Annotated in this window: 93 protein-coding genes, 15 tRNA genes and 3 rRNA genes (2 of these 111 cut by a window edge); 47 read left to right on the forward strand and 64 right to left on the reverse strand. The window is 46.7% G+C overall.

Annotated elements, in window-relative coordinates; translation table 11 throughout:
- Positions 1–1,001 carry the 3' portion of an NO-inducible flavohemoprotein gene (gene hmpA / locus DYB02_RS15655; protein ID WP_029806376.1) on the forward strand. 184 nt of this gene lie to the left of the window's left edge, so the window shows 1,001 of its 1,185 coding nt (coding positions 185–1,185); the start codon falls outside the window, past its left edge; the stop codon is at positions 999–1,001.
- Between the two features lie 82 nt (positions 1,002–1,083).
- Here the strand turns inward: hmpA and motX are convergent, their stop codons facing one another.
- The gene (motX, locus tag DYB02_RS15660) at positions 1,084–1,719 is read right to left on the reverse strand and encodes a flagellar protein MotX (protein WP_005496512.1); all 636 of its coding nucleotides are present in this window, start codon (positions 1,717–1,719) and stop codon (positions 1,084–1,086) included.
- A 229-nt stretch (positions 1,720–1,948) separates the two neighbouring features.
- Positions 1,949–3,265 carry an adenylosuccinate synthase gene (locus DYB02_RS15670; RefSeq protein ID WP_005460670.1) on the reverse strand — a complete coding sequence of 439 codons (1,317 nt, stop codon included), beginning with the start codon at positions 3,263–3,265 and terminating at the stop codon, positions 1,949–1,951.
- A gap of 173 nt (positions 3,266–3,438) precedes the next feature.
- Between DYB02_RS15670 and DYB02_RS15675 the strand changes: the two genes are divergently transcribed.
- Complete coding sequence (locus DYB02_RS15675; protein ID WP_005480030.1) at positions 3,439–3,624, forward strand: DUF2065 domain-containing protein; 186 nt, start codon at positions 3,439–3,441, stop codon at positions 3,622–3,624.
- A gap of 78 nt (positions 3,625–3,702) precedes the next feature.
- Here the strand turns inward: DYB02_RS15675 and hflC are convergent, their stop codons facing one another.
- The 8 genes from hflC to tsaE form a co-directional block, all read right to left on the reverse strand.
- Complete coding sequence (gene hflC, locus DYB02_RS15680) at positions 3,703–4,683, reverse strand: protease modulator HflC (protein WP_005460668.1); 981 nt, start codon at positions 4,681–4,683, stop codon at positions 3,703–3,705.
- Between the two features lie 2 nt (positions 4,684–4,685).
- A complete protein-coding gene (gene hflK / locus DYB02_RS15685) occupies positions 4,686–5,888 on the reverse strand; it encodes an FtsH protease activity modulator HflK (protein ID WP_005460667.1) in 1,203 nt (400 codons plus the stop codon).
- Positions 5,889–5,933: 45 nt separating this feature from the next.
- Entirely contained in the window at positions 5,934–7,223 is a 1,290-nt protein-coding gene (hflX, locus tag DYB02_RS15690; RefSeq protein ID WP_005496507.1) for a ribosome rescue GTPase HflX, read from the reverse strand.
- A gap of 38 nt (positions 7,224–7,261) precedes the next feature.
- Positions 7,262–7,525 (reverse strand): RNA chaperone Hfq, encoded by a 264-nt coding sequence (hfq, locus tag DYB02_RS15695; protein ID WP_005438329.1) that lies wholly within the window; start codon positions 7,523–7,525, stop codon positions 7,262–7,264.
- A 193-nt stretch (positions 7,526–7,718) separates the two neighbouring features.
- Positions 7,719–8,651, reverse strand: coding sequence for a tRNA (adenosine(37)-N6)-dimethylallyltransferase MiaA (gene miaA, locus DYB02_RS15700; RefSeq protein WP_005496505.1), 933 nt, complete (start codon positions 8,649–8,651; stop codon positions 7,719–7,721).
- A complete protein-coding gene (mutL, locus tag DYB02_RS15705) occupies positions 8,648–10,657 on the reverse strand; it encodes a DNA mismatch repair endonuclease MutL (protein ID WP_029853308.1) in 2,010 nt (669 codons plus the stop codon). The genes miaA and mutL overlap by 4 nt, the downstream gene beginning before the upstream one ends.
- 22 nt (positions 10,658–10,679) lie before the next feature.
- The gene (locus DYB02_RS15710) at positions 10,680–12,395 is read right to left on the reverse strand and encodes an N-acetylmuramoyl-L-alanine amidase (RefSeq protein WP_029846753.1); all 1,716 of its coding nucleotides are present in this window, start codon (positions 12,393–12,395) and stop codon (positions 10,680–10,682) included.
- Entirely contained in the window at positions 12,389–12,853 is a 465-nt protein-coding gene (gene tsaE / locus DYB02_RS15715; protein ID WP_005457080.1) for a tRNA (adenosine(37)-N6)-threonylcarbamoyltransferase complex ATPase subunit type 1 TsaE, read from the reverse strand. The genes DYB02_RS15710 and tsaE overlap by 7 nt, the downstream gene beginning before the upstream one ends.
- A gap of 365 nt (positions 12,854–13,218) precedes the next feature.
- On the opposite strand from tsaE, the gene queG reads away from it, so the two are divergent.
- Positions 13,219–14,346: a tRNA epoxyqueuosine(34) reductase QueG gene (queG, locus tag DYB02_RS15720; protein WP_029806882.1), complete on the forward strand. Its 1,128-nt coding sequence runs from the start codon at positions 13,219–13,221 to the stop codon at positions 14,344–14,346.
- A gap of 620 nt (positions 14,347–14,966) precedes the next feature.
- Here the strand turns inward: queG and DYB02_RS15725 are convergent.
- From DYB02_RS15725 to orn, 14 genes are all read right to left on the reverse strand, one after another.
- Positions 14,967–15,043, reverse strand: a tRNA-Met gene (locus DYB02_RS15725).
- Positions 15,044–15,099: 56 nt separating this feature from the next.
- A tRNA-Gly gene (locus tag DYB02_RS15730) sits at positions 15,100–15,175 on the reverse strand.
- An 18-nt stretch (positions 15,176–15,193) separates the two neighbouring features.
- A tRNA-Met gene (locus tag DYB02_RS15735) sits at positions 15,194–15,270 on the reverse strand.
- 35 nt (positions 15,271–15,305) lie between these two features.
- Positions 15,306–15,381: transfer RNA gene (locus tag DYB02_RS15740), tRNA-Gly, on the reverse strand.
- 50 nt (positions 15,382–15,431) lie between these two features.
- Positions 15,432–15,507, reverse strand: a tRNA-Gly gene (locus DYB02_RS15745).
- Between the two features lie 49 nt (positions 15,508–15,556).
- A tRNA-Gly gene (locus DYB02_RS15750) sits at positions 15,557–15,632 on the reverse strand.
- Between the two features lie 49 nt (positions 15,633–15,681).
- A tRNA-Gly gene (locus tag DYB02_RS15755) sits at positions 15,682–15,757 on the reverse strand.
- 30 nt (positions 15,758–15,787) lie between these two features.
- A tRNA-Met gene (locus DYB02_RS15760) sits at positions 15,788–15,864 on the reverse strand.
- A 55-nt stretch (positions 15,865–15,919) separates the two neighbouring features.
- Positions 15,920–15,995, reverse strand: a tRNA-Gly gene (locus tag DYB02_RS15765).
- A gap of 30 nt (positions 15,996–16,025) precedes the next feature.
- Positions 16,026–16,102 (reverse strand) — tRNA-Met (locus DYB02_RS15770).
- Positions 16,103–16,141: 39 nt separating this feature from the next.
- A tRNA-Gly gene (locus tag DYB02_RS15775) sits at positions 16,142–16,217 on the reverse strand.
- 19 nt (positions 16,218–16,236) lie between these two features.
- A tRNA-Met gene (locus DYB02_RS15780) sits at positions 16,237–16,313 on the reverse strand.
- A gap of 35 nt (positions 16,314–16,348) precedes the next feature.
- Positions 16,349–16,424, reverse strand: a tRNA-Gly gene (locus tag DYB02_RS15785).
- A 156-nt stretch (positions 16,425–16,580) separates the two neighbouring features.
- Positions 16,581–17,126, reverse strand: coding sequence for an oligoribonuclease (orn, locus tag DYB02_RS15790; protein WP_005456987.1), 546 nt, complete (start codon positions 17,124–17,126; stop codon positions 16,581–16,583).
- A gap of 127 nt (positions 17,127–17,253) precedes the next feature.
- Between orn and rsgA the strand changes: the two genes are divergently transcribed.
- The 5 genes from rsgA to DYB02_RS15815 all read left to right on the forward strand — a co-directional run bounded on the left by rsgA (position 17,254) and on the right by DYB02_RS15815 (position 24,075).
- A complete protein-coding gene (gene rsgA, locus DYB02_RS15795) occupies positions 17,254–18,318 on the forward strand; it encodes a small ribosomal subunit biogenesis GTPase RsgA (RefSeq protein WP_029806204.1) in 1,065 nt (354 codons plus the stop codon).
- Positions 18,319–18,442: 124 nt separating this feature from the next.
- A complete protein-coding gene (asd, locus tag DYB02_RS15800; protein ID WP_021484697.1) occupies positions 18,443–19,300 on the forward strand; it encodes an archaetidylserine decarboxylase in 858 nt (285 codons plus the stop codon).
- 169 nt (positions 19,301–19,469) lie between these two features.
- On the forward strand, positions 19,470–20,885 hold the full coding sequence (locus DYB02_RS15805; protein ID WP_005496486.1) for an SLC13 family permease: 1,416 nt from the start codon (positions 19,470–19,472) through the stop codon (positions 20,883–20,885).
- 265 nt (positions 20,886–21,150) lie between these two features.
- Positions 21,151–23,031, forward strand: coding sequence for a methyl-accepting chemotaxis protein (locus DYB02_RS15810; RefSeq protein ID WP_023583858.1), 1,881 nt, complete (start codon positions 21,151–21,153; stop codon positions 23,029–23,031).
- 156 nt (positions 23,032–23,187) lie between these two features.
- Positions 23,188–24,075, forward strand: a complete 888-nt coding sequence (locus tag DYB02_RS15815; RefSeq protein WP_005482188.1) for a DMT family transporter — start codon at positions 23,188–23,190, stop codon at positions 24,073–24,075.
- An 82-nt stretch (positions 24,076–24,157) separates the two neighbouring features.
- Here DYB02_RS15815 and gpmM read toward each other — a convergent pair whose 3' ends face one another.
- A complete protein-coding gene (gene gpmM / locus DYB02_RS15820; protein ID WP_025578411.1) occupies positions 24,158–25,690 on the reverse strand; it encodes a 2,3-bisphosphoglycerate-independent phosphoglycerate mutase in 1,533 nt (510 codons plus the stop codon).
- 548 nt (positions 25,691–26,238) lie between these two features.
- On the opposite strand from gpmM, the gene DYB02_RS15825 reads away from it, so the two are divergent.
- The 5 genes from DYB02_RS15825 (at position 26,239) to DYB02_RS15845 (ending at position 30,668) form a co-directional block, all read left to right on the forward strand.
- Entirely contained in the window at positions 26,239–26,673 is a 435-nt protein-coding gene (locus DYB02_RS15825; protein ID WP_005381472.1) for a rhodanese-like domain-containing protein, read from the forward strand.
- A 224-nt stretch (positions 26,674–26,897) separates the two neighbouring features.
- Entirely contained in the window at positions 26,898–27,362 is a 465-nt protein-coding gene (gene secB, locus DYB02_RS15830) for a protein-export chaperone SecB (protein ID WP_005456911.1), read from the forward strand.
- Between the two features lie 196 nt (positions 27,363–27,558).
- Complete coding sequence (gene gpsA, locus DYB02_RS15835) at positions 27,559–28,596, forward strand: NAD(P)H-dependent glycerol-3-phosphate dehydrogenase (RefSeq protein ID WP_029806258.1); 1,038 nt, start codon at positions 27,559–27,561, stop codon at positions 28,594–28,596.
- A gap of 78 nt (positions 28,597–28,674) precedes the next feature.
- Positions 28,675–29,496, forward strand: a complete 822-nt coding sequence (gene cysE / locus DYB02_RS15840; protein ID WP_005496472.1) for a serine O-acetyltransferase — start codon at positions 28,675–28,677, stop codon at positions 29,494–29,496.
- Positions 29,497–29,522: 26 nt separating this feature from the next.
- Positions 29,523–30,668 carry a murein hydrolase activator EnvC family protein gene (locus DYB02_RS15845; protein ID WP_031822859.1) on the forward strand — a complete coding sequence of 382 codons (1,146 nt, stop codon included), beginning with the start codon at positions 29,523–29,525 and terminating at the stop codon, positions 30,666–30,668.
- A 76-nt stretch (positions 30,669–30,744) separates the two neighbouring features.
- Here DYB02_RS15845 and DYB02_RS15850 read toward each other — a convergent pair whose 3' ends face one another.
- The 4 genes from DYB02_RS15850 to epmA all read right to left on the reverse strand — a co-directional run bounded on the left by DYB02_RS15850 (position 30,745) and on the right by epmA (position 33,861).
- On the reverse strand, positions 30,745–31,701 hold the full coding sequence (locus tag DYB02_RS15850) for an acetyltransferase (RefSeq protein ID WP_029805075.1): 957 nt from the start codon (positions 31,699–31,701) through the stop codon (positions 30,745–30,747).
- A gap of 147 nt (positions 31,702–31,848) precedes the next feature.
- A complete protein-coding gene (locus DYB02_RS15855) occupies positions 31,849–32,484 on the reverse strand; it encodes a TetR/AcrR family transcriptional regulator (RefSeq protein WP_005456944.1) in 636 nt (211 codons plus the stop codon).
- A gap of 21 nt (positions 32,485–32,505) precedes the next feature.
- A complete protein-coding gene (locus DYB02_RS15860; RefSeq protein WP_029805073.1) occupies positions 32,506–32,880 on the reverse strand; it encodes a VanZ family protein in 375 nt (124 codons plus the stop codon).
- A 9-nt stretch (positions 32,881–32,889) separates the two neighbouring features.
- Entirely contained in the window at positions 32,890–33,861 is a 972-nt protein-coding gene (gene epmA / locus DYB02_RS15865) for an elongation factor P--(R)-beta-lysine ligase (protein ID WP_021453452.1), read from the reverse strand.
- A 438-nt stretch (positions 33,862–34,299) separates the two neighbouring features.
- On the opposite strand from epmA, the gene frdA reads away from it, so the two are divergent.
- From frdA to frdD, 4 genes are read left to right on the forward strand one after another with little or no spacing between them, the layout of a single operon-like run.
- Complete coding sequence (gene frdA, locus DYB02_RS15875) at positions 34,300–36,099, forward strand: fumarate reductase (quinol) flavoprotein subunit (protein ID WP_005496469.1); 1,800 nt, start codon at positions 34,300–34,302, stop codon at positions 36,097–36,099.
- Positions 36,099–36,839, forward strand: a complete 741-nt coding sequence (locus DYB02_RS15880; RefSeq protein ID WP_005456956.1) for a succinate dehydrogenase/fumarate reductase iron-sulfur subunit — start codon at positions 36,099–36,101, stop codon at positions 36,837–36,839. Before frdA ends, DYB02_RS15880 begins: the two co-directional genes overlap by 1 nt.
- Before the next feature lie 2 nt (positions 36,840–36,841).
- Complete coding sequence (frdC, locus tag DYB02_RS15885; RefSeq protein ID WP_005381491.1) at positions 36,842–37,225, forward strand: fumarate reductase subunit FrdC; 384 nt, start codon at positions 36,842–36,844, stop codon at positions 37,223–37,225.
- An 11-nt stretch (positions 37,226–37,236) separates the two neighbouring features.
- Positions 37,237–37,614 carry a fumarate reductase subunit FrdD gene (gene frdD, locus DYB02_RS15890; RefSeq protein WP_005456924.1) on the forward strand — a complete coding sequence of 126 codons (378 nt, stop codon included), beginning with the start codon at positions 37,237–37,239 and terminating at the stop codon, positions 37,612–37,614.
- Between the two features lie 98 nt (positions 37,615–37,712).
- On the opposite strand, the gene DYB02_RS15895 is transcribed toward frdD, so the two are convergent.
- Positions 37,713–39,116, reverse strand: a complete 1,404-nt coding sequence (locus tag DYB02_RS15895; protein WP_005456928.1) for an SPFH domain-containing protein — start codon at positions 39,114–39,116, stop codon at positions 37,713–37,715.
- Positions 39,117–39,384: 268 nt separating this feature from the next.
- Positions 39,385–39,951: an elongation factor P gene (gene efp, locus DYB02_RS15900; RefSeq protein ID WP_005456976.1), complete on the reverse strand. Its 567-nt coding sequence runs from the start codon at positions 39,949–39,951 to the stop codon at positions 39,385–39,387.
- Between the two features lie 33 nt (positions 39,952–39,984).
- Between efp and epmB the strand changes: the two genes are divergently transcribed.
- The 3 genes from epmB (at position 39,985) to DYB02_RS15925 (ending at position 43,676) form a co-directional block, all read left to right on the forward strand.
- Positions 39,985–41,007: an EF-P beta-lysylation protein EpmB gene (gene epmB / locus DYB02_RS15905; protein WP_020839790.1), complete on the forward strand. Its 1,023-nt coding sequence runs from the start codon at positions 39,985–39,987 to the stop codon at positions 41,005–41,007.
- 707 nt (positions 41,008–41,714) lie between these two features.
- Positions 41,715–42,929, forward strand: coding sequence for an alanine racemase (gene alr / locus DYB02_RS15920; protein WP_005496464.1), 1,215 nt, complete (start codon positions 41,715–41,717; stop codon positions 42,927–42,929).
- A 249-nt stretch (positions 42,930–43,178) separates the two neighbouring features.
- On the forward strand, positions 43,179–43,676 hold the full coding sequence (locus tag DYB02_RS15925) for an MgtC/SapB family protein (protein WP_005482203.1): 498 nt from the start codon (positions 43,179–43,181) through the stop codon (positions 43,674–43,676).
- An 82-nt stretch (positions 43,677–43,758) separates the two neighbouring features.
- Here DYB02_RS15925 and DYB02_RS15930 read toward each other — a convergent pair whose 3' ends face one another.
- From DYB02_RS15930 to DYB02_RS15940, 3 genes are all read right to left on the reverse strand, one after another.
- Positions 43,759–44,322: a VC2662 family protein gene (locus DYB02_RS15930; RefSeq protein WP_005457036.1), complete on the reverse strand. Its 564-nt coding sequence runs from the start codon at positions 44,320–44,322 to the stop codon at positions 43,759–43,761.
- Positions 44,323–44,621: 299 nt separating this feature from the next.
- A complete protein-coding gene (gene groL / locus DYB02_RS15935) occupies positions 44,622–46,265 on the reverse strand; it encodes a chaperonin GroEL (RefSeq protein WP_005482180.1) in 1,644 nt (547 codons plus the stop codon).
- Positions 46,266–46,342: 77 nt separating this feature from the next.
- The gene (locus tag DYB02_RS15940) at positions 46,343–46,633 is read right to left on the reverse strand and encodes a co-chaperone GroES (RefSeq protein WP_005381516.1); all 291 of its coding nucleotides are present in this window, start codon (positions 46,631–46,633) and stop codon (positions 46,343–46,345) included.
- 229 nt (positions 46,634–46,862) lie between these two features.
- Between DYB02_RS15940 and DYB02_RS15945 the strand changes: the two genes are divergently transcribed.
- Positions 46,863–48,245, forward strand: coding sequence for an MATE family efflux transporter (locus DYB02_RS15945; protein WP_021453404.1), 1,383 nt, complete (start codon positions 46,863–46,865; stop codon positions 48,243–48,245).
- 94 nt (positions 48,246–48,339) lie between these two features.
- Here the strand turns inward: DYB02_RS15945 and pfkA are convergent, their stop codons facing one another.
- The 3 genes from pfkA to DYB02_RS15960 form a co-directional block, all read right to left on the reverse strand.
- Positions 48,340–49,302, reverse strand: a complete 963-nt coding sequence (gene pfkA / locus DYB02_RS15950; RefSeq protein WP_005460467.1) for a 6-phosphofructokinase — start codon at positions 49,300–49,302, stop codon at positions 48,340–48,342.
- 284 nt (positions 49,303–49,586) lie between these two features.
- On the reverse strand, positions 49,587–50,495 hold the full coding sequence (gene fieF / locus DYB02_RS15955; protein WP_005482190.1) for a CDF family cation-efflux transporter FieF: 909 nt from the start codon (positions 50,493–50,495) through the stop codon (positions 49,587–49,589).
- Between the two features lie 115 nt (positions 50,496–50,610).
- The gene (locus DYB02_RS15960; RefSeq protein WP_005487153.1) at positions 50,611–51,123 is read right to left on the reverse strand and encodes a CpxP family protein; all 513 of its coding nucleotides are present in this window, start codon (positions 51,121–51,123) and stop codon (positions 50,611–50,613) included.
- A gap of 190 nt (positions 51,124–51,313) precedes the next feature.
- Here DYB02_RS15960 and DYB02_RS15970 point away from each other — a divergent pair, with 190 nt between their 5' ends.
- From DYB02_RS15970 to trmL, 4 genes are all read left to right on the forward strand, one after another.
- On the forward strand, positions 51,314–52,003 hold the full coding sequence (locus tag DYB02_RS15970; protein ID WP_005478591.1) for a response regulator: 690 nt from the start codon (positions 51,314–51,316) through the stop codon (positions 52,001–52,003).
- Positions 52,003–53,406 carry an envelope stress sensor histidine kinase CpxA gene (gene cpxA, locus DYB02_RS15975; RefSeq protein WP_015297428.1) on the forward strand — a complete coding sequence of 468 codons (1,404 nt, stop codon included), beginning with the start codon at positions 52,003–52,005 and terminating at the stop codon, positions 53,404–53,406. Before DYB02_RS15970 ends, cpxA begins: the two co-directional genes overlap by 1 nt.
- Positions 53,407–53,478: 72 nt before the next feature.
- Complete coding sequence (locus DYB02_RS15980; RefSeq protein ID WP_005478593.1) at positions 53,479–54,087, forward strand: superoxide dismutase; 609 nt, start codon at positions 53,479–53,481, stop codon at positions 54,085–54,087.
- Positions 54,088–54,198: 111 nt separating this feature from the next.
- Positions 54,199–54,678 carry a tRNA (uridine(34)/cytosine(34)/5-carboxymethylaminomethyluridine(34)-2'-O)-methyltransferase TrmL gene (gene trmL / locus DYB02_RS15985; protein ID WP_005460447.1) on the forward strand — a complete coding sequence of 160 codons (480 nt, stop codon included), beginning with the start codon at positions 54,199–54,201 and terminating at the stop codon, positions 54,676–54,678.
- 69 nt (positions 54,679–54,747) lie between these two features.
- On the opposite strand, the gene DYB02_RS15990 is transcribed toward trmL, so the two are convergent.
- Entirely contained in the window at positions 54,748–55,266 is a 519-nt protein-coding gene (locus DYB02_RS15990; RefSeq protein WP_005460455.1) for an FxsA family protein, read from the reverse strand.
- Positions 55,267–55,725: 459 nt separating this feature from the next.
- Here DYB02_RS15990 and aspA point away from each other — a divergent pair, with 459 nt between their 5' ends.
- From aspA to DYB02_RS16010, 4 genes are all read left to right on the forward strand, one after another.
- The gene (gene aspA, locus DYB02_RS15995) at positions 55,726–57,177 is read left to right on the forward strand and encodes an aspartate ammonia-lyase (protein WP_005460458.1); all 1,452 of its coding nucleotides are present in this window, start codon (positions 55,726–55,728) and stop codon (positions 57,175–57,177) included.
- Between the two features lie 175 nt (positions 57,178–57,352).
- Positions 57,353–58,660, forward strand: coding sequence for an anaerobic C4-dicarboxylate transporter (locus DYB02_RS16000; protein ID WP_005457503.1), 1,308 nt, complete (start codon positions 57,353–57,355; stop codon positions 58,658–58,660).
- Between the two features lie 160 nt (positions 58,661–58,820).
- Positions 58,821–60,662, forward strand: coding sequence for a protein-disulfide reductase DsbD (locus tag DYB02_RS16005; protein WP_025524566.1), 1,842 nt, complete (start codon positions 58,821–58,823; stop codon positions 60,660–60,662).
- Positions 60,663–60,856: 194 nt separating this feature from the next.
- On the forward strand, positions 60,857–61,486 hold the full coding sequence (locus DYB02_RS16010) for a response regulator transcription factor (protein WP_017449376.1): 630 nt from the start codon (positions 60,857–60,859) through the stop codon (positions 61,484–61,486).
- A gap of 3 nt (positions 61,487–61,489) precedes the next feature.
- Here DYB02_RS16010 and DYB02_RS16015 read toward each other — a convergent pair whose 3' ends face one another.
- Entirely contained in the window at positions 61,490–63,235 is a 1,746-nt protein-coding gene (locus DYB02_RS16015; RefSeq protein WP_015297432.1) for a potassium/proton antiporter, read from the reverse strand.
- A 446-nt stretch (positions 63,236–63,681) separates the two neighbouring features.
- On the opposite strand from DYB02_RS16015, the gene DYB02_RS16020 reads away from it, so the two are divergent.
- The 5 genes from DYB02_RS16020 (at position 63,682) to DYB02_RS16045 (ending at position 68,234) form a co-directional block, all read left to right on the forward strand.
- Entirely contained in the window at positions 63,682–63,945 is a 264-nt protein-coding gene (locus DYB02_RS16020) for a DUF4212 domain-containing protein (protein WP_005458022.1), read from the forward strand.
- A gap of 12 nt (positions 63,946–63,957) precedes the next feature.
- Positions 63,958–65,685, forward strand: coding sequence for a sodium:solute symporter family protein (locus DYB02_RS16025; protein WP_005458020.1), 1,728 nt, complete (start codon positions 63,958–63,960; stop codon positions 65,683–65,685).
- A gap of 108 nt (positions 65,686–65,793) precedes the next feature.
- A complete protein-coding gene (locus tag DYB02_RS16030) occupies positions 65,794–66,276 on the forward strand; it encodes a hypothetical protein (RefSeq protein WP_021449801.1) in 483 nt (160 codons plus the stop codon).
- Between the two features lie 177 nt (positions 66,277–66,453).
- The gene (locus DYB02_RS16040) at positions 66,454–66,831 is read left to right on the forward strand and encodes a hypothetical protein (RefSeq protein ID WP_029805115.1); all 378 of its coding nucleotides are present in this window, start codon (positions 66,454–66,456) and stop codon (positions 66,829–66,831) included.
- Positions 66,832–66,848: 17 nt separating this feature from the next.
- Positions 66,849–68,234, forward strand: coding sequence for a class II fumarate hydratase (locus DYB02_RS16045; RefSeq protein ID WP_021822927.1), 1,386 nt, complete (start codon positions 66,849–66,851; stop codon positions 68,232–68,234).
- Positions 68,235–68,322: 88 nt separating this feature from the next.
- Here DYB02_RS16045 and DYB02_RS16050 read toward each other — a convergent pair whose 3' ends face one another.
- Positions 68,323–71,754 carry a hybrid sensor histidine kinase/response regulator gene (locus DYB02_RS16050; protein WP_029805112.1) on the reverse strand — a complete coding sequence of 1,144 codons (3,432 nt, stop codon included), beginning with the start codon at positions 71,752–71,754 and terminating at the stop codon, positions 68,323–68,325.
- A 122-nt stretch (positions 71,755–71,876) separates the two neighbouring features.
- A complete protein-coding gene (locus tag DYB02_RS16055; RefSeq protein ID WP_029805110.1) occupies positions 71,877–73,067 on the reverse strand; it encodes a 3-phenylpropionate MFS transporter in 1,191 nt (396 codons plus the stop codon).
- A 229-nt stretch (positions 73,068–73,296) separates the two neighbouring features.
- On the opposite strand from DYB02_RS16055, the gene DYB02_RS16060 reads away from it, so the two are divergent.
- The 9 genes from DYB02_RS16060 (at position 73,297) to fis (ending at position 83,054) form a co-directional block, all read left to right on the forward strand.
- A complete protein-coding gene (locus DYB02_RS16060) occupies positions 73,297–75,123 on the forward strand; it encodes a DUF294 nucleotidyltransferase-like domain-containing protein (RefSeq protein ID WP_029805108.1) in 1,827 nt (608 codons plus the stop codon).
- Positions 75,124–75,155: 32 nt separating this feature from the next.
- Entirely contained in the window at positions 75,156–75,785 is a 630-nt protein-coding gene (locus DYB02_RS16065; protein ID WP_005458006.1) for a 3'-5' exonuclease, read from the forward strand.
- A gap of 237 nt (positions 75,786–76,022) precedes the next feature.
- Positions 76,023–77,975 (forward strand): acetate--CoA ligase, encoded by a 1,953-nt coding sequence (gene acs, locus DYB02_RS16070; protein ID WP_029805106.1) that lies wholly within the window; start codon positions 76,023–76,025, stop codon positions 77,973–77,975.
- Between the two features lie 304 nt (positions 77,976–78,279).
- On the forward strand, positions 78,280–78,729 hold the full coding sequence (aroQ, locus tag DYB02_RS16075) for a type II 3-dehydroquinate dehydratase (RefSeq protein ID WP_017449381.1): 450 nt from the start codon (positions 78,280–78,282) through the stop codon (positions 78,727–78,729).
- 62 nt (positions 78,730–78,791) lie between these two features.
- Complete coding sequence (accB, locus tag DYB02_RS16080) at positions 78,792–79,250, forward strand: acetyl-CoA carboxylase biotin carboxyl carrier protein (RefSeq protein WP_005459553.1); 459 nt, start codon at positions 78,792–78,794, stop codon at positions 79,248–79,250.
- Between the two features lie 14 nt (positions 79,251–79,264).
- A complete protein-coding gene (accC, locus tag DYB02_RS16085) occupies positions 79,265–80,608 on the forward strand; it encodes an acetyl-CoA carboxylase biotin carboxylase subunit (RefSeq protein WP_021822199.1) in 1,344 nt (447 codons plus the stop codon).
- A 130-nt stretch (positions 80,609–80,738) separates the two neighbouring features.
- Positions 80,739–81,626: a 50S ribosomal protein L11 methyltransferase gene (prmA, locus tag DYB02_RS16095; RefSeq protein ID WP_025555042.1), complete on the forward strand. Its 888-nt coding sequence runs from the start codon at positions 80,739–80,741 to the stop codon at positions 81,624–81,626.
- A gap of 139 nt (positions 81,627–81,765) precedes the next feature.
- Positions 81,766–82,734 carry a tRNA dihydrouridine synthase DusB gene (gene dusB, locus DYB02_RS16100; protein WP_031822883.1) on the forward strand — a complete coding sequence of 323 codons (969 nt, stop codon included), beginning with the start codon at positions 81,766–81,768 and terminating at the stop codon, positions 82,732–82,734.
- A 23-nt stretch (positions 82,735–82,757) separates the two neighbouring features.
- Positions 82,758–83,054: a DNA-binding transcriptional regulator Fis gene (gene fis / locus DYB02_RS16105; protein ID WP_000462885.1), complete on the forward strand. Its 297-nt coding sequence runs from the start codon at positions 82,758–82,760 to the stop codon at positions 83,052–83,054.
- Between the two features lie 127 nt (positions 83,055–83,181).
- On the opposite strand, the gene DYB02_RS16110 is transcribed toward fis, so the two are convergent.
- Together DYB02_RS16110 and DYB02_RS16115 are read right to left on the reverse strand one after the other, a co-directional pair.
- Complete coding sequence (locus tag DYB02_RS16110; protein ID WP_029806026.1) at positions 83,182–84,339, reverse strand: MFS transporter; 1,158 nt, start codon at positions 84,337–84,339, stop codon at positions 83,182–83,184.
- Positions 84,336–85,901, reverse strand: a complete 1,566-nt coding sequence (locus DYB02_RS16115; protein WP_029806028.1) for an ABC-F family ATP-binding cassette domain-containing protein — start codon at positions 85,899–85,901, stop codon at positions 84,336–84,338. Before DYB02_RS16115 ends, DYB02_RS16110 begins: the two co-directional genes overlap by 4 nt.
- A 488-nt stretch (positions 85,902–86,389) precedes the next feature.
- Between DYB02_RS16115 and DYB02_RS16120 the strand changes: the two genes are divergently transcribed.
- The 3 genes from DYB02_RS16120 (at position 86,390) to DYB02_RS26125 (ending at position 88,345) form a co-directional block, all read left to right on the forward strand.
- Positions 86,390–87,379, forward strand: a complete 990-nt coding sequence (locus tag DYB02_RS16120; RefSeq protein ID WP_029806988.1) for a sensor domain-containing diguanylate cyclase — start codon at positions 86,390–86,392, stop codon at positions 87,377–87,379.
- 423 nt (positions 87,380–87,802) lie between these two features.
- Complete coding sequence (locus DYB02_RS16130) at positions 87,803–87,916, forward strand: helix-turn-helix domain-containing protein (RefSeq protein ID WP_017449387.1); 114 nt, start codon at positions 87,803–87,805, stop codon at positions 87,914–87,916.
- A 219-nt stretch (positions 87,917–88,135) separates the two neighbouring features.
- Positions 88,136–88,345 (forward strand): transposase, encoded by a 210-nt coding sequence (locus DYB02_RS26125; protein WP_158077593.1) that lies wholly within the window; start codon positions 88,136–88,138, stop codon positions 88,343–88,345.
- Between the two features lie 93 nt (positions 88,346–88,438).
- Here the strand turns inward: DYB02_RS26125 and DYB02_RS16140 are convergent.
- From DYB02_RS16140 to DYB02_RS16200, 12 genes are all read right to left on the reverse strand, one after another.
- Positions 88,439–88,515: transfer RNA gene (locus DYB02_RS16140), tRNA-Asp, on the reverse strand.
- A gap of 30 nt (positions 88,516–88,545) precedes the next feature.
- A 5S ribosomal RNA gene (rrf, locus tag DYB02_RS16145) occupies positions 88,546–88,661 on the reverse strand.
- A 91-nt stretch (positions 88,662–88,752) separates the two neighbouring features.
- Positions 88,753–91,643 (reverse strand): 23S ribosomal RNA (locus tag DYB02_RS16150).
- A 280-nt stretch (positions 91,644–91,923) separates the two neighbouring features.
- Positions 91,924–91,999: transfer RNA gene (locus tag DYB02_RS16155), tRNA-Glu, on the reverse strand.
- A 119-nt stretch (positions 92,000–92,118) separates the two neighbouring features.
- Positions 92,119–93,671: ribosomal RNA gene (locus DYB02_RS16160) — 16S ribosomal RNA — on the reverse strand.
- The 16S, 23S and 5S rRNA genes sit together here with 2 tRNA genes alongside, the layout of an rRNA operon.
- Positions 93,672–94,172: 501 nt before the next feature.
- Entirely contained in the window at positions 94,173–95,426 is a 1,254-nt protein-coding gene (locus DYB02_RS16170) for a cyclic di-GMP phosphodiesterase (RefSeq protein WP_005497344.1), read from the reverse strand.
- A gap of 148 nt (positions 95,427–95,574) precedes the next feature.
- A complete protein-coding gene (locus tag DYB02_RS16175; RefSeq protein WP_005461087.1) occupies positions 95,575–96,585 on the reverse strand; it encodes a LacI family DNA-binding transcriptional regulator in 1,011 nt (336 codons plus the stop codon).
- A gap of 105 nt (positions 96,586–96,690) precedes the next feature.
- On the reverse strand, positions 96,691–97,446 hold the full coding sequence (gene chbG, locus DYB02_RS16180) for a chitin disaccharide deacetylase (protein ID WP_005461089.1): 756 nt from the start codon (positions 97,444–97,446) through the stop codon (positions 96,691–96,693).
- 18 nt (positions 97,447–97,464) lie between these two features.
- Complete coding sequence (locus tag DYB02_RS16185; RefSeq protein WP_015297302.1) at positions 97,465–98,787, reverse strand: 6-phospho-beta-glucosidase; 1,323 nt, start codon at positions 98,785–98,787, stop codon at positions 97,465–97,467.
- A 10-nt stretch (positions 98,788–98,797) separates the two neighbouring features.
- Positions 98,798–99,109, reverse strand: coding sequence for a PTS lactose/cellobiose transporter subunit IIA (locus tag DYB02_RS16190; protein WP_005461092.1), 312 nt, complete (start codon positions 99,107–99,109; stop codon positions 98,798–98,800).
- A 49-nt stretch (positions 99,110–99,158) separates the two neighbouring features.
- The gene (locus DYB02_RS16195; protein WP_015297303.1) at positions 99,159–100,493 is read right to left on the reverse strand and encodes a PTS sugar transporter subunit IIC; all 1,335 of its coding nucleotides are present in this window, start codon (positions 100,491–100,493) and stop codon (positions 99,159–99,161) included.
- 86 nt (positions 100,494–100,579) lie between these two features.
- Entirely contained in the window at positions 100,580–100,885 is a 306-nt protein-coding gene (locus DYB02_RS16200; RefSeq protein ID WP_005478850.1) for a PTS sugar transporter subunit IIB, read from the reverse strand.
- Positions 100,886–101,132: 247 nt separating this feature from the next.
- Here DYB02_RS16200 and cod point away from each other — a divergent pair, with 247 nt between their 5' ends.
- Entirely contained in the window at positions 101,133–102,416 is a 1,284-nt protein-coding gene (gene cod, locus DYB02_RS16205) for a chitin oligosaccharide deacetylase (protein WP_020835360.1), read from the forward strand.
- Positions 102,417–103,062: 646 nt separating this feature from the next.
- Here the strand turns inward: cod and DYB02_RS16210 are convergent.
- The 9 genes from DYB02_RS16210 to DYB02_RS16250 all read right to left on the reverse strand — a co-directional run.
- Positions 103,063–104,970, reverse strand: a complete 1,908-nt coding sequence (locus DYB02_RS16210) for a class I SAM-dependent DNA methyltransferase (protein ID WP_029846560.1) — start codon at positions 104,968–104,970, stop codon at positions 103,063–103,065.
- A 2-nt stretch (positions 104,971–104,972) separates the two neighbouring features.
- A complete protein-coding gene (locus DYB02_RS16215; RefSeq protein ID WP_077345706.1) occupies positions 104,973–106,148 on the reverse strand; it encodes a restriction endonuclease subunit S in 1,176 nt (391 codons plus the stop codon).
- Entirely contained in the window at positions 106,145–108,553 is a 2,409-nt protein-coding gene (locus tag DYB02_RS16220) for a DEAD/DEAH box helicase family protein (protein WP_029846562.1), read from the reverse strand. The genes DYB02_RS16215 and DYB02_RS16220 overlap by 4 nt, the downstream gene beginning before the upstream one ends.
- Positions 108,554–109,618: 1,065 nt before the next feature.
- Complete coding sequence (locus DYB02_RS16225; protein ID WP_029805701.1) at positions 109,619–110,239, reverse strand: hypothetical protein; 621 nt, start codon at positions 110,237–110,239, stop codon at positions 109,619–109,621.
- 97 nt (positions 110,240–110,336) lie between these two features.
- Complete coding sequence (locus tag DYB02_RS16230) at positions 110,337–111,017, reverse strand: ribonuclease H family protein (protein ID WP_029805699.1); 681 nt, start codon at positions 111,015–111,017, stop codon at positions 110,337–110,339.
- Positions 111,018–111,188: 171 nt separating this feature from the next.
- The gene (locus tag DYB02_RS16235; protein WP_029805696.1) at positions 111,189–113,882 is read right to left on the reverse strand and encodes a DNA polymerase; all 2,694 of its coding nucleotides are present in this window, start codon (positions 113,880–113,882) and stop codon (positions 111,189–111,191) included.
- 67 nt (positions 113,883–113,949) lie between these two features.
- Positions 113,950–114,375: a hypothetical protein gene (locus DYB02_RS16240; RefSeq protein WP_029805694.1), complete on the reverse strand. Its 426-nt coding sequence runs from the start codon at positions 114,373–114,375 to the stop codon at positions 113,950–113,952.
- 377 nt (positions 114,376–114,752) lie between these two features.
- A complete protein-coding gene (locus tag DYB02_RS16245; protein ID WP_005484891.1) occupies positions 114,753–114,932 on the reverse strand; it encodes a helix-turn-helix domain-containing protein in 180 nt (59 codons plus the stop codon).
- A gap of 10 nt (positions 114,933–114,942) precedes the next feature.
- A protein-coding gene (locus DYB02_RS16250) for a tyrosine-type recombinase/integrase (protein WP_225868817.1) crosses the window boundary here: on the reverse strand, positions 114,943–115,343 show its end. Its footprint extends 757 nt past the window's final position; the window shows 401 of its 1,158 coding nt (coding positions 758–1,158); its start codon lies beyond the right edge, outside the window; the stop codon is at positions 114,943–114,945.

The following is a 115,343-nucleotide window of genomic DNA, read 5'->3' on the forward strand; positions in this document are numbered from 1 at the left end:
GTGCATACGCTGCTAACATTGAAAACTTGCCTGCTCTGCTTGGCGCAGTGGAGAAAATTGCGCATAAACACACCAGCTTTTTGATCACGAAAGATCAGTATCAAATCGTAGGTAAACATTTGATCGCTACGATTGATGAGTTATTCAATCCGGGCCAAGAAGTTTTAGACGCGTGGGCTGAAGCTTATGGCGTATTGGCTAATGTATTTATCCAGCGCGAAGAGCAAATCTATCAAGCGAATGCATCGCAAGAAGGTGGCTGGCGAGGGCTACGTGAGTTTGAGTTGGTCGGTAAACAATTGGAAAGTGAACACATTTGCAGTTTTGTTTTCAAACCGACGGATGGCAGTAAAGTGACGAAGTACAAGCCAGGGCAGTACCTCGGCATCTACATCAACAGCAATAAGTTTGAAAACCAAGAGATCCGTCAATACAGCCTATCTTCTTCGGTTCAAGAGAACACTTACCGCATCTCCGTAAAACGTGAACAAGGCGGTAAAGTATCCAACTATCTGCACGATGAGCTAAACATCGGCGATAAAGTAAAACTCGCAGCGCCAGCGGGGGATTTCTTTATGGATGTAGACACCAATACACCAGTGGTGCTGATTTCTGCAGGTGTCGGCCTTACGCCAACACTGTCAATGCTAGAAAGCTTGACGGAACATCACGCGCCAGTGACTTGGGTACATGCAACAGAAAACAGCAAACACCACGCCTTTAAAGAGCACGTAAACCAGCTAGTCACGGCGAAAGAAAACATGAACGCGCTCATTTGGTATAACCAACCAGCGGCAGAAGACAAGATAGGTGAAGACTTCCACTTTACCGGCTTTGTAAACCTGCATGAAATCGAAGCCGCACTCAAACAAGACAACGTACAAGTGTACTTCTGTGGTCCGGTGGGCTTTATGCAGCACGTCGCGAAACAGCTACAAGAACTTGGCGTCCCTCAAGAACAATTCCATTACGAGTGCTTTGGCCCACATAAGGTGGTTTAAGCGCGTTCACCTATCGGGAAAACAACAAAGCCCACGAAGTGTGGGCTTTGTTGTATGAAGTTACCGAGAATGTTCTGGAGATCTACCAGAACATGTCACGCCTTTTTGCGCGTGCAATGATGTTTTGTGGCATACGCTGTTCTAACCCACGCCTTAATACGGCAATGCGTTTGTGTTGACGCTGATCGGCGGTCACCGAGTTGTACAACCAGCGGTAAGCATCTTCATAGTCCAACGGACTACCGTAATCGCGTAGCAGCAATTCAGCCAGATGAATACGCGCGTTTAAATTACCCATAGAAGCGGCTTCACGCAAATACGGAATCGCACGCTCTTTGTCTTGTTGCACCAAAGTACCGCGCGAATAGTAACGCCCAATCTGCTCTAATGCCGCAGGTAAGCCTTGCTGCGCGGCATTTTCCATGTAGTAGAGCCCCAGCTCGACATCTTGCTCGACACATACGCCCCACGCCAACATGTCGCCATATAGGAACTCGTAAGCAGGCAAGTTAATTCGAGTCGCACGAGCTACGATATCTTCCACCAGCTGGCAGTTATCAGCGCGCACGCGTTGTAAATGCTTATTCTGCTCAATAAGCTTTATCAGTTCTGCTTCGGTGTAGATGGGAACTGGCGCGCCAACATCAGCAGCACTCGCTCGCACTGTTGTGGCAGACAGCATCAGTAACAGTGAAGCAGCCACTGTTCGTAACTTCATAAACGTACTCTTCAAGGTATCTGAGAAACCAAAGATCAGCCAAGGATCTCCTCTGCTTGATAAACTTATCGGCAATCAGCAGCTAAGCTTTAGACAATTTTTGCCTCTTCCTTAAGCTTAACGGCAATAACTTGCCATATGCAGATTATTTGTCGCTGTGGGTATTTTTATCTCAGATACAAAAAAGCCGACCTTGAGGTCGGCTTTTAAAATCTTTAACGAGTACTTATTAAGCTTCGAATGGGTGAACCTTAATGATAGTTTCGTTACGGTCTGGACCAGTTGAGATGATGTCTACTGGTACGCCCGTTAGCTCTTCGATACGTTTGATGTAGTTTAGAGCTGCTTGTGGTAGAGCATCTAGTGACTTAGCACCAAATGTGTTCTCAGACCAACCTGGCATTGTTTCGTAGATTGGCGTCGCTTTTTCGAATGCTTCAGCAGCCATTGGCGAAACTTCTAGTACAGAGCCATCTTCCATCTTGTAGCCAGTACAGATTTTTAGCTCTTCTAGACCATCTAGTACGTCTAGCTTAGTTAGGCAGAAACCAGATACAGAGTTGATTTGGATTGCACGACGCATAGCTACAGCATCGAACCAACCAGTACGGCGTAGACGACCAGTGGTTGCGCCGAACTCGTGACCTACAGTACCTAGGTGCTTACCTACTGGGTCTTGCTTCTCTAGACCATCGTACAATTCTGTTGGGAATGGACCAGCACCAACACGAGTACAGTATGCTTTCGCAATACCTAGAATGTAACCGATGTGACGAGGACCGAAACCAGAACCTGCAGCAACACCACCAGCAGTCGTGTTAGAAGAAGTTACGTATGGGTAAGTACCGTGGTCGATATCAAGTAGTGTACCTTGCGCACCTTCGAACATGATCTTGTCGCCGCGCTTGCGTGCTGCGTCTAGTTCGTCAGTTACGTCGATAACCATTGAAGTTAGTAGCTCTGCGTAGCCTTTTGCTTCTTCAAGCACTGCTTCGTAGCTTACTGGCTCAGCTTTGTAGAAATTAACTAGTTGGAAGTTGTGGTATTCCATAACTTCTTTAAGTTTCTCTGCGAAAGCTTCCATATCGAATAGGTCGCCAACGCGTAGACCGCGACGAGCAACTTTATCTTCGTATGCAGGACCGATACCACGGCCAGTTGTACCGATAGCTTTTTTACCGCGAGCGATTTCGCGAGCTTGGTCCATTGCAACGTGGTAAGGAAGAATTAGAGGACATGCTTCAGAAATGAAAAGACGTTCGCGTACTGGAATACCACGCTCTTCAAGAGGTTTCATTTCTTTAAGTAGAGCTTCAGGTGATAGTACAACACCGTTACCGATAACACATTTTACGTTATCGCGAAGGATACCTGATGGAATTAAGTGAAGAACGGTTTTTTCACCGTCAATTACAAGAGTGTGACCTGCGTTGTGACCGCCTTGGTAGCGCACCACGTATTTTGCATCTTCAGTTAAAAGGTCTACAATTTTACCTTTACCTTCGTCACCCCATTGGGTGCCTAGAACGACTACGTTATTTCCCATCTTTCCAAGTCTGATTGCTAGTTAAAAATGGATTCTAGCACCGAATCGCAATTCTTGCAGTCATTTTTTGTTCACAGAGTTGATACCAGAAAGTAATCTCATCAACGCTGTACATTTCGAAATCAATACATCACTGATAATATTTACTTTTCTAAACTCGACTGGAAATCTTTATGTCTGACTCTATTTGGCTAGCGATTGGACTTGTTTTAATTGTCGAAGGCATAGGCCCTTTGATCGCGCCAAACGGCTGGCGAAACATGGTGGCACAGCTGAGTGAACAACCGGACAACCAGCTACGGCGCATTGGTGGCTGCCTAGTGGTGGCGGGAGCCGTCATCGCATTTATGATGAGCTAATGTTTGGTGGCATACCGATGGTACAACCGATACAAAAAAGGCTCCTTACGGAGCCTTTTTAGATTTCAGATGGTTCGCTTATTCAGCTTTCGCACCTTTCGCATTATTCATGTACTGGAAGAAGTCGCTCTTCGGATCCAGAACAAGAATGTCGTTCTTAGAGCTGAATGATTTTTCGTATGCTCTTAGAGAACGTAGGAAGCTGAAGAACTCAGGATCTTTGTTGTATGCATTCGCATAGATCTTCGCCGCTTCTGCATCCGCTTCACCGCGTGTAACACGAGCGGTTTTATCCGCTTCTGCAAGAATGGTTGCTACTTCAAGTTCCGCTTGTGCACGAATGATTTCTGCTTTCTCACGACCTTGAGAACGGTGCTTACGAGCTACCGACTCACGCTCAGCGCGCATACGACGGTAAATCGACTCACTGATCTCATCAGGAAGGTTGATTTTCTTCATACGGAAATCGACAACGCGAACACCCAAGTCTTTCATTGCACTTTCACGAGTATCTCGCAGTACATCCGACATGATTAGGTCACGTTCACCATCAATTTCTAACGCTTCACGTGCCGCTTCTGTGTTCACTTCATCACTGCTTGCGTCTTCTGGTAGCACGTCATCATTACGTGGACCTGAAACGATTTGCTTGATTTCACGAGCACCAATCTCAGAACGAAGCACGTCTGTGACTTTACGCTCAAGAAGTGCTTCAGCTGTCAGAGAGTTACCACCGCCTGTTGCTAGGTAGTAACGGCCGAAGTCTTCAATACGCCATTTCACGTACGAATCGATGATAACGTCTTTTTTCTCTGACGTTACGAAACGGTCAGCACGTCCATCCATCGTTTGAATACGAGCATCTAACTGCTTCACGCGATCAAACAGTGGCATTTTGAAATGCAGACCCGGCTCATAAATTCGAGTGATGTCGTTGTTGTCTTTAAGAACACGACCAAATCGAACCACAATACCGCGCTCACCTTCAGGAATCACAAACAGAGACATCAGCATCAATGCTAGTGCGATTACCAGTACAGGGATCATTAACTTACGCATTCTTAGTATCTCCCTTGACGTGTACCTGTTGAACGAGACTGCGTGTTCGATGTTTCTTCTTGTGTACGCTCAGACTCTAGTTGAATGTGATCGTAGGTTGAAGAAGATTTCGATTTACGTTTAGTGTCTGTTTGGCCTTCTTGACCTGCCAATTTATCGATTGGTAGGTACAAAAGGTTGCCGCTTGACTCAGAGTCAATCAACACTTTAGATGTGTTGGTGTAAACCTCTTCCATCGCGTCAATGTACAGACGGTCACGTGTTACGCCAGGAGCCGCTTGGTATTCAGGTAGTAGTTTTTCAAACTGTGCTACTTGACCCAATGCTTCGTTAGTTACACGCTCATTGTAACCTTGAGCTTCTTTCTTCAAACGTTCAGCTCGGCCCGTTGCCTTCGGCAAGATTTCGTTCTTGTAAGCTTCTGCTTCACGGATGAAACGCTCTTCATCCTCACGCGCAGCAATCGCGTCATCAAACGCATCTTTTACTTGCTCTGGCGGACGTGCAGACTGGAAGTTCACGTCAACAATCACCAGACCCATATCATAGCTATCGATGATTTGGTTTAGTGTTTCTTGAGTGCTTTGACGAATTTGCTGACGACCACTGGTTAGAATGCTATCCATCAGTGAATCACCAATTACTGCACGTAGCGCAGAGTCTGTTGCTTGACGCAAGCTATCATCTGCATTGGTCACGCGGTATAGGTATTTGTATGGGTCAGCAACTCGGTATTGAACGTCCATTGCAACCGTTACTACGTTTTCATCTTTCGTCAGCATTAGACCAGATGCACGTAGTGAGCGAATCGCTTGTACGTTAACCGCTTCGTATTCATCAATAAAACGAGGACGCCAGTTAAGGCCTGGGTCTACGATACGATCGTATTTACCTAAACGCAGTACAACACCACGCTCTGCTTCACCGATGGTGTAAAAACCAGCGAAAATCCACACCGCAATTGCAATGATCGCAATGACACCAAAGCCAATTGCACCACCGCCACCGCCGATAGAAGAACCACCGCCGCCTTTTTTACCAAACTTGCCACCCAGCTTTTGACTCAGTTTGTTGAACACTTCATCTAAATCTGGCGGACCTTGATCTCGGCCACCAGGACGCTGGCCACCACGATTATTATTACCCCAAGGGTCATTATCGCGGCCATTGTTGCCGTTGTTATTTCCAGGCTCATTCCACGCCATTAGAAAGCTCCATCATTTGATATGACGTTATACTGTAGCAGTCCTTTAAGTGACTATAAAGTCAGTCAAAACTGCCCCTTCTCTTTTTTCAAGTCTAGACCAATCTACTTGCTGCATTCGAATATCGATCAACAAGTTACCATCCTGGTCGTATTCCTCACGTTGAATACACTTCATTTGGAAGAATGTACTACGGAATCTTCCTTGATACTGTGGAGGAATTCGCAACTGATGCTCGACCATTTGCGACGCCAGACGTTCCGTCAGCGCGTCAAACAGGAGCTCAATGCCCAATCCTTCCATTGCAGATACCCAGACCGCACGAGGAACCCCTTCCTCATCACGCTCTATACGTGGTGTCTGCGACTCTAGATTGTCGATTTTGTTCATGACGACAAGCGTCGGCACTTCGTGCGCGTCGATCTCTTCTAATACTTCATGAACAGCTTGAATATTCTCACGAAAACGCTCATCACTGGCATCAACAACATGTAACAAAATGTCAGCTTCTTGCGTTTCCTGCAAGGTCGCTTTGAAGGCAGCAACCAAGTCGTGAGGCAAATGTCGAATAAAACCAACCGTATCTGCCAGTATGGCTGGGCCAACATCCGCTAATTCCATCTTACGTAGTGTAGGATCCAAAGTAGCAAACAATTGGTCAGCGGCATACACGCCAGCTTCGGTTATTCGGTTGAAGAGTGTCGACTTACCCGCGTTGGTGTAACCCACGAGAGAAATTGTTGGGATTTCAGCTCGATTTCGGGCACGGCGTCCTTGTTCACGCTGCTTGGCTACCTTTTCTAGGCGGCGCAGGATGGCTTTGATTCGTTCACGCAATAAACGACGGTCGGTTTCCAGCTGGGTTTCACCCGGGCCACGTAAACCGATCCCCCCTTTCTGCCTTTCAAGGTGCGTCCAACCACGAATTAAACGAGTAGAAATGTGTCGAAGTTGGGCCAGCTCGACCTGTAGCTTACCTTCGTGTGTTCGTGCTCGTTGAGCAAAGATATCGAGGATGAGACCAGTGCGGTCGAGAACTCGACATTTGCACAGTGCTTCGAGGTTACGTTCTTGGGCAGGAGAGAGGGAGTGATTAAAAATCACAATTTCAGCACCAGTCAACTGTACCGTAGTAGCAATTTCTTGGGCCTTACCCTCTCCGACATAGTATTTCGGGTGTGGGGATTGACGACTACCAGTTACAACTTGCAGCGTCTCAACCCCAGCGGAAGAAACCAGCATCTCGAACTCAGCCAGATCTTCCCATTCACCTTCTTGCGTGAAGTTGATATGAACAAGTACGGCTCGCTCACCGGATTCATAACGGTCAAACAAGCAATCAACTCCTTATTTTAAAAATACTCGATGAAGAATTAATCTTCTGATTTCTCTTGTGGACGGTCGCCTTGAGGACGATCACCGCTGTGGTGGCTCACTGGACGAGCCGGCACAACTGTAGAAATCGCGTGCTTGTACACCATTTGGTTTACAGTATTTTTCAGCAGGATCACGAATTGATCGAATGATTCGATCTGACCTTGTAGTTTGATACCGTTCACAAGGTAGATAGACACTGGAATACGCTCACGACGTAGCGCGTTTAGAAATGGGTCTTGTAGAGATTGCCCCTTAGCCATTTTATTTTCCTTATTTAATTTGTAGTTGTAATTATTTAGCTAGTGGTGCAATGCAAAAAGTACTGCTTTTGCATCTGAGCTAAACGAATCAAAAATGCACTCTAAGTAATTAGCAGCATAGTATAAAAACTGCCAACAACAGATCCTTTGAGAGTGCGTTCACGCAAAAACGATCACATTATACACAGCTATCTCAATCAGATGCTATTGCTTCTGACATGGTTTCGAGTGCCTGCTCAATGTTATCGCTATCCAACCAAGTTAAGTCATCCCAGCTGCGTAACCAGGTGATTTGACGCTTGGCCAATTGACGAGTCGCACATACGCCACGAAATACTGCTTCATCACGTGTGCACTCCCCATCTAAATACTCCCACATCTGTCGGTAACCAACGCAACGAATAGAAGGAAGATCCGGATGAAGATCTTTGCGCGCATACAACGCTTTCATTTCATCTTCAAAACCCGCTTCCATCATTTTGTCGAAACGCAGTTCAATGCGACGGTGAAGTTCTGCCCTATCCTTGGGAGCTATTGCAAACTGTTTAACTCGGTACGGCAGGCTTTCACCTTTAGTTTGAGTCAACTCAGTAAGAGTTTTACCTGAAATACGATACACTTCCAACGCCCTAGATAAACGCTGGGGATCATTTGGATGTATTCTCGCAGCTGATACAGGATCAATTTCTTTCAGTTCATCGTGCAACACTGACCAACCTTTAGTCAATGCTTCTTGTTCAATTTGCTGACGAATTTCAGGATTTGCAGCAGGAAGAGGTGATAAGCCTTCAAGTAATGCCTTGTAATACAGCATTGTACCACCCACTAGGAGCGGAATTTTTCCTTCTGCAACAATATCATCCATCGCTTGCAAAGCATCGCGGCGAAAGTCCGCCGCCGAATAAGATTCGCTAGGATCTAGGATATCAATTAAGCGGTGCGGCGCTAAACTCAACTCTCTTTCGTCAGGTTTTGCCGTACCGATATCCATTCCTTTGTAGATCAATGCAGAATCCACACTGATGATCTCAACCGGAAACTTTTGTCGCAAGCGAATCGCTAGCTCGGTTTTACCTGATGCAGTTGGCCCCATCAAGAAAAGAGCCAAAGGTAGTTTGTCTGTCATGGTTTTAATTTGGCTATCGTGGCAGAGAAATCAACAGCAGATACGAATGTTTTATCGTCTAGTGGCAATTGACCATGCCTTAACTGTTCAAGTTCCGCAATAATTTGAATGGCTTCAGAGAGAGTATAGTGACTCTTGACCGTTGTGACCTGCACAGCAAGCCAATCGATCAGCGCAGGAAGCATCTGAGTTGACGCCTTTTCTCCCTTCATCCACGTTTGCGCGTAAGATAACAGATCTGGCACTAAATTTTGTAAGTTTTGTTGGCGTAATGGTGCGGGCACGCCCATGACCATTAGCGCTTTATCATTTCTGGCTTTTAATTGGATACCCAACTGAGCAAAGTCTTGTTGATAATCTTGTGCCAACTTCACTAAGTCAGTGTCCAACTTCATCGACAACGGTACTAATAAAGGCTGCGCTTTTAACGCTCCTTCACTTGGCGTCAACTGACCTTTGGTGCGATAGAATTCAGCTCGAGGTAATGAAACTAATGCTACGCCACTGTCGCTGCTCATCAGAACAAATTGTTCATCCACTACGGCCAACGCTTTCCCCAACGCTGTAACTTGAGGCAAACTCACTTCTCGAACGGACTCTATCGATGTCGGTTGCTCAGCTTGTTGAGATTCGAAGTCGGGTGTTTTTAGCAGTTCATGGTAAGCGTGGACTTCTCGCTTGCTTGGTGCAGGTTCAGCATGACGCTCTTTACCTACATTTGGTTTAGGCGCAGGTTTGGACTCAATCCAATCCGTTCGCTTAAAGGAATCTGCAATGCGCGCTTCACGCACAGATGAATCACTCGGCGCACGATCGCGTGGCTTTATCTCATAATTAGTACGTCCAGGGTACGTAGGCGTTTTATCAATCGCTTGATACACACGCTCCGGGACAGTGGTACTCACTGGTTGTGGCGAGTATTGAGGCGTCGTTTTCGGTTGGCTTTCTCGCTCTTCAGGCTCTGCTCGATGGAACGCGGACTCATTGACTTGCGGCTTATCAATCACAGAGCTTTGTGCCAGTGCATCAGCCAAAGCTTGATAGATAAAGTCATGTACCAATCTTGCTTGATGGAAACGCACTTCATGCTTCGCCGGATGAACGTTCACGTCCACCTGATGCGGATCTAGCTCGATGAACAACACATAAGCGGCAAATTGATCCGGCTTTAAGCTCATTTCGTAACTTTGACGAATCGCATGATTGATCAGTTTGTCCCGCATCATGCGGCCATTCACGTAACAATACTGCAAATCGCTTTGCTGACGAGCCCCATCCGGGGTGGTGATCCAACCATGCAACTTGAGACCTTGATGCTCAAGCTCAATACGAAGCATATTACGCACAAATGCATTACCACACACCGCCGCTATACGCTTTTCGGTTTGCAGTTGATTCTTAGCCGCACGGTACTGGCGGATCACTTTGCCGTTATGACGAACGTTGATCGAGACATCAAAGCGGCTCAGTGCAATGCGTTTTAACAGCTCGTCAATGTGAGCAAATTCCGTTTTTTCGGTACGCAGAAACTTACGGCGTGCAGGTGTATTGAAAAACAAATCCAGCACTTCAACCGTGGTACCAATGGGATGGGCAGCAGGCTGCAATTTGACCTGCATATCACGCCCTTCCGAATATGCACTCCACGCTTCTTCTTGCGCAGCTGGGCGAGAGGTTAATGTAAGACGAGAAACGGAACTGATACTCGCCAATGCCTCTCCACGAAAGCCCAAGCTCATGATCGCTTCTAAATCATCTAAGGTATGGATTTTAGACGTTGCATGACGACTGAGTGCCAGCCCGAGCTCATCTTTCGCAATCCCTTTTCCGTTGTCACGAACACGAATAAGCTTGGCACCGCCTTTTTCGATATCGATATCGATTCGGGTTGCGCCAGAGTCGAGGCTATTTTCCACCAACTCTTTGATGACAGAGGCAGGTCTTTCGACCACTTCCCCTGCCGCAATTTGGTTGGCGAGCCTAGCTGGCAAAATTTTTATCGTCATAATGAGTTAGAAGCTCACTTACTTATTTGTTTGGAATGATCAAGACTTGCCCAACAGCAAGCTCGTCCGAGCGCAAGTTGTTTGCTTGGCGAATACTCGCAACGCTCACGCCATATTTGGACGCAATCTTACCAAGGTATTCCCCTCGTGCCACTTTGTGCTTGCGGATCGGCTTATCTTTCACTGCTACGGTGATCTTAAGTTTTTGACCGACCCATAATGTATCGGATTTTAAGTTATTCTCACGACGAATATCCGACAGCTTCACTTTGTAGTGGCTTGCGATCTTACCCAAGAACTCACCCGATTTAACGGTATGAGTAATCGTTTCAGTCTCTACTGTAATAGGCTTGCTTGGCACTTGGATTTTGCCAGCTGACGGAATACGCAGTTTTTGTCCAACCGCTAAGCTGGTCGATTTCAACTTGTTCTCGGCCATCAACGCTTTCGAGTTAGTACCGTATTTATTCGCAATCACAGACAGCGACTCACCACGCTTAACAATGTGCACCATTGGTTTAGAGGAAGGTGAGAACACCGTGCCTTCAGGTGGGTTATCTTTTAGATATTTAACCACCGCTTTAGAGATAGCCTGCGCTAACTTATCTTGGTGCGCGCGTTGGAACAGCAGTTTCTCTTCTGTTGGGTTAGAGATAAATCCAGTCTCTACAAGGACCGATGGAATTTGTGGCGAACGCAATACTGCCAGACTAGTGTTGATTGGCTTGGTGTTGTGTAGATGCGCGACGCGTCCCATTTCACCCAAAATTTCGGTCGCCAACTTATAGCCTTCTTTTTGCGAATGGCTGAACTGGAGATCGAGCAAAGTTTGGTTCACGTTGCGGTCTTTCGTGTTCGTGACAAATGCATTGCCAGAACCACCGAGCAACTCGGACTGTTTCTCGTGGTTCTCAACCCAACGAGCAATCTCAGTGTTTGCGCGACGCGTATTCAATACGAATACCGATCCCCCACGAGGTTGTGGTGATGTGAACGCATCCGCGTGAACTGAGATTAACAGGTGCGCGTCATTTTCGCGGGCAAATGCAACACGACGGTTTAAGTTAACAAAGTAGTCACCGGTACGCGTCATGCGCGTTTTGATTCCCGGCGTCGCATCAAGTTGCGCTGCAAGCTTACGAGAAATGCTCAGTACCGCGTCTTTTTCATACTTGCGACGAGATGGACCAATTGAGCCAGGGTCTTCACCACCATGACCAGGATCGATCACGATCAATACTTCTTGAGCACGCTGTACGGTACTCATGTCTTTGCTGGTTGTCGCCGGTTTGCTTGGTTTCGCTGCTGTTGTCGCGGTTTTCTTACCGTGTGGCAGGTCAATCACCAAACGATGCCCATATTGGCCGCCCGGCGTTGGACTGAGTTTGAATAACTCTGCCTGAACGTTTTTCTTTAATTCAAAAACAAGGCGATAGGAGCCTTTCTCTGGAGGCGAGCTTTTACGCACCAATTTAAGCACTGGGCTATCAGAAACGGTCACTGGCAATTTAGCTTGCATGGTGGTGTCTTTCATATCCACCACAAGACGGTCCGGCCCTGACAGAGAAAAATAGGAATAGTCAGCTTCCGAGCCTAAATCGATGACAACACGAGTCTCATCTGGGGAAGGCCACACTCGGAAACTTTTAACGACGTTAGCAAATGCTACATTGGGGATGATAAGGAGAAAAGTGGCGACAAACGTCGCCACTGCTCTAAAATTTGAAAGACTCAACATAGCTCCAATCGACTGAGTAACTGCACACCGTAATCATTATTCGCCGTTATCTCAGCGACGCGTTGCTCACCTTGATAACGAATTTCTACATCTAAATCTGGTTGTGGCAGCAATCCTTGCCCTTTTTCAGGCCATTCAACCAAGCAGATCGCATCATCTGTGAAGTAATCTCGGATCCCCATGAATTCCAATTCTTCAGGATCTGCCAATCGGTAAAGATCAAAGTGGTAAACCTGCCACTTATCTAATTGGTAAGGTTCGACAAGCGTATAAGTCGGACTTTTCACGTTTCCTTGATGCCCAAGAGCACGGACAAAACCACGACTGAAGGTTGTTTTACCTGCACCTAAATCACCATGCAGATAAATAGTGGTTTGTTGAGAACAAAGTTGAGCCAGCTCGGTGCCCAGTGCTACCGTTTCTTGCTCATCTTTTAAAGTAAATTGTTTCGTGCTCATTGATGCTTCTCTAACTAATGATCGTTGACTATATAAAAATCAAAAGAACAGGAATAGTAAACCGTGTTGGTTTTGAGAGACAAGCTTTCAAATGTCATATGTGCGAAAAAAGTAGCCAAAAACTGTAACTTATTTACCGAGTATTAACTTTGATCGAAAAGAGTTTAACTCACACTTATAAGAACGCCGTACATAGCAAAAGGTTCCGTGATACATGCATAATGATTTTGCTGATAAAAACGCGCCAACGGCCATTCAGCCTGAACTTTGAGAAACGAATTTCCGAGTACTAACCTCAACTTTACGGTAGCACCAATAGAATAGATCCGTTAAGATCCCGCCCCCCTTTATCTCGGTGATAAAACATGAACTACGAACAACTCGCACAACAGATCAAAGTTTGGGGAAAAGAGCTCGGCTTTCAAAAAGTGGGCATCTGCGACGTTGATCTTAGTGAACATGAAGCCGCACTACAAAAATGGCTAGATGCTGGCTATCACGGCTCAATGGATTGGATGGCTCGTCACGGAATGATGCGCGCCAGACCCAATGAGTTATTACCGGGAACCGTTCGCGTTATCAGCGTCCGGATGGACTACCTACCGCCAGAAGCGCAATTTGCTTCAAATCTCGCGAATAAAAATCACGCTTATATTAGCCGCTATGCGCTAGGGCGTGATTACCATAAGCTGGTCAGAAAGCAGCTCAACAAGTTGGGTAAGCTCATAGAAGAAGAAGTGGATAAGTTTGGTTATCGCCCTTTTGTCGACTCTGCGCCAATACTTGAGCGCCCTTTAGCCCAAAAGGCCGGATTGGGTTGGACAGGTAAACACTCACTTATCTTAGATAAAGAGTGTGGTTCTTGGTTCTTCCTTGGTGAACTGCTGATTGACCTACCTTTGCCAGTCGATACTCCAAGTGTCGACCAATGCGAAAAATGCCGAGCGTGTATTACGTCATGCCCGACTCAAGCCATTGTAGAAGATAAAGTTGTCGATGCGAGACGCTGTATCTCTTATCTCACGATAGAGTTTGATGGTGTCATCCCTGAGGAACTCCGCAAACCGATGGGTAACCGCATCTACGGCTGTGATGACTGCCAACTCGTCTGCCCATGGAACCGCTATGCAGACGTAACCGAACAAGAAGATTTCCATCGCAGGGAAAGCTTTCACAATCCAGACTTAGTTGAATTATTCCAATGGGACGAGGCGACGTTCTTAAAAAATATGGAAGGTTCTGCTATCCGTCGTATCGGTCACGAACAATGGCTACGTAATATATCTGTCGCACTTGGTAATGCAGAATACAGCCAACGGGTGATAGACGCACTTAATGCGCGACTTGGTGAAAGTAAATTACTGGATGAGCACATCGAATGGGCACTTACCCAGCAGCTCAACCATATCCCTTCTGTAGATGCAGAACCGATTGAGACGAAGAAAAAGCGTCTAATTAGAATTGTTGAGAAAGGCTTACCTAGGGATGCCTAGTGCGTAGCCTATATGCAAGAGATTGAAAACACTTTTTGCATGCTCAATACATGACCCTGTTCTCAATTCTGTAATGTGGAAAAAAATTCTAGATTTGATTAAAAATGGGTTGCAAAAAAAAGTTAAACACAACCTGAGTAAATGACTAGGATCAAAAAAAGACAAGGTTATGATCGTATTTTAACGTATTCGATCCGATGAAATAATACATTTAACCTTAAATAACAACAAGTTAAGACCAAATCACCAGCAACCAAGACTTCCTAAAAAAGAAAAGATCTTTCTTTACCCATCAAAATCCTCAAGCTAAAAACACTTTATCAACCAACTTATCCACAGAACGTTATATGTGGATAACTCTGTTAATTAACATAGGTAAAACGCTCCGAACATCATGAAATGATTACGCCAGCCGATTCATATCGTGTTTTAAACACAAACGAAACCGTCCGACATCATTTGATGCGGATTAAGATATGCTTTTAGGGGATTCATGCTTCGCAGCATTATGAAAAGAGCGATGGAATGGAGCGAAAGCCAAAGTGAACAGGGCGGCGCATCCGTGACGATCTGAGAGCTAGAAAATACCAACCACTCAAACTGTAAGTATCGTCTGAAATTGGTTGCGGGGGCCGGATTTGAACCGACGACCTTCGGGTTATGAGCCCGACGAGCTACCAAGCTGCTCCACCCCGCGTCCGTATTACGTCACCGTTAAGTACGATGAGAACTTTGCTTTTTCATTAGAGAAAGTGGAGCGACACACGAGGTTCGAACTCGTGACCTCAACCTTGGCAAGGTTGCGCTCTACCAACTGAGCTAGTGTCGCACATTCTCTTAAAAGAATTGGTTGCGGGAGCCGGATTTGAACCGACGACCTTCGGGTTATGAGCCCGACGAGCTACCAAGCTGCTCCATCCCGCGTCCATGTATTATCGCGTAGTGCAATAATATAAATTTGGAGCGACACACGAGGTTCGAACTCGTGACCTCAACCTTGGCAAGGTTGCGCTCTACCAACTGAGCTAGTGTCGCAATGTCACTGTTAAGCACAATGAGGGCTATGCAGTTCACTTTGAAGAAAGTGGAGCGACACACGAGGTTCGAACTCGTGACCTCAACCTTGGCAAGGTTGCGCTCTACCAACTGAGCTAGTGTCGCATGTCACTGTTAAGCACAATGAAGGCTTTACTTTCCACTTAAAGAAAAGTGGAGCGACACACGAGGTTCGAACTCGTGACCTCAACCTTGGCAAGGTTGCGCTCTACCAACTGAGCTAGTGTCGCATGTAATTGTTAAGCACAATGAAGGCTTTACTTTTCACTTAAAGAAAAGTGGAGCGACACACGAGGTTCGAACTCGTGACCTCAACCTTGGCAAGGTTGCGCTCTACCAACTGAGCTAGTGTCGCATATCAACAGCAAATGCTATTGATTGAATTTGGTTGCGGGGGCCGGATTTGAACCGACGACCTTCGGGTTATGAGCCCGACGAGCTACCAAGCTGCTCCACCCCGCGTCCGTATTTCATTGTTAAGCACAATGAGAGCTATACTGTCCACTTAGAAAGAAAGTGGAGCGACACACGAGGTTCGAACTCGTGACCTCAACCTTGGCAAGGTTGCGCTCTACCAACTGAGCTAGTGTCGCATATCAACAGCAAACGCTATTGATTGAATTTGGTTGCGGGGGCCGGATTTGAACCGACGACCTTCGGGTTATGAGCCCGACGAGCTACCAAGCTGCTCCACCCCGCGTCCGTATTTCATTGTTAAGCACAATGAGAGCTATCAAATTGGAGCGACACACGAGGTTCGAACTCGTGACCTCAACCTTGGCAAGGTTGCGCTCTACCAACTGAGCTAGTGTCGCATGTTCTCAAGAAGAGAATTGGTTGCGGGAGCCGGATTTGAACCGACGACCTTCGGGTTATGAGCCCGACGAGCTACCAAGCTGCTCCATCCCGCGTCCATGTATTATTGCTTAGTGCAATAATAAAAATGTGGAGCGACACACGAGGTTCGAACTCGTGACCTCAACCTTGGCAAGGTTGCGCTCTACCAACTGAGCTAGTGTCGCATCAACAACGTTTCCGCTGTTCAGGGCTGCGAATTATAAGAGCATTTTTTTGTGATGCAAGTCCTTCGTTCAAAAAAACTTTAATTTTTTACTGAACGACGAAAAAGCAAGCAAAACAATCAAGAATGACAACAATTTAGATCGCAGCCTTAACAGTTAGATCTTAAAGATCGTTTCGCGGTAGTACTTTAACTCCGCAATAGATTCACGGATGTCGTCCAACGCTAAATGTGTGCCCTGTTTAGAGAAACCGTCCAGCACCTCTGGCTTCCAACGACGAGTCAGCTCTTTTAGTGTGCTCACATCTAAGTAACGGTAGTGGAAGTATTCTTCCAGTTCAGGCATATGCTTGTACAAGAAACGGCGGTCCTGACCGATGCTGTTACCGCAGATTGGCGATACGCCTTTTGGTACCCATTTTTCTAAAAATTCGATGGTCTGTGCTACGGCATCTTGCTCAGAGATTTTGCTGTTCCGAACGCGCTCAACCAAACCGCTAGCCGTGTGCGTGTTGGTGCACCAATCGTCCATTTTGGCTAGCTCTTCTTCTGGCTGATGCACGGCAAGCACTGGCCCTTCAGCTAAAATATTCAGTTCGCTATCCGTGACGATAGAAGCAATTTCGATGATTTTGTGCGTTTCAGGATCAAGCCCTGTCATCTCTAAATCCACCCAAATTAGGTTTTGATCGCTAAAGGACATGGTTACGCCGCCTATTTGTTTATCGATAAAAGAGGTACTATACCTGAAAATACTTGAAACACGATACTCACGAACTTGAGCCGAGAACGAGCTCAATCGCTTGAGTTAACTCACTAAGTAAAACATTGTGGCAAAGAAGAAAAAGTTAACCAAAGGTCAGGTGCGCCGCGTACGCAGCAACCAACAAAAACGCCTAAAAAAGCAAGAAGAGTCCATCCAATGGGATGAGAACATGCTTGGCGCAAGCAAACAGGGTCTAGTGATTACTCGCTTTGGCCAGCACGCTGACATCGAAGATTTAGAAAGTGGCGAGGTTCAACGCTGTAACCTACGTCGTGGCATTGAGTCTCTGGTTTCCGGTGACCGAGTGCTCTGGCGTGAAGGTCTTGAATCAATGGCAGGCATCTCAGGTGTTGTTGAAGCCGTAGAGCCTCGTACATCGATGCTGACTCGCCCAGACTACTACGACGGCCTCAAACCAGTTGCGGCAAACATCGATCAGATGGTGATTGTCTCGTCTGTATTGCCTGAGCTATCACTGAACATTATCGACCGTTATTTAGTGGCCGCAGAGACACTCAACATCGCACCATTGTTGGTGCTCAACAAGGTTGATTTGCTTGAGGCAGATGACCGTGCAATGTACGAAGAGTGGCTCAAAGAATACGAGCGAATTGGTTATAAAGTGCTGTTCGTGAGTAAAAATTCTGGTGAAGGCATTAGTGATTTAGAAGTGCAGTTACGCGATCGTATCAACATCTTTGTTGGTCAATCTGGCGTAGGTAAATCGAGTTTGGTTAATGCATTAATGCCTGAACTAGAACAAGAAGTGGAAGAAGGCGCAATTTCTGAAAACTCTGGCTTAGGTCAACACACCACGACAGCAGCACGCCTTTACCATATTCCAACTGGCGGCGATCTTATTGACTCACCAGGGGTTCGCGAATTTGGTCTTTGGCACTTAGAGGCTGAAGAAGTCACCAAAGCGTTCGTTGAGTTCCGCCCATACCTTGGTGGCTGTAAATTCCGAGACTGTAAACACAACGACGACCCTGGCTGTATTCTGCGTGAAGCCGTTGAGAAAGGCGAAGTGAGTGAGGTTCGTTTTGAGAACTACCATCGCATTCTAGAAAGCATGATGGAGAACAAGGCAAACCGCCAATACTCACGCAACAAGAAGGCCGATCTGTAACCAGATTGTCTGAGCAACTGTGTAAGAATTCTTCACCGAATACTGACAAGCACATTAAAGTTCAGTAACATCACGCGCCCAAAGCGCGAATCTAACAGAACAGACAGAAGTATCGGAATTAAAGATGGACAAGATTAAAGTTGGACTGCAGTACTGGATCCCACAACATGGCCTAACTCGCCTAATGGGCAAACTGGCATCAGCCAAAGCTGGTAGTCTAACCACCGCGGTCATTCGCTGGTTTATCAAACAGTACAATGTGAATATGGACGAGGCAAAGCACTCTGATCCTAAGCATTTCAAAACGTTCAACGAGTTTTTTGTTCGTGAGCTCAAAGAAGGCGCACGCCCAATCACTGAAGGTGATGGGATCATTACGCACCCAGCAGATGCTTGTGTGAGCCAATTTGGCCCAATTGAAGATGGTCAACTGATTCAAGCAAAAGGCCACAACTACTCGGCGCAAGAACTGCTTGGTGGTGATGAGAAACTCGCAGAAGAATTCAAAGACGGTTCATTCGCAACGCTATACCTATCGCCTCGCGATTACCACCGTGTACACATGCCATGTGACGGCACATTGCGCCAAATGATTTACGTTCCTGGTGATCTGTTCTCAGTAAACCCTCTGACAGCAGAAAACGTACCGAACCTATTTGCACGTAACGAACGAGTGGTATGTATCTTCGATACCGAATTTGGCCCAATGGCACAAGTTCTGGTTGGTGCAACCATCGTAGGCAGTATCGAGCAAGTTTGGGCAGGCACCATCACGCCACCTCGTGGTAACACGGTCTACAAATGGGATTACCCAGCAGAAGGTGACAAAGCCGTTATCCTGAAAAAAGGCGAAGAAATGGGTCGCTTCAAACTGGGTTCGACTGTGATCAACCTGTTTGCGAAAGACGCGATTGAGTTTGACGTAAGCATGGAAAACGGCCAACCAACCGTAATGGGCACACCTTACGCCCTGAAAAAATAAGCGAAATTCAGTTAAAAGAGCCCTTTATCAAGGGCTCTTTTTTTATTGATGAAAAGCAAAATTCTGTTCGAAATTTAGACTATCTTCTCCAAACTCATACCTGCCTCTAAGACCCTAAATCCACAATCATTTATCCTGCGCTTAGGATGAATATTTAGAGGGGCTACCAATGCCACAGATGAATGTCAGCACACTGGCTAAATTGCTGGTGTGTTTTTTAATTCCGCTCGGTGTTTTGATGATGCCGATTGATGCTATTCCCATTGATGATCTCACTTTAATTCAGCATCGCTTGTTGGCCATTTTTCTTCTTGCTGCCCTACTTTGGGTTCTTGAGCCGGTTCCCGTTTTTGCTACGTCCATTCTTATTATCGCTCTCGAACTGATCATGATTTCCGACAAAGGCTTGCATCTGTTTCGCAATCCACCACCAGGGCACGATCTTGGCGAGCTGATCAACTACACCGATATCTTCTCTGCCTTTTCGTCACCAATCATTATTCTTTTTATGGGCGGCTTTGCATTAGCGATTGCCGCCTCTAAGTATGAGCTCGACAACAACCTCGCTCGCGTGTTGCTTAAACCGTTTGGCAACCAGCCCAAATTCATCATGCTCGGGCTGATGTTGATCACCGCGGTGTTTTCCATGTTCATGTCCAATACCGCAACAACGGTCATGATGTTAGCGCTACTTGGCCCTATTGTGGCGTCGGCACCGAAAGGTGACTTAGGCATTAAAGCACTGGTTTTGTGTATTCCAATAGCCGCCAATACGGGTGGTATTGCTACGCCAATAGGTACGCCACCGAACGCCATCGCACTGCAATATCTCACTGGAGAAAACACCATCGACTTCCTCTCATGGATGATGATGGGCTTACCTTTTGTCTTAGTGCAATTGACCATCGCTTGGTTCTTACTGCAAAAGCTGTTCCCATCGAGCGAGCCAGAAATGAAACTCAAGTTGGATGGCACTTTCAAAAAGAGCTGGCGCGCAATGGTGGTTTACGTGACCTTCGCCCTCACCATCGTCTTGTGGATGACCACCAAAGCTCATGGCATGAATACGTACGTCGTCGCGATTATTCCTCTGGCAGTCTTTACCTTAACGGGCATCATGGGCAAAGAAGAGCTCAAACTGATCAACTGGGACGTATTGTGGTTGGTTGCCGGTGGTATTGCGATTGGCATTGCACTCGATAAAACGGGCTTAGCAGAAGCGCTCGCCCACGCAATTGATTATGAGGCGCTGTCTCCATTTGCGGTGGTGGTCGCACTCTCCATCGTATGTTGGTTGATGGCCAATTTTATGTCGAACACCGCGACCGCGAACTTGTTGATGCCAATTGCCGCAGCTATCGGGGTTTCCATGCCGAGTTTGGCCGCTGTCGGTGGCTTACAAGGCTTACTGGTTGTGGTCGCATTCTCGGCTTCACTGGGCATGATTTTACCTGTCTCCACCCCACCAAACTCATTAGCGTATTCAACGGGCCTGATAGAAAGCAAAGACATGGCGAAAGTCGGGCTCATCATTGGCTTAATTGGTCTGTTTATAGTTTACGGCGCTGTGTTGATTCTCTTCTAACGTTCTGGCTCTGTGAGGGGTTAAGCCTTCACAGAGCCCCTTCATTCCCATGACCTCGACTTTGCCCCCTATGCACACCATGATGAATGGGGATTTAACATTGCATTGCTGAATAAAAATCACACCATGTGCCTCAAGTTTCATCACTAACTGTCGATAAATTCACTAAAGCCTTTCATGTAACGCTCTGTGCTTGAATCGTCTAAACCCTCTGGAGTCACACGTTGTGACACTGATCTTTTTGTCTGTTTATAAAGGTTAGACAATGAGAAATACCATTAAGTTAAAAATCCAGATTGCTATCGCAGTTATTATCGCCATCGTAAGTGGCGTTCAAGCTTGGGTTTCCGTTAATCAACTTCACGAAGAAACCACATCCACACTCAACCGAGAAATACAGAATATTTCTGAGTCGACTAACCGTTATATCAGCGATTGGCTCTCAATTCGTAGCGATATGATGTTGGCTAACGAACAAATCATCGCCAGTTCTGATGATGCAGATCGCGAGTTATTGCTGACCAAACGCGCGGGGAAATTTCTCTCTGTTTACGCAGGGTTCTCTGACGGCGCTATTGCCTACGGCGATAAAAGCGAATCATGGCCATCCGATTACGACCCTCGAACTCGCCCTTGGTATCAAGACGCGATGGCACAATCTGGGCTGATCATTACCGAGCCATACCAAGACTTTGATGGCAGTATTGTGGTTAGCTTTGCCAAAGCGTTTAACCAAAACAAACAAGGCGTCTTGGCCGCTGACTTGGCCGTCACAGACATCATCAACGAAGTGTTGAATATCCAATTGGATAACAACGGCTTCGCGTTCTTGGTGGATGGCAACAATAACCTCGTCGCTTATAAAGATGAAAAGCTCAGCCAGAAACCGCTCACCACGTTAAATCCAGAACTGACGCGCGATAAAATGGCCAACTTGGCACAACACGCGAAGCTAGAAACAATCACGTGGCCAAAACAAGGCGACCAACTGATTTATGTTGCTCAAGTCCCTAACACCGATTGGTCTCTGGGCGTTGTGCAAGACAAACAAATGGCTTTTGCATCCGTTTCGGAGCAAGTGACCTTTACTGCCATTGCTTCAATCGTGATGTATTTGATCATCGCTGCCATCAGCACTTACGTGATCACTCGCCTACTACGTCCACTGCAAACTTTGTCGGATGCACTCTCTGAACTGTCACAAGGTGAAGGTGATTTGACGCAGCGCATCGAGATTGAACGCATGGATGAAATTGGTGAACTGGCCACGCACGTCAACCAGTTCCTTGCTCAGATGCAATCAATGCTAAAAAACATCGTCGAAAACAGTCAGCAGTTGTCAGAACAAGCACAACAGGCGAATGAACTCTCAGCCATGGCGGCAGGACGCGTTGAGCACCAACAAAATGACGTAAACCAAATTGCTACGGCCATTCATGAAATGTCGGCAACCGCTGCAGAAGTCGCAAGTCATGCAGAATTGACCGCAAGTGCATCCCAAAACTCCGCATCTGCGTGTGTGGAAGGTCAAAGCGTTATTCAGAAAAACCGAGAAGCGATTGTGTCGCTTGCTGAGCAAGTGAGTGATGCGGCAAATGTGATTTCTGAACTGGAAGCGAACACCCAAAGCATCAACCAAATTTTGTCTACGATTCAGGGCATTGCTGAGCAAACCAACCTGCTCGCTCTCAATGCAGCCATCGAAGCAGCACGCGCGGGTGAACAAGGACGCGGATTTGCCGTGGTAGCGGATGAAGTACGTGTACTTAGCCAACGCACTCATGGCTCAACAGAAGAAATCCGTACCATGATTGAAACGCTGCAAAGCAATACCAAGCTTGCCGTAAACAGCATGCAAGCCAGCACTAGCTTGGCAGATACCAGCGTGGATTACGCACAGCAAGCGCACGACAGTCTAACCAGCATCACCAACTCTATCACTGAGATTAATGATATGGCGATGCAGATTGCGAGCGCAGCAGAAGAGCAGCGAGCGGTAAGTGAAGACATCAGCCGCAATACTCAAGGCATCAAAGACGATGCAGATGTCATTGCTGAGCAATCACTGAAAAGCAGTGAAGGCGCACGCAGAATGTTCAACACAGCGAACACCATGCGAGAAAACATCAGTCGCTTTAAAGTGTAAACCGCCCCGAAAAAGCAGCTCCCAGAGCTGCTTTTTTATTGATGTTATCTAGCCCTTTAACTTCCCAATAATAAATAAAAAAATGATGGCATTGCTCGTGGCATTTCATGCATATTAAGAGCCCTCAACCCTATTCAACAAGGACGTCTATCAATCATGGGTTACGAATGGCTTGCTCTGTGCGCTGCCTTTTTATGGGCGGTTTCCAGCCTGATTTCGGTTATTCCTGCGCAGCATCTGGGTGCCTTTTCTTACAGTCGTTGGCGGATGGGCTGCACAGCCGTGATTTTGTCGACCATGGCGTGGATAACCGGCGGTTGGCTAAGTGTGTCTTGGGAACACATTACGCCGATGATGGCATCCGGATTGATAGGGATCTTCATTGGCGACACCGCACTGTTTGCTTGTTTGAATCGCATGGGGCCAAGGCAAGCGGGCCTGTTGTTTTCCTGTCATGCCGTGTTTTCCACCATCTTAGGTTATTTCCTGTTTAGCGAAAGCATGACGGCCATTGAACTGCTTGGTTCTGCACTGGTGTTTAGCGGTGTGGTGATGGCGATATTCTTTGGCCGACGCGGACAAACTAACAATGTGCTAGAGGAAATCAAAGGCAACATTTGGGTTGGAGTCTCACTCGGCCTTACCGCTGCAATATGTCAGGCGCTCGGTGGCATTATTGCTAAACCGGTCATGCAAACCAGTGTCGACCCAATCGCTGCATCGGCAATTCGAATGATCAGCGCGTTCGTTGCGCACTGCTTATTACTTATCGTTGGAGTAAAAGTTGCTCGCTCCACCCAACGCATTACTTGGCGTGTTTTTGGCATTACGGCGTTGAATGGCTTTCTCGCGATGGCCGTAGGAATGACGTTAATTCTTTACGCGCTGCGCGAAGGGAACGTAGGTATGGTTGCTCTGCTATCTTCAACCACGCCAATCATGTTGCTACCGCTGCTCTGGGTTTACACTAAACGCCGACCAAACCGATTTGCTTGGTTGGGCGCGGCCCTAGCGGTGATTGGTGCGGGGATTTTAGTTCAGTAATCTTACAAACCAGTCCCTATTACCAGACACAAAAAAGCCCGAGTTTATACTCGGGCTTTTGTCATTCTGAGTCGTCAGTTAATTACTTAACTAGCACATCACCAGACATTTCAGCAGGGATTTCTAGACCCGCTAGAGAAAGCATTGTTGGTGCAAGGTCAGACAGTTTACCGCCTTCTTTGAACTCAACCGCTTTGTCACCTACGTAGATTAGAGGCACTGGTAGGTTAGTGTGTGCAGTGTGAACGCCGCCAGTTTCAGGGTCGATCATCATTTCTGCGTTACCGTGGTCCGCAGTGATCAGTAGCTGACCGCCAACTTCTTTGATTGCTTCAACTACTTTGCCTACGCTTTCGTCTAGTGCTTCGATCGCTTTTTCAGCCGCTTCGTAAACACCAGTGTGGCCAACCATATCTGCGTTAGGGTAGTTACAGATGATTGTGTCGTACTTACCAGACTTGATAGCCGCAACCAATTTCTCAGTTAGCTCTGGAGAGCTCATTTCTGGTTGTAGGTCGTAAGTCGCTACTTTTGGAGAAGCAACCAATTGACGCTCTTCGCCTTCAAATTCGTTCTCAACACCACCGTTGAAGAAGAAAGTAACGTGCGCGTATTTCTCTGTTTCAGAGATACGTAGCTGAGTTTGACCTTGCTTAGATAGCCATTCACCGTACGTGTTTTCTAGAGACGCTGGTGGGAATGCTGTTGCTAGAGGGATATCTGCCGCGTATTGAGTCAGCATCACGAAGTTGATTGCTGGGAATACTGCACGCTCAAAACCGTCAAAACTAGGAACGAATGCACGTGTGATTTGACGTGCACGGTCAGCACGGTAGTTCATGAAGATAACCGCATCACCGTCTTGCATGATTGCGTCTTCTTGACCTTCTGCTTTAATCGCCGTTGCTTTCACGAACTCGTCGTTTTCGTCACGAGCGTAAGCCGCTTCAAGACCAGCAACAGCCGTTTCTGCTGTGAATTCAGCTTTAGCTTGGGTTAGTAGATCGTATGCAACTTGTACACGTTCCCAGTTGTTGTCACGGTCCATTGCGTAGTAACGACCAACTAGAGAAGCAACGCGGCCTTTACCTAGTTTCGCGAATAGATCTTGGAAACGTTGTAGCGAGTTTTCTGCACTGCGTGGTGGTGTGTCACGACCGTCTAGGAAACAGTGTAGGTAGATTTTTTCAGCGCCACGAGCTGCCGCCATTTCAACCGCTGCGTAGATGTGATCTTCGTGAGAGTGTACGCCACCTGGAGACATAAGACCCATGATGTGTACTGCTTTTTCTGCTTTCACTGCAGCGTCGATAGCTTCCACTAGAGCAGGCGTTTGTTCGAACTCACCATCAGCAATTGATTTAGTGATACGAGTTAGATCTTGGTATACAACGCGACCTGCGCCAATGTTAGTGTGACCAACTTCTGAGTTACCCATTTGACCATCAGGAAGGCCAACATCCATGCCTGAAGCAGAGATTAGAGTATGTGGGTTGTTCGCAATCAGAGCATCCATTACTGGTGTTTTCGCATTCGCAATTGCGTTACTTGCTGTGTCTTCACGGTAACCGTAACCGTCAAGGATAACTAGAGCCAGTGGCTTCTTAGCTGACATAGTGATGACCTCATCAAATTTAAGTAACTTTTGGCGTAGGGCTTCGCTGCCCTATCTAACCTTGAAACAAAACTAGCGTAATTTTACTACACTTTTTAACCAAAACTGTAGGTTAAGATCAAATAATGTTTGCGATTTAATGTTGCTATCTTACAAGTTAGCGAGCAACCAAGCGTCACCAACAAACGTGTTCCACAAGCATAGTCATTCCCAATACGCTTTGTACACCCAAGCCAACATTCGATGGCGCGCCTCTCAACGTTGCCACAAAACTGTCAAAACGGTCTGCTTTTAGAGCGCTCAACATAACTGGCTGAGGATAGGTTCTATTGTTCTCTTTTCTTAGCAAAACAGAAGTCACTTAGACCGATTACTTCGATAGGGAAAAGTGATGAATAAGGATAGGAGAAGAGATGCGATAACAAGGACGTAGCGAGTTTATAGAGATCTCAATTATTCGTTAGAAAATTTTAACCCTCTCGCCTAAGAGGCTTAACCCCGCTATACTCCTGCTTTATTTTTCCGCCAACAGCGTAAGAGCTCAAGACATGCAAGAGTACATTGAATTTTTCCAACAGAACATGATTCTATCTTTGGTTTGGGTAGGTCTTCTTGTCGCATTTATCATGAACATCGTGAAGTCAGCGACGGCAGCATACAAAGAAATCAACGTAAACCAACTGACTCACCTAATGAACCGTGAAAACGGCGTTGTTGTGGATATCCGCACAAAAGATGAGTTCAAAAAAGGTCATATCACCGACTCACTTCACATTTTACCTTCAGACATCAAAGCTGGTAACTTGGGTAGCCTTGAAAACCATAAATCAGACCCAATCATTGTTGTATGCAAGACGGGCCAAACCGCTCAAGAAAGCGCGAACCTTCTAGTAAAAGCGGGCTTTGAAAAAGTTAGCCTACTTAAGAATGGTTTGATTGCATGGAACGAAGCAAACCTACCTTTAGTTCGTGGTAAAAAGTAGGAACGTGGCAAAAACTAAGGTACGCATTTAAACGCGATTTTGCCAAGCCTCGTGGATATAAAACTGAGCAAATAGAAAGCAGTTGAAGCCCTAAGTTGTGACGCTTTGCACGTAATACACGCTTCATCTAGTCAAGGTACATTTGCTCAGTTAGTCTCAGGACAAACCAAATTTCTGAGTTTAGGCGTTTCTAGACTCAACAAATGTTTATTAAGGATTTAAAAATGGCTGAAGCAGCACCTCAAGAAGCACAACAAAACTTCGCAATTCAACGCATCTTCCTAAAAGACGTTTCTTTCGAAGCGCCAAACTCTCCAGTAATCTTCCAAAAAGAATGGAACCCAGACGTTAAACTAGACCTAGACACTCAAAGCCGTGAGCTTGGTGAAGGCGTTTACGAAGTGGTTCTACGTCTAACTGTGACTGTGAAGAACGAAGAAGAAACTGCGTTCCTATGTGAAGTTCAACAAGGTGGTATCTTCACTGCTGAGCAAATGGAAGCTGGTCAACTAGCACATTGCCTAGGTGCATTCTGCCCGAACATCCTATTCCCTTACGCTCGTGAAACTATCTCAAGCCTAGTTGTTAAAGGTACGTTCCCTCAACTGAACCTAGCGCCAGTTAACTTCGACGCGCTATTCATGAACTACCTACAACAGCAAGCTCAACAAGGCGAAGCTCAAGCGTAATTCACGTTTTGTAAGTGACGAACAGCCATAAGCGCTTTCGTCACCGACTCGAAGAAAATGCACATAGCGTCTACCATCCGATGCAATGTGCATTTTTTATTTCTGACAAAAGTTCCTAGTTCCTAATCCCTAGAGAGCGTAAAATCTGGTGATTATGAACTAGATTCTACTAGTAGAAAGACAATTAGGCGGTAGCATGACACAAGCAAATACAAACAATGCTTACGGTAAAGACATCGCAATGACTGTAATTGGCGCAGGCTCATACGGTACTTCTCTAGCGATCTCCCTCGCGCGCAATGGTGCGAACGTTGTCCTTTGGGGACACGAGTCTGAGCACATGGCTCGCTTAGAGGCGGATCGCGCGAACCACGCATTTTTACCAGGTGTTGATTTCCCAGAAAGCTTGATTATTGAATCGGATTTAGAAAAAGCCGTTCAAGCAAGCCGTGACTTGTTAGTTGTGGTTCCAAGCCATGTCTTTGGCATCGTGCTTAACAGCTGCAAACCGTTCCTGCGTGAAGATTCGCGTATCTGTTGGGCAACCAAAGGTCTTGAACCTGAAACTGGCCGACTGCTCAAAGACGTCGCGTACGACATCATCGGTGAGAACTACTCGCTGGCCGTTCTATCTGGCCCAACGTTCGCGAAAGAGCTCGCGATGGGTCTACCAACTGCGATTTCCGTTGCCTCTCCAGATGCAGAGTTCGTGGCGGATCTGCAAGAGAAAATCCACTGTAGCAAAACCTTCCGCGTGTACGCGAACAACGACTTCATCGGCATGCAACTTGGCGGTGCAGTGAAAAACGTTATCGCAATTGGCGCAGGTATGTCAGACGGCATCGGTTTTGGTGCAAACGCACGTACTGCGTTGATTACCCGTGGCTTGGCTGAAATGAGCCGCCTTGGCGCTGCACTTGGTGCCAAACCAGAAACCTTCATGGGTATGGCTGGTTTAGGTGACTTGGTTCTTACGTGTACTGACAACCAGTCACGTAACCGCCGCTTTGGTTTAGCTCTCGGCCAAGGTAAAGACGTTGACACGGCACAAGAAGAAATTGGCCAAGTCGTAGAAGGCTACCGCAACACGAAAGAAGTATGGATGCTCTCCCAACGCATGGGCGTTGAGATGCCGATTGTTGACCAAATTTATCAAGTATTGTATCAAGGAAAAGATGCACGCCTGGCAGCGCAAGATTTACTTGCTCGTGACAAAAAAGCCGAAGGAAAGTAGCACTCTACGCACCTTCGCACCTCATCTGAGAAGAATAGAAGTTGTCGGGTCACGGAAGAACCACTCAGGATATTGAGAATGAAACACTGCGAAAAACAAAAAGTCTGGAACAAAATTGTCTCAGAAGCCCGTGAAATGTCAGAGCAAGAGCCTATGTTGGCGAGCTTTTACCACGCAACCATCATCAAGCATGAAAGTTTGTGTGCGGCACTGAGTTACATTTTGGCCAACAAATTAAACACGGCGTCGATGCCAGCAATGGCCGTTCGTGAAGTGGTCGAAGAGGCATTTGCCGCAGACCCTACCATCACGGATTTTGCTGCGTGTGACATTTGTGCGACGGTCAACCGCGACCCTGCTGTTTCCATGTACTCAATGCCATTATTGTATTTGAAAGGTTACCACGCGCTGCAAGGCTATCGCGTGGCAAACTGGTTGTGGAAACAAGGCCGTCATGCCCTTGCGACGTATTTGCAAAACCAAATTTCTGTAGCGTGTCAGGTAGACATTCACCCAGCAGCACGTATTGGTAGCGGCATCATGCTCGACCATGCGACGGGCATCGTGATCGGTGAAACTGCGGTGGTTGATAACGATGTGTCGATCCTGCAAGACGTCACCCTAGGTGGTACAGGTAAAGAGTGCGGCGATCGTCACCCGAAAATCCGTGAAGGCGTGATGATTGGTGCAGGTGCCAAAATTCTTGGTAATATCGAAGTGGGCGAAGGGGCGAAAATCGGCTCTTGCTCCGTAGTATTGCAAGCGGTGCCACCGCACACGACCGTGGCAGGCGTACCCGCGAAAATCGTTGGTCGACCAAAAACAGACAAACCGTCTCTCGATATGGACCAAGGCTTTAACGGTAAATCACAAAGCTTTATCCATGGAGATGGCATTTAACCGTCTTCTGATCCTTTGACAATAATGTGGTAGGTAACTCTCAAGTGCGAAAACAAAATCACCCAGTGCTCCGCTCGGCTATTTTATTAACTTGTGCTTTATCTGCCACCTATCCCCTCTCTTCTTTCGCCGCTAGTCAGCAAGAGCTCAAAGGCGTTTCCAGCGAAATCAATCGCCAAAAGAAGGCGCTAACCTCGCAAGAGAAACAGCTTAACGAGCTGCAAAAATCGCTCAAAGACCAAGAGCTTGGCATTTCTAAGCTGGAGCGAGAAATCAAGCAAACCAAAGCCGACCTTGCTCAAGCAGACAAAAACATCAACAAACTGGAAGAGAAAATCTCCCTCCAAGAAGCCCAGCGCCAAGCACAAGAGGAAGAGCTCAAGCAGTTGCTGCAAACGTATTACGTGACCGAGCGAGCGAAAGCGAATGGGCACTTATTGAATCAAGGCGTAGAAGAAGACCGGATTAGCCAATACTTTCAGCACTTAGCCAAGGCTCGTGCCGAAGTGATTGATGCCATCACCAAAACCACTCAAGAGTTGGCGCACAACAAAAACCAACTTGAGCTAGAGAAAGAGCAGATCGAAACCCTGCTCAAGCAGCAATCAGAAAAGCGTACCGCACTGGCCAGTACGCAGTCGAATCGTAAGCAAACGCTGAACAAAATTCAGAGCAGCATTAAAAACGACAAACGTTACCTTGCTGAGCTACAACGCAATGAAACCCGTCTAAAAGCCGAGATTGCAAAAGCCGCCAAGCGAAATGCGGTACCAATGGACGGGCTCGGCAAACAGCGCGGCAAACTACCATGGCCACTCAAAGGCAGTGTGTTACATAACTTCGGTACGCGTCAAACCGGACAAGTAAACTGGAAAGGTATGGTGCTTTCCGCTAACTATGGTCAACAAGTTAAAGCGGTTTACCCTGGCACAGTCGTATTTGCAGAGTATTTAAGAGGTTACGGTTTAGTGGTGCTGCTTGATCACGGTAAAGGTGACATGACGCTTTACGGCTACAATCAGGCGTTAACCAAAGAAGAAGGCGATAAAGTCACCGCGGGCGAAGTGATAGCTCTCGCCGGAGATACAGGCGGGCAGGACCGACCATCACTGTATTTCGAAATCCGCCGTAATAGTGAAGCACAGAACCCGAAGTCTTGGTTAAAGCGCTGATTATCTGACTTATTTACTTGTAGTAAAAACAAAGGAGCCACTCGGCTCCTTTGTTGTATTCATATTTTGGAAAATGCTATGCATAGTACGTTTCGACCGCATCAATAAATGCATTCACATCTTCTTTGCGTAAGGCATTAATACCTGCAGCCGCCTCTCGCCCACCACCTGTCGGGAACTGCCCACACACGGCAACAGCACCTTGTTTATTGTTCAATGGTGCACGGAGTGAAACTGTGTAAGTACCATCTGCGTTTTCTGTGAGTACCGCATGCGCAGAGTCTGGATTTTGGTTTGCCAGCCAGTTGCCATACACACCGCTGATTCGACGTGATGCAGCCGTGTTTGGTAGCTCAAACAACTTCAATGTGTCGCTTTCATGTGTGGCTGGTACCGCTTGCGCGGCATCCATGTCTTGTTGGTAAGCCGATTGCAATTGATAGTAAGGCGAGGCTTTATCTTCAATGACTTCGAATGGCGAAATATATTGAACCAACGCTCGGTATAAATCCGCAGGATGGAAATGAAGATCGTCGACTTTCGAGCCATAACCGTTGTAGTTGATTAATGTACCGAGCTCTTTTAACTGCGCTTTTTGCTCGTTATTAAGTCCGGCTTGATCCGCCAGCGCATCCGCTTTAGCAATCAAGTTATCACCGTAAGCAGCGGTGATCGCCCAAGTATGAAAGCGTCCTTCCAGCAACTTATCGACAATCAAAGCGGTACACATATTAGCGTCAAGATCGATGTGGGTGTCCAAATTACCGTGTTGAGGAATGTCACCAGCTTTGTGGTGATCGGCGTAAAACACGTGCGCGCCTTGAGCCAATGCTTGCTCTAAGCCAGCCATGTTCTTTTCCATCGAAATGTCTAACACAGTCAGCTCATCACCCGCTTGCACGTCCACTTTTTCCACCAGCTTAATATCGCGCTTTACGCCGGTAATTAATTGGGAATCGATAGGGTCAGCCAAACGCAGTTGTAGAAGTGCGATGATGCCGTCTGCATCACCATTGAAGATGTCGTAATTCATTGAGCGATAGTTCCTTTATCGAGAGTCAATCCCTTGAACTAATCGAGGGAGATAGTCGTCTTATTGTGCGTAGCAAGTATGACAAGTCAACTCAAGGCGCGACTCGAAAATGAGAGTGACTCTCGAAATATTGAAGCAAGTGACCGATCAGCCCTGCAGTGTGCTGACCGCTTCTTCCAACAGCTGTAGTTGCTCCAAACCTTGTTCAGTCGCGACAGGTTTCACAACATTTAGCATCTGCAGCATCCCCTGCTTCACCATTTGCTCGGTAATGCTGGTTTTCGATGCCATTGCAGATTGGTAAGCTAACCAACTACAAGCGATCAAATGCAGCGTGCACACCAGTGATTTCAACTGCTGTTCATTCACATCCAGCAGCTTCAAAGAAACAAACTCCTGCATAATCGCAATGAGGTTGGCTTGCAGCTTCTCTTGCACATCGATGTACTGCTCATGCAGCTGTTCATCTCGTGACAAGATTTCTGGTAGGTTTGCGTAGAAAAAGCGGTATTTCCACATCAAGGTAAAAATAGAGTCTAGGTAGCTTTTCAGCATAGTCAGGCTCTCTTGTGAGCCTTGAATAGGGGTAAATCTTTCTAAAAGTTCTGCTGAATAAAGCGCAAAGATCTCACGAACGATTTCTTGCTTATTGCGGAAGTGGTAATACAGATTACCAGGGCTAATTTCGATGTGATCGGCAATGTGATTGGTGGTGATGTTGCGCTCACCATGTTGGTTGAACAACTCCAGTGCCGCGTAGACGATTTTGTCGCGCGTTTTCATTGTTATCGTATTCCCTCTTCATTAACGAATCGAGTATAGCGACTTCACCAACCTAGGTCGATAGAGGCTCCAAATACGGTAACATAACAGACCAGTTAAGATGCCAGTCGAGTTGGCGACAAGGTCTAACCAAGAGGTTTGTCTGCCGACATAGCCTTGTAGCCACTCAATGACGGCGCTAAATAGCAAAATACCCATCGCTACCGCCCAACGTTGACGCCAACGCCACACGCAAAAGCAACCTAAAAACGCAAAGCTGCTGTATGCCATGGCATGCTGCATTTTGTCGAGGTACGCGATATTGCCCCAGTCTTGTAGTTCACCTGAACTCAGAGATAAAAAAGCGATCAATATGGCGTAGCTCAAGATGACGAAACGTGCAGCCGTCAAGTTCATTGGATATCCTTATGCGATTGGAAATGGAAAGGCCGTGACTTGATCAATGTGGTCACAGCCTAGCGCCAGCATGATCAAACGATCGATACCCAGCGCAACCCCTGCACAGTCTGGCAATCCTGCTTCCAGTGCAGAAATCAGATGATAATCGATCGGCTGCGGTTTTAAACCCATTTCGATACGCTTTGCGTTATCTTGTTCAAAGCGCGCTAATTGCTCTTTCGGGTTGTCCAGTTCATGGAATCCGTTCGCCAGCTCTATCCCCTTAAAGTACACTTCAAAACGATCCGCGACGCGATGATCTTGAGGATTGATTTTTGCGAGCGCCGCCTGTGACGCAGGGAAGTCGTACACAAAAGCCGGCACATCCTGACCAATTTTGTTTTCTACTCCCACGCTAAATAACAGTTGCAGCAACGTATCGCGATCTTCTTCTGGCTCAGCAATGTCACTCAAGCCCAGCTTGCTTGCCGCCGCTTTCAGCTCCGTCATCGAGCCTTCTAATGGACACACACCCAACACATCAATGAAGGCTTGTTGATACGTCATGCGCTGCGCTGCGCCACACTTCAATACCAGTTGCAACAGGTCATCCATTTCATCCATCAATTTATGATGGTCAAAGCCAACGCGATACCACTCCAACATCGTAAACTCGGGGTTGTGGTATCGACCATTTTCTTCGTTACGAAACGCTTTATTGATTTGATAAATACAACCACTGCCCGCTGCTAAAAGGCGCTTCATATGGAATTCTGGACTGGTCATAAAGAACAGATTACTGCCATCAGCGTAACCAGGGCCAACAAACTCGGTTTGGAAAGTATGCAAATGAATGTCAGTCACGGTCGCGTGGCTCATCGCTGGCGTGTCCACTTCCATCACCTGTCGCTCGGCAAAGAATTGACGAATGGCGGCGATTAACGTCGCACGTTGACGAAGTTGCTCAATGGAAGCGGTAGGTTGCCAGTTGGTTTGCATAATAAGTCTCTCAAAACTCTAATTTAGCGCGTAAAAAACCCATTCTACATGCTTTTCACGGTTCGACGAGAGGGGAATTTCCCTTCTCTATTTTCCCGCCACATTGTTTAAATTTGAAGCAAGCATTACTCGTGCTGCAGTACAAAAAACATTCGAAATAAAACCTATTATCAATGACAGTAATGTCGAGCAACACTCATTTAACATTCATGGATATGACGTTTGAGTTTCAAATGTTTCGTGCCGTGATAGCAGTCACATAACCTATAAATTCTATGCCCTTAAGTGCATTACCGAAGCAAAAACCCAATTACATCAATTTTTCTGCCATGTGGCTCATCTACACTAACCCTACTACTTTTGGGGAGTTCTTTTAAAAGAGCGCCTCGCAATCACAATAACAAGCGGATTTCCGCAATCACACACTGGAGGATAACTGTGCAAATTATCACCACAGATATCGCAGTCATCGGCGCAGGCGGCGCTGGTCTTCGTACTGCTATTGCAGCGGCTGAAGCAAACCCTGACTTAGAAGTCGCTCTGATTTCTAAAGTTTATCCAATGCGCTCCCACACGGTCGCTGCAGAGGGTGGCTCAGCAGCAGTTATCAAGGATGAAGATAGCTTAGACAACCACTTCAACGACACTGTTGGCGGTGGTGACTGGCTATGTGAACAGGATGTTGTTGAATACTTTGTAGAGAACGCGACTCGCGAAATGATCCAAATGGAGCAATGGGGTTGCCCATGGAGTCGTAAAGAGAACGGTGAAGTCAACGTACGCCGCTTTGGTGGTATGAAGGTTGAACGTACTTGGTTCGCTGCAGACAAAACTGGCTTCCACATGCTTCATACGCTATTCCAGACATCAATGAAGTACAGCAACATCAAACGTTTTGATGAGTACTTTGTGTTGGATCTGCTTGTTGATGAAGGCGAAGTTCAAGGTCTGATTGCAATTCACATGTCTGAAGGCGAGCTTGTTACTATCAAAGCAAAATCTGTTGTTCTAGCAACAGGTGGCGCGGGCCGTGTTTACCACTGTAACACCAACGGCGGTATCGTAACGGGCGATGGTATGGCAATGGCTTACCGTCACGGCGTTCCTCTACGTGATATGGAATTCGTTCAATACCACCCAACAGGTCTCCCTGGCACAGGTATCCTGATGACGGAAGGTTGTCGTGGTGAAGGCGGTATCATCGTTAACAAGAACGGCTACCGTTACCTACAAGATTACGGCATGGGCCCTGAAACTCCAGTTGGCCAACCGAAGAACAAATACATGGAACTAGGTCCTCGTGACAAAGTTTCTCAAGCTTTCTGGCACGAACAACAGAAAGGCAACACCATCAAACACCCACTGGGTGACGTGGTGCACCTAGACCTTCGCCACCTTGGTGAAGAGTACCTACAAGAGCGTCTACCTTTCATCTGTGAGCTAGCAAAAGCTTACGTAAACGTGGACCCAGCAAAAGAGCCGATTCCAATTCGTCCAACCGTTCACTACACCATGGGTGGTATTGAAACGGACGGCGGTTGTGAAACTCGCATTAAAGGCCTATTCGCGGTTGGTGAATGTGCGTCTGTTGGTCTTCACGGTGCAAACCGTCTAGGTTCTAACTCACTGGCTGAATTCGTAGTATTTGGCCGCGTAGCTGGTGAAAACGCAGTGAAACGTGCGGCAGAATTCAAAGGCTGGAACGACGCGGCAATTGACGCGCAAGTAAAAGCCGTTGAAGAACGCATCGCAAAACTGATGAACCAAGAAGGCGACGAAAACTGGGCAGAGATCCGCACAGAAATGGGTCACACCATGGAAGCGGGCTGTGGTATCTACCGCCAAGAAGATTTGATGCAAGCGACTATCGACAAAATCACTGAGTTGAAAGAACGCTACAAACGCATCAGCATCAAAGACAAAGGTAAAGTGTTCAACACAGACCTTCTATATGCAATCGAAGTGGGTTACGGCCTAGAAGTCGCTGAAGCGATGGTTCACTCTGCGATTCTACGTAAAGAATCTCGCGGCGCGCACCAACGTCTAGACGATGGTTGTACAGAGCGTGATGACGTGAACTTCCTAAAACACTCACTTGCTTTCTACAAACCAGATTCAGCACCAAGCATCGATTACAGCAATGTGACCATCACTAAGTCACAACCAAAAGCTCGTCTATACGGTGAAGCAGCAGAAAAAGCAGCGGCTGAAGAGAAGAACGCAGAGGAGCAAGCATAATGTCAGCAAATCGCATTCAAAAAGTAGACATCCTGCGTTACGACCCAGAAAAAGATGCAGAACCATACAAGCAAACATTCGAAGTACCATTCGATGAAACCATGTCTGTGCTTGACGCACTTGGCTACATCAAAGATCACCTAGACAAAGATCTGTCTTACCGTTGGTCTTGCCGTATGGCGATCTGTGGTTCTTGCGGCATCATGGTGAATAACGTACCGAAACTTGCTTGTAAGAGCTTCCTACGTGACTACCCAGACGGCGTAACTATCGAGCCTCTAGCAAACTTCCCAATCGAGAAAGACTTGATTGTTGATATGACACCGTTTATCGAACGTCTTGAAGCAATCAAACCATACATCATTGGTAACGACCGTAAACCAGAAGACGGTACGAACTTGCAAACGCCAGAACAGATGGCGAAATACAAGCAGTTCGCTGGCTGTATCAACTGTGGTCTGTGCTACGCAGCATGTCCTCAGTTTGGTCTAAACCCAGAGTTCATCGGTCCTGCGGCACTAACACTAGCGCACCGCTACAACCTAGACAGCCGTGACAACGGTAAAGATGAGCGCATGAAGCTTATTAACGGTGAAAACGGTGCTTGGGGTTGTACGTTTGTTGGTTACTGTTCTGAAGTTTGTCCGAAGAATGTTGACCCAGCAGCGGCAGTAAACCAAGGCAAAGTGGAGTCTTCTATGGACTTCGTGATTGCTATGTTGAAACCTCAGGAGGCATAAGGATGAGCAACCGTAAACCTTACGTTCGTGAAGTAAAACGCACTTGGTGGAAGAACCATCCTTTCTACCGCTTCTACATGCTACGTGAAGCGACTGTGCTTCCTTTGATCCTATTCACTCTGTTCCTAACTTTCGGTTTAGGTTGCTTGGTGAAAGGTCCTGAAGCTTGGCAAGGTTGGTTAGCGTTCATGGCGAACCCAATCGTAGTCGCAATCAACATCGTTGCGCTGCTAGGTAGCCTATTCCACGCTCAAACTTTCTTCAGCATGATGCCACAAGTAATGCCAATTCGTTTGAAAGGCAAACCAGTGGACAAGAAAATCATCGTATTGACTCAGTGGGCCGCTGTTGCGTTCATCTCACTGATCGTTCTCATCGTGGTGTAAGGAGCTGAGCAATGAAACCGAATTATAGTGTAAACACATCACCAAAACGTTCTGATGAGCCAATCTGGTGGGGCCTGTTTGGTGCGGGCGGTACTTGGTTCGCGATGCTGACGCCAATCACTGTTCTTGTGCTAGGTATCTTGGTACCACTAGGCGTGATTGACGCAGAAGCGATGAGCTACGAGCGTGTCTCTGCATTTGCAACCAGCATCATCGGTGCGCTATTCATCATTGGCACACTAGCATTGCCAATGTGGCATGCAATGCACCGTGTACACCACGGCATGCACGACCTTAAATTCCACACTGGTGTGATTGGTAAAGTAGCATGTTACGCATTTGCAGGCTTAATCACTGCACTAGCAGTTATCTTTATCTTCATGATTTAAGATACTGAACTAAAAAAAGCTGGCTCAATGCCAGCTTTTTTATTGCTTTGGGTTACCGATGTTCTTTTTGCTTTTTAAGCTTTTGACCACCCATGATCTTATTGCTGTGTGACCTTCTTTGTTTGGTCCATAAGACCCAGAGCACCAAAGCCAGTAATCACATCTAAGTTCGTTTTCAAGCCCGTTTCGTCACTTCCACCGATGTAGTTTTGTGGCATCTGAACTTGGAAGTTTTGCAAGTTGTTGTACAACGAGTTCGCTACGTCTCGATTCAATTCCGCCAAGTAAACTTCACGGTTTGCTCCTAACGCCGCATACTTACCTTTTAAAACTTCAGATTCTGCGCGACCTTTCGCTAATATCGCTTTCGCTTCAAACTCAGCGGAAAGTGCGTTTGCTTTTTGAATAGCTAGGTTAGCCTCGGCAATTGCCAACTCTTTCTCTTTCTCAACTTCTGCAAGTCGTTTGGTTTTTTCCACTTCGACGATTTCACGTTCCGCGATTTGGCGCGCAACCTCGACCTCTTTTTGCTGTGAAATAATCGCCAACTCTTTCTGACGCTGTGCATCTTGCACTTCACGAGTACGTTGAATTTCTTTTCGCAACTGCTCCGTTTCCGCCTGTGCTTTCGACGTTTCTTGTTCCTGAATCGCACGAATGCGATCTGCCACTAAACGCTTTTTATCCGCCAGCAATTGGTCGAGCTGTTTCTCTGGTTGTGGATCACCAATGGTCACCTGCGTTACCTGAATACCGTATTGTTGCAACGGGTTATCTTGACGAATCGGTTGCCCGGTTTTGTCTACGACTGGCACGGTTTTCCAAACCAGCTGATTGGTACGTTGCAATTGGTTCGCGTTAGCCTGATTCGCCCCAACAGGCGCAAGGTCCAGTTCTTCCACTTCAACCTGACGTCGCTCTGTAAGATAAATTCCCTCTCGCAACTGATCACCAAGTTTCGATTTGAACTGGTTCAAACCACCTTGGAAAAACTCCTCTCCGGTGTATTGCGTGGCGGTAATCACTGTCACGTTACGCGCATTTTTCACAAGCAGTGCGTCGATCAAGTTGTTGTTATTGCGAAACTCACGATGCATCTTTTTTAGAGCTTCTGGATCGTTACTCAATTTAAAGCGGAACGTCACCGGAATTTGACCAATATAGGTATCAGCGAAACGAACTTGAACCGAATCAAGACGTTGGTAAAAGTCTTCACCCTTGCTATTACCAAAAGACACAGTGATCACTTGATCGTACTTAGTGATTTTGGATAGAAACGGCATCCGGAAATGAATACCAGGTTCAGTAAACACATCCAACTCACCAGTGATGTTATTTTGATGCACATAACTATAGCCAGCATCTGTCATCAAAACCGAACTGTTGATCGTTAAACCTACAGCCAATAAAGGCACACCAATCAATGCAGCTTTTATCCCGCGATGAAGCAACTGACGTCGTTCTTCTACTTTTAAGCCTTGTCCTAAGCTTCTGCTTTCCATGTTTTTCTCCTTATTATTTCGGTTGTCATTGAGTTAAATCGATGAAAATCAAGCTGCTATGCAACTCGCTGACAACATGTGTTAATGTATCAAATTGTTACATTAAGAAATAATCGAAAGATTCATGAAATTAATGCGATTTTTACGAATAATACAAAATAGATAAGAATATGCGGTGAGCTTCGTATTTCGCTGAAAAGCAGTAGAAAAGGGAAATTACGGGCAATAAAAAAGGCCGCCGAAGCGACCTTTCTCAGAGAAGTATTAATTACTTCACACGACCTACGTATTCACCAGTACGAGTGTCAACTTTGATCACTTCGCCAATTGCGATGAATAGTGGAACACGAACAACAGCGCCAGTTGCTAGTGTAGCTGGTTTACCACCAGTACCTTGAGTATCACCTTTCAGACCTGGATCAGTATCTGTAACTTCTAGCTCAACGAAGTTTGGTGGAGTAACGGTAATTGGGTTACCGTTCCAAAGAGTGATCATACAAGTGTTGTTTTCTACCAACCACTTAGCGTTTTCACCTACCGCTTTCGCGTCAGCTGCGATCTGTTCGAACGTTTCATTGTTCATAAAGTGGTAGAATTCGCCGTCTGAATATAGATAATCTAGGTCGATATCCATTACGTCTGCCACTTCACAAGTGTCACCAGACTTGAATGTTTTCTCTAGCACTTTACCAGAAAGAAGTTTACGAATTTTCACGCGGTTGAACGCTTGGCCTTTACCTGGTTTAACGTATTCGTTTTCCAGAATTACACAAGGCTCATTATCAAGCATTAACTTAAGACCGCCTTTAAATTCATTGGTGCTAACTGTAGCCATTTTTTCCTCTTACATTCTTAGAGCTAAATTCCAATGCCGCACATAATAACCCGAAAAGTCGATTCTGTTGAGCAAAACTGGCTCAAACAGTTGGCGAATGGGATCTCTGATCCTGCAAAATTGCTCGAAATACTGGAAATAGATCCCTCACCGTGGCAAGACGGGTTTGCCGCACGCAAGCTGTTTGCACAGCGTGTACCGCAAAGTTTTGTCGATAGGATGGAAAAAGGCAATCCTAAAGACCCTCTTTTGCGTCAGGTTTTACCCTTGAGTGACGAGTTTGAAGTGCATGCAGGCTATTCCAATGATCCTCTTGACGAACAAGACAATGCTATCCCGGGATTGCTGCATAAATACAAAAACCGAGTGCTGATGATCGTCAAAGGCGGCTGTGCGGTGAATTGCCGTTATTGCTTCCGTCGTCACTTCCCATATCAAGAGAACAAGAGCGGCAAACAAGCTTGGAGCCAGTGCATCGAATACATGGCGGAAAAACCAGAACTCAATGAGGTGATTTTCTCTGGCGGTGATCCACTAATGGCAAAAGACGATGAGATTCATTGGCTGCTGGAACACATAGCTCAGATTCCGCACATCAAACGTCTGCGCATTCACAGCCGTTTGCCTGTAGTGATCCCAGCTCGAATCACAGATGAGCTGTGTCAGTTGCTAAAAGCGTCACGCTTGCAAATTATCCTCGTTACGCACATCAACCATGCTAATGAGATTAACGATGAGCTGCGCCAGGCAATGAAAAAACTAAAAGAAGCCAATGTCACCCTGCTAAATCAGGGAGTTTTACTAAGAGGCGTTAATGATTCCGTTGATGCCCTGAGCCAGCTCAGCGAGGCCCTGTTCGATGCTGGGATCCTGCCGTATTACTTGCACGTGCTAGACAAAGTCCAGGGAGCGGCCCACTTTATGGTCGATGACGAACGAGCCCGACAACTAATGGCAGGCTTATTAGAAAACGTCTCTGGCTATCTGATCCCGACCCTCACCCGTGAAATCGGCGGCCGAAAAAGCAAAACGCCGCTCGACCTACACCTTGCATAACCATCTATAACCCCTACAAATCATGAGATTTTGTGTCGGTCGAGACGCAAAATCTTACGATTTCTCTCTGATTTTTGTTTATTTTCAGAAAACTCAATAAAAAAGACACCAAACCGTTCTAAAACATTTAAGTCTCATGTAGTCTCTGCCGCCTAGATTATTTGCGACACAAAATATGGAATGAAAATCACACTATTGTGATGAAAAATGGTCGAGTTTACGACATCCATATTCAACCAAACTGAAGATGAAAGACGTAAAGAACGGTAGCCAGTAAACGTGAAGTCTACGCATTGGTAAATGCCTTCATCGCCTTTAAGGCAGCCCTGCGGAAAGTTAACCAGTCCACCAGAAAGTATTGCAGCAACCATTACCTAGCTGAAACCGATGATTCGGGACGTAACCAAGCATTCTGTCGACCAGGCCAACGCCTCACTTAACGGTTTACGCAGCGAAATCTCAACCGTTACCAAAGCATGGAAGAGAGGACTGAATCGGTCAAAGAGAGACCTTTTCCTGCGAACACTTATCATTCAATCTTGCCGCACTGAGCAACAGTGCCGAAGAAAACCGATTATCTGCTAAGGACGCGCAACAAGGGGTTGAAGAGCGGAAACGCAAAGCTACTGCGCTACGCGACGTTGTGCATCTATTTACACTTTAACTTCAACCAACAAGAAGAAAAAACTCATAACAGGAGATATCCTTTGAAACTGAAACTTAGCCTAACTGCACTGGCTCTAATGGGCCAAACAGCCGCACATGCCGCTCCTCTGCTAGTTGATTTTGATGACAGCGAGCGCGAAGAACGCGTTCAGGCGAGCAACGCTTGGCTGGAAATTGATACTCAGGCATTTTCAAATAATATTCAGTTGCTTCAGAAGGATCTAAAGGGCAACACTCAGATCTGTGCCATCATGAAGGCTGACGCGTACGGTAACGGTATCGCAGGCCTGATGCCTAGCATCATCGCGAACAACGTTGCATGTGTAGGTATCACCAGTAATGAAGAAGCTCGCGTAGTGCGTGAGCATGGCTTCGAAGGCAAGATCATGCGTGTCCGTGCGGCTAGCCGCAACGAAATTGAAAACGGCGTACAGTACGAAATCGAAGAGCTGATTGGCACTAAGATGCAGGCGGATCAAATCATCGAGATTGCATACAACTACAATACCGTTATTCCTGTTCACCTTGCTCTGAATACTTCAGGCATGGGTCGTAATGGTCTGGATCTGACAACATATGAAGGTCAGGTTGAAGGTGTGGAAATCGCAAGCGATCCTAACCTAAAAATCGTAGGTATGATGACCCACTTCCCGAATGAAGGTCTTGATGAAATCCGCCGCAAGGTTGACCGTTTCAAAGTAGAAACAAAGTGGCTAATGGACAGCGCAGGTCTGAAACGTAAAGACATCACACTGCACGTGGCTAACTCTTACATCACGCTAAATCTTCCTGAAGCACATCTGGATATGGTTCGTCCTGGCGGCATGCTGTACGGTGACTACCCTGCAACCCTACCTTACGAGCGCATCGTGTCTTTCAAAACACGCGTAGCATCACTGCACTTCTTCCCTGCAGGCAGCACAATCGGCTACGGCAGCACTAAAGTTTTAGAGCGTGACTCTATCCTGGCTAACCTGCCTATCGGCTACTCAGACGGTTTCGCCCGTTCGCTAAGCAACAAAGCTGACGTTCTGATCAACGGTCAGCGTGCTCGCGTAATGGGTAAAGCGTCAATGAACACTACTATGGTTGATGTCACTGACATCATTGGTGTTCAGGCAAACGACGAAGTAGTTGTATTTGGCCGCCAAGGCTTTGAAGAAATCACAGCAGAAGAAACCGAAGAGAAAAGCGGTCGTATTCTGCCTGAGCACTACACTATCTGGGGTGCAACTAACCCTCGCGTTTACCGTTAAACGGCAAGTGCAATAATCACCAAGGCCAGTCTCATACTGGCCTTTTTTATGTCTATTGTTTAATAAAGTCATTCCATCAAAACGATAAATAAGATCATCGCCAATTTGATCGTTTTTTCTCACCATTTGGCTCATCGTCGCGCTCCAAACCAGAAGCAGATGTTCAATGTAAATTTGTCGACACGAACGATCCTTTTTGTTCGCTTTGCAGGATAAGTCTATGCATACTCCGCTGCTTTGGAGGTCAAGATGCATACAACATTCGAACAAATTTTCGATCTTGGCCCATTCAGTTGGCCTGCCCTATTTTGCTGTGCCATCAATGGGTTAATGATTGGCATAGAACGCCAAACCCGTGGTAAACCAGTAGGTATTCGCACAGCAATTCTCATTATTTCAGGCACCTACCTGTTTATGTCGATGGCAGTGTCATTATCACCAAACACGCTCGACCAAGCTCGTGTGCTTGGTCAGATAATTACTGGCGTCGGCTTCTTGGGTGCAGGCGTGATGATGACGCTGGATGGCAAAATCCATGGCGTCACTTCGGCAGCCGTCATTTGGGTACTGGCAGGGCTCGGTTTGATGATCGGCCTCGGTTACTTAATGCAATCGGTCGTGATTACCTTGCTTGCGTTGAGCGTTCTGCTTGGCGTGGATAAAGCAGAAAACCGTATCAAGGCGTTACGTCGCGGTGTTCATCAAAAAATTCAGCAGCGCAAAACCTCCTCTCGCTTGATCAAATAAGAGAATGGTTGGCCTGTTTCAATTTTCCAATAAAAAAGCCCGCGAACATCGCGGGCTTTTTGGTATCTGGCTTTCGCTAAGATTATTTAGCGAAGTTGATGATAGGGAAACATTTGAAGAAGCCGTTATCCGCACAGTTCAACAGACCAATTTGCACGCCATCGATTTGGTCAGTCATGTTGAAGAAGCCAAGTTGGAAGTTAGACTTTTTAGAAATACTCGCCAGACCAACGTCTGCCATGGTGTAACCTTCTGAGTAGTTCACCGCACTCCAGTTTAGGCCTTTCACGTTGTTCGTGATGTTTACCGCACCAAAGTTCACACCGGTTGTTTGGCCTTGGTTCCAGTTAACCAAACCAAGTGACGCACCTTTCATTTCTTGGTTTACTTTCGCTGCCCCAAAGAACAGACCGAAGTTCACACCCGTAGTACGGTCAGTTTCAGACATACCTAGAACAGAGAAGTCGACGCCTTTTACTTCGTTTACTTGGCCATGTAGTACCGCCAAACGAACACCACCAACAGCAGAGTTTGATGGAGCGTTAGTATGGTCGATCGTTGAAAACATCACAGGGGTGCTGTTCGCAAGAGCAACAGGTGATGCGATAGTGGCTGCAACAGCCAATGACGTCATAAGCTTTTTCATTTTTATCTCCATGATGGTAAGCAGTAATTTACAACATAGTGTAATGTTCAGATTTTGCGCTATTCGGACACAAAAAGTGTTAGCAATAGGTCATATTTAACAATCTGACTATCCTAGAAAAAAATTCATCTCAGTTATTTTTCTGTTTTTCCACTGACGCTGCCGGAACGCATCCCTCACAATTCACATCTTCTTTTACCTGCACTGAAAAATGCACAGTGGGCAAACGCCAGACGCAAAAAAGCCGAGGTTCACACCTCGGCTTTTTGTTCTACTCAGCTTGGAATAGCGCGGGATGATTACATCATGCCCATGCCACCCATACCGCCCATACCACCCATGTCAGGCATGCCTGCGCTTTCTTTTTGTGGTAGGTCAGTTACCATCGCTTCTGTTGTGATCATTAGACCAGCGACAGACGCTGCAAATTGTAGAGCGCTACGAGTTACTTTAGTTGGGTCTAGGATACCCATCTCTAGCATGTCACCGTATTCACCCGTCGCTGCGTTGTAGCCGTAAGAACCTTCACCCGCTTTCACGTTGTTCGCAACAACAGAGTCTTCGTCACCTGCGTTCTTCGTGATTTGACGGATTGGCGCTTCCATTGCGCGAAGCGCAACGCGGATACCAACGTTTTGTTCTTCGTTGTCGCCTTCTAGGTCAACAATCTTAGATGCAGCGCGGATTAGTGCAACACCACCACCAGCAACTACGCCTTCTTCAACCGCTGCGCGAGTCGCGTGTAGCGCGTCTTCTACGCGGTCTTTTTTCTCTTTCATTTCAACTTCAGTCGCTGCACCAACTTTGATTACTGCAACACCGCCAGCCAGTTTAGCAACACGCTCTTGTAGTTTCTCTTTGTCGTAGTCTGAAGTTGCGTCTTCGATTTGTTGACGAATTTGAGCAACGCGGCCTTGGATCATCGCTTCTTCACCCGCACCATCGATGATGGTTGAGTTTTCTTTCGTGATGCTTACGCGCTTAGCCTGACCTAGATCTTCAAGCGTTACTTTTTCTAGTTCTAGACCGATTTCTTCAGAAATCACAGTACCGCCAGTTAGGATAGCGATGTCTTGTAGCATTGCTTTACGACGGTCACCAAAACCAGGCGCTTTAACCGCAGCAACTTTCACGATGCCACGCATGTTGTTCACAACCAATGTCGCTAGTGCTTCGCCTTCTACGTCTTCTGCGATGATTAGCAGTGGACGAGATGCTTTTGCTACTGCTTCTAGAGTTGGTAGAAGCTCACGAATGTTTGAGATCTTCTTATCAACTAGAAGGATGAATGGGTTTTCTAGCTCAACGCTGCCCGCTTCTTGGTTGTTGATGAAGTAAGGAGATAGGTAACCGCGATCGAACTGCATACCTTCTACTACGTCTAGCTCGTCTTGTAGAGCCTGACCTTCTTCAACAGTGATAACACCGTCGCGGCCAACGCGTTCCATTGCTTCAGCAATGATGTTACCTACGCTTGCGTCAGAGTTCGCAGAGATAGTACCAACCTGAGCGATTGCTTTGGTGTCGTTACACTCAACAGAAAGCTCTTTTAGTTGCTCTACTGCCGCTGCAACAGCTTTGTCGATACCGCGCTTAAGATCCATTGGGTTCATACCCGCTGCAACTGCTTTTAGACCTTCATTTACGATTGCTTGCGCTAGTACGGTTGCTGTTGTTGTACCGTCACCCGCAGCGTCGTTTGCTTTAGACGCTACTTCTTTAACCATTTGCGCGCCCATGTTCTGGAACTTGTCTTCCAGCTCAATTTCACGCGCTACAGATACACCGTCTTTAGTGATGGTTGGAGCACCGAAAGATTTATCTAGAACTACGTTACGACCTTTAGGACCCAGTGTTACTTTCACTGCGTCAGCCAGAACGTTTACACCTTCTAGCATCTTAACTCGTGCGTCATTACCAAATTTAACGTCTTTAGCAGCCATCTTTGATTTCCTTTCTAAAATTCTTTGTGTTTGATTTTCAATTTGAATCTGAGCAAAAAATTACTCAATGATTGCTATTATTCAACGATCGCCATGATGTCGTTTTCAGACATGACAAGCACTTCTTTACCGTCGATTTTTTCAGTTTTAGTGCCGTAACCTTCAGCGAAGATAACGGTGTCACCAACTTTTACGTCTAGCGGTAGTACTGTGCCGTTTTCTAGGATGCGGCCTTTGCCTACAGCTAGAACAACACCGCGAGTTGATTTTTCCGCAGCAGAACCAGTAAGAACGATGCCACCAGCAGACTTAGATTCAACTTCTTTACGTTCAACGATAACTCGGTCATGTAATGGACGAATGTTCATCGGTCGTCTCTCCTGAAAATTTCCATGTTTATTTGATAATTGCCCGCGTTGGGGCACGTGATCCCTATATAAGGGGTCAAACGAGTAATCCCAAGGGGGAGACGTATTTTTTTTGTGACTTAGTTAAAATAACGAACAGCTAAGCAACGGTTTGCGTGCGAAATGCTCACTCGCCCAGCTTCTCGCTTTCTTGTATCCTTGCAGTTTGCCCACCAGATAGATGTTCAACATGCTGGAAAAGAACAAGCCAGAAAACCACGCGACAGATAAGCATGGTTTGCTGAGCGCGCCCATTCCCGAAACACTGCGCAAGATGACCGTCCCCATGACTATGGGCATGATCGCAATTTTGATGTTTAACTTGGTGGATACGTTTTTTATCTCGTTGTTGGGGACGCATGCCCTGGCGGCAATCAGCTACACGTTTCCTGTCACCTTTGCGGTTAACTGCATCACGATGGGGATCGGGATGGGGCTATCGACCAACATTGGCCGCTTACTTGGTCAAGGTCATGCTCCACAAGCGGCGCGATTTACGACTCACGGTTTGCTGTTGGCGGTATTGCTCGTCGCTATCGCTTCTTCTATTGGCTTTGCTACCATTGCGCCACTGTTTCGTTTCCTTGGCGCGGCCGACGATCTGATTCCACTCATCGAACAATACATGCAGGTGTGGTATCTCACCATTCCACTGTTGGTGATTCCAATGGCGGGCAACAGTGCGATCCGTGCCACTGGCGACACTAAGACACCCGCTAAGATCATGATGTTGGCCGGTCTGATCAACGGCATGCTCGATCCACTACTGATTTTCGGTTATGGCCCCTTCCCAGAACTTGGCATTCAGGGCGCTGCTATAGCGAGTGCCTTTAGTTGGCTAGGCGCTTTGTGCGGCTCTTTCTATGTGTTGGTGAAACGCGAAAAACTGCTCGCACAACCTCAATGGGCCTCATTGAAACAAGATTGGCAACAGACGTTAAAAATTGGCACCCCTGCAGCGCTATCCAATGCGATGAATCCGTTGTCGGGCGCGATTTTGATGATGCTGCTATCTAGCCACGGCACGGCAGCGGTGGCAGCTTACGGCGCTGCGCAGCGTATTGAGTCGATTCTGATCTTAGTGTTGATGTCGCTGACCTCCGCACTCACGCCATTTATGGCGCAGAACTTAGGGGCAAAAAATCCTCAGCGCGCTTTCTCTGGTTTGTTTCTCAGCATGCGTTTTGCTGTGGTGTTCCAAGGGTTTATCTTCTTGATGATGGTGCCATTGAGCATTCCTTTAGCGGCGTTATTTTCACAAGAAGAAACAGTGAAGAATCTACTTTGGCACTATCTACTCGTGGTTCCATTTAGCTATGGTTTCCAAGGTATTGTGATGATGTTGGTGAGTGGGCTGAATGCGATGCACAAGCCGCTACGCGCTTTCCAATGGAGCTTCATGCGTCTGTTCGTGTTTACGTTGCCTGCTGCATGGGTTGGCAGCCAAGTGTACAGCATTGAAGGCTTGTTCATCGGTATTGCGCTGGGCAACACACTAGGTGGGCTGCTGGGTTACATGTTCGCGTTGCGCGAACGTAAATTGACGCTGATTGAACAAAACAGCGCTTCGTAAGATTCTACCCGATACATCAGCTTCCTTTCGCTGATACTCAAATACAAAAAAACCGCGGAAAGCCGCGGTTTTTTTGTATCTATTTCAAGCTTGCTTAGAACAGTTCTTCAGCAACTTTGTATAAATCGTTACGCACTGGACGCTTCATGTTTTCGATCGCGTCGATGATGTCGTGGTGAACAAGTTGCTCTTTCACGATACCGACACAGCGACCGCCATGACCTTCAAGCAGTAGGTGAACAGCGTAGTTACCCATGCGAGATGCTAAAACGCGGTCAAATGCAGTTGGACGACCACCACGTTGGATGTGACCAAGTACTGTTGCACGAGTTTCACGACCTGTAGCCGCTTCAATGTCACGAGCCAGTTCATTTGCATCCATCATTAGCTCAGTAAGCGCGATGATTGCGTGTTTCTTACCTTTTGCGATGCCGTCTTGGATGTTGCTGATCAGCTTGTCTTTGTCTAGACCGGTTTCTGGAGTGATGATGTACTCACAACCACCCGCGATTGCAGACATCAGAGTTAGGTCACCACAGTGACGGCCCATGATTTCTACAATTGAAATACGTTGGTGAGAAGAAGAAGTATCACGTAGACGGTCGATTGCATCGATAACTGTGTTTAGTGCACTTAGGTAGCCCACTGTGTAGTCAGTACCAGCGATATCGTTATCGATTGTGCCTGGAAGACCGATACATGGGTAACCCATTTCAGTCAGTTTCTTCGCACCCATGTACGAACCGTCGCCACCGATCACGACTAGCGCATCAATACCATGTTTCTTTAGGTTCTCGATCGCTTTTTCACGCACTTCCACTTGTTTAAATTCAGGGAAACGTGCAGAACCTAGGAACGTACCACCTTTGTTGATCACATCTGAAACGCTAGAACGATCTAGCTTCTCGATGCGGCCTTCGTATAGGCCTAGGTAGCCGTCGTACACACCGAAAACTTCCAATCCCTCGGATAGTGCTGTACGTACTACGCCGCGTATAGCAGCGTTCATACCAGGTGCGTCACCGCCACTTGTTAAAACACCGATCTTCTTAATCATGCTCACCCTCGATCTTTGGCAATCAATTATTTAATTTTCTTTTAGGCCCCTTGTTACCAAGCAACCTGCATAATCCAGAACTGTGCGTTATGTTACATTTCCTCTACAGGAATACCAATTAAAACGCACTTTTTTATGTAACTTTTCTACTTATGTAAGAGTATTACAGTTTCTCTTTGAAACTTTGTTGATTCACATCAGGATCACGAATCTTAATAAGCATTGATGGAAAGATAGTCAATAAGCGCTTGTTTGTCGTTAAGATCAAAACGTTTTTTCGACTCTTACCAATCTTGTGCTTTTTGCTCTTTTTCTGGCCCAAATACCACCGACAATGGATCTTGATGGATCAATACATCCGCCTCTGGGAACAATGCCAACAAATTATCTTCCACTTTATCGGCAATATAATGCGCCTCAATTAAACGCAAGTTGTCATCCAACTCCAAATGCAATTGAATAAAACGTGTTGGACCAGACATACGGGTACGCAACTGATGTACACCCAACACGCCTTTCACGCTCAAACAAGCTTGGTTAATTTGCTCAAGCTCTTCATCGGGCAGCTTTCTGTCGAGCAACGTTTGAATCGCTTCGCTGACCATTTTGAAGGCGCTGTAAAGAATGAAGATACCAATACCAATCGCGAAGACCGCATCCGCTTGCGTTACACCAAAATAGCTGAGCCCAAGCGCGACCATGATCGCCCCGTTCATGTATAAATCCGTTTGGTAGTGCAACGAATCTGCCGCGATTGCTTGGCTGCCCGTGATGCGCACCACGCGTTTCTGGAACATGACCAAACCAAACGTCACCATCATCGCAAACAAGGAGACATACACACCCAGCTCCGGCGCGTTCAGCTCGTGTGGCCTGAAGAAACGATCGATACCGTTTAGGATCAAAAATACCGCAGAGCCGGAGATAAACATCGCCTGTGCCAACGCAGCGAGAGACTCGGCCTTACCATGCCCAAAAGTGTGTTCTCTGTCGGCTGGTTGCAGCGAATAGCGAACCACCACCAAATTCACCACTGAAGCGGCGATGTCCAGCATCGAATCAATAAGCGATGCCAATAGGCTGACCGATCCCGTCACCCACCATGTGATGACTTTTACAATGAGAAGAAGCGTCGCCACTATGGTTGCTGTCCAAGCTGCCGTCGTGACTAAGCGTGCATATTGCTGTTTCATAATCAAAGAGTTAACTCAAACCGTATTTTGAGTATACGTTGAATGCGCGTGAAATCGCCAGATCAAAAAGAGGCAACCTGTGGCTGCCTCTTCATATATATCATCGGATCATGACTTAATTATTGCGGTGTTTTCCCATGCGTTGTTGCATTTGGTCACCACATTCTTGCATGCGCTCGTTTTGCAGTTTTACAAATTCAGCTTTTTGCTCTGGAGTCAGCACGCTCAACATTTGGTGTTTTCTCTCCAGCATTTTCACGCGGTGCTCAGTTTGGCGCTCAACCATCTCTTTCGCTAGAGCTGTGGCTTGCGCTTCATCGAACGTATCCGCTAGCAATAGAGACTGCATTTTCGCGTGATGCGCTTGGCGCTCTGCCATGCGTGCTTCGCGGTTTTGTGAATATTTGCCTTTCATTTCCGCACGGTTTGCATCACGGAAAGATTGCAGTTGGTCTTTTTGTGCATCAGTTAAGTTCAAATCGCGCATGATGCCACGGTCCATACCCATACCACATTCATCACGTGGGCCTTTGTGGTGATCTTTACCGCCAAATGCGAATGCACTCGCAGTGCCTAAAGTTAGAGGTAGAACAACAGCAGCTAACACAAGTTTTTTTGCAGATTTCATAATTCGATTCCTTACACAAGTGAGTGATTCTTCTGGGCTGTTTTCACAGCGCTTGAGTATAGAATACGACTCGCTAAGTAAAGCGGCGTATAGGGAGCGTAAAGAATCGTAAAGAGTGATTTTTGCCCTCTTCGTCGCACATCAATCCAATGTAATATTAAGTAAACGGTAACTGACCAAAGGTGCCCCGATGGCAAACATTCTTTTAATTGATGACGACATAGAACTGACAAGCCTATTAAAAGAGGTGCTCAGCTTCGAAGGATTCGAAGTCAGTGAAGCAAACGACGGTGAAGCCGGCCTTGCCGCAATCAACAGCGATATCGACCTCATCCTACTGGATGTAATGATGCCAAAATTAAATGGTATGGAAACGCTGAAGCGTCTGCGAGAGAACTGGGAAACCCCCGTGTTGATGTTGACCGCCAAAGGCGAAGAGATTGATCGAGTGATCGGTTTAGAGCTCGGCGCAGATGACTACTTACCAAAACCTTTCAGTGACCGAGAGCTGCTCGCTCGTATTCGCGCGATTTTACGTCGCACCAGTAACACGCAGAAAAACGGCAAAAACAGCGATTGTATTGAGTACCAAGAGTTGCGCCTGTATCCGGGCAAACAAGAGGCTTACTGCGATCAACAATTGCTGGATCTAACCGCAACCGAGTTCGCGCTGTTGACCCACTTTGTCCAAAACCCAGGACACGTACTCACCAAAGAGACGTTGAGCCTCGACGTACTAGGTAAAAGACTGGCGGCCTTTGACCGTGCAATCGATATGCACGTGTCGAACTTACGCAAAAAGCTGCCCGACCAAAGCAATGGCAAACCGCGCATCAAAACCCTACGTGGTCGCGGCTATATGCTGCTTGAGGAGGATTAATGCGCCTATCACGCATCAAACTGCCAAAGATTAATAGCTTGTATGGACGCATCTTTGCCATCTTTTGGTTCACTATGCTGTTGGTATTGATAGCCGTGCTATCACTGCCACATTTGGATCCAAGGAAAGCACGCGACATCCCAGACGAGCATTATCAGCGGATCATTGAAACGCGTGATGCCATTCAAAACAAGTACAGCAAAGAAACCGATCTAGGACGCATTTTATTCCGCGTCGAGGGCAACCGCGCAGGTAAACATGACCCACGACCACGAGTGTTCTTTTCGGATTACAACGGCAACGTCTTAACCACCGATAAGCGCAGCAACTTTCAACTGCGTGCGATGCAAAACTTTGTCACCAGTATTGAAGATTACAACAAGCCAAAACAGAGACTTTATGGCCGCTATATGATTGCCGGCCCTGTGCCAATCGTTCTGGCCGACTCTGAACTGCTGATGTACGTTGGCTTTAAATGGAACGAGCCACCACCGCTGCTGCTACGTCTCTTCGACCACCCATTCCAGTTACTGTTGGCCGTCATGCTGGTGAGCACGCCATTACTGCTGTGGCTTGCTTGGGCGCTGAGCCAACCCGCACGCCGCCTTGAAGCCGCCGCACAGCGAGTGGCAAAAGGTGAGTTCGTCATCGATCCGAATCTTGAAAAAGGCACCGCAGAATTTCGTCAAGCGGGCAGCAGCTTCAACCAAATGGTCGAAGCGGTGAATCAAATGATTTCAGGTCAGCAGCGTTTACTGTCGGACATTTCTCACGAATTACGCTCGCCACTCACTCGATTGCGCATGGCCAGTGCATTAGCGACGCGCAAACAGGGTGACAGCCCTGAGTTGGTTCGCATTGATACCGAAGCGCAGCGCCTTGAGCAGATGATCAGCGAATTGCTTGAGCTCTCGCGCATGCAGGTGAACAGCCACATGACACGCGAGACACAGCCAATAGAAAGTTTGTGGGAAGAGATCATTAAAGATGCGCAGTTTGAAGCCGAGCAAATGGGTAAAACACTCCGCTATTCAGAGATCCCTGAGCGACATATCTCAGGCAACCCAAAACTGTTGATGAGCGCGGTAGAAAACATCATTCGCAACGCGATTTATTACGGAAAAGATGAAGTGCAGATAGACATTCAAGACAAGACTGACACACTGACGATTACCGTCGATGACAACGGTGATGGTGTGCCGGATGAAGAGTTAGATGCGATTTTCCGTCCATTCTATCGTGTGTCTACTGCTCGTGATCGTCACTCTGGCGGCACTGGATTAGGGTTAACCATCACAGAAAGTGCGATTCGTCAGCACAGCGGTACGATAGTCGCGAGCCGCAGCCCACTGGGAGGTTTGCGCGTCTCCATCACGCTGCCTTTAGTCAAAGTAGGCAAATAACCCTACAAGATTTCAGTTGATAATGATTTTCATTAACATTAGAGTAAATCCTCCGATTAAGGAGGATTTACTATGTCGCATACATTTCCCGCTCTGCCTTACCCATACGATGCGTTAGAGCCATACATCGACGCAAAAACCATGGAAGTGCATTACAGCAAACACCACAAAACTTACTTCGATAAATTCGTCACCGCCGTGCAAGGCAGTGAGCTTGAAACACAATCGCTAGACGAAATCTTCGCAGCCGTTTCGCAACATAGCCCAGCCATTCGCAACAATGGCGGCGGCTACTACAACCACATCCTTTACTGGAATTGCATGTCGCCAGAAGGCGGCGGTGAACCACAAGGCGCACTTGCGCAAGCCATCAACGACAAGTTTGGTCACTTCGAAAAGTTCAAAGACGAATTCGCTCAAGCAGCCGTTAATACGTTTGGATCTGGCTTTGCATGGTTAGTTGTGAAAGATGGCGACATCCACATCACCTCCACCAGCAATCAGGATAACCCGTTAATGGACGTGGCCGATGTACGCGGCGAGCCTATCCTTGCATTAGATGTGTGGGAGCACGCGTACTACATCAGTTATCAGAACCGTCGACCAGAATACATCGACGCTTGGTGGAATGTGGTGAACTGGCGCGCCGTCGAAGAGAACTACGCTCGCGCGCTCGTGTAACCGCTAACGATAAAGGGGGAAGGTTGGTAAGCGCCAAGCCCTCTTTTGTACCCAAGTCGCTGCACTTGGGTATATACTGCCCCTCTCTTTGACCAACTCTATTTCAATACCATGTTTGATATCGCTTTATACGAACCAGAAATCGCGCCGAATACCGGCAACATCATTCGACTTTGTGCCAACTGCGGTGCAAACCTGCATTTGATTGAACCGCTGGGTTTCGATCTGGAAGAGAAAAAAGTCCGCCGCGCAGGATTGGATTATCACGATTTGGCTCGCGTAACGCGTCATAAGAACTATCAAGCATTCTTGGAATATCTCGATAAAGAAAAGCAAGGCAATTACCGTCTGTTTGCTTGCACCACCAAAACCACAGGTCACCACGTTGATGCGCAATACCAAGCAGGTGATGTGTTGATGTTTGGTCCTGAAACTCGCGGCCTACCAGCAGAGATCATTGAAGGCTTGCCAATGGAACAGCGTATTCGCATCCCAATGATGCCAGACGCGCGCAGCCTGAACCTTTCGAATGCCGTTGCGATCATTGCTTTTGAAGCCTGGCGTCAAATGGGCTTTGAAGGGGCGTTGTAAGCTCAACAAATTCCAGACACAAAAAAGGGCGCGGAATGCGCCCTTTTTTTTCTTGATTCACTGATTCAATCAGTTGAGCTTGTTACGATCATCGTCGTCTTTACGCTCGTATTCACCTTCGAAGGTGTTGCCGTTGTCCGAGCGAGAATCGAACGGGTCACGATGAAACGGATCTTGCTCAAATGGCCCTTGGTTTGAGAAACCACCTTGGAAGCCACCACCATGCATGGTTTTGACGACCATCTTGCTCATCAAGTATTTCGCAATCGCGGCACGCGGCGCAGGCAGCAATACCACCATACCCAACGCGTCGGTCATAAAGCCGGGTGTCAGCAATAGCACACCGGCAACCGCTAGCATCACACCTTCAAAAATTTGCTGTGCTGGAATTTCGCCTTGTTCAAGACGGCCCTGAACAGACATCAAGGTTTGAATACCTTGGCTGCGCACTAATGACGCGCCGACAAATGCCGTGATCAGCACTAATGCGATGGTTGGCCAGAGACCTAAAAAGCCCCCCACCTGAATAAATAAGCCAATTTCAATGATTGGGACGAAAATAAACGCCAATAATAAGATAGGAAACACACGCCCTCCTTTGTTTAATTCAGTGTAATGGTAAAAGCCAAGTAACCTCAAACGAATCGTTGTAAAAAAGCGTGTTCATACTCATGGCTTTTTTATTCAGGCGAACACACAGGCAAACTTTGCGAAAACACGCTATACATTTATGCGTTGCATTTGTGCGCATACCGATTTTTTCGTGCTTGAAAAGTGCCAATTTCGAACTCTAAAAAACCATGTTTGTCGAGGAAAATTGAATACCCACAAAGGGTTATTAATAACCCGTTCATACTTTGCAAATTATTGACTCATGAAAAGCGAAAAAGGTGATCTAGTTACTATTTTTATGCGCTAGGTGCAGTATGATGTGCCACATAAGTCAGGACGGATTTTCCAGCCAAAAATTCTGATGAATGGATTCTAGATTGCAGAAATGGCTAATAAATAACTTTATTATCAGAATTATCATCTAAGGATCCTGCTATGGCTACCCTATCTGATGCTCCAAAAACAGCAAACCAAGCCACTCGTATTGAAGAAGATCTATTAGGTCAACGTCATGTCCCTGCTGATGCGTACTACGGCATTCATACCCTACGTGCGATCGAAAACTTCAACATCTCTAACGTAACTATTTCTGACGTACCTGAGTTCGTACGCGGCATGGTGATGACGAAGAAAGCAGCAGCGTTGGCGAACAAAGAACTTGGCGCCATTCCTAAAGAAGTTGCTAACTACATCCTAGAAGCGTGTGATTTGATCCTAGAAACAGGCAAGTGTATGGATCAGTTCCCTTCAGACGTATTCCAAGGCGGCGCGGGTACTTCCGTTAACATGAACACTAACGAAGTTATCGCGAACGTTGCACTTGAACTGATGGGCAAAGAAAAAGGCCAATACGAGTTCATCAACCCGAACGACCACGTTAACAAGAGCCAATCTACTAACTGTGCGTACCCAACTGGTTTCCGTATCGCGGTTTACAACAGCGTACACAAACTAATGGAAGCGATTGAATACCTAAAAGGCGCATTCGATCTTAAAGCAACTGAATTCAAAGACGTATTGAAGATGGGTCGTACTCAGCTTCAAGACGCAGTACCAATGACTGTTGGTCAAGAGTTCCACGCTTGGGCTGTAACGCTAAACGAAGAGATTCGTGCTCTAGATTACACATCTAAACTCCTACTAGAAATCAACCTAGGTGCAACCGCAATCGGTACTGGTCTTAACACACCAACTGGTTACCAAGCTCTAGCAGTGAAACACCTAGCGGAAGTAACTGGCCTTGACGTTGTACCTGCAGAAGACCTAATCGAAGCGACTTCTGACTGTGGCGCATACGTAATGACTCACGGCGCACTAAAACGTCTAGCAGTGAAACTATCGAAGATCTGTAACGACCTTCGTCTACTTTCTTCTGGTCCTCGCGCGGGTCTAAATGAGTTGAACCTACCTGAAATGCAAGCAGGTTCTTCAATCATGCCAGCGAAAGTAAACCCAGTTATCCCAGAAGTAGTAAACCAAGTTTGCTTCAAAGTTCTAGGTAACGACAACACGGTTTCTTTCGCAGCAGAAGGCGGTCAGCTACAGCTAAACGTAATGGAACCGGTTATCGCACAAAGCATGTTTGAGTCTATCTCTCTACTACACAATGCGTGTGTGAACCTACGTGATAAATGTATCGACGGCATCACTGTAAACAAAGAAATCTGTGAGAACTACGTTTACAACTCAATCGGTATCGTAACTTACCTAAACCCATACATTGGCCACCACGAAGGTGACATTGTCGGTAAGATTTGTGCAGAAACTGGTAAGAGTGTTCGTGAAGTCGTACTTGAGCGCGGCCTGCTAACTGCAGAAGAACTTGATGAAATCTTAACAGTTGAAAACTTCATGCATCCTACTTACAAAGCGAAACGCTACGAGTAAGCATTGAAGCTAAGGGGGGCCATCCAGGCCCCTTTTTTAGGCTTTTTCACGGTAACCACATTTTTAATAAGCTTTTATTACCGTAGGCCGCTGGGTTCTGATTCTCTGAACATTTACTCCTGTTCCTGAGTGTTCAAAAAATCAGAATCAAATAAAAAACTAAAGAGGTATCAATATGGTCATGGTCGAACTCTTCGTGGTTCTGCTCTTCATCTATTTGGGGGCAAGAATCGGCGGTATCGGCATTGGTTTTGCCGGTGGTGCTGGGGTCATAGCGTTGTCTTTGATCTTGGGTGTCCCGACAAGCCAAGCGTACATTCCTGTTGACGTAATTTTGATCATCATGTCTGTAATCACGGCTATCGCAGCAATGCAAGTGGCTGGCGGTTTGGATTGGATGGTACAAGTTGCGGAAGACTTTTTGCGTAAACACCCTGAGCGCATCACCTTTTACGCGCCAATCGTGACATTCCTAATGACACTAATGGCAGGTACAGGTCACACAGCATTCTCTACTCTACCGGTTATTGCAGAAGTAGCGAAAGGCCAAGGCGTTCGTCCTTCTCGTCCACTGTCTATCGCGGTTGTGGCATCGCAAATCGCTATCACAGCTTCTCCAATTTCAGCGGCAGTTGTGGCGTTTGCAGCTATGTTGCATCCGTTTGGTGTGGATTACCTAACGCTACTTGCGATCTGTATTCCAACCACGTTCATCGCTTGTATGATCGGTGCATTCGTTGCGAACTTCATGGGCTGTGAGCTAAAAGACGATCCAGAATACCAAGAGCGTCTAGAGAAAGGCCTAATCAAGCTAAACACAGAAGCAAAACGTGAAATCCTACCAACTGCGAAAAAAGCGACGTTCATCTTCCTTGGCGCTATCGCTTTCGTCGTGTGCTACGCAGCGGCTATCTCTGGTTCAGTGGGTCTAATCGAGAACCCAGCACTGGGTCGTAACGAAGCAATCATGACGGTAATGCTGGCAGCCGCCGCGGCGATCGTAATGAGCTGTAAAATTGATGCTGGCAAAATCCCAGCAGCAGCGACATTCCGTTCTGGTATGACAGCGTGTGTGTGTGTTCTTGGTGTGGCATGGCTAGGTTCTACGTTCGTTAACGCGCACGTTGATGGCATCAAAGAAGTGGCTGGTGCACTACTAGCTGACTACCCATGGATGCTAGCACTTGTTCTATTCTTCGCGTCTATGCTGCTTTACTCGCAAGGTGCAACTACCGTTGCGCTTATGCCTGCAGCACTTGCAATCGGTGTAGCGCCACTAACAGCGGTTGCGTCTTTCGCAGCAGTAAGTGCGCTATTCGTACTACCAACTTACCCAACGCTACTAGCTGCGGTTGAGATGGATGACACGGGTTCAACTCGTATCGGTAAGTACGTATTTAACCACCCGTTCTTCGTTCCAGGCGTGGTCACCATCGCATCAGCGGTAGCACTTGGCTTCGCATTCGGTGGTCTACTGATCTAGTAGAAACAGAGTCTTACTCGGGGAGCTTCGGCTCCCTTTTTTCTTTTCTGCGCCTTGAGTATTGCTTAACAAATCTTCACTTGGATGAAACTTATTAACTCGCCTGCGGGTCTGATTGAGTTACACTAACGGCAATTATCTAAGATGAATTGAACCTTTTATGCGCGCATTACTTTCCGTTTTACTCTTAGGGCTCATTACCTTTTCCACTCCGTCTTTGGCTTTATTTGGCAAAGACCAGTTTAATAATAGCCAGAACAACAGCTTTGGTAGCAGCAACGACAGCTTTGTTCCGGTCGACCAAGCGTTCCCATTTAACTTCTACCAACAAGACGACAAGTTGATGCTCGATTGGCAGGTACGTGACGGCTACTATCTGTATCAAGAGCGCTTGTCTGTGTCTGGTGAAAACATCTCTCTTGGCGAACTGCAAATGGAAAACGGCACGCCACATAAAGATGAATTTTTCGGTGATGTGCACATCTACACCACGCCTTTATTTGTGAATGTACCACTTGATGAGTGGCAAGAAGGCGCGCGCGTGATTGTGCAATATCAAGGCTGTGCGAAGGCTGGATTCTGCTACCCGCCAGAAACTCGCATCATTCCCATTGACGCTTTTACGGCTTCCATTGCTGATTCCGCTGTCGCAACAAAACCAACGCAATCAACAGCAAACAACAACCAAACAAATGCGACATCACCAACGGCGAGCACGTCAGTGTCATCAAACAATGCTCCCGCACCAGTCACTGAGCAAGACAGCCTCGCGGCGAACCTTGCTGACAATTGGTGGACTCCGCTGCTATTTTTAGCTCTCGGTGTAGGCTTAGCGTTTACGCCATGCGTTCTGCCAATGTACCCAATTTTGACCAGCATCGTACTTGGCAGCGGGAAACTCAGTCAACGCCGCGCTCTGGGTTTATCCCTAGTTTACGTGCAAGGCATGGCGCTAACTTACACTCTTCTCGGCTTAGTGGTGGCATCAGCAGGCATGCAGTTCCAAGCGGCGATGCAACACCCATATGTGTTGATTGGTTTGAGTATCTTATTCGTCACGTTGGCACTCTCCATGTTTGGTGTGTACACCCTGCAATTGCCAAGCAGTGTACAAACGTGGCTAAACAACCTAAGCAACAAACAACAAGGCGGCAGCAGCGCAGGCGTATTCGCGATGGGTGCGATCTCAGGTCTGGTGTGCTCACCGTGTACCACAGCACCTCTGTCGGGCGCACTACTCTACGTTGCACAAAGTGGTGACTTGCTGACTGGTGGTATTGCGCTTTACGCACTGGCGATGGGTATGGGTATTCCGCTGATTCTCGTGGCGGTATTTGGCAACAAACTGCTGCCAAAAGCTGGCGGTTGGATGGACCGCGTGAAGACACTATTTGGTTTCATTCTGCTGGCAGCACCAATCTTCTTGCTTGAGCGCATCTTGCCAGAAATGTGGTCGACGGCGTTGTGGTCTGCGCTCGGTATCGCGGCATTTGGTTGGTTGTATCACATCAAAAACAGCTTGGAGTTTGGTGGCTGGAAGCAAAGCGCAATTGGCATTATTGCCGTCCTCGGTTTGTTCGCCTCCGCGCAACCAGCACTGAATTATTGGTTTGGCAATCACGAAACCCAAGCACAGCAAACAACGGTTAGCTTTACTCGCATTGCTAATGTGGCCGAGCTTGAAGATCAACTGGCGTTGGCGAAAGCAGCAGGTAAACCTGTCATGCTCGACTTCTACGCCGACTGGTGTGTAGCGTGTAAAGAGTTTGAGAAGTACACCTTCCACGATCCAAAAGTCGAAGCCAAGCTGCAAGACTTTGTGTTGCTGCAAGCGGATGTCACCAAAAACCAAGTGCAAGATATTGAGCTACTCAAACACATGAACGTGCTGGGTTTGCCGACCATCGAATTCTGGGATGCGAAAGGCGAACACGTTTCAAACGCTCGTTTAACTGGTTTTATGCAAGCCGAGCCTTTCTTAGAGCACATCAATCGATTCTGATATCACATCATTCAAACGCCAGCGATTTTCGCTGGCGTTTTTTGTTGCACAGATTTGAATGAGAAAAATGCGGCTATATGCAATTTTCCTAATAAAAGTCGATTTGGTTCAGACTTTTAGCGAATAAATATTGTCCACCTTCTCAAAGCTGGACAATAATTCATTTAACGAAATAGTCAAAAGTGTTTAACGTCATGGATTCGACCTACACCATCATCATCGCCGATGATCACCCTCTCTTCCGTAATGCATTGTTCCAATCGGTACACATGGCTGTCAGTGGTGCCAATCTGCTTGAAGCAGACTCTCTTGATGCCCTGCTTGCATTACTCTCCAAAGAGGAAGAGCCGGATTTGGTGCTGTTGGATCTCAAAATGCCTGGGGCTAATGGAATGTCAGGGCTTATCCACTTAAGAGCGGAATACCCAGATTTGCCTATCGTCGTGGTATCCGCCAGCGAAGAGCCAACGGTGGTGAGTCAAGTGAAGAGCCATGGTGCGTTTGGCTTTATTCCGAAATCGAGTGATATGCGTGAACTGGTCAATGCACTCAACCAAGTGCTCAATGGCGACCCATACTTCCCTGAAGGGCTGATCACCAATAACGCAGCGTGTAATGATTTAGCAGAGAAGATTGCCGCGCTAACGCCACAGCAATACAAAGTGTTGGGGATGTTGTCTGATGGCTTGCTGAACAAACAAATCGCTTACGAGTTGAATGTATCAGAAGCCACCATCAAAGCACACATGACGGCGATTTTCCGCAAGCTCGGCGTGAAGAACCGCACGCAAGCCGTCATCATGTTAACGGAAATGAATGATTAGGACTTAGTCCTCCTCTTCCCCTTCCTCTTCTTCATTGGGTAAACGTAAACCAACCTTAGTCACTTGGTGATCCACCACGTCCGCGATTACCCATTGCAAACCTTGCCATTCAAACTGGTCGCCCAAAACAGGCGTGCTACCTAGCTGTTCTTCAACAATATTGCTCAAGGTTTTATCTTGCAGTTCATCGCCCAAATTCAAACCGTACATCATCGCCACGTCGGCCAGCTTCACTTCAATATCTAAGAAGAAATCACCAAAGAAACGAGTCAGAGAGGCTTTCTCCGGCGCTTCACTGAACAACAAGCTCAGTGCAGCTAAGTCTTTCTCTTGAGCCAATACACATAGGGTATCGTCTTCTTCCAACCTGGTACTGCCCGATGGGTGAAGCAGTTCTTGATTACGGAAAACAGCCGCAATGCGCGTGCCCTCAGGCATCGATAAACTGCGCAGCGGTTCGCCAATGCACCATTTATCCGCTTTCAATCGGTAGATAAACAGTTCCCACTCACTGGTTGGGTAAATCTCCACACCAGTGCGAGAGATTGGCTCAGGCTTTGGTGGCAACTCAACCTTGGCAAGCGACATCGCTTTGGTCAGCGTACCGCCCTGAACGATCAGCGATACCATAACCACGAAGAAGGCCAAGTTGAAGTACAGCTGCGCGTCTGGTAAACCAGCCATCATAGGGAATACCGCAAGAATGATTGGCACCGCGCCACGCAAACCAACCCAAGAGACAAACCACTTCTCACGTGGCGTGAAACTCTTAAATGGCAGCAGTCCAATCCACACGGAAATAGGACGGGCAAACAAAATCATACCAAACGCAAGCGCCAAGCCTGGCACCGCAATACTCAGCAAGTTCGACGGCGTAACCAACAAACCAAGCACGAGGAACATGCCAATTTGCGCTAGCCACGTCATACCATCTAACACATGCAGAATCGAATGACGGCTGCGCGTTGGACGGTTACCCAGCAATAAACCTACGAGGTAAATCGACAAAATACCGCTGCCGCCTAACGAGTTCGACAACGCGAAAATGATCAAGCCGCCGCTGACGGTCAAAATCGAGTACAAGCCATCCGGCAGTTGATTGCGATTGATGACTTTCCACAAGACCCAGCCACCAGCAAAACCAAGTAGCGCACCGATACCAAACTGCTTAACAAAACTGAGCGCTAAAAATCCGGCGCTTAACTCCGTTCCCGTACTAGAAAGAATCGCAATTAACGTGACGGTCAAGAACACCGCCATTGGGTCGTTGGTGCCCGATTCAATTTCTAACGTCGAGCCAACACGTTCGTTCAGACTGCGGCCTTTCAATAAAGAGAAGACCGCGGCCGCATCCGTTGAACCGACAATCGCGCCAACCAAGATACCTTGCAATAGATCCAAATCGAACAACCAAGTCGCCATCAAACCGGTTAACAATGTCGTGATGGCTACGCCTATGGTTGCCAACGACACCGAAGGCCACAAGGCGACCCGAAAACTGGCGACTCGCGTTCGCATCCCGCCATCCAAAAGAATGATGGCGAGCGCTAAGTTACTGACTAAATAAGCGATGGAATAATTATCAAATAAGATTCCGCCAAGGCCATCTTCCCCAGCCAACATACCTACCGCAAGAAATACGAGAAGGATTGGAATCCCCAACTTTGAGGACACGGGGCTTAAAAGAACGCTCAGTGCAATCAGTAATGCACCAATCAGAAAAAAGCTGTTAATGGTGTCTGCGTCCATTCTCACCCTCCCTAAATGAAAAGCTACAAACAATCTCAACGAGTAAGCATATAAGTTCCTAAATCACCTCAACTTTAAGATGTAAGCGCGATGAGTTAAGCACAGGCTTTATTGTGCCTCAAAACCGTGCTCCGGTACGAAAACTTTATGTAAACAAATCACTTGAGAAGGTTGAATCTAGGTATAGATTCGGTGAAATCAATGAAGAAAAGATTAACCAATGCAACATATTGAAAATTTTATGCATCAAATCATTAGACCTTAGGCTAATTTAACACCTTTTTAACATCATTAAATCTTATCGATTTCGCCATAAACGCCCATTATTCGGTCGTTTTTCCTTTTTTACGCCCCGACTAAAGTTGAAAAGAGTTATTGCCAACACCTTGCTAATGTACATTGTGAAACATTTTTTTAACAACAATACCAATCGTAAGGAGACGGCAATGGCATTTGAAAGCGAAGAAAGAGCCAAAGCCTATTGGGACAAAAACGTGAAGCTCATGATCGGTCTAATGGTCATCTGGTTCGTCGTGTCTTTCGGCTGCGGCATTTTATTTGTCGACGTACTTAATCAATTTCAATTAGGTGGATACAAACTTGGTTTCTGGTTTGCTCAGCAGGGCTCCATCTATGCCTTCCTAGGTATTATTTTCTACTACGCGTGGAGAATGCGCCAAATCGACCGTGAATTCGGCGTGGATGAGTAAGGAGTCACTCAGATGGATTTGAAAACTATCACTTATCTGGTTGTTGGTGCGACGTTTGTCCTCTACATCGGTATTGCGATTTGGGCACGCGCTGGATCAACCAAAGAGTTCTACGTCGCGGGCGGTGGTGTAAACCCTATCGCTAACGGCATGGCAACCGCAGCAGACTGGATGTCTGCGGCATCGTTTATCTCGATGGCGGGTCTGATTGCCTTCATGGGTTACGGCGGCAGCGTATTCCTAATGGGCTGGACTGGTGGTTACGTGCTGCTTGCACTGTTGCTTGCCCCTTACCTACGTAAGTTCGGTAAATTTACTGTGCCTGAGTTTGTCGGCGAGCGTTTCTACTCCAAGACAGCGCGTATCGTAGCCGTAGTGTGTCTGATCATCGCGTCGGTCACTTATGTTATCGGTCAGATGAAAGGCGTTGGCGTTGCGTTTGGTCGCTTCCTTGAGGTGGATTACTCAACCGGTCTACTGATTGGTATGTGTATCGTATTCATGTACGCCGTTCTTGGTGGCATGAAAGGCATCACTTACACGCAGATTGCTCAGTATTGCGTACTCATTTTGGCTTACACTATTCCTGCAATCTTTATCTCTCTGCAGCTTACCGGCAATCCAATTCCACAAATAGGGCTCGGCAGTACCATGGCCGGCACCGATGTCTATCTGTTAGATCGGCTCGACCAAGTGGTGACGGAGCTCGGCTTTAGTGAATACACCACTCAAGTCCGCGGTGACACGCTAAACATGTTCGTTTACACCATGTCACTGATGATCGGTACTGCGGGTCTGCCACACGTAATCATCCGTTTCTTCACTGTACCGAAGGTGCGTGATGCACGTACCTCTGCAGGTTGGGCACTTGTGTTCATCGCTATCCTATACACAACGGCTCCAGCAGTATCAGCAATGGCACGTCTAAACCTAATGGATACCGTTAACCCAGCGCCGGGCCAACACTTGGCTTATGACGAACGTCCTACTTGGTTCAAAAACTGGGAGAAAACGGGTCTGCTAGGCTTTGATGATAAGAACGGTGATGGCAACATCAACTACACATCAGATGCTGCAACTAACGAACTGAAAGTTGATAACGACATCATGGTACTAGCTAACCCTGAGATCGCGAAACTACCTAACTGGGTTATCGCACTGGTCGCAGCGGGTGGTCTAGCGGCGGCACTATCAACCGCAGCGGGTCTATTGCTGGCGATTTCGTCCGCGATTTCCCACGACTTAATCAAAGGGGTAATTAACCCGAATATCTCAGAGAAGAAAGAGCTGCTTGCGAGTCGAATCTCGATGGCGGTGGCCATTGCAGTCGCAGGTTACTTGGGTCTGCATCCACCGGGCTTCGCGGCAGGTACGGTAGCACTGGCCTTCGGTCTGGCGGCGTCCTCCATCTTCCCGGCTCTGATGATGGGTATCTTCAGTAAGAACATCAACAAAGAAGGTGCTATCGCGGGTATGATTGCAGGTATCAGTATCACTCTGTTCTACGTGTTCCAACACAAAGGTATCCTATTCATCGCAGATTGGACTTACCTAGAAAGCTGGGGCAGCAACTGGTTCCTAGGCATTGAGCCAAACGCATTTGGTGCGATTGGTGCCTTATTCAACTTCATCGTCGCGTTCGCTGTATCGAAAGTAACAGCAGAAACACCACAAGAAGTGAAAGACCTAGTCGAACACGTTCGCGTACCGGTAGGTGCTGGTAGCGCAGTGGATCACTAAAATATAACCAAAACCACAAAAGCCCCGTTTGGAACCTGCCGTCCGGGGCTTTTTTATTCTCACTTTTCAGTTACCATATTCGCAGTATGTCGTTGCAAGGAAGCCAAGATGTTCAAAAACAAGCACTTTATTCTCGCCCTGTTAATCGCGCCCATCCTTTCTATCATTGCCTACTTTGGTACTGATATGGCACTGAGCGAAAAGCCTCATGCCGCTAAAGAAGGGGAAACTTACAAGCTCGCGAGTAAGTCCAACTGTCGTTACACCAGTGGCCTATGTGACATGGAAAATGGCGATTTTAAAGTTAAGTTCCGTTCTGAAAAACTGACAAAAGATAGCCTAGAACTGTCTCTCAACGCTGCCTATCCGCTGGAAGGCGTCAAGCTGTCCGTAGTCGATGACCAACAACAGAACGCTCAGCCGATTGATATGACACGCGCCGATCAAGCTGGCCAAAACTGGTACATCTCTCTGCCAAAGCCAACCTCCGCAGAGAGCTGGTTACGAGTCGTTATCCAAGCCGAAGGCACGCTTTACTACGGCGAAACACAAACAGCATTTGTGAAATACGAAACCTTGTTTACTGAGTAACATTACGCTGCTTATCCTTCTAAACAACGGATAAGCTTTGCTGCGGGATGAAAACCCAACCATTTCTGCCGATGCGACTGCGTCGGCTTTTTTATATCTAATCTTGTCGAAAATAGAGGGTTGCTAATTTATTCTTAATTGATAATAATTATCATTATCTAATTAATTGAGGCAGATATGAAACGCAGAAAGGACATATTCAACGCCTTCTTCAAAGCGCAAGATCGCTTCCAACTTGCCGCGCCAAGTGGCTTTGAGCCCGACGTCATTCATGACTATATTCATTGGGGTATGGTGTTGTCATCCAGCTATGAGCATGAAGCAGAAGACGAAAACTTACTCTTGTGCGAACTGTTTTTTCGCCAAGTGTATTTCCACCTTCTCGAAGCGATTCAAGACCCAACTCGCACTCGTACATTTCGCCGAGTCTGCCTTGATTCGGTTCACACGCCCTTATTCTGCCTCAAACGTTACTACTATCAGTTTGAACATGGCGACGTAAAGTTTCTCCAATTACAACAACAATTACGCCTCATTCAGACTTCTCTTGATTAAACGAAAGGAACCCTACTATGACCACCGAATTTCGTATCGAAACCGACAGCATGGGCGAAGTAAAAGTCCCGGCGAATGCCTTGTATCAAGCGCAAACTCAGCGCGCTATCGATAACTTCGCATTCAGCCAGCACACCATGCCAAGCGGTTTCATCCAAGCTTTAGCCCACATCAAACAGACGGCAGCACTGACCAACGCACAACTAGGGTTACTGGAAGGTGATATCGCTAATGCGATTGCAGAGGCTGCGCAAGCCATTATTGATGGCCAACATCTCGATCAGTTCCCTATCGACCTATTCCAAACCGGTTCTGGGACAAGCTCCAACATGAACGCTAATGAAGTGATTGCCACGCTCGCGTCTGAATTGCTTGGTGGCAACGTCAATCCGAATGACCACGTTAACATGGGTCAAAGCAGTAACGATGTGGTGCCGACGGCGATTCAAGTCAGCTCAGCACTTGCTATTGAACACAAGTTGTTGCCTGCACTGGCTCATCTTAGCCAAAGCCTAGAAACCAAGAAGCAAGCTTTGCAAGGCGTGGTAAAAACAGGCCGAACCCATTTGATGGACGCCATGCCAATCACTTTCGCGCAAGAGCTGGGCGGCTGGCAATTCCAGATTGAACACGCTAAACAAGCCATTGAACAAACACTGCCGATGGTGAAAGCCCTTGCTCAAGGCGGCACTGCCGTTGGCACAGGGATCAACGCCGATCCGCGTTTTGCCTCTCTGTTTGCAGACAACCTCACTCAGTCCACTCGAGTCACCTTTACTTCAAGCGACAATTTCTTCTTCAACCTCAGCAGCCAGGATGCGATCGTCGCACTGTCCGGGCAGCTCAAAACAGCAGCAATTGCGATCATGAAGATCGCAAACGATCTTCGTTGGATGAACTCTGGCCCATTGGCAGGCTTGGGTGAAATCGAACTGCAAGGCTTACAGCCGGGTTCATCAATCATGCCGGGCAAAGTAAACCCGGTTATTCCTGAAGCCGCAGCCATGGCGTCAGCGCAAGTGATTGGCAACGACGCAACCATCACCATCGCGGGTCAGTCTGGCAACTTCCAGTTGAATGTTATGCTACCCGTGATTGCATATAATATTTTGGAGAGCATTGAGCTCGTTGCGAACAGTGCGACCGCCCTTGCCGATAAGGCGATTGCGACCTTTGACGTTCGACAAGATAACCTCGATATTGCTTTGGCCAAGAATCCGATTTTAGTCACCGCACTAAACCCGGTGATCGGGTATTTGAAAGCGGCAGAAGTCGCGAAAAAAGCCTACAAACAAGGACGAGCCATCATTGATGTGGCCGAAGAGGAAACGGATTTAGACCGCGAAACGCTTGAAAGGCTGCTTAATCCAGCCAAATTGACTCAAGGTGGCGTGGCAGAGTAAAGCACTTACTTTGAATTTCCGCAGAATACAAAGAGACCTCTCATTGGAGGTCTCTTACTATCTGGCTCATGCGTTCAACTTACCTAAGCTACGCGACTCGATTGAGCACCGAGCGCAATTTGAGTGGCTTAACTGGTTTGGCAATAAAGCTGAAACCGTTCGCTTTGATGCCTTCCATCATATCGTCAGTACGGTCAGCACTGATGATCACCCCTTCAAAACGATTCCCCAGACGCAAACGACACTGTTGCAACACTTCTAACCCCGTACGTCCATTATCCAATCGATAATCAGAGAAAACGACGTCTGGCACCCAATCGCCTTCGAGCGCTTGTAAACTTTCGACGAGATCCGTCGCAACCCGTATGTCGCACCCCCAACGAGAGAGAAGATTTTCCATTCCGACCAAAATGTCAGGTTCATTATCGACACACAAAATTCGCAAGTGGCACAACTCAGATTGAGGACTGGTCTCGACTTTCGCAGGGTGTGGCTGAACGTGATGAGCCTTATCCAAGGTTATTGAGAACACGCTGCCTTTACCAAACCACGAACGCATTGAAATTTCGTGCCCCAACACCTGCGCAATCCCTTTGGAAATCGCCAAGCCTAATCCCAAGCCTTGATCGGAGCGTACTTGCGTTCCGCGATTAAACTCTTCGAAAATTTCCTGCTGTTTTTCTTCCTCGATGCCCATGCCGTTATCCCACACATCAATGCGCACACGCCCTTGAACTCGGCGCACTCCCAGCGCGACTTTACCATTTGGGCTGTAACGAAAGGCATTGGTGAGGAAATTCTGCACCACACGGCGCAACAATTTAGGGTCCGATTTCACCATTAGAGAAGATGGGATCATAGTGAACTCGATCCCCTGTTGTTTGGCCAATGCGCTGAATTCCGCATTGAGGTTCGCCAGAACATCGTTGACCGCGAAGCCATGGACATTGACTTCCAACTTACCCGATTCCAAACGCGAAATATCCAGCAAATCTCCGATCAAATCTTCTGCCGCGCCTAACGCACTTTCGATGTGTGCCGACAACTTGCGGGTTTCGCTGTCTTTGGCTACTTCAGAAAGTGAAGACGCAAACAAACGGGCGGCATTGAGCGGCTGCATCAAGTCGTGACTCACGGCCGCTAAAAAACGCGATTTCGATTTCGATTCCAAATCCGAACGCTGCGTCGCTGCCACCAACTGCTTGTTGAGTTGCTCCAACTCTCTAGTGCGCGCGCGTACTCGTTCTTCTAACGTTTCATTGGCGTCTTTCAGCGCTTGCTCGGCATCGCGGAATACGGTGATGTCCGTAAAGCTCATTACAAAACCACCGCCGGGCATCGGGTTGCCCTGCACTTCAATCACTCGTCCATCAGGACGCACACGGGAAGAGGTATGTCGCGTACCTTGTTCAAGGTGATACACGCGGCGGCGTACGTGGTCTTCTGGATCGCCGGGGCCACACAAACCTTGCTCAGCATTGTGGCGAATCACATCAGCAATCGGTCGGCCGACTTGAATCAATCCGGGTGGGAATACAAACAGCTCTAGGTAACGCTGGTTCCACGCCACCAGCCGCAATTGTTTGTCGACCACGGCAATCCCTTGGCCGATATGTTCTATCGCCCCTTGGAGTAATCCGCGGCTAAAGTCGTACAACTCGGATGCTTCATCAACGATGGTTGCGACTTCTTCAAGCTGCATATTTCTGCCTTGCAACGCAGAAGTAAGTACTAACTTAGCAGAAGAGGCACCAAACACCCCAGCCAATACGCGTTCAGTGTGACGAATCAACGAAGACGGCGCTTGTTGGTTCGGTAACAACTCCTCTCGCTGCTGGCTCCAATAGGCTTGGAAAGCCACTTTCACCCGAGTGCGGCCAACAAAGCGCGAGGCAAGCATTTCCAGCTCAGCAACGGTAACACGACTTTGATACAAGCTGATGTTTTCGCTTTCAGGCAGCGGTGTTCCGACAAAAGACGCCGACTGTAAGCGCTCACTTAGGCTTGGACGCGTCGCCAGAGACACCGCGACAAAACACACCGCGTTCGCCACCACACTCATGATCATGCCCCAATCCGAAATCGCAATGTCGAAGCTCGACAGCACCTCTGGCGGCGTGATTAACCAAATCAAAAAGTTGTTGCTGGCATTACCAGCTAACATGTCGGTTTGGCTCATCAAGGTAATCAACCAAATCGTAAAACCGACCGCGAGGCCAACATAAACGCCTTTCTTGTTACCCTGACGCCAATACATACCGCCAATCAATGCAGGGGCAAACTGGGTAATGGCTGCAAACGAGAGAAAACCTATCGCAGAGAGTGAGTGGATACTATCTAAAGCCTGATAAAATCCCCATGCACCAATCAACAAAATCAGAATTAGAGCGCGGCGAATACGCAGCAAAAGCTCAGAAAAGTGGTGATGGTTGCGCTGCGCCAAGCGCATTCGGCGTAATATCAGCGGCATCACTAAGTCGTTCGATACCATGATCGCCAAAGCAATGGTTGAAACAATCACCATGCCGCTCGCCGCCGAAGTACCGCCTAAAAACGCCAGTAACGCAATCTCGCTTGCCCCCACCGCCATCGGCACACTGATCACGTAAGTATCGGCAGATGTTCCGCTCAATAACCCTTGCCCGACCCACGCGATTGGCAACACAAATACGCCCATCAAAATCAGATACAGCGGGAACAACCAACGCGCGACATGCAAGTCTTGCGCACGTTCATTTTCCACCACCATGGTGTGGAACTGACGCGGCAAACAGACAATCGCCAACATGGTCAGCACAGTATGTATTAATAAGGTTGGAATGTTTGGCGACTGGTAGGTTTCAGAAGCAACTTCAATCAGGCTCAAGTTTTCAGTACTCATCGCCAGCCAGACAATGAAAATCCCCACCACCAAAAACGCCAGCAATTTGATGATGGATTCGAACGCTATCGCCATCATCATCCCACGGTGATGCTCGGTGTTATCAATATGGCGAGTACCAAACAACATGGTAAAAATGGCCAGTGCCACCACGACAAACCAAGACACGCTGTCATTCTGATAACCAAAATCGGTCGCCAATTCTGGGGCGATGATCTCCAACCCCATGGTGATGCCACGCAGCTGCAAGGCGATATAAGGTAAGATCCCCGCCACCGCAATCAATGTGACGACCACCGCCAAACCTTGCGATTTTCCGTAACGGGCACCAATAAAATCAGCGATGGAAGTGATGTGTTCGCGCTTCGCGATCAGAATGAGTCGAGCCAGAACCCGCCATCCGATGGTAAACACCAAAATCGGCGCGATATAGATGGGCAAGAAAGACCAAGGATTGCTGCTCGCCTGTCCGACCGTGCCGTAGAAGGTCCACGAGGTACAGTACACCGCAATCGAGAGGCTATAAATCCACGGTCGCCAACGGGCGAGCCAGCGCTTCTGTATGTCTCCGTACCACGCGATTATAAATAGGGCTCCCAAGTACGCCAAAGAAACGGGAACCACCAGCCATCCTTGCATCCGATATCCTTTCTAGCTTTTCTTACAGAAAATAAAAAAACCTCTCCTTGAGGGAGAGGTTTCATTTAACACTGCTTTCACAATGGAGACAAAGATTAGTTTTTAACCTTTGTCACAGAAGTCTAATTCTGTGTTTCAAGTGCCTTTTCAGACACATCCACCACGTTGTGGCTAGACTCTTGAGGGTCCAATTTGATGAACAGCGCCAATAGGCCCATTGCCGCCATACCCCAGAACACCAGCGCGCCCCAGTGCTCGTAACCCCAACCACTGAGCACCGTCATCAGCGCGATAAATGCGCCAAGCGGGATCGCATTGTATAGCGCTTGCAGCGCCACCATTTTGTGCTCTTCAGAGTTTTGGATGTATTGAATGGCCGCAATGTGCGCCGTCGCGAATGTCACACCGTGCAGAAGTTGCACGATAACCAACGCAACGATAGACGTTGTTGCAGCGGTCATGCCCCAACGCATCATCACACCACAAGCTGCAACAATAAACAGCGTGCGCAGCGCCCAACCAGCAAATAGACGCTTACTCAATGCAAACACAGCCACTTCTGCCGCAACGCCCAGACTCCACAAGTAGCCGATCACGTCTTCTGAGTGACCCGCCGCTTTCCAGTGAATGGCACTAAAGCCGTAGTACGCCGCATGGCTACCTTGGATAAGTGACACCAAAACCAAGAACTTCACCACTGATTTATCGGTAAGCAGTGCGGATAATTTCGGACGTTCAGCATGCTGGTCACCGCGAGTGACAGGCATTGGATTGATGCTGCGCATCGCGAAAAGCAATGAAAAGAACACCCCCACCATCGCGGTGTACAGAATCATATCCGAGCCAAATTCTGCGACAAGGAAACCCACCACCGTTGAACCCGCAATGAAGGCTATAGACCCCCACAAACGCGTGCGACCGTAATCCAACATTTTCAAGCGAGCGTAGTAGTTTGCCATCGCGTCTGATAGCGGAACTACCGGACCACAACACAAGTTAAACAACACCGTTGCCAATGCCATAAGCCAAAAACTGCCGCCCGTAAAAAAGTGGAAACCAACAAAAATGAGAGCAGCAAAACTCAACCAACGCAACGTTGGCATTAGATGTTCAACTCGGTGTACACGAGGGGTAATGACGAGGTTAGCCACGCAGCGTGTCGCCAAACCTAAACCAACCAGTAAACCAATGTCCGTGGAAGAAACGCCCTGTTCTTTAAACCACAACGACCAAAATGGCAGGTAAACGCCATACGCAAAAAAGAATCCGAGAAAGTACTGGGAAATCCAGCCATACGGAGAAGGTTTCAACATTACTAATATCCTAAAACGGGAACACCATCGCTCGAACCGTGGATTATGGATCGCTATGCGTATTAGAAAAAGGGAAGAATAGGCAACTTACCGTTTCCTCGATGTCATTCTGACTTTTGATGCGCCAAATTCGCCCATCAATGTCCAGCGGTTTAGACCAAAGTCGTCTGGCTTACGGCAAGAAATTTGTCAGACTTATACTGTGTTCCTCCCAATTTTAGGTGTCTCCATGCCTGACAAATTTAATATGCAATCTCCCCCGTTCGATCGTCTGACCGATGCTCAGCAAACTCGGCTGCGCTCGTCCTTAGATGTGGCGTACTATCGAACTCGAGATGTCATTTTATCTAGCGGGCAGACCAACCCTCACTTGCACATATTGATCAAAGGCGCAGTCGAAGAACGTTCCAAAGACCAATCCGAAGTGTTCGCTCACTACGCCAATGACGACATGTTTGACGTGCGTTCACTGTTTGAAGAATGCGTTCGACATCAATACATCGCGCTGGAAGACACCCTTTCGTACTTGCTGCCAAAAGACGTTTTTCTCGAGCTTTATAACGAGAATGGCCAGTTCGCAGCTTACTTCGACAACAACTTATCCAAACGACAAGAACTCATCGAAGCCGCGCAGCAACAGCAAAACTTGGCCGAATTCATTCTGACCAAAGTCGATAACAGCATTTATCATCCGCCGATGATCCTCGCGCCAGAAACGCCAATCAACGAGGTAACTCGAACTCTAAAAGATAACGGCATCGATGCTGCATTGGTTCAGCTCCACGACGATGACCCGCGATTGGAAAAATGGCCGTCAGCTCACCCGTACGCCATCGTGACTCGTACCAACATGCTGCACTCGGTTATGTTGGATAATTGCGCCGTGGACACACCTGTAGGTGAGATCGCAACTTTCCCTGTCTACCATGTTGATGACGGGGATTTTCTGTTTAACGCCATGATCACCATGACACGTAATCGCATGAAACGTTTGATGGTCTGCGAAGGCAATCGCGCGGTGGGCATGCTCGACATGACACAGATTCTGAGCGCGTTTTCGACGCACTCCCATGTGTTAACACTCAGCATTGCACGAGCAAGCAGCGTAGAAGAACTGGCGTTAGCCTCAAATCGTCAACGTCAACTGGTAGAGAGCTTGCTGAGAAACGGCATCCGCACTCGCTTCATCATGGAACTCATCTCTGCGGTAAACGAACAAATTATCGAAAAAGCCTTTGAACTGGTGGTGCCACCCGCTTTGCACGACCACTGTTGTTTGATCGTGCTGGGCTCAGAAGGGCGTGGCGAGCAAATTCTTAAGACCGACCAAGACAACGCGCTCATTATTGAAGACGGGCTAGAATGGCCGCATTGCGAACAAGTGATGCAATCATTCACCCACACTCTGCAGCAACTTGGTTACCCACTCTGCCCCGGAAAAGTGATGGTCAACAACCCGAAATGGGTCAAAACACAGCAAGAGTGGATCCACACCTTAGATCATTGGATTGCGAAGGCGGAGCCTGAACCAATCATGGACTTGGCGATTTTCAGTGACGCACATGCAGTAGCAGGAAATCGAGAGCTTCTCATCCCAATAGCAAACCATCTCAGAGACAGCATGAAAGATCGCATGCTGGTTTTGTCGGATTTCACGCGCCCTGCTTTGCAATTTTCTGTGCCCCTTACTCTGTTTGGCAACGTAAAAAGTGCCAAGGATGGCTTGGATATCAAACGTGGTGGCATCTTCCCTATCGTGCATGGTATTCGCACCTTGTCGTTGGAATATGCGATTGAAGAAAAAAACACCTTTGAACGCATCGAAGCACTAAGAAAAAAACGCATCTTAGAACCTGAGACCGCAGACAACTTAAACGAAGCGTTGAAGCTGTTCTTTAAGATTCGCCTTCATCAGCAATTGAGTAAACAAGAAACACTTAACAACATTGATATCAAACAGTTAGACCGAACCGAGCGTGACTTGCTGCGTCATAGCTTGCATGTGGTGAAGAAGTTTAAGCAGTTCTTGGGCTTCCACTATCAAATCCGCGATTAAGCGCTTACACAAGTCAAAATGAGGCGTAGAGGATGAACTGGTTACAACGCAAATATTGGCATTACAAACTGAAAGGCTCGCCTTATCAGTCGCTGTTTTGTGCGCCACACAAAACCGAGTTTGTGTCTCTAGATTGTGAGACCACCAGCCTTGATCCGAACCGTGCTGAGTTGGTAACCATCGCGGCAACCAAAATCATCGACAACCGCATCCTTACCAGTCAGCCTTTTGAGGTACGCCTACGTGCGCCCCAATCGTTAGATTCTAGGTCAGTGAAGATTCATAAAATTCGCCATCAAGATCTGGCTGATGGTATCAGCGAAAAAGAAGCGTTGCTGAAACTGCTCGCGTTCATCGGCAACCGTCCTTTAGTCGGATATCACATTCGCTATGACAAAAAAATTCTCGACCTTGCCTGCCAAAGGCAACTCGGCTTCCCACTGCCAAACCCATTGATTGAAGTCAGCCAGATTTATCACGACAAATTAGAACGGCATTTACCCAATGCCTACTTCGACTTAAGTCTGGATGCGATTTGCAAGCACCTGGAACTGCCCATTCAAGATAAACACGACGCACTGCAAGATGCGATTTCTGCCGCCTTGGTTTTTGTGCGCCTCACCAAGGGCGATCTGCCAAATCTCACCGCGCCATACACATAAATCCTGTTGACCTAGCTCCCATAATTACTTTTATTTCAAGCATTTTCCGGCACACCCCTCTGTCTCATCCTAAAGTCTAATTGTGGAAATACGCGCTGTGACTGACAGTTATAGGCACAACGTCGTTCTAGGACGACTGAGTATTTAAGAACCAAAAGACAGCCCTACAAAAATACATATTCAGAATCTTAAGTAGATTGGTGTAAGGCCGAGAATTAAGGCACAAGGAGAGAAGCCATGAGCGAAGCCCACGTTTATCCGGTAAAAGAAAATATTAAAACTCATACACACGCGGATAATGATACCTACCTAGCCATGTATCAGCAGTCGGTCACCGATCCAGAGGGCTTCTGGAACGAGCACGGCAAAATCGTTGATTGGATCAAACCTTTCACCAAAGTAAAAAACACCTCATTCGACACCGGCCACGTAGACATTCGCTGGTTTGAAGATGGCACACTGAACGTATCTGCAAACTGTATCGACCGTCATCTCGCAGAACACGGCGACGACGTAGCGATCATCTGGGAAGGCGATGATCCAGCAGACGACAAAACGCTGACTTTCAACGAACTGCACAAAGAAGTGTGCAAGTTCTCTAACGCATTAAAAGACCAAGGCGTGCGCAAAGGCGACGTGGTGTGTTTATACATGCCAATGGTGCCAGAAGCAGCTATCGCTATGCTGGCGTGTACACGCATCGGCGCGGTGCATACCGTGGTATTTGGTGGTTTCTCACCAGAAGCACTGTCTGGTCGTATCATCGACTCTGACGCGAAAGTTGTGATCACTGCGGACGAAGGTGTGCGCGGTGGACGTGCCGTTCCGCTGAAAAAGAACGTGGACGAAGCACTCACTAATCCAGAAGTAAAAACCATCAGCAAGGTTGTGGTACTAAAACGCACAGGCGGCAATGTAGATTGGCATGAGCATCGTGACGTTTGGTGGCACGAAGCAACCGCAAAAGTATCTGATGTTTGTCCACCAGAAGAGATGAAAGCCGAAGACCCACTGTTCATCCTTTACACATCTGGCTCGACAGGCAAACCAAAAGGCGTACTTCACACCACAGGTGGCTACCTTGTTTATGCGGCCATGACGTTTAAATACGTCTTCGATTACCAACCAGGTGAAACCTTCTGGTGTACCGCAGACGTAGGCTGGATTACTGGCCACACGTACCTTATCTACGGACCACTTGCGAACGGCGCGAAAACAATCCTGTTCGAAGGTGTACCAAACTACCCGAACACAAGCCGTATGAGCGAAGTGGTCGATAAGCATCAAGTGAACATTCTGTACACCGCACCAACGGCTATTCGTGCGCTGATGGCAAAAGGCAACGAAGCGGTTGCTGGCACGTCTCGCTCAAGCCTTCGCATCATGGGCTCAGTGGGCGAACCAATCAACCCAGAGGCATGGGAGTGGTACTACAAAACGATCGGTAACGAAAATTCACCTATCGTCGACACTTGGTGGCAAACGGAAACCGGCGGCATCTTGATCGCTCCACTTCCGGGCGCGACAGATCTCAAACCAGGTTCAGCAACTCGCCCATTCTTCGGCGTACAACCTGCGCTGGTTGATAACATGGGTAATATCCTTGAAGACACCGTGGCTGAAGGTAACTTGGTAATTCTTGATTCTTGGCCAGGTCAAATGCGTACGGTTTACGGCGACCATGAACGTTTCGAACAAACCTACTTCTCAACCTTTAAAGGCATGTACTTCACCAGTGACGGTGCGCGTCGCGACGAAGACGGCTACTACTGGATCACTGGCCGCGTCGATGACGTACTGAACGTGTCTGGACACCGTATGGGCACCGCTGAAATTGAATCTGCGCTAGTCGCGCATCATAAAATTGCCGAAGCCGCGATTGTTGGTATTCCACACGACATCAAAGGCCAAGCGATCTACGCCTACATCACGCTCAACGATGGCGAGTTCCCATCTGCAGAGCTGCACAAAGAAGTGAAAGATTGGGTGCGTAAAGAGATTGGTCCAATTGCAACGCCTGACGTACTGCACTGGACAGACTCTCTACCAAAGACTCGTTCAGGTAAGATCATGCGTCGTATTCTGCGTAAGATTGCGACAGGTGATACAAGCAACCTAGGCGATACTTCAACGCTTGCAGATCCAAGTGTAGTAGACAAACTCATCGCCGAAAAAGCAGAACTGGTATAAGCTCGCCAGCCTGCTTTAAACAGTGAACGAAAACCGCCATCTTTGCATGGCGGTTTTTTGCTTTTGGGCGCAAATTAACCACAACATAGATATGGTGATTATGTTGTTTTTGTTAACTTGGTTACAGAAACGAAGCGGGCAATTGGGAGATTAGACCAGTAAATTGCTGCTAATTGCTATGAATTAGCTATAATCTTGGTCGATTTTTTAAAATTTGCTCGGTTTTAACAAAAAAATCGTGCTGAATTATCGTATATTTGGGAATATAAACGTTCCACTCACGATAAGGGAAGATAGCAACATAATGTCTGCAAAGTCACGGATTCTTGTTCTAAACGGACCAAATCTTAACCTATTAGGTCTGCGTGAACCGACACACTATGGTAACAACACCCTAGCACAAATTGTGGACGCTTTGACTGAACAAGCGCACAACGCAGGGGTGGAACTGGAACACCTACAATCAAATCGTGAGTACGAACTGATTGAAGCCATTCATGCCGCTTACGGCAAGATTGATTTCATCATCATCAATCCAGCTGCTTTCACTCACACCAGTGTAGCACTGCGAGATGCATTACTTGGCGTGGCCATCCCATTTATCGAGGTGCACCTATCGAACGTGCATGCACGTGAGCCGTTTCGTCATCACTCTTACCTGTCTGATAAGGCAGAAGGCGTGATCTGCGGTTTAGGCGCACAAGGTTATGAATTCGCTCTGTCTGCCGCGATTAAAAAGCTACAGGCAAAGTAACCCTAACACTCTGCAACCCCCACAGGGGTTGTCTTAATCACAAGATAAAAGAGAAAGAAAAGATGGATATTCGTAAAATCAAGAAGCTAATCGAGTTAGTTGAAGAGTCTGGCATTGCTGAGCTAGAGATTTCTGAAGGTGAAGAGTCAGTACGCATCAGTCGTCACGGCACAGCAGCTCCAGCACCAGTTCACTACGCAGCAGCTCCAGTAGCAGCACCTGCGCCAGTAGCAGCACCTGTAGCAGACGCGCCAGCAGCTGAAGCTCCAGCAGCAGCGGTACCTGCAGGTCACCAAGTTCTTTCTCCAATGGTTGGTACTTTCTACCGCTCTCCAAGTCCTGATGCGAAATCATTCGTAGAAGTTGGCCAAAAAGTTAACGCTGGCGACACGCTATGTATCGTTGAAGCAATGAAGATGATGAACCAAATCGAAGCGGACAAATCTGGCGTTGTTACTGCAATCCTAGTTGAAGACGGCCAACCAGTTGAATTCGACCAACCTCTAGTTGTAATCGAATAAGCGAGGCTTGCCTTATGCTAGACAAAGTAGTCATCGCGAACCGAGGTGAAATTGCACTTCGTATTCTTCGCGCTTGTAAAGAATTAGGTATTAAGACCGTCGCGGTTCACTCAACAGCTGACCGCGATCTTAAGCACGTACTACTTGCAGATGAAACCGTGTGTATCGGCCCTGCTCGTGGTATCGACAGCTACCTAAACATCCCACGCATCATTTCTGCAGCAGAAGTAACTGGCGCGGTAGCTATCCACCCAGGTTACGGCTTCTTGTCAGAAAACGCTGACTTCGCAGAGCAAGTTGAGCGCAGTGGTTTCATCTTCGTTGGTCCAAAAGCGGACACTATCCGCATGATGGGCGACAAAGTATCAGCGATCAACGCAATGAAAAAAGCGGGCGTTCCATGTGTACCTGGCTCAGACGGTCCACTAGATAACGACGAAGACAAGAACAAAGCTCACGCTAAGCGTATCGGCTACCCTGTTATCATCAAAGCGTCAGGCGGCGGCGGCGGTCGTGGTATGCGTGTTGTACGTTCTGAAAAAGAACTAGTACAAGCTATTGCTATGACACGTGCAGAAGCGAAAGCAGCGTTCAACAACGACATGGTTTACATGGAGAAATTCCTGGAAAACCCTCGTCACATTGAAGTTCAGGTTATTGCTGACGGCCAAGGCGGCGCAATCCACCTAGGTGAACGTGACTGTTCAATGCAGCGTCGTCACCAGAAAGTTGTGGAAGAAGCTCCAGCACCAGGTATCACTGAAGAAATGCGTAAGTACATCGGTGAGCGTTGTACTCGTGCATGTATCGAAATCGGTTACCGCGGCGCAGGTACGTTCGAATTCCTATACGAAAACGGTGAGTTCTACTTCATCGAAATGAACACTCGTATTCAGGTAGAGCACCCAGTAACAGAAATGGTTACCGGTATCGACCTAATCAAAGAGCAGCTACGTGTTGCAGCTGGCCAGCCTCTGTCATTCACTCAAGATGACATCAAGATCCGCGGCCATGCGATTGAGTGTCGTATCAATGCAGAAGACCCTGAGCGCTTCCTACCGTCTCCAGGTAAGATTCAACGCTTCCACGCGCCAGGCGGCATGGGTGTTCGTTGGGAATCGCACATCTACTCTGGTTACACAGTACCACCTCACTACGACTCAATGATCGGCAAACTGATCACTTACGGTGAAAACCGTGACGTAGCGATTGCACGTATGAAAAATGCACTGGGTGAGATGATCATCGAAGGCATTAAAACTAACGTGCCACTGCAAGTGTCAATCATGAATGATGAAAACTTCCAACACGGCGGTGCGAACATTCACTACCTAGAGAAGAAACTAGGCCTACAATAAGCCTCAGCGAACCTCTAAATAAATGCCCACATCTGTGGGCATTTTTGTTTTGTATAAAGTCTATACTCAAACAAATCGCAGAGTTCTGGTAAACTCTGCGCCACTTCATTCACTTTAAGAGCAAAAACAAATGCCTTGGATTCAAATCAAACTCAACGCGACCAATGAAAACGCCGAGCAAATCGGCGATATGCTAATGGAAGAGACTGGTGCGCTGTCTGTAACTTTCTTAGACGCGCAGGATACACCTGTATTCGAACCTCTACCTGGCGAGACTCGCTTATGGGGCGATACTGACATTCTGGCACTGTACGATGCAGAAGCCGATACCAACTTCATCATCGACCAAATCAAAGCAAGCAATATGCTAGCAGAAAATTTTGCTTACAAAGTTGAACAGCTTGAAGACAAAGACTGGGAACGCGAGTGGATGGAAAACTTCCACCCAATGAAATTTGGTGAGCGCCTATGGATTTGCCCAAGCTGGCGTGAAGTGCCAGAACCAGACGCTGTCAACGTAATGCTGGATCCAGGTCTTGCATTCGGTACTGGTACTCACCCAACAACCGCACTTTGTCTTGAGTGGCTAGAAAGCATGGACTTAAGCGGTAAAACCGTTATCGACTTCGGCTGTGGCTCAGGCATTCTTGCGATCGCAGCGATCAAACTGGGTGCAGAAAAAGTTATCGGGATCGACATTGATCCTCAAGCGCTACTTGCATCAAAAGACAACGCAGAGCGTAACGGCGTTGCCGACAAACTAGAAGTATTCCTTCCTCAAAACCAACCAGAAGGTCTGATTGCTGACGTGGTTGTTGCTAACATTCTTGCTGGCCCACTACGTGAACTTGCACCAATCATTAAAGGCCTAGTTAAGCCAAATGGCGCCCTAGCAATGTCTGGTGTTTTGGACACGCAAGCGGAAGATGTTGCAAGCTATTACCGTGATGAGCTTCACATTGACCCTATCGTTGAGCAAAGCGAATGGTGTCGCATCTCTGGTCGTAAGCAAGGCTAGACAAGGTTTTCAGGGCTAATTGTTTGAAATTCATACAATTTACAAAAACAATTTGTAAATGCTCAAATATTAGTCTTTTCACGCAGTGAAAAAATGCGTAAAATGCGCGCCCTTGCTGGCACAGAACTGTGATGACGTTTTGAAAATCGGAAACTACCAACTTAAGAACAATCTAATCGTAGCCCCTATGGCTGGTGTAACGGATAGACCGTTCCGCGAGTTGTGTCTTCGTTATGGTGCGGGAATGGCCGTCAGTGAAATGATGTCTGCCAACCCAAAACTATGGAAAACGTCGAAGTCGAAACAGCGCATGGTACATGAAGGCGAATCGGGCATTCGCTCTGTACAAATTGCCGGTTCCGATCCACAGCTTATGGCAGATGCAGCTCAATTCAGTGTTGAAAACGGTGCGCAAATCATCGACATCAACATGGGCTGCCCGGCAAAAAAAGTGAATAAGAAGCTGGCGGGCTCTGCACTGCTTCAATACCCAACCATTATCGAAGAGATTTTGAAAGCGGTAGTGAATGCGGTAGACGTTCCTGTAACGTTAAAGACCCGAACAGGCTGGGATACAGACAACAAAAACTGTGTCCAAATCGCTAAATTAGCCGAAGACTGCGGCATACAAGCTCTTTCCCTGCATGGCAGAACAAAAGCGTGTATGTACAAAGGTGAGGCCGAATACGACAGCATTAAAGCGGTAAAAAAGGCGATTTCAATTCCGGTTATCGCGAACGGTGATATCGATAGCCCGGAGAAAGCCAAATTTGTACTGGAGTACACCGGTGCGGACGCTTTAATGATTGGACGCCCTGCCCAGGGTCGTCCTTGGATTTTCCAGGAAATCCATCACTATTTGGAAAACGGCACCACAATGGAGGAGCTTCCCACTCAGGAAGTGAAAGCCATTATGCTTGGTCATGTGAATGCTCTTCATGAATTTTATGGTGAGTATTTAGGTCCACGTATCGCGCGTAAGCACGTAGGTTGGTATCTGAAAGAACATGAACAAGCGAGTGAGTTTCGCCGTACCTTCAACGCTATCGACGCAGCTCCGCTGCAAATTGAAGCGCTAGAAGGTTATTTTGATAACGTTGCATCATAATTAAGAGAAGAGCTAGACCGAATATGTTCGAACAAAATCTGACTTCAGAAGCATTAACAGTAACTACAGTAACGTCACAAGACCAGATTACTCAAAAGCCTTTACGTGACTCTGTTAAAGCGTCTCTTAAAAACTACCTTGCTCAACTAAATGGCCAGGAAGTAACAGAACTATACGAATTAGTTCTAGCTGAAGTTGAACAGCCACTATTAGATACTATCATGCAGTACACTCGCGGTAACCAAACTCGCGCAGCAACTATGATGGGTATCAACCGCGGTACTCTTCGCAAGAAACTTAAGAAATACGGCATGAACTAAGACCGGATTTCAAAAGTATTTGGAACAAGCCGTTACCTTTGGGTAGCGGCTTTTCTTTATCTACTGATCTAAAAATATTAGCGAAGAAACACGCGTGACACTTTCGCATCACGCGATTCACACTCTTTTATGAGTAGCGCTGGAGTTGCTCCGTTTCCTGAATGGGCTTCAATGCTGCGATAGCGAAGCCAAAGAGTAGTACGGCCAATACAGCGACCCATTCACTCCCTACATCATAGGCGAATCCAGCAAGCGCAGACCAAATTGCGACGCCAAAGTGCATCATGCTCATCGCAGATGACATTAGAACTCCTCGATATTCATCCGATAAGCTCGCTATATAAGCCTGTAGAGCCGGAGAGCCTATACCGCCTGCCAACGACCAAATTGCCAATATGGGAAGATAGGCCACGAATTGGCTCGCACCACACGCAAATACCCAGATGCTACATGGCATGCACACCATAAGCGCAATACGCATTACAGCTCGGCCACTTCCAAGGCGATGAGAAGCTCGAGTCGTGAGTAGATTTCCAAGAACACTCACGATTCCTAAAGCTGCGTACATCATGCCAATCCAACTTATCGACAGTCCCGCGACATCTCGCATATTGAGCCCAATGAGATTGAACACACCAATACCACCACCTAAGCCAAAACACATAGCCGCGATCGCACCCAACGCTCCAGGAAGGCGAAATGCCTCTATAACGGGAGGTAATGTCATTAACCGCTCGTTCTGATCGTGAGGCTCTCTCATGCATCCCCAAACTAAGGCCCCAACAGCAAGTGCCGCCATCCCTAAAATGATAAAAGCTGCTCGCCATGATAAGAGCTGTGTGATCAGTGCGCCGATAGCAGGGCTGGTTATCATGCCTAATGTCAATCCAGCTTGCACCATCACAATCTGCCGCATCGAGCGCCCACCTTTTGCATCACCAGCCAACGCAAATGCGATTGGCAGCATTCCTGCGCTAGCAATGCCCGTAACAACACGAGTGACTAGAGCCAATTCAAAGTGGCTAACCAAGCCAGTCAGAATCGAGGAGATGCCAAAAACGAAACAAGCAGGCAGCATAAGGCGAAGACGCCCTACTCGATCCGACCAGCGCCCTAAATAAGGCGCACAAAACGCAATCGCTAGACTATACGCCGTAATAAAGAGCGTCACCTGGCTCGGTGGAACACCAAGATCACCTCCGATAGGTTCTAAAATTGAGCCAAGCAGCAATTCGTCAGCACCTACCAGAAATGCAATAAGGAACAAGGCTATCGACTGAATCATGCTTCAACCTCCGCTTGCAACGAAAGCTCCGCTAAGGTCGCGATATCGACGATTCTGTCTGGCCAATCTTGGATAAATGCCTTCTCGTGTGAAACCAAGATGACACTACCCGCAAAACGTTGTAGCGCCTGCTTCAACGCATCTTTACTGCTGGTATCAAGATGCGTAGTTGGCTCATCGAGAATGAGTACATTGCAGCCTCGTGTTGCTAAACAGCAAAGCTTAACGCGAGTTTGCTCCCCACCACTCAACGCTTCTAAGCGACATTGTGCTTTATCACCCTTTATCCCGAAGCGTGCTAACAGCTTACGAGCCGATTTACTATTGATTGAAGAATCGACCGCACACACCTCTTGCTCCGGTGTATGATCCGGATGACGCCAAGATAGGTCTTGAGCGAAATAACCGATCTTAAGACCTTGTGCAAACGTCATTTCACCAGAGAGTGGAAGCACCTCCCCCATTAGCGTTTTGAGCAATGTCGACTTCCCTACGCCATTAAAGCCCTCGATCACCAACTTGTCTCCTCGCGCGACAGTGATATCAATCGGTGACAGTAAAGGCGTTTGATAACCAATGCTCAACGCTTCGGCGCTAACAACACTTTGATGTCCAATAGGCGCATAAGAAAAATCAAATTCAGTCACAGCATCTGTTTTATGCAACTGAACCCTTTCAATTTTATCCAATTGCTTCTTACGTCCCTTCGCAATGCTCGCATTCACACCTGCGCCATTTTTCGCAATAAACTGTTCCAGTTTCTTAATCTCAGCTTGCTGTGCGTGATACTCTTTTTCCAACAGCGAATTGTTGTGTCGCTTTTGCGCCATTGCTTTGTGGTATGAGCCGGTGTATTTCTGGATGTTTTGATAGTCGATATCACAGATGCAGGTAGTAACCGCATTCAGGAAACTCACATCATGAGACACCAATAGTACGGTTCCTACATAAGCATTGAGATAACTCTTCAACCACTCAATATGAGTTGCATCAAGATAGTTAGTCGGCTCATCTAACAATAAGACGTCTGGTTCACGCAACAATAAGCGCGCTAATAAGACCTTATGGCGTTGCCCACCACTTAACGCACTCATTAGAGTATCCAGTCCCAACTGCTGTATACCAAGCCCTGCGGATACACTTTCAATTTGGGCATGTAAGGCGTAAAAGCCTTGGGCTTCCAATTCCGTTTGTAACTTAGCAACTCGGCGAAGCAAAGAAGGCGATGCAGATTCAGCCATCTCTTGATACAAAGAAAATAATTCACGTTCAGCTTCAAACAACTCATTAAATGCCGATTGTAAACATCCTCTAATCGTTTGAGTTTTATCTACCACAAGATGTTGATCAAGATAACCAATCTCTAAGTTTGGCTGCCAATGAATATCTCCCTCATCGGCAGAAATTTCACCAACAAGCAACTTTAACAACGTACTTTTTCCTACTCCGTTTGCACCGGTGATTCCTACATGCTCTCCAGCATGAATAGTGAAGTGGGAATGGCTATATAGGTGATGATCAACAACCTGATAGGACATATTTTTAACGTGTAACACACTCATGTTTTTTACCAAATAAAAAGGGCCGGTACTTACATACCGGCCCCTATTTCAACTATGGGTAACTTTATATCTGATTTCAAACTTCAGATACAAAAAAGCCGGTGATGAAATATCACCGGCGGTCTCTTGTCTTTACTCAGATGTAATACAACCTACGCATTTTCCAGCTTAGCTGTGCACGTATTTCCACATCTGATGAAGATAATTTATGACTCCGAGCAACACTTCATCGCGTTTTATGCACGGAGTTCAGCCTTCTTACGAAGTTTTTAAACAAGAGATATAACATGAATTTTTTGTCTCAAAAATATACAGGCAAGAGCCTACACCCACACGAAACAAAGTGCTATAAAAATTTCACTCAAACAGCTCAAAAGCTAACACACAGATTAGCTGAATCGATAAACCATTATGTGATCCATATTGATTGTGTCATCAATACAAACCTATATAATCGGCTACTTGCCGAGAAGAAGGAAAGTAACCACATGATTTATAAAGAAAGGGAAACATGGTTAGAAGCCATTTTAAACACCCTACCGGATCATGTGTTTATCCTAGACGAAAGCGGGCGCTATATTGAAAGCTTTGGTGGTACCCACCACTCCAAAACGTTCAACGCAGAACGCTACACTGGCTTACAGCTTAGCGATGTCCTTTCCCCAACCAAAGCAGATGAACTCATGGGGTTTATTTTTGACGTTATGCAAGATAACGAAACGAAAGTCGTGAAATACAACCTTTCTCTGCATGACCACCTACTCCTGCCTATAGAAGAGCTAGAAGCGTTGGAAAATCCAGAAGAAATGTGGTTTGAGGCGATTATCAAACCAGTTAACGCTCCTGAAAATGCAAACAAACTGGTGATCTGGTCTGTACGTGATATCACCAAGACTCATTTGCTAGAACAACGCCTTAAACAATTATCAGAAACTGATGCACTTACTGGTCTTCTCAACCGTCGGGCGTTTATCTCCAATTTAGATAATGCGATCATTCAACATACAAAACGTTCTAAAACACTTTCATGCTTGATGATCGATATTGATCACTTCAAAGATATTAATGATAGCGTTGGCCACTTTTCTGGTGATCATGTTATCACTCGCATTGCTCACGTTTGCCAAGGCGTCATTCGTGGCAGCGACTTTATAGGTCGATTGGGAGGAGAAGAGTTCGCAGTAATCTTAACAGATACGAATGCGATTCAAGCGTATGAAGTAGCTGAACGCATCCGCCAAGCTATACAAGCAACTATCTGTCATGTCGACGACGTTGAAATTACGACCACTGTTAGTATTGGTGTAGCAGAGTTGAATTCACAACAATCCAACGCAAAAGAGCTTCTAATCGAGGCCGATAAAGCGATGTACTATTCAAAGCACTCAGGACGCAATCAAGTCACCCTAGCTTACGAAAACCTGCCAGATCTTAAGCTTTATCAAGCCGGTCACTTAAAAATACAAAGGGTTTCCTAAAAATAAATAACCCATTTCTTACCACGATAGCCTCTTTACTAAGAAACCTCCGTCCTACGCAGTCCCCACAATAACATCGCTAAAAACTCGCTTATCTAAAAACCTTATAACTATTAGTAAAAAGTGCTCTATATGTGTTCGCTATTTATCGACCTAAACCACTATCATTAAATCCTTAATGTCGACTTAAAAAGCTCACAAGTCAGCAAAAATCCATTCCAAATGAAAATGAGCCTGCTGGCCCTTGCTCATCTCAAATGATGTATATTCACGCACACAAATCGTCAAGTTTCTCAAGGTAAGTCGAACTAGTATCAATAAATGAGTTCAAACCTTTCTTGAAGAAGGGCTAGAAGAACGGTAAGAAAAGCCAATAATACACAAGGCGGACGACTGGCTGGTTCCGATATCCACGCTTATATCATGAAAGAATTTGGCGAGCACTACCACCCTGACTCTATCTATTACCTGCCCGACCACATGGGCTTTTCATGGATAACTTCCCGCTTAAAACACGACAACACACTTATGGACTGAAAAAGCAGCTCGCCCAAGAGCCGAGAAACAACAATTTGAGTATGCTTATCTGTTCGGTTCAGTCGTCGCAGAAGAGGAATTGGTGAGGCTATCATTGTCCCTGGGTTAATAAAGACATCATGATAGAGCACTTAAAACAAATATTGGCAGTCACGGAGGAAGGACGTCACGCCGTCGTTGTAATGGATGGCGCAGGATGGCATACAGAAGAAATTGCCAATGACTTTAAATGTCAGTGTAATCAAACTTTCGCCCTATTCTCCAGAGCTAAACCCTATCGAACAAGTATGGCGTTGGTTGAGGCAACCAATCTTTTACGTATTACGACGACATCATCTCCAAAGTCTGCGATGCATAGAATCGGTTTTGGATTGCTCCAAAAGAGTCACCCAAATATGCTCGAGAAGATGGATAGACCTGACCAGTTAATTTTCCAGATTGGTATGACTTCTCTTGGAAGGGAAAATGACAGACTCTAACACGACAAAAGCCCTGCTATTTCTAGCAGGGCTTTCAAATAAGTGGCGGAGCGGACGGGACTCGAACCCGCGACCCCCGGCGTGACAGGCCGGTATTCTAACCAACTGAACTACCGCTCCGCACTGGTTAGACCTAAGTCTAAATTTAAAGCCTGGCGATGTCCTACTCTCACATGGGGAAACCCCACACTACCATCGGCGCTATTTCGTTTCACTTCTGAGTTCGGAATGGAGTCAGGTGGGTCCAAAACGCTATGGTCGCCAAGCAAATTCTTTAATTCGGAAAGCTGTTTTTGTGTTCTCTACACATTCAATTCTGTTCTTGCTTCGAGTCCATCAAAACCCCTTGGGTGTTGTATGGTTAAGCCTCACGGGCAATTAGTATCAGTTAGCTCAATGCCTCACAGCACTTACACACCTGACCTATCAACGTCGTAGTCTCCGACAACCCTTTAGGATACTTAAAGTATCAGGGAAGACTCATCTCAGGGCTCGCTTCCCGCTTAGATGCTTTCAGCGGTTATCGATTCCGAACTTAGCTACCGGGCAATGCGTCTGGCGACACAACCCGAACACCAGAGGTTCGTCCACTCCGGTCCTCTCGTACTAGGAGCAGCCCCCTTCAATCTTCCAACGCCCACGGCAGATAGGGACCGAACTGTCTCACGACGTTCTAAACCCAGCTCGCGTACCACTTTAAATGGCGAACAGCCATACCCTTGGGACCGACTTCAGCCCCAGGATGTGATGAGCCGACATCGAGGTGCCAAACACCGCCGTCGATATGAACTCTTGGGCGGTATCAGCCTGTTATCCCCGGAGTACCTTTTATCCGTTGAGCGATGGCCCTTCCATTCAGAACCACCGGATCACTATGACCTGCTTTCGCACCTGCTCGAATTGTCATTCTCGCAGTCAAGCGGGCTTATGCCATTGCACTAACCTCACGATGTCCAACCGTGATTAGCCCACCTTCGTGCTCCTCCGTTACTCTTTGGGAGGAGACCGCCCCAGTCAAACTACCCACCAGGCACTGTCCGCAACCCCGATTAGGGGTCGACGTTAGAACATCAACACTACAAGGGTGGTATTTCAAGGACGGCTCCACACATACTGGCGTACGTGCTTCAAAGCCTCCCACCTATCCTACACATGTAGGGTCAATGTTCAGTGCCAAGCTGTAGTAAAGGTTCACGGGGTCTTTCCGTCTAGCCGCGGGTACACTGCATCTTCACAGCGATTTCAATTTCACTGAGTCTCGGGTGGAGACAGCGTGGCCATCATTACGCCATTCGTGCAGGTCGGAACTTACCCGACAAGGAATTTCGCTACCTTAGGACCGTTATAGTTACGGCCGCCGTTTACCGGGGCTTCGATCAAGAGCTTCGACCGAAGTCTAACCCCATCAATTAACCTTCCGGCACCGGGCAGGCGTCACACCGTATACGTCATCTTACGATTTTGCACAGTGCTGTGTTTTTAATAAACAGTTGCAGCCACCTGGTATCTGCGACTCTCAATAGCTCCATCCGCAAGGGACTTCACCGTCGAGAGCGTACCTTCTCCCGAAGTTACGGTACCATTTTGCCTAGTTCCTTCACCCGAGTTCTCTCAAGCGCCTTGGTATTCTCTACCCGACCACCTGTGTCGGTTTGGGGTACGATTCCTTACAATCTGAAGCTTAGAGGCTTTTCCTGGAAGCATGGCATCAATGACTTCACATCCGTAGATGCTCGACGTCGTGTCTCAGCCTTAAAGAGAGCCGGATTTACCTAACTCTCAAGCCTACGCACTTGAACCTGGACAACCGTCGCCAGGCCCACCTAGCCTTCTCCGTCCCCCCATCGCAATTGTAAGAAGTACGGGAATATTAACCCGTTTCCCATCGACTACGCCTTTCGGCCTCGCCTTAGGGGTCGACTTACCCTGCCCCGATTAACGTTGGACAGGAACCCTTGGTCTTCCGGCGAGGAGGTTTTTCACCCCCTTTATCGTTACTCATGTCAGCATTCGCACTTCTGATACGTCCAGCATGCGTTACCACACACCTTCAACCGCTTACAGAACGCTCCCCTACCCAATATACAAAAGTATATTGCCGCAGCTTCGGTTTACTACTTAGCCCCGTTACATCTTCCGCGCAGGCCGACTCGACCAGTGAGCTATTACGCTTTCTTTAAATGATGGCTGCTTCTAAGCCAACATCCTGGCTGTCTGAGCCTTCCCACATCGTTTCCCACTTAGTAGTAATTTGGGACCTTAGCTGGCGGTCTGGGTTGTTTCCCTCTCCACGACGGACGTTAGCACCCGCCGTGTGTCTCCCGGATAGTACTTACTGGTATTCGGAGTTTGCAAAGGGTTGGTAAGTCGGGATGACCCCCTAGCCTTAACAGTGCTCTACCCCCAGTAGTATTCGTCCGAGGCGCTACCTAAATAGCTTTCGGGGAGAACCAGCTATCTCCAGGTTTGATTGGCCTTTCACCCCTAGCCACAAGTCATCCGCTAATTTTTCAACATTAGTCGGTTCGGTCCTCCAGTTGATGTTACTCAACCTTCAACCTGCCCATGGCTAGATCACCTGGTTTCGGGTCTATATCCAGAGACTGAACGCCCAGTTAAGACTCGGTTTCCCTACGGCTCCCCTAGATGGTTAACCTTGCCACTGAATATAAGTCGCTGACCCATTATACAAAAGGTACGCAGTCACAGGACAAAGCCTGCTCCTACTGCTTGTACGTACACGGTTTCAGGTTCTATTTCACTCCCCTCACAGGGGTTCTTTTCGCCTTTCCCTCACGGTACTGGTTCACTATCGGTCAGTCAGTAGTATTTAGCCTTGGAGGATGGTCCCCCCATATTCAGACAGGATATCACGTGTCCCGCCCTACTCGATTTCACTGAACACACGTCGTCAACTACGGGACTATCACCCTGTATCGTCGGACTTTCCAGACCGTTCGTCTAACGCGTGTAAAGCTTAAGGGCTAGTCCAATTTCGCTCGCCGCTACTTTCGGAATCTCGGTTGATTTCTTTTCCTCGGGGTACTTAGATGTTTCAGTTCCCCCGGTTCGCCTCCTTACCCTATGTATTCAGGTAAGGATACGTGCTTATGCACGTGGGTTTCCCCATTCAGAAATCCCAGACTCAAATGGTTGTTACTACCTAATCTGGGCTTATCGCAAGTTACTACGTCTTTCATCGCCTCTGACTGCCAAGGCATCCACCGTGTACGCTTAGTCACTTAACCATACAACCCGAAGGAGTTTCGAGCTGATGAACAAGTCACCAAAGTTGTCTGCAATTTTTATACATGATGCAGACTCGATTTTGCCGGACTCAAATTCCAAGAACACTTGAATGTGTTATTTTGGTGTTTGTCTTAAAGACAAACATTGAGAACTTTACAAACAACAATAAATTGTTGTTTTGTCAGCTTTCCAAATTGTTAAAGAGCTAATCACTTCTAATGAAGTAACCATTTTTAAGAACACTTAATACTTTCTTATCAAAAGAAATGTGCTTAAAGATGGTATCCCGTAGGGGAGTCGAACCCCTGTTACCGCCGTGAAAGGGCGGTGTCCTAGGCCTCTAGACGAACGGGACACTGCTGTCTGTTTCCACTTTAAAAAGCAGAACCAAACCTGAGAGTTTGGTAACTCTCTTCTCCTTACTTTATAAACCGTATCAATCTGTGTGGACACTCATCGTGAGTAATCATCGTTTAAGGAGGTGATCCAGCGCCAGGTTCCCCTAGCGCTACCTTGTTACGACTTCACCCCAGTCATGAACCACAAAGTGGTAAGCGTCCCCCCGAAGGTTAAACTACCTACTTCTTTTGCAGCCCACTCCCATGGTGTGACGGGCGGTGTGTACAAGGCCCGGGAACGTATTCACCGTGGCATTCTGATCCACGATTACTAGCGATTCCGACTTCATGGAGTCGAGTTGCAGACTCCAATCCGGACTACGACGCACTTTTTGGGATTCGCTCACTTTCGCAAGTTGGCTGCCCTCTGTATGCGCCATTGTAGCACGTGTGTAGCCCTACTCGTAAGGGCCATGATGACTTGACGTCGTCCCCACCTTCCTCCGGTTTATCACCGGCAGTCTCCCTGGAGTTCCCGACATTACTCGCTGGCAAACAAGGATAAGGGTTGCGCTCGTTGCGGGACTTAACCCAACATTTCACAACACGAGCTGACGACAGCCATGCAGCACCTGTCTCAGAGTTCCCGAAGGCACCAATCCATCTCTGGAAAGTTCTCTGGATGTCAAGAGTAGGTAAGGTTCTTCGCGTTGCATCGAATTAAACCACATGCTCCACCGCTTGTGCGGGCCCCCGTCAATTCATTTGAGTTTTAATCTTGCGACCGTACTCCCCAGGCGGTCTACTTAACGCGTTAGCTCCGAAAGCCACGGCTCAAGGCCACAACCTCCAAGTAGACATCGTTTACGGCGTGGACTACCAGGGTATCTAATCCTGTTTGCTCCCCACGCTTTCGCATCTGAGTGTCAGTATCTGTCCAGGGGGCCGCCTTCGCCACCGGTATTCCTTCAGATCTCTACGCATTTCACCGCTACACCTGAAATTCTACCCCCCTCTACAGTACTCTAGTCTGCCAGTTTCAAATGCAATTCCGAGGTTGAGCCCCGGGCTTTCACATCTGACTTAACAAACCACCTGCATGCGCTTTACGCCCAGTAATTCCGATTAACGCTCGCACCCTCCGTATTACCGCGGCTGCTGGCACGGAGTTAGCCGGTGCTTCTTCTGTCGCTAACGTCAAATGATAGTGCTATTAACACTACCACCTTCCTCACGACTGAAAGTGCTTTACAACCCGAAGGCCTTCTTCACACACGCGGCATGGCTGCATCAGGCTTGCGCCCATTGTGCAATATTCCCCACTGCTGCCTCCCGTAGGAGTCTGGACCGTGTCTCAGTTCCAGTGTGGCTGATCATCCTCTCAGACCAGCTAGGGATCGTCGCCTTGGTGAGCCCTTACCTCACCAACTAGCTAATCCCACCTAGGCATATCCTGACGCGAGAGGCCCGAAGGTCCCCCTCTTTGGCCCGTAGGCATCATGCGGTATTAGCCATCGTTTCCAATGGTTATCCCCCACATCAGGGCAATTTCCTAGGCATTACTCACCCGTCCGCCGCTCGACGCCGTTATCGTCCCCCGAAGGTTCAGATAACTCGTTTCCGCTCGACTTGCATGTGTTAGGCCTGCCGCCAGCGTTCAATCTGAGCCATGATCAAACTCTTCAATTTAAGATTTTGTTCGGCTCAATGAATACTGAACATTACATAAAGTAATGTTTGAATTGACTGTGCTGAATCCGAAGATTCAATGGTCACTTCGTTTCATTGAAACCTAATTTGATATCGCTTTCCGTTAAGAAAGAAATATCTAATTGGATCATCATCAACGAGTGCCCACACAGATTGATAGGTCTATATTGTTAAAGAGCTTGCTCTGCGAGAAGTTTTTCTCTCAAAGCGGAGGTGCATTCTAGCGATTTGGTTGTTAGTGTCAAACACTTTTTCAACTAATTTTCGTAGAAGCTTTTTACCTCTCCGACACTGCTGAAGCCTTATCGCGTCTGCCGTTTCGATGGATGCGCATTATAGGGAGAAGAATTTCTTTGGCAATACTAAAAATGCATTTTTTCTAAAAAAACATGCCAAATGGACACTTTCCACTCAACATCTAAATTCACCCAAATTAACACCCAGCATTTCTACAGAATACTCACAAAAAACTGTGGATAACTACTCATCACTGTCAAAGAAATAGGATATTCGCGAGCGTGGGTTTAGGTACTCTTTTATCTTATCTGGCAATTTAGATGGATGAATCGCATTTACGATCCTCAAATCTTTCGATGCAAGCTCAATGATGGGAGCTTGAGTTCTTGGCACTGATGGGTCGTAAACCAGAACATTTGGAAATAGCAGGTTTGAAGCGTTCACTGAGATGACCAATCCCACCATATTATTAGATAACTGAACAACCGTGCCAGGAGGGAAGACGCCCATGAACTTGATCAGAATATTAAGGTTTTCTTCTTTATATAGGTGTTTACAGTTTTTATATAAATGAGAAAGGGCGGTGTATGGGATTTTCTGTTCTGAAGCGATCGGTGTATGGCACAAATTATCAAATGCATTTGCCACTATGACAATTTGAGCCAATTCATCAATTTCATCCCCTTTAAGACCCTCAGGATAACCGGAGCCATCTCTTAACTCATGATGCTGAGCAATCACGGTTTTAGCTGGTTCAGGAAAACCTTCGATCTGATTCGCGAGATCCAAACCATATTTAGTATGTAACTTTAGGTAGTTGGTTTCTGGCTCGGTTAATGGCACTTGCTTTCTTAATATAGCGGTAGGGATTTTGATCTTACCCATATCATGAAACAGAGCAGCGAAAGAGAGCTCTTTTAGTTGCTTGGCAGAATACCCTTTCGCACGCCCAATCATCATGGCAATAACCGCAACGTTTAGAGAATGGAAATAGATATCTTCAAATTCGTTTTTGCCGTTCATTAGATGAAGCGTGACATTATCATCGCACATCAACTTCTCAACAATGTCTTCTATTAACAGTTGAGCTTCATCAACAGCGGCAGTTGGGCGGTTACGAATTTTCGTCATGACTGATCGCATCCGCGCAAGTGAGCGCTCAAACTCTTTCTCACACTGAATCACTCGTCGACGATATGCACTGAGCTTTTCAATTCGTTTCTGTTTTTCTTGCCACAGTTTTTGCGTTTCTAGATCCAACGATTCATTGCTTGTTGTGCTGTCCGTTTGGATTTGATTGACGGGCAATGGTGCGGTGTCGCTTTGTTCGGGATTAAAGTACACGAACTTCACACCGAGATGACGAATCATCTCGATCTGTTCCTGGTCTTTAATTTTAAAGCTATTGAGTAGGAAGGGGTGATCGTTCCACTTTAGCGGAAGGCGGATATGTAATCCCGGCTGAATACGATCCACTGTAAGTTTAATTGCTGCCACTTTTTCACTACTATTAAGTTTTCACGATAAACCAAGAATAGTAGTAGATTCTGTAAATAAATTCATCAATAAGAACTCACAAGTGCGAGTCATTCGCGTTAAGAACCAATGTGTTGTTCATAATTTGAATCAAGCTCATACCTGAGTATCAATCAGAGTCTTGTTTTAATACTCGATCCGCATGACGCAGTTTCAGCTTGGCTTCGAAGACAGGTTTTTCTATGTGCTCCTGTTTTTTTACTAACCCCATTAACGTTTGCACAGCCGCTCGCGCCATATCACTAATAGGGAAATGCACAGCAGATACCGTCGGGTACAAACTTTCACATAGGTCTACACTGTCAAAACTGGTTAAAGAGATTTGCTCCGGCACCGAAATTTTATGCTCATGAAGATATTGCATCGCCCCAACCGTCATTTCTTCGCTGCATGAAAATACAGCAGTTACCTCTGGGTGACGTTTTAAAATGGAAGCCATCGCATCATAACCGCTTTGTCTGCCGTAATTCCCTTCTTCACACCAACTTTCATCAATGTCGATACCAGCTGTTTTCATTGCATCAACATAGCCAAGCTTTCTGAGCAAACTATTGTGACGTAGGGATGGCCCGGTAATACAGGCAATGTTTTTATGGCCACCAGCGATTAAGTGCTCAACAGCGATACGACTTGCATGGTGGTGATTAAACGTAATGCAGCGCTCTTCAATCCCTTCGACATAACGATCGAGAAGCACAAAAGGCGTAGGAAGTTTTGCTAACTCACGTAGATCATCATCGGATAAATAGCGACTATGCAGAACATAGCCATCGCAACGAAGATCGTTGAAACGCTGAATCGCTTCTTTCTCTCCTTCAGCAGAATGATGGCCTTGCGCAGTGATGAGAAACTTCTTATGAATGTCTAATTCTGTTTGCACTTGCTCCATCATTTCACCGAAAAATCCACCGGTGTAATAAGTCACCAACAAACCGACCATATTACTTGACGATGTTGCAAGAGAACGGGCGATCGCACTTGGACGGTAATTCAATTGCGCCATGGCTTGTTCTACTTTTTTTCTAGTTTCTTCACGAAACTTTCCTTCCCCATTAATGATGCGAGAAACGGTAGAACGATTTACACCGGCGAGTTCGGCGACATCTTTAATCCTTGCCATAATGCTAATGAATCCAACTGCTAATAAATAATGAATGTTTTTATTCGAAAAATGGCTGCCAGCAATTCGTAAGGTGACTATAGGGGTCGAATCTGGCAGCCTTAATCATACACCTACAACTTGGCTGGTAGAAACGAGTGCGGAGTAATCCGTGACGGCTATACCATGCTGCGCCAATTGCTCTTTTAGAATGGGAGATGTGAGCACTTGTAGCTCTAACTCTCTTTGCAGAGCATAGCCACTTTTCATAATAAGGGGCTGGTCGGCATAAGCAGGATGACACATCACCTCTACCACATCGTAATTCTCTTTTAAGCTCAAAAGGTGTTGCATTAATCCGTCCAAACTTACCTTTTGATCGTAAAACTCATCGGTAAAGAAATAGCTTGTCGTCATTGGTTGGTGACAGATACCACTCCCGCGAAGTGGCACGCGGTGCTCTTTCGCGAGTTTCTGAACAATAGGAAGAATCTGGGGATGCGTATGAGCATGATGATGACTATCAAGGTGGCTGAGCGTTAGTCCAAGTGACAAGAAGTGATCAATTTGAGCTTTAGCTTCATCGTAAACCGCTTGAGCTTCAAAATCTTGCTTGTTCCACAATTCACTGTATTTGACGAAATGCGTTCTACCATTGGTTAAGTTTGGGTGCTCCGTGAGAGGAGCACCTGCTGTAAACCGTAGATGTACGCCAATTTTTAAGTCTGGATTTTGATGAGCTAACTCGATTGCATTCTGCTCGGCATCCATCCCTACCATCATAGTAGTCGATTTCACGACACCATCTTGATGGGACTTTACAATGCCGTTATTAACACCTTGAGTCAGACCAAAATCGTCCGCATTAAAAATGACTTTCATTGACGCTCTTCCTTAGTATTACAACGCTGTAAGTTTAAATTGAGGCAAATAAGGCGCATTAACCGCTAACAGCTCATCCAATATCGCTTTCGCTCGACCAATGTCTGGCACCAAAGGATTATTCGTTAATGCCATCAATGCTTTGTCGTAGTTACCTTCAACAGCGGCTTCTATCGTCAACTGCTCATAAGCTTTCACTTGATGCAGTAGCCCTTTGATGTTGTTTGATAGCTCACCAACAGCAAGGGGTTTTGCCCCCCAACTACCAATCACAGCACTGCATTCAATCACGGCATCATCCGGTAGGCCATTGATCGCGCCGTTGTTTAAAACGTTTACGACATGAATGCTGTTACGGTTGTTGTAAATGGAGTCGACGAGATTGAGTGACGCATCTGAGTAATATGCTCCCCCTCGCTCTTCCAACTCTTTCGGTTTGTGGTCTAAGTTCGGATCTTGATAGAGCTTAAACAATGCATTTTCGGTTTCCATGACTTGCTCTGCGCGAGTCCCTTTTTCACCTGCGCTCTGCTTTTCTTCTGCCAACATAGCGTCTGTTTGGTAAAAATAGCGATGATAAGGACAAGGAATCGCACCGAGCGCTTTTAGAAATGCCGGATCCCACGGTTCTTCCCAAATGTTCTTCATACTGAAGTTAGCGCCATCTCCGACTTTCTCTAAGACGGTTTGAGTGATGTCTTCGCCTTTCAGCCACGCTTTGTGTACCCAGACCAGATGATTTAGACCTGCAAACTCCAACTGTAGCTCTTTGGGCTCGCAATCCATCATCTCTGCAATCATCATTTCCATTGAGACGGGTACATTACATAAGCCGATACTTTTGACTTTAGTATGCTTACTCACCGCTTCTGAGACGAGACCAGCAGGGTTCGTAAAGTTGAGCATCCAAGCGTTTGGCGCCAACTCTTCAATGTCTTTACAGATATCAAGAATGACCGGAATGGTTCTCAGTGCTTTAGCAAATCCGCCAGGGCCTGTGGTTTCTTGTCCGATCACATCGTATTTGATAGGAATTCTTTCATCGTTTGCTCGAGCAGCAAGCCCGCCTACACGGAATTGAGTCATGACAAAGTCAGCGCCTTTGATCGCAGCACGGCGGTCAAAATCCGCTTTAATTTCAATATCCGCGCCCGCTTTATCGACCATCCGCTGAGCCAAGCCTTTGATGATTTCTAGCTTTTCCGCGCCGGATTCTATGTCCACAAAGTGAATCTGTTTAACTGGCAAGTAATCCAAGCGTTTGATTACCCCTTCAACCAATTCCGGAGTATAGCTACTGCCACCACCAATAATGGCAAGTTTGATCGCCTCTCTAGACATAATGATTTCCTTACTTGTTCGCGAGTTGCTTGTTCAAAGCGACAATCTCAACAGCCATTTCTTGCGCTAGAATCGTTGTCATTAAATGATCTTGAGCGTGCACCATAACCAGAGTCATCGGCACTTTGCCCTCCCCCTGATCTTCTTCGATCAATTGCGTCTGAATTAAATGCGCCTTGTTAATGCACTCTCTGGCTTGCAACAATTTCTCTTCTGCTGCTTCAAATTTTTGCTCTCTCGCCAAACGGAGCGCTTCATAACTTAAACTTCTGGCTTCACCCGCATTGCAGATGATTTCCATTACAACCAGTTCTTGTTCCATTTTCTCTCTCCAGAAATATGGGCTGCTTGGTAAAACAGCCCATTCATAATTAAGCGGTTACGCCTTCACCAGCAGGTTGTTCTGCCTGTTTCGTTTCTTTGGTTGTTGGTAGTTCTTGCTCAAGCATTTGCTTCTCAAACATTTTGAAGAATGGGAAGTAGATAAGAAGGTCAAGAATCAACAGACCCACTACGAGCAGTACCGGAGAAAACGTCCAGCCACTTCCCCAAGACGCACCAATAATTGCCGGCGTCGTCCATGGTGTAGTAGCCACCCCCATACCTACGAAGCCAAGATGCACAGCAAAGTAAGCAATCGTTGCGTTAATTACTGGAGCAAAAACAAATGGGATGAACAATGTTGGGTTCATTACGATTGGGCTACCAAAAATCACTGGTTCATTAATTTGAAAGAAGCCAGGAACCGCACTCATTCGGCCGATACTCTTTAGGTGAACAGAGCGGCTAAATGACATAAGTAGAACCAACGCTAACGTCGCACCAGAACCACCAATGAAGATATAGAAGTCCCAGAACGGCTGAGTGAAGATATTCGGAACAGGCTGCCCAGCAACAAATGCGTCGATGTTTCCACTGATGTTTGTTAGAAAGATTGGCGATAGAAGGCCAACCACAATCGCGGCACCATGAATCCCTGCAAACCAAAGTAATTGACACATGAGTAGTGCACCAATGATTGCAGGTAAAGTATTTGATGCGCTGATTAATGGCTTGAACATCGCCATAACTGCATCAGGAATCAACATGTCGTATTGGGTTTGAACGAAGATGCTTAGTGGATAAAGCGTGACAAACACAGCTAGAACAGGCAGTAACACCTCGAAAGAACGCGCGATCGCAGGTGGCACCTGCTCTGGCATGCGAATCGTGATGTTGTGCTTTTTCATAAATCGATACAGCTCAACAGCAAAGAAGGCACACATTACTGCAGTGAAGATCCCTGTACCGCCCATGTGTTTCATCGCTAACGTGCCATCTTGAGCTGGTGCAGCCACCAGCAAGAAACACATTAAAGATAAAACCGCGCTAGTGATCCCATCCATTTTGTACGCTTTCGCCAGACTGTAGGCAACACCGAGCGACACGAAGATGGTCATGATCCCCATCGACATATTGAAAGGCATCATAATGGTGTCAAAGTGAGTGGTAGCAAAGTCGAGCCAAAGACGACCAAAGGTAAACGTCGTATCTTCAGCAAATGGTGGAAATGCAAAAATCAAAATGAAACTGCCCACGATGATAAACGGCATAGCGACAATAAAACCATCTCTCATTGCGCGAACGTGGGGTTGATTACCCACTTTTGCAGCGATAGGGGCTATATGCTTTTCGACTGTTCCTATAATCGCGTCATAAAGCTTCATAGAGTCCATCCTTATTTCAGACAAAATAATCCCGCATCAAATATTTATATTTGATGAACAATTTTCTTTTATTTCAAATTATTGGCTTAGTTAATTAATTCTAATGCTTGTTCTAGTACTTCGTCCCCTTTCATCATTCCATATGCTTGGGGAGATATCGCATCGATATTTTTTCCGTACTCTTGCGCTGTTTTTCTTAACTCTTCCAGTTGAAAACGTACCTGAGGACCTAGTAAACAAACGTCATACTCTTTAATCGCCTCTTCAAATGCATTCACTGACATCGCATCAATCTTGCATTCAATTCCTTTAATTTCAGCAGCTTGCTCCATTTTCTTAACAAGCATACTGGTCGACATCCCTGCGCTACAGCATAAAAGGATCTTTTTCATAGCCTTACTCCCGTTGTGTAAATTTCAACCTGCAAAAACTGTAGCAAAAATAATCAGCACAAAAAAGCGCAACCGGTTGCGTTATTCGTGAACAGAATCTCACTTTAGAAAATAAGGTCTATTTTTTAATAATTATTTAGGTCTAGGATAAAAGTCAGAGAATTAAGGAAGATTACGAATTTACATTTACAACTATCAATATATTACTACTGACAACGTCATTATTAATTTCGAAAAGGAATCGAAAATGAAATTAAATAAACTGGCTATTGCAACGCTTGTAAGTGCCGCTCTATCTCAATATGCATTTGCCCAAACTGACACCAAAGGAACCATTTATCTGACGTTTGATGATGGCCCAATCAACGCCTCAATTGACGTCATTAATGTGCTAAATCAAGAAGAAGTAAAAGCGACGTTTTACTTTAATGCGTGGCACCTAGATGGTATTGGTGATGAAAACGAAGACAGAGCGTTAGAGGCACTAAAACTGGCGTTGGATAGCGGCCACATCGTCGCAAACCACAGTTATGACCATATGGTTCACAACTGTGTTGAAGAATTTGGCCCAAACAGTGCGGCAGAATGTAATGCAACGGGTGATCACCAGATCAACTCTTATCAAGATCCTGCCTACGATGCCTCGATGTTTGCAGAAAACTTGTCAGTACTAGAAAAATATTTGCCGAACATTACGAGCTACCCAAACTATAAAGCGAATGAGTTTGCTCGTTTGCCTTATACCAATGGTTGGCGCGTTACGAAAGACTTCAAAGCGGACGGCTTATGTGCCACGTCCGATGATCTTAAACCTTGGGAGCCTGGCTATTCATGTGATACGGCAAACCCATCTAACAGTGTAAAAGCAGCCATCGCGGTTCAAAATATCCTAGCGAATAATGGCTATCAAACTCACGGTTGGGATGTGGATTGGGCCCCTGAAAACTGGGGCATTGCGATGCCAGCAAACAGCCTTACAGAAGCTGAACCATTCCTTGGGTATGTCGATTCCGCGCTAAATACTTGTGCGCCTACGACAATTAACCCTATCAACTCCAAAGCACAAGAGTTCCCATGTGGTACACCTTTGCATGCCGATAAAGTTATTGTGTTAACTCATGAGTTCCTGTTTGAAGACGGTAAACGTGGCATGGGTGCAACTCAAAACCTACCGAAGCTCGCGAAGTTTATCCAGCTAGCCAAACAGGCTGGTTATGTCTTCGATACCATGGATAACTACACACCGAACTGGCAAGTTGGTAACAACTACAGCGCCGGCGACTACGTTCTACACCTCGGTACGGTATATCAAGCAGTAACAAGCCATACAGCGCAACAAGATTGGGCTCCATCACCAACATCTAGCTTGTGGACGAATGCGGATCCAGCTACTAATTGGACTCAGAATGTTTCATACAAACAAGGCGATGTGGTGACTTATCAAGGTTTGCGTTACCTAGTTAATGTACCGCACGTATCTCAAGCAGACTGGAGTCCGAGCTCACAGAACACCTTGTTCACAGCTCTATAAGCTGTTCCCTACTATCATCATGTAGTAGTTTGCGCGAGGCATACCCTCGCGCTTTTTTCTTGAAACGCGGCAAATCGGTATTCAACTCGAACCTCCAAACACACGTAAATCTAAGCGCATCTCCCCCAAACGACGAAAGGCCGCTATAAAAGCGACCTTTCTATGTATGGTACTGATAAGTGAGGTGACAAGGCTTGCATCCAACTGGGCAGACACTCCTGACGCCACGCTGGATTTGAATTTACAAACGCCAGAAACAACAAAGCCCCGACTTTCGTCGAGGCTCTGTCTTGGAATATGGTACCGGTGGGCGGACTTGAACCGCCACGCCCGAAGGCAACGGATTTTGAATTCCTCTTAAGCCCTTGTAATTACTTGCATTTAAGAGGATTTCTTTGGATATCAAGGACCATGAAATAGGATTTCATTGGATCTTTTTAGCACACGCCGAGCACAGGTTTGAAATAAGAAAGTGGTGCACACACTAGTTCACCCTTTGTAACACGTTTCTGGACAAAACTGATTTAACACTATTGAATCAAGGACTTTTATTTGTATTAGATAGCTTATTGGGTATTTCTAAACGCCAGGTCAAAACCGCCGCAACGCTTTGACCTGGAAGTTATATTCTTTAATAAATCTCAGATTATGCCAATAACCCTTCTAGTTTTTTCAATGCCTTTGCAATGACCGCCTCTTTCTCTTTGATACTTGAGATTATCTCCGCTGGCGTTCGGGTATCTTGTTCTACAACCACATACGGGTTGACAGCCTTGAGATCAAACGTTGCAGCATCAATATCGGAGGCCTTAGTCTCTAGCGCTTTGGCTGCCTTTTGCTTCTGTGCAATCTGTTCATTTACGGCATCTAGAGCTGCTTTCTCAGCTTTATCCTTTTTAAGTTGCTTATGCTGTTCTTTTAAATCAATAACCTCGGCTTTAATGGCAGCAGCCTCTTCGAGTAAAGGCTGCATTTCTTCACGGGCTTTAGCTCGGCGATCAGAAAAATCAACCGTCCAAGAATAGCGACTATCACCTTCTGGTTTGCCGTGGTTTTGCAACATACGAGCGTAGCTTGGGAACGGCTTATCCAAGTTAGTTTTATCTTCTAACCAATCAGCGGTAAGAGTATTGGGTAGTTGAGCATCGGGAAGAACTGTACCATCTTGTGCAAAACCAAAGTGCGCTAGTGTTAATGGTGTTTTCTTACCGACTTTGATGTGTGATAAGTCGTAGTACCAAATTTTTTCGGTTTTCTTTCCTTTGGTAAAAAACAGTAGGTTGGTTTTTACGCCTGCTCCCGCTGTTGAAAATACACCACCGGGTAAACTGACAATTGCCCAAAGATCGCATTCATCTACAAGTTTTCGTTTGGTTTCGACAAAAGCGCTTTCGTTAGTGCGGAATAGCAGACCTTCATCCAATACAATTGCACAGGAGCCCTCAGGTGCAAGTTCACTTAGAATGTCCTGAACAAAAAGCACTTGGGTCGAACTGGTTTCAAATGCAAAGTTTTTCTGTGCGTCTTTGCCTTCTTTGCCACCAAACGGAGGGTTAGTCAAAATTACATCAAATTGCTTCGGGGCTTGCTCAAATAGTCCGGCGTAAGTAGCGCGGCGAGTCAATGAGTTGCCATGCCAAAGGTTGGGCTGATCGATACCGTGTAAGACTAAGTTAGCCAGTGCTATAGGGATTACTAGGTTCTCTTTTTCACGGCCAAAAAATGTATCGTATTTTAGTGTGTCGAGATCAGTACTCGCAGGGCTTTGTCCAAGTTGTCGGGCGATATGTTCATAAGCAATCGCAAGAAAGCCACCGGTACCGCAGCAAGGATCATAAACGGTTTGACCTAGCTCTGGTTTCACGGTGTGAACCATTGCACGAATGACTTCACGTGGAGTAAAAAACTGGCCTCCGTCGGAGTTTTTCTCACCCATTTTCAGCAATAGGTCTTCATACACTTGTGATAGGGTGAAGAAGTGGGTATCGTCCACATACTCAATATTGATCTCGTGCACTTTGTCCAGAATATCACGTAGATTAGCTTCGCTATCGACTCGAACGCGCTCCACAGCAGTCATAGTTCGACCAATTATTCGCTGTTTTCGGCTAGCCTCAGGGGTGGGTAAACCAGTTTGCGGGTCGATATCCATACTGTGTAGATGGGGCAGTAACTCTTTATTGATAAAGTCGAACAATTTGCCATCACCGGCTGCAAATAACTCCTGCCGTTTCCAACCGTACGGTTTGCCTTCTGCTGTTTTAGGGTGGCCAGTTTTTTCAGAAAAGGGCGCTGCCCAATCCTGCCAGCGGTATGGGCTGTTTAACGCAGGGGTAAAGTTTGCCCCTAATACTTCTGCTTCTTCGCGAGCTTTGATTTCCTGTGCATCGAGAATACGTAAGAACAGAATCCAAGTGAGTTCGGGCACATATTGCAATGCGCTGGCACAATTGGAACGGCGCATTACATCGCAGATGCTTTTTACAAAAGAGGAAAGAGATTGAGTTGAGGCAATAGCCTTAGGTTGTTTGGTTGTCTTTGTTGCTTTAGCCATAATTAATTCTCAAATGATTTGGCAAGTATACGGGCGGGCAGTTTTTCAATATCTGCTAATTTGGCTTTGGTGGATTGCTCTAGAGCGTCTATTTCTGTCATAGCCGATTGAATACGAGCAACTAACTTTAGCTGTTCAGCTTTTGTTGGAGCGGGCACTTCAAGTGCATTCAGAAGCGTACCATTAAGCGCTGATTGACTTCCTCCACGATCAGATGATAAATCTCGTAAATCTTGATAAGAAGATTTCATCCATAGATATAAAAACTCAGGCTCCCAAGTGTCGTTTGGCATTACAGCGAAACAGTTTTGGTTTGTCGTAGCTGGAATTTCTAAAATCGCGGATTGCCCGCGAGTCTTTCCTTGACCAATCATTGCAATCAGCACGCTCTTAGGCGGAAGTAATTTTACCGAACACTCAGCAAGAGCTAAATTAGAAATAGCTTCTTTAGTCGATGTTATAGGCGTAAAAGCGACTTCACCTGTTTTTACCCAAGCAATTTCCGCCGGTTCCCAATATTGTTTATTACCACGTGATGGTGTTGATCCGCTGGTAGTTGGAGCGTTGTCTCCCAAACGTTTTTTCGGAACGGAATCAAGTTCAGCAAAGAACGCTTTTAGCATACGAGCGCGTAACAGGTGAACATCACTCAACTGCACCTGTGCCGCGTGCCGGGCAGTTTCCACTTCTGCTAGTTGCGCTTTTAGGCCAGTTGCGATTTTTCGTTGTTGCTCGATTGAGAATTTTGGTATTTCGATATTTTCAATGAAACCTGAAATTATACTATTGACAGTAGGTCCTATTTTTACCCCATGTCTAAGTACATAATCTTGTTTCGCTAATAAAAATAACGCGACATACTCTGGATCAAACTCTTCGTTCGGGACAATGGCTTTAATATCCTGATTGAAAGCGGAAGGTTGTCGCACTATTCCTATGGGTAAAGTACGAGAAAGCATGCGTCCGACAAGCAATATTGTACCAGGATTTATTAATCGAGTTGCCGATTCATTAATAGCAGTCTCACTGATATGATCTTGGGACGAAGTTAGATTAAAAGACTTAATATCCTTTGGCGAAAACCAAGGGATTGTTCCCTTCCAGTATTCATTTTTGCTCTTAGAGGGAGTGCCACCACTAAAAAATGAGCAGCATTCTGATAGCTTTAAGGTTCTCATACTCCAAACAACCTCGTCTTAGCCTCATGTATCACCTGTACTGGAGTTCCTAAACCGCGTAACGTATTTAAACCTCCAGCTAATTTAATCTCAGGCACTTCCCATAAACTTGGACTTTCTAGTGCATCGGTACCACCTTGGGAAAATTGGTGTCCAAGGCCTTTCAGCACAATTGCAGCTTTATCATTCATATTTTCAAACCAGCTCTGATTGTCGTTTATAAATTGTTCACCGCGTTCAGGGCGTGTAAGAGCTCTGGTATGGTAGCCGTGGTGGCCAAAAAAGTCGTACAAATCAAAATCGTTCATTTTGTCTATTTCGCGGATCACTTCCGGGCTAAAATTATCACCCAGCAGGTGATCAATTAATTGGCGGCGCTTTTGGGCTTCAATCCACAGCGCACGAAAATCGTTTAAGTTACGTGCTTCGCTCAATACACGTTGCATTACTTCTCGGCGGTATTCATCCACCGGTATTGGAGTGTCTCGTCCATCTCTGCGGCTGAGAATAAAACGCCCTTGCGGGTTGATAATTACACTTTTTCCGCCGATTTCTGCTACGGTAGGGCCGCTATTTCCACCGCCTCCGCCGGGAAGCTCTCCGCCACCACTCTTGCCACCAGAGCCAGGACGGGGTGGCTTAGTAATAAAATCAGTGCCAAATAATTGGGTAACGTCGGTATAGTCGTATAGCCAGAATTTGTATTTTTGGGTTTCTTCGTGAATGCGGGTGCCGCGGCCTACCATCTGGTAAAACTTTATGGGCGATTGCAAGTAACGGAAAAACACTACTGCGTTTAGACGCTCAATATCGACGCCTGCTTCTAACAAGTCCACGGTACAAGCAATAAATGCCCGCTCTGCGGAGCCACGCATAGGTTCAATCATGTCCGAGCCGTTGTTAGCGCCTCCCATACATTTGAACGCATAGTGGTCTTTAGGTGTTTGGCTGTGCTCTTTACACCAGCGAACGTACAAGTTGTTCATATGTTGAGCCACGCGATCCGCGTGTATTTCACGGGTGCAGAAGACTATCACTTTCTGCTCTGGCCCGCCATTTTCACACAGTAGTTTGAATAGATCTGCGCACATTTTGGGCGTGCGTAGTTCTATAAAGAGTTCATCGTCGAAGTCTTTGCCAGTGTATTCACTTTTGGCGAGATCATCTTCAGTAAGTGGTAATCCCGTTTTTATATCCTTCACGCCTGCTTTGAGTATTTCGTCCCTGGTAAAGGTGGCGTTATCAATGCTTGCTTTACGTTTGACTATTTCACAGGCCGCGAGGTAGCCATCCTCCTGAGCTTGAATTAGCGTATATTCATAAACTGGCTCACCAAAATACTGGCGGTTATTGGCTGTGATTTCTTGGTCTTCTTGGCTGGCGTGTTTGGATTCTTCCAGTTTTCGTGGTGTCGCTGTAAGGCCTATATGAATAGCTTTAGGGTTGCGTTTAAGTACTTCCGACCAACGCCCCCATGCCGAGCGATGGCATTCGTCGATAATAATTACACTAAAGGCATCTTCACCGTAATGCTCAGAGAGAAAGCTTGCAAAACCGTCATCGTCATCAAGCCCCAGAGTTTGATAAGTTGCAATGTGAACGCGGGCATTTGCCGCTGCATTACCACCTTTTTCGGTTCGTACAATACGAGCATTATCTCCAAAAGCTGCTTTGAGTTTTGTGTACGCTTGCTCGCGTAATTCATCACGGTCACACAAAAATAGCGCGGGTTTAGGCAATTGGCCTGCCTGGCTCATACGCCAAAGCAGGTTGGTGGCAATAATGGTTTTGCCTGCTCCAGTGGCTAGGGTTAGTAAGACACGTGGCGGGTTACCTGCTTGTTGTTCGAGTAGAATTTTTTCAAACGCTGCGCGGATAGCGGCATCCTGATAGTAGCGAGATTGCGACCAAGCAGGACTATCAGCCTGAAACAGCATTGCAGCGGCAGGTTGACTTATGTTTATACCAACGTCTTTGGCATAGCGAGCGGTTAAATCAGCATGAGGAGGAAAGTTTGTAAACGGGAATGGACCATTCTGTAAGCTAGTGGTGCAATCAAACTCGCCATATCGATGGCCGTTTGTGGAAAACACATATTTAACATCAAAGCGTTCGCAATCTGCATAGCCCTTGGCCTGTTGCATTCCTTTGAGAGGATCTTCGCTTTCTCTTTTTGCTTCGAGAACGGCGACTGGGAGAGCCTTAGGCATAGGATCAACCTTCACACAAAGGAGGTAATCGGTTCTACCTGGGCCTTTGCGACGGCGTCCTTTGCTACCACTTGGTTCAACTGGAGCGGGTGTTAAAATAGTTTCTAGGGTTATTCGATCCTTGTTGACGTAGCCTTTGTCTCGTAAAACTGGGTCTATCAGATGATAACGGGTATCCGCTTCATTCATGCTCATGATTCTTAGTCCTTATTCTTAAAATTTTTCATGACTAGATAGATTAGTTTTTATGCTTATCCCATCTTGGAAGCCACTAAAAACCTAAACTGAATACAAAGCCCATGAGTAGTTACCTCATAGAACTTACGGGAAAGAAAATCTAACCTACTGTTTTATTGTAATTTACTCGATATGTCTAAAGCGAGCCACTAGAAGTGATGCGTAATATGCTATTTAGCCTGATATAAGCCCCGGATTTCGCAATGTATTGGAATAGATCAATTTTTAACTGCGATATAAAAGCGATTACCCATGCAAGGCGGAAGGGTTGTTACAATAAATTGATTAGATAAATTTGTAAAAACGTAGAGAAGAATGATTAAAAAGCTAAACCACTCCAAATAAGTTGAGGGCAAACCCAACTTAGCGCAAACACCAACTCCGAATTAGATAGCATCTATCAGATTCATGATCAACCGAACTAAATGGCGGTTTTCCGGTGCGTAATTACTAACTAGTAAATTACCATCTTCTAAAGAAGGTGGCTTTGTGTGAGCCCCCTAAAAGGGGGCCTAGGCCTGAATCTAGATTTAGCGCCACAGTCTCACTTGGCTTATTCGCTACTGAGTTTATGACGTCGCTAAAAAGCAGAAGCTAAACAAAGCCGTTGAGTTTGTTGAAGAACTATAATTTCTGTACTTCAGTTAGCTTCTGATAAGTACGGAACAGACGTAAACAGCAGTGGTATTAAGGCAAAGCCGAAGTGAATGATAACCACCTACTGAAGCAGGTGGTTTAGGTCTAACAATTAATAATAACCAGTACAACAGCCGCTACCGCGTTGCTGTTGTACTGGTTATTATATCAATTTACTAAAACTCGGTATTCCAGCTAGAATCCGGAAGCCCCTCCCCTCAGAACCTTCAGCCGACACTCGGTGCGGAATATTTAACAGCATTCAACCTGCGACTATAAACATCAACAGAAACACTTCCGGCAACAGGCTCACCAACCCAAAGCGCAGACAACAAAAAAGGGAGCAGCCACTCAACGCAACTACTCCCTTCAAAACACCAATTCGGACTACTTCAGCTCATAGAACAGCTCGGTCAAAACAGCTTCACCAACTTGTTCAACTAACTGAGCAACAAAATCATCAAACTCATCAGCAAACCCTACTTTCACCAAACCAAACTCAGCGGCAACTTGATCCAGTGATAGATTACGAACCTTACCCTGATCCTTAGCTCGACGAGCCTTGTCATTCAACGAAGTAACAGCCTTACTCAAATCACCACCAGCAACCAGTGCAGGGTGAGCCAGCAACAAATGGCGCGCAGACGGATAGAGCTTACCTTGGTAGAACATAGGTTTGGACTGCCCCTTTAACTTCTCACGCTCGGTGTGTGCAGCAGACAGCGCTTCCTCTACAGATATGCCAGCCTTTATGCGGTTCATCAGCGTACTTTGCGCGACACCCAGCTCTCTAGCCGCTTGGCGCATACTTGAGTACTCGGTGCCGTCTATAACAACTTTCTTGCGGTAGTCACCTTTAGGGCGCGCTTCTAGTTCAAGGGCTTGCTCCAACGTCCAGCCGAACTTGGTAATGCGCTCATTCACCAGTTTAGGGTTCAAGCCATAGTGACGCGCAGCAGCAGTGCGGGAAGGGAACTCAATTCCCTCAATTTCATAGATATTTTTCATATAGTTATCACTTTTCAATTTGCTAAGCATAAAACCACACAGAGGTCGCCTGGACAAGCCAGACGACCTCTGCATGGTTACTTACTCGAAGTAGGTCTTAAAACGGCGCATCATCGTCTACAGGTGCTTTTTGAGCTATACCCTCGCCGAAGCTGACCTTAGATTTAATCTGCTCATATAACGCCAGCATGTCGCGTACGAGTTCTGCGTTCGGTCTCGGCTGTCCGTTAGGTTTCACCCAGTTCTGTTGCTTCCATTTAGGTGCCCATTCAGTAAGAGTGTTCACCACAGTGATGTTCAGACCCAACACTTCAACGGAACCAGCACCATTATTAAGCTCTGCTTTAGCACGCTTTAGAGCATAAAAACCAAGTTGTAGTTGCATAGTGGCAGCAGTCCCCTTCAGAGCTTCGGTCACATGCGTTTCACCATCCAACACCGATATTGTTGAGGCTTTACCGCCTGTACCAAGATGGCAGTTCAGAGTGACCTTCTTAGGTTTCGATGACGTCTGAAGATTGAGAAGGTAACTTAGGTCTTCTTTCACTTTCGGCATACCGTTATTACGTGGTCGCTTCGGGGCTTTTTTCTTCAAGCGCTTATTGTTTGCTTTGCGGATTTCGGGAATTGTATCAACCGCCTCCTGATAGCTATTAAAACCTTTAACATTGCCGCCCGGTTTACCGTGAGATAAAGCGCGAGCCTCATCGAAGGTTTTAACAGGTACGATCGCTTCATCAGTAATCGCCAAATAATAATTACAATGTGACTTAGCCATAATAATGCTCCTTAGAATTTTATTGAGTTAGCCGCCGGAATGACGGCTGTGGATTTGAATAAATGTCATTGCGTGTGAGGTTGGGCTTCTTATATCCCCAACGGTGCAATGGTTGATTGATAAAAAAAGCCCTTCCAGATAAGGGCTTTCGATAGGTCAATATTTACGATCTCAGTTCGGACTGAGAGCTTCCCGAAGTGAGGATCGGGAATCGGGGTTGAAGAGGATTTCAACTTCGAAGTCAGGAAACTTCGAGACTATTAAACGAGCTAAGTTGACAGTCAGCTCTGTCATCGGTACAGCGCCTTCAATCAGTTTGGCTTTCATAGCGCGGCTTACTGAATTTGCTTTAGTCGAGTACCCGTTATCTGTTAACCACTCAGCTAATGCTTTGGCGCTAATCTGTTTCTTGCTCATACCACCTTGCTCTTGCGCGTAGAAACGCAAGAATAAGCGCGCCATTAAGCTATCCGAAGTCTCATCAGCCTTTAAACGCAGGTCCTTGTGACTCGTGCTTTCTGCCATTACCAAACGGTCTTGCCAGTCATACCAATCCTCAAACGTTTTAAGACAATGCGCCTTCCGCCAGTGATCAAAGCGCAATCTTGTAAACAGCATCTCATCCAACGACTTGTGTGGTTTGGTTTCAAGCGCGATATGCTTACTTCCTTGCACATCAATCATCACTGGATTCAACAGTTCTCGCTTCTGATCGAACTCCATGTTCTGGTAGATAGACCGCTTCTCTAGCATCAAATCCTTGTGCTCTAAAAAGCGCATTCGGTTCGGTGTCAGGTAACTACCATCAACTTTATCGCCGGGCTTACGGGTAAGATACTTGTTCACCATATAAGCACTTTGGTCAGTGACCATCGGATCAACCTTAACGCTACCTTTCGCAAGTATCGGCTCAAAACCTTCACTTTCGATAACCGTGTACTGAGCACGAGTCTTAGCACCGATCAGTTGCTTCGCTTGATGCTTGAGTTCCAGTACTTCACCACCAGTTGGGTCTATACGGTGGTAGAGCTCTCGGAACCGCTGACAAATAGGACCTTTTAAGTCTATTTCATGCAGTTCAGCGTTAGTCAGGAAGCCATCTGTTGTCACTGAAACAACAACCTTGTCATCGGGGATGCTATGAAGCATTTCCCCCAACAAGGCTCTAGCTAAGCCAGTCGTGTAAGCGGCGAAAAATGGATTGGTCAAAGTCGATGGTGGTAGTTGCGTAGAGTAACCAGCTTGGATATCGAACGACCTCTTTGGGCGCAACGATTGAGCTAGCTTTCCATAGCAACTATTCAACATTTCCTTGGTCAGTTTCTCGTCAAAGCTACCTTTAACGAATGATTTACGCCGTTCTCGACCCCAACGCATGAAGTCTTCGAAGATTCGTTTATCATTCTTCCATGGCACTACAAACGCTTGCTTGATAGTAATTTCCGCGCCTTGGTTATAAGCAACTTCAAGTTCATGACCAGTGCAGTGCGTTTCACCTGATAGCGGAAATATCAATCCATATTCAGATCGAACGGCTAAACTTGGGAAGCGAGTATGTTCAGGGAACTTAAACTCAACCCACGCCAGAGCACACTTATCTCCTAACAGATCATTAAGATCTTTGGTCATGTACATCTGGTCGTAATCTAACTCGCGTAAACCAAGCGTAATCGCCGAATAGCAGCTTGGAACATCATAATCACGCCATGTATCTATACCAGTGGGGCCAGCGATGAATGACTCGTTGCGACCACCGTGGTAACACTGGGTAGCAAAGTTTTCCAACGTCATACGAGCCGTTGCAGGCACATCACGAGTTATCGTTAGCGGTTTACTTCGGTCGGAAGGCCACACTTCTTTAGTCACCTTCTCAAAGCCAAACAAACCACGATAACCGCGCTTATCCTCTAAGCTATTCACAAAGGCTTTAACAGCGATACCACCAATAGTAAAAGGAACCGAATTTAGACCGAGTGTATTTTGACAGAAGGAAGAAACACGCTCGAAATGACGAGCACTGATAATTGAATCAGTAATTGCATACTCAGCGAATTTCTCAGGCTCTGCTTCCAGAAACTCATCCATCCGGGAGATGGAATACGGCTCTGGAATTTCTACCTTTGGAATCTTCAATAGCTCTCCGACAGAGGCTAGTGACGATCCATTGGGCGAAAGCAGCATGGTGTCGTAGAAAGTGATGAAGAGTGTTTTCTTGTTACCAGACTTCGAGTAAGCCTGTAGTGGTTCTTTATCGATACGTCGAGACATAACTTTATCAAGTTCCAGCCCGTATACGTCATCAAGACTCGCCACCGTCTTACGCAACCCTTTTACGTGGGTCTTTAACTGATCAAAGGCTTGGCTGAAGTTAAACAAATCAGCCGATAGCCAATGAGCACACAAAATGATGTCAGTCGGCCACTTATCAAGTACTTCATCTTCCATCGCTTTTTCGATAGCCTGAACCAAGCATTTGTCCAGTGCCAGCCGTCCCGATTTTTTGGTCGATTCAGGGAACAAGATAATAGTTGATAACTTGCCCTGGAACAGAACCGCGAATTGGTAGCTCAAGATACGGTTGTAGCCTCCGCATTTAGATACGACATACTCAGTATCCATGGCTATCACGGGACGTTCAAAGAACGGTGTTGCCTTTCGCTTTTTACGCTTGGTTTGCTTCTTCTTTTTGGGTTTGCGGAGCACTATGGATTTAGCTTTGCGCTTTACGCCATCAAAAGAAGCAGGCTCACTCGGTTGAGCTTCACCCCAAGCACTTACCGCTTCTTCCTCAGTCCAACCGGATGTTGCTAGGTTGTCCATGCTTAAGTCAGAAGACTGCTCTAACCAATTAAAATTTTTACTCATTAGGTTTACTCCAGATACGCAAAAAGATGCCCGAAGGCATCTTTTTGAAAGGGTTAAAAGATAGGTCTTATCGATATTCTGACCAGTCCACCGTTGGCAAATCATTGCCTTCAGAAAACGCTATCAGCGCATCAACAATCGCATCTCGTAAACCGTCTAGATCTGAGTATTCTTCGGGAGTAAACATCGCGAGTAGGTTATCGCTATTCGTCGCCGTAATCAGAAGCGCTCCAGACTTACCTGAAATGAAAGCGTTGGAGATCGCACTCGCGTGAATCCAGCTTCCACTTTCCAACATCAAGCACTTTCCTTTCTCTGGCTTCACCGCTTTTAAGATCTTATCGAACAGCTCACCAACTTGATCGCCAGACTCGTTAAGAATCAAGTGACAGTTCTTATCCAACACCACTAAGCGATCATCAGACGCTAATACTGTTTTGCCGTTAGCCACATTCGCGACACCAGATTTCGTTTTTACAAACATTGCGTTCATTTTTTATTTTTCCTTCTAAAATTGAATTGTTAAAGAGCAGCGAAGAAGCTCGCTGCCCCCTCGAAAACAACCAAGCGAGAGAATCGCTGCGTTGCTGAGGTCCATATTAGGGATGAAAGAAAGCACTCAACTAAGAAGGGAATCGAGTCGACAAGCCACAAAACAATTAACTCGTAGCTCAAAGTCCAGCTAAGATTTAACGCAGAACCTAAGTCACGAAAGGCACTAGAAGAAATATCAATCGTCAAAGCTGTGATAGTAAAAAGATCAAGTTTAGGTACTCTTTTGTTTGATTTTTTCAGGTAGGGACTAAAAAGCCCAAAGACGTCCTAACGGACGCCTTTGGGCTTTTATCTGTATTAAGAGATATTACTGTGTTAATGCATTGTCATCTCTTTTTCCCAACGCTCAACCTCACTACGCAAGAAGCGAACACTGCGACCTATGCGCATCACTGGCGGTAAGCTTTTAGGGTTACGAGTCACATTGGTTCGCACGGTCGCAGGGTTTAAACCGTACATTTCAGCAAATTCTTCAATAGTTAGTACTCTGGACATGTCGAACTCCTTAATCGATTTGTAAGTTAGGTAGCATGGCGTCAACGGTCTGCTGAGAGGCTTGCGCTAAATGGGTATTTTGATAGTAGGCGTAACGCTCGGTGACATTCACATTGGAATGACCAAGGCTTTGCTGCGCGAGACGGATATCGTTCGTCGCAATCAACATTTGGGTAGCGTAAGTGCGGCGAAGGTCGTGGATAGTAAAAGGTGCGTCCAGACAGCCTTCTTGCTTCATGGCTTGTTGAATGCGCTCCATACAAGCGCGTGGGTATGCTATATGCTCGCCTTGGTTCTTCAACGAGGGGAACACCCAATCGTTGAACGACACTTTGAGACATTTACGGATCAGGCGTTTTGCAGGCTCGGAGAAATAGACGCGCTGCGATTTACCAGATTTCGTCATCGGCA

The organism is Vibrio parahaemolyticus, from assembly GCF_900460535.1.
Classification (GTDB): Bacteria; Pseudomonadota; Gammaproteobacteria; order Enterobacterales; family Vibrionaceae; genus Vibrio; species Vibrio parahaemolyticus.

Coding starts and splice junctions, on each gene's coding strand:
- motX (WP_005496512.1), bottom strand. CDS start 1,719: ATGAAGTTACGAACAGTGGCTGCTTCACTGTTACTGATGCTGTCTGCC.
- DYB02_RS15670 (WP_005460670.1), bottom strand. CDS start 3,265: ATGGGAAATAACGTAGTCGTTCTAGGCACCCAATGGGGTGACGAAGGT.
- DYB02_RS15675 (WP_005480030.1), top strand. CDS start 3,439: ATGTCTGACTCTATTTGGCTAGCGATTGGACTTGTTTTAATTGTCGAA.
- hflC (WP_005460668.1), bottom strand. CDS start 4,683: ATGCGTAAGTTAATGATCCCTGTACTGGTAATCGCACTAGCATTGATG.
- hflK (WP_005460667.1), bottom strand. CDS start 5,888: ATGGCGTGGAATGAGCCTGGAAATAACAACGGCAACAATGGCCGCGAT.
- hfq (WP_005438329.1), bottom strand. CDS start 7,525: ATGGCTAAGGGGCAATCTCTACAAGACCCATTTCTAAACGCGCTACGT.
- miaA (WP_005496505.1), bottom strand. CDS start 8,651: ATGACAGACAAACTACCTTTGGCTCTTTTCTTGATGGGGCCAACTGCA.
- mutL (WP_029853308.1), bottom strand. CDS start 10,657: ATGACGATAAAAATTTTGCCAGCTAGGCTCGCCAACCAAATTGCGGCA.
- DYB02_RS15710 (WP_029846753.1), bottom strand. CDS start 12,395: ATGTTGAGTCTTTCAAATTTTAGAGCAGTGGCGACGTTTGTCGCCACT.
- tsaE (WP_005457080.1), bottom strand. CDS start 12,853: ATGAGCACGAAACAATTTACTTTAAAAGATGAGCAAGAAACGGTAGCA.
- queG (WP_029806882.1), top strand. CDS start 13,219: ATGAACTACGAACAACTCGCACAACAGATCAAAGTTTGGGGAAAAGAG.
- orn (WP_005456987.1), bottom strand. CDS start 17,126: ATGTCCTTTAGCGATCAAAACCTAATTTGGGTGGATTTAGAGATGACA.
- asd (WP_021484697.1), top strand. CDS start 18,443: ATGGACAAGATTAAAGTTGGACTGCAGTACTGGATCCCACAACATGGC.
- DYB02_RS15805 (WP_005496486.1), top strand. CDS start 19,470: ATGCCACAGATGAATGTCAGCACACTGGCTAAATTGCTGGTGTGTTTT.
- DYB02_RS15810 (WP_023583858.1), top strand. CDS start 21,151: ATGAGAAATACCATTAAGTTAAAAATCCAGATTGCTATCGCAGTTATT.
- DYB02_RS15815 (WP_005482188.1), top strand. CDS start 23,188: ATGGGTTACGAATGGCTTGCTCTGTGCGCTGCCTTTTTATGGGCGGTT.
- gpmM (WP_025578411.1), bottom strand. CDS start 25,690: ATGTCAGCTAAGAAGCCACTGGCTCTAGTTATCCTTGACGGTTACGGT.
- DYB02_RS15825 (WP_005381472.1), top strand. CDS start 26,239: ATGCAAGAGTACATTGAATTTTTCCAACAGAACATGATTCTATCTTTG.
- secB (WP_005456911.1), top strand. CDS start 26,898: ATGGCTGAAGCAGCACCTCAAGAAGCACAACAAAACTTCGCAATTCAA.
- gpsA (WP_029806258.1), top strand. CDS start 27,559: ATGACACAAGCAAATACAAACAATGCTTACGGTAAAGACATCGCAATG.
- cysE (WP_005496472.1), top strand. CDS start 28,675: ATGAAACACTGCGAAAAACAAAAAGTCTGGAACAAAATTGTCTCAGAA.
- DYB02_RS15850 (WP_029805075.1), bottom strand. CDS start 31,701: ATGAATTACGACATCTTCAATGGTGATGCAGACGGCATCATCGCACTT.
- DYB02_RS15855 (WP_005456944.1), bottom strand. CDS start 32,484: ATGAAAACGCGCGACAAAATCGTCTACGCGGCACTGGAGTTGTTCAAC.
- DYB02_RS15860 (WP_029805073.1), bottom strand. CDS start 32,880: ATGAACTTGACGGCTGCACGTTTCGTCATCTTGAGCTACGCCATATTG.
- epmA (WP_021453452.1), bottom strand. CDS start 33,861: ATGCAAACCAACTGGCAACCTACCGCTTCCATTGAGCAACTTCGTCAA.
- DYB02_RS15880 (WP_005456956.1), top strand. CDS start 36,099: ATGTCAGCAAATCGCATTCAAAAAGTAGACATCCTGCGTTACGACCCA.
- frdC (WP_005381491.1), top strand. CDS start 36,842: ATGAGCAACCGTAAACCTTACGTTCGTGAAGTAAAACGCACTTGGTGG.
- frdD (WP_005456924.1), top strand. CDS start 37,237: ATGAAACCGAATTATAGTGTAAACACATCACCAAAACGTTCTGATGAG.
- DYB02_RS15895 (WP_005456928.1), bottom strand. CDS start 39,116: ATGGAAAGCAGAAGCTTAGGACAAGGCTTAAAAGTAGAAGAACGACGT.
- efp (WP_005456976.1), bottom strand. CDS start 39,951: ATGGCTACAGTTAGCACCAATGAATTTAAAGGCGGTCTTAAGTTAATG.
- epmB (WP_020839790.1), top strand. CDS start 39,985: ATGCCGCACATAATAACCCGAAAAGTCGATTCTGTTGAGCAAAACTGG.
- DYB02_RS15925 (WP_005482203.1), top strand. CDS start 43,179: ATGCATACAACATTCGAACAAATTTTCGATCTTGGCCCATTCAGTTGG.
- DYB02_RS15930 (WP_005457036.1), bottom strand. CDS start 44,322: ATGAAAAAGCTTATGACGTCATTGGCTGTTGCAGCCACTATCGCATCA.
- groL (WP_005482180.1), bottom strand. CDS start 46,265: ATGGCTGCTAAAGACGTTAAATTTGGTAATGACGCACGAGTTAAGATG.
- DYB02_RS15940 (WP_005381516.1), bottom strand. CDS start 46,633: ATGAACATTCGTCCATTACATGACCGAGTTATCGTTGAACGTAAAGAA.
- DYB02_RS15945 (WP_021453404.1), top strand. CDS start 46,863: ATGCTGGAAAAGAACAAGCCAGAAAACCACGCGACAGATAAGCATGGT.
- pfkA (WP_005460467.1), bottom strand. CDS start 49,302: ATGATTAAGAAGATCGGTGTTTTAACAAGTGGCGGTGACGCACCTGGT.
- fieF (WP_005482190.1), bottom strand. CDS start 50,495: ATGAAACAGCAATATGCACGCTTAGTCACGACGGCAGCTTGGACAGCA.
- DYB02_RS15960 (WP_005487153.1), bottom strand. CDS start 51,123: ATGAAATCTGCAAAAAAACTTGTGTTAGCTGCTGTTGTTCTACCTCTA.
- DYB02_RS15970 (WP_005478591.1), top strand. CDS start 51,314: ATGGCAAACATTCTTTTAATTGATGACGACATAGAACTGACAAGCCTA.
- cpxA (WP_015297428.1), top strand. CDS start 52,003: ATGCGCCTATCACGCATCAAACTGCCAAAGATTAATAGCTTGTATGGA.
- DYB02_RS15980 (WP_005478593.1), top strand. CDS start 53,479: ATGTCGCATACATTTCCCGCTCTGCCTTACCCATACGATGCGTTAGAG.
- trmL (WP_005460447.1), top strand. CDS start 54,199: ATGTTTGATATCGCTTTATACGAACCAGAAATCGCGCCGAATACCGGC.
- aspA (WP_005460458.1), top strand. CDS start 55,726: ATGGCTACCCTATCTGATGCTCCAAAAACAGCAAACCAAGCCACTCGT.
- DYB02_RS16000 (WP_005457503.1), top strand. CDS start 57,353: ATGGTCATGGTCGAACTCTTCGTGGTTCTGCTCTTCATCTATTTGGGG.
- DYB02_RS16005 (WP_025524566.1), top strand. CDS start 58,821: ATGCGCGCATTACTTTCCGTTTTACTCTTAGGGCTCATTACCTTTTCC.
- DYB02_RS16010 (WP_017449376.1), top strand. CDS start 60,857: ATGGATTCGACCTACACCATCATCATCGCCGATGATCACCCTCTCTTC.
- DYB02_RS16015 (WP_015297432.1), bottom strand. CDS start 63,235: ATGGACGCAGACACCATTAACAGCTTTTTTCTGATTGGTGCATTACTG.
- DYB02_RS16020 (WP_005458022.1), top strand. CDS start 63,682: ATGGCATTTGAAAGCGAAGAAAGAGCCAAAGCCTATTGGGACAAAAAC.
- DYB02_RS16025 (WP_005458020.1), top strand. CDS start 63,958: ATGGATTTGAAAACTATCACTTATCTGGTTGTTGGTGCGACGTTTGTC.
- DYB02_RS16030 (WP_021449801.1), top strand. CDS start 65,794: ATGTTCAAAAACAAGCACTTTATTCTCGCCCTGTTAATCGCGCCCATC.
- DYB02_RS16040 (WP_029805115.1), top strand. CDS start 66,454: ATGAAACGCAGAAAGGACATATTCAACGCCTTCTTCAAAGCGCAAGAT.
- DYB02_RS16045 (WP_021822927.1), top strand. CDS start 66,849: ATGACCACCGAATTTCGTATCGAAACCGACAGCATGGGCGAAGTAAAA.
- DYB02_RS16050 (WP_029805112.1), bottom strand. CDS start 71,754: ATGCAAGGATGGCTGGTGGTTCCCGTTTCTTTGGCGTACTTGGGAGCC.
- DYB02_RS16055 (WP_029805110.1), bottom strand. CDS start 73,067: ATGTTGAAACCTTCTCCGTATGGCTGGATTTCCCAGTACTTTCTCGGA.
- DYB02_RS16060 (WP_029805108.1), top strand. CDS start 73,297: ATGCCTGACAAATTTAATATGCAATCTCCCCCGTTCGATCGTCTGACC.
- DYB02_RS16065 (WP_005458006.1), top strand. CDS start 75,156: ATGAACTGGTTACAACGCAAATATTGGCATTACAAACTGAAAGGCTCG.
- acs (WP_029805106.1), top strand. CDS start 76,023: ATGAGCGAAGCCCACGTTTATCCGGTAAAAGAAAATATTAAAACTCAT.
- aroQ (WP_017449381.1), top strand. CDS start 78,280: ATGTCTGCAAAGTCACGGATTCTTGTTCTAAACGGACCAAATCTTAAC.
- accB (WP_005459553.1), top strand. CDS start 78,792: ATGGATATTCGTAAAATCAAGAAGCTAATCGAGTTAGTTGAAGAGTCT.
- accC (WP_021822199.1), top strand. CDS start 79,265: ATGCTAGACAAAGTAGTCATCGCGAACCGAGGTGAAATTGCACTTCGT.
- prmA (WP_025555042.1), top strand. CDS start 80,739: ATGCCTTGGATTCAAATCAAACTCAACGCGACCAATGAAAACGCCGAG.
- fis (WP_000462885.1), top strand. CDS start 82,758: ATGTTCGAACAAAATCTGACTTCAGAAGCATTAACAGTAACTACAGTA.
- DYB02_RS16110 (WP_029806026.1), bottom strand. CDS start 84,339: ATGATTCAGTCGATAGCCTTGTTCCTTATTGCATTTCTGGTAGGTGCT.
- DYB02_RS16115 (WP_029806028.1), bottom strand. CDS start 85,901: ATGAGTGTGTTACACGTTAAAAATATGTCCTATCAGGTTGTTGATCAT.
- DYB02_RS16120 (WP_029806988.1), top strand. CDS start 86,390: ATGATTTATAAAGAAAGGGAAACATGGTTAGAAGCCATTTTAAACACC.
- DYB02_RS16130 (WP_017449387.1), top strand. CDS start 87,803: ATGAAAGAATTTGGCGAGCACTACCACCCTGACTCTATCTATTACCTG.
- DYB02_RS26125 (WP_158077593.1), top strand. CDS start 88,136: ATGACTTTAAATGTCAGTGTAATCAAACTTTCGCCCTATTCTCCAGAG.
- DYB02_RS16175 (WP_005461087.1), bottom strand. CDS start 96,585: ATGGCAAGGATTAAAGATGTCGCCGAACTCGCCGGTGTAAATCGTTCT.
- chbG (WP_005461089.1), bottom strand. CDS start 97,446: ATGAAAGTCATTTTTAATGCGGACGATTTTGGTCTGACTCAAGGTGTT.
- DYB02_RS16185 (WP_015297302.1), bottom strand. CDS start 98,787: ATGTCTAGAGAGGCGATCAAACTTGCCATTATTGGTGGTGGCAGTAGC.
- DYB02_RS16190 (WP_005461092.1), bottom strand. CDS start 99,109: ATGGAACAAGAACTGGTTGTAATGGAAATCATCTGCAATGCGGGTGAA.
- DYB02_RS16195 (WP_015297303.1), bottom strand. CDS start 100,493: ATGAAGCTTTATGACGCGATTATAGGAACAGTCGAAAAGCATATAGCC.
- DYB02_RS16200 (WP_005478850.1), bottom strand. CDS start 100,885: ATGAAAAAGATCCTTTTATGCTGTAGCGCAGGGATGTCGACCAGTATG.
- cod (WP_020835360.1), top strand. CDS start 101,133: ATGAAATTAAATAAACTGGCTATTGCAACGCTTGTAAGTGCCGCTCTA.
- DYB02_RS16210 (WP_029846560.1), bottom strand. CDS start 104,970: ATGGCTAAAGCAACAAAGACAACCAAACAACCTAAGGCTATTGCCTCA.
- DYB02_RS16215 (WP_077345706.1), bottom strand. CDS start 106,148: ATGAGAACCTTAAAGCTATCAGAATGCTGCTCATTTTTTAGTGGTGGC.
- DYB02_RS16220 (WP_029846562.1), bottom strand. CDS start 108,553: ATGAGCATGAATGAAGCGGATACCCGTTATCATCTGATAGACCCAGTT.
- DYB02_RS16225 (WP_029805701.1), bottom strand. CDS start 110,239: ATGAAAAATATCTATGAAATTGAGGGAATTGAGTTCCCTTCCCGCACT.
- DYB02_RS16230 (WP_029805699.1), bottom strand. CDS start 111,017: ATGGCTAAGTCACATTGTAATTATTATTTGGCGATTACTGATGAAGCG.
- DYB02_RS16235 (WP_029805696.1), bottom strand. CDS start 113,882: ATGAGTAAAAATTTTAATTGGTTAGAGCAGTCTTCTGACTTAAGCATG.
- DYB02_RS16240 (WP_029805694.1), bottom strand. CDS start 114,375: ATGAACGCAATGTTTGTAAAAACGAAATCTGGTGTCGCGAATGTGGCT.
- DYB02_RS16245 (WP_005484891.1), bottom strand. CDS start 114,932: ATGTCCAGAGTACTAACTATTGAAGAATTTGCTGAAATGTACGGTTTA.